Genomic DNA, 81,284 nt, shown 5'->3' with positions numbered 1-81,284 from the left:
GCCGCTCTGGGCTCGTCCGTGACCGTGCTGGCCCGCGACGGTGTCCTTCCGCTCGCGGAGCCGTTCGCCGGCAAGCGGGTCACCGAGTCACTGCGGGAGGCCGGTGTCTCGGTACGCCTGGGCGCGGAGGCCGGTGCCGTCAAACGGGACGGCGACGGCACCGTGCACATCACCCTCACCGACGGCGAGGACATCGAAGCCGACGAGGTGCTCGTCGCGATCGGCCGCACGCCGAACACGCAGGACATCGGCCTGGAAACCATCGCTCTGACGCCGGGTTCCTGGCTGACGGTGGACGACACGCTGCGGGTCCTCGACCAGGACGAGGCACCACTCGGCGGCGGGTGGCTGTATGCCGCCGGCGACGTCAACCGCCGCGTGCTCCTGACCCACCAGGGCAAGTACCAGGCCCGCGCCGTGGGCGACGTCATCGTGGCGCGTGCCAAGGGCGAAACGGTCGACGACGCCCCGTGGGGCCGGCACACGGCCACCGCCGACGAGCGCGCGGTGCCGCAGGTGGTCTTCACCGAACCGGAGATCGCGTCGGTGGGACTGACCGCCGCCGCGGCCGAAGCCGCCGGAGTGCGGACCCGCGTGGTCGACTACGACCTGGCCGCCATCGCCGGATCGGCCCTCCACGCCGAGGGGTACAAGGGACACGCCCGCATGGTCGTCGACGAGGACCGCAAGGTCATCGTCGGTTTCACACTCGTCGGACCCGACGTAGCCGAACTGATCCACGCAGCAACCATCGCCATAGTCGGCGAAGTCCCCATCGACCGCCTCTGGCACGCCGTCCCCGCATTCCCCACAGTGAGCGAAGTATGGCTACGGCTCCTGGAAGCCTACGGCCACTGAGCAGCGCCGGCCCGGCCCGATGTCCCGTCCCGATGCGACCGCGAAGGGACGGGACACGCCACACGCCCGCGCCCGCGAAACATTGTGACGACCACAGCGGGCCACAGGTCAACCGACGAGCGGACAGGACTGAATTGATGGAAGCGCAAGCCACGCACGAGGACGGCGGTCTCCGCAGCGAGGGGTTGGAGTCGCTGGTTCTGAAGGACGGCCGAGTGCTTGAGTTCGCCGTTCAGGGGCCCGAGCACGGACCGGTCGTTCTCTTCCACCATGGCATGCCGGGTTCGGCGGTTCCCATGGAGTCCGTCTTCGGTTCGGCCACCGACAGGGGATACCGAATCGTCACGTACTCCCGCCCCGGCTACGGCACTTCGACTTCGGCGCCTGGACGCACGGTCCTCGGCACAGCAGAGGAGTGCCGTGTCCTGATGGATCATTTGGGTGCTGAGCGATACCTTGTCGCCGGGTGGTCAACGGGCGGGCCGTACGCGTTGGCCACCGCGGTCGCGGACGCGCCGCGGGTGTCGGGAGTGCTGTTGATCGCCTCCTTCGCACCGCATGACGCCGAAGGTCTTCCCTTCGTCGAGGGTATGGGTGTGCAGAACCATGTTCTGTTCGGTGCCGCGTCCCGGGGCGAGCAGGAACAGCGTTCGGTGGTGCGGCAGATGGCCGCTGTCGTCCGGGACAGCGATCCCTCCAACCTCGCGGACGGGATAGCCAGTCTGCTGCCCGCGGCAGACGTGACCGCGCTCACCGGACCCTACGGGGCGGACAACGCGGCGCACATGAGCCACGCTCTCGCGGCCGGTGACGACGGTTGGCTGGAGGACCTGCGGGCACTGACGAGCCCGTGGGGATTCGACCCGAGTGCGGTCACCGTCCCGGTCGAGTTGTGGCACGGAGACGTCGACCGCATGGTACCGGCGTCACACGGACGCTGGCTGGCAAGGCATCTGCCCACCCTCCGTGCTCACTTCGAGAACCGACACGGCCACATCTCGATAGCCGTCGGGAGCCTGGGCGACAAGCTCGACCGGCTCAGGTCGAGGGCGGCCTGACCGAAACGACCCCAGTCGTCGCGCGTATGGAGCTGTCGTGTCATCCAAGAACCTCGTTGACTACATCATTGTCGGGAGCGGGGCCGCGGGAGCCGCGTTGGCTCACCGGCTCGGGTCGAATCCGCAGAACCAGGTTCTGGTCATCGAAGCAGGCGACTCCGACCGCCATCAGCGCTGGCTGGTGCCCGCACGGTTCACACAGGCGTCGACCGATCCGCAGCACCAACACGGGCACACCTCCCAGGTGTTCGGGGCGGAGCGCATGGACCAGAGGCGCACGGGGTGTCTAGTGGAGGGCTCGACTACGGCGAGCGGACTCACCTGGGGCCGGGGCGGAGAGGCGGATTACGCGGCGTGGGAGGCGGTCGGCGCCACCGGCTGGAACTGGTCCCGCTTCCTGGAAGCCTTCACCGAGATCGAGCGGCATGCCCTCGACGCCACCGCGTCCCCCGCAGGCGGCGCCCCTCGGCTGGCCGAGGCGGTGGGCCCACAGGACGCGACAGCAGAACTGTGGCTCGATGCCTTGGCACGCCAGGGAATCGACGCGGTGGTGGACCTGAACGGCTCTCCCGATCGGGCGGCTTATGTGCCGCATCCCATGTCAACCGGTGTCCCGAAGAGTAGGGCTCGCGCGCTGCTCCGCGGGTGCGCACGGCGGCGCAATGTCCGTGTCCGCCCGCACTGTACGGCTCGGCGGATCCTTTTCGAGGGCACGACCGCCATCGGGGTGGAGGCACAGACGTCCAGAGGCACGGTCCGGTTCTGGGCCCGCCGTGAGGTCATTCTCTGTGCGGGGACGATGGGCAGTCCATTGCTGCTGGAGCGAAGCGGCGTCGGGGACCCGGAAGTGCTCACCACCGCCGGCGTACATCTTGTCGCGGAAAGCCAGGCCGTCGGCGCCAACCTCAGGCAGCGCCGAGGTGCCGCACTGACGCTGCGGTTCAACGGCGTACCGGACCACGGACGGGAGCCGGCGCCGCCGATCGTGGGACCGAGGTCGAGGTTCAGGCCGGTGCCGCGACGCGCCGCAGTGTCGGCGGGCGGCGGCGCCGCGGTTCTGGCCGTGACGAACTCGGGCCACGGGACCTCGAGTCCGGACATGGAGCTGCTGTTCACGCCGGTGGTGGAGCATGACGGCCTCCACCCAGGGGCGGTCGGCGCGACAGCTGTGACCGTCGCCTTCTACCCGCGGTCGCCCACCAGCATCGGGTCGGTCCACATCACAGGACCGACCCTTGCGGACCCGCCGCGGCTCGTGCCCGGTTACCTGTCCACCGATCATGACAACGAGCTGACACTCGCGGCCTTCGCCAGAACGCGGGAGATTCTGGCGGCGACGGAACCCTTCGCCTCGACGATGACGGAGGTGAATCCCGGGCCGGAGGTCACGGACACACGTGACACTCTGCGGTACGTGATGGAACACGGGTTCACCAGGAAGCACGAAGTCGGTACGTGTGCCCTTGGTGCGGACGGGGCCGTCGACGAAGAGCTCCGGGTCCGCGGGACACACAGACTGCGTGTCGCAGACGCTTCAGTGATGCCGGTACTCACGACAGGTGACACAGAGGCAGCGAGCTTGGCGGTCGGATGGATGGCCGGTGACATCCTGCGGAACGCGAACACGCGGAGCAGATAGGGCGGCCGGCTGGTCCTGAACTTCCACGCACTCTTCTCTCAGGAGGATCCCGACATGTCCGATCCGGTTGGTGGCTGTGTCCGGCCTCGTACCGCGGTCAGTGAGGCCGAGGTCGAGGCGCTGGTCCACGGCATCTGCTTCAAGACCGGTCCGCCCAGGTTGCTGGGTGTCGAGGTGGAATGGCTTGTTCATGATCCGCGCGCGCCGCGGCTCCCCGTGTCACCCGAACGGCTCCGTGCGGTGTACACCGCGCTGCGGGCCGTGCCCCTGAGGTCGGCGCTGACCGTCGAGCCCGGCGGCCAGCTGGAGCTGAGTTCGCTCCCCGCCGCCTCGCTGACGGAGTGCGTCCGCTCCGTCTCCGCCGACCTCGACGCCGTCCGCGCCGTACTGCGCGAGGACGGTCTCGCCCTGGTGGGCCTCGGCCACGATCCCTGGCAGGAGCCGCGCCGTTATCTGCGGCAGCCGCGTTACGACGCCATGGAGTCCTGTCTCGACCGCACCGGTCCCGGTGGCCGCTTCATGATGTGTGCCTCCGCGTCGGTGCAGGTGTGCGTGGACGCCGGGCACGAGGAGCCGGGGCCGCTGGGTCACGTGCGCCGGTGGTGGCTGGCCCATCATCTGGGTGCCGTCCTGCTGGCCGCGTTCGCCAACTCCCCGCTGTCCGGCGGACGGCCCACCGGCTGGCGGTCCACCCGGCAGCTGCGCTGGACGCAGATCGGCGCCGGCCGGGCGGGCGGCCCCCCGCTGAACACCGACCCGCGCGGTGCCTGGTCCCGGCACGTGCTGGACGCCCCGGTGATGTGTGTCCGCCGGGACGGCGGTCCGTGGGACGTGCCGGAGGGGCTGACGCTGCGGGAGTGGACCCGTGAGCTGGTGCCGAGGCCGCCGACCCGGGAGGACCTGGACTACCACCTGACCACGCTTTTCCCGCCGGTGCGTCCGCGCGGCCATCTGGAGCTGCGGATGATCGACGCGCAGCCCGGGGACGACGGCTGGATCGTGCCGCTGGCGGTGACCGCCGCGCTGTTCGACGACCCGGAGGCCACCGAGACCGCCTACCGGGCCGTCAAGCCCCTGGCCGAGCGCACGCTGGGGCTGCCCGCGCCGCACAACCCGCTGTACGAGGACGCGGCCCGGGCCGCGCTCACCGATCCCGAGCTGTGCGAGGCGGCCGTCACCTGCTTCACCGCGGCGCTCGCCGCACTGCCCCGCCTCGGGGCGGGCACCGAGGTGACGGACGCGGTCGCCGGGTTCCTGGAGCGCTACGTGCTCAGGGGCCGCTGCCCCGCCGACGATCTGCTGGACATGCCGGGCGGCGCAGGCCGTGGCCCGTACGGGAGGGAGACCCGCTCATGACCGACCCCACCAACGCGCCCGCGGCCACCGACGCGCCCGCGGCCACCACCGCCGAGGCCCTGCGGGAGCGGGCCCTGACCACGCTGGTCACGGCCCGCGAGCGCACCACGCTGCTGACCAGCTGTGTGGAGGGCCCCGACCTGACCGCCCAGGTGTCGCCGCTGATGTCCCCGCTGGTGTGGGACCTGGCGCACATCGGCAACCAGGAGGAGCAGTGGCTGCTGCGCGCGGTCGCCGGGCAGGAGGCGATACGCCCGGAGATCGACAGCCTGTACGACGCCTTCGAGCATCCCCGCTCCGAGCGGCCGAGCCTGCCGCTGCTGTCGCCCGTCGAGGCCCGCCGGTACGCGGCCGACGTGCGCGGCCGGGCCCTGGACGTGCTGGAGGCCACCGCGTTCGACGGGACGCGGCTGACGGAGGCGGGCTTCGCCTTCGGGATGATCGCCCAGCACGAGCAGCAGCACGACGAGACCATGCTGATCACGCACCAGTTGCGCAAGGGGCCGCAGGCGCTGACCGCGCCCGACCCCGAGCCGGCGGGGCTGTTCACCGGACCGGCCGAGGTCCTGGTGCCGGGCGGCCCGTTCACGATGGGCACGTCGGCCGAGCCGTGGGCGCTGGACAACGAACGCCCCGCGCACCGGCGCGAGGTGGCGCCGTACTTCATCGACACCGTCCCGGTGACCAACGGCGCCTACCGGGCGTTCGTCGACGACGGCGGGTACGACGACCCGCGCTGGTGGACCCCCGAGGGCTGGGACCACATCCGCCGGCACGCCGTCACCGCCCCGCTGTTCTGGCGCCGGGACGGCGGGCAGTGGCTGCGGCGCCGCTTCGGGGTGACCGAGGTGGTGCCGGCCGACGAGCCGGTGCTGCACGTGTCCTGGTACGAGGCCGACGCCTACGCCCGCTGGGCCGGGCGCCGGCTGCCCACCGAGGCCGAGTGGGAGAAGGCCGCCCGGTACGACCCGGCCGGCGACCGCGCCATGCGCTATCCCTGGGGCGACGCCGACCCGGGCCCCGAGCACGCCAACCTGGGGCAGCGGCACCTGCGTCCGGCGCCCGCGGGCAGCTACCCGGCCGGTGAGTCGCCGCTCGGCGTGCGGCAGTTGATCGGCGACGTGTGGGAGTGGACGTCGAGCGACTTCGCCCCGTACCCGGGCTTCCGGGCCTTCCCGTACAAGGAGTACTCCGAGGTGTTCTTCGGGCCCGGGTACAAGGTGCTGCGCGGCGGGTCCTTCGCCGTGGACGCGGTGGCCTGCCGGGGCACGTTCCGCAACTGGGACTACCCGATCCGGCGGCAGATCTTCTCCGGGTTCCGCACCGCCCGTTCGGCGGAGGCCGCCTGATGTGCCGTCACCTCGCCTACGTGGGCCCCGCCGAGACGCCCGGCCGGCTCCTGGTGACACCGCCCCACGGCCTGTACCACCAGTCCTGGGCACCCCGCCACCAGCGCCACGGCACGGTCAACGCCGACGGGTTCGGCCTCGGCTGGTACGCCGAGGGCGACCCCATACCCGCCCGCTACCGCCGGGCCGGCCCGATCTGGGCGGACCAGTCCTTCGCCGACCTCGCCCGGGTCGTGCGCACCGGCGCGCTGCTGGCCGCCGTACGGGACGCGACACTGGCCGGCGCCGACGCCGAGGCGGCCGCGGCGCCGTTCGCCGCGGGGACCTGGCTGTTCAGCCACAACGGCGCCGTGGCGGGCTGGCCCGCCTCACTGGCTCCGGTGGCCGCGACGCTGCCGCCCGCCGAGCTGCTGTCGCTGGAGGCGCGCAACGACTCCGCGCTCGTGTGGGCACTGGTCCTGGCCCGGCTGCGGGCCGGGGACGACGAGGGCCGGGCGCTGGCCGAGACGGTGCTGGACGTCGCCGCGGCGGCCCCCGCCTCCCGGCTCAACCTGCTCCTCACCAACGGCTCCACCGTCACCGCCACCACCTGGGGCGACACCCTGTGGTACCTGACCCGTCCGGGCGGCGGCACAGTCGTCGCCTCCGAGCCCTACGACGACGACCCCCACTGGCAGGAGGTCCCCGACCACACCCTCCTCACGGCGAGCCGCACGGACGTGCAGCTCACCCCACTCAAGGACCCGGGCACCACCGCTCCGGTCGGAAACTCCCCTGCTTAGTGCAGCCGCTCCTCGGCCGGTGCAGCCGAGGACCAGGCCATCAGGCCCTCGGTCTCTCGGTGTTCACGCGTGATCAGGAGTCCGCCGGATAGAGCGCGGTTACTGACGGGGGGCTGCGCCGGGCGTGTCGCCCACCTGCTCACCGGTCGGGGTGAGCGTCAGACGGCACGCTCCGAGCTGGGTGCGTGCCCTCCGGTCCGGCCGTGGTTCGCCGCCCCGGAGCGCAGCCCGTCGCACAGGATTGTGACGATCTTCAGAGCGTCGTCCTGCCAGCCTTTGGTCCGCATTCCGCAGATGCCACCGAGCGCCCGCAGAACGACACGTCCCTCGATGCCCTCGCGGACAAGACCGGCCTCAATACCCGCGACAAGAAGTTCTTCCAGGGCGCGGGACATCTTGTCGCGTGCGTCGCTGAAGACGGGCGAGTCGGTCGCCATGATGCTGTCCAGCGCACTGCCCATCCCCCGGCTGACGGCGGCGTGTTCCACGAGCCGGAGCAGGAAGAGTCGCAGCGCTTCGTCGGGGGAGTGTGCGGCGAGCAGGTGCGCGGGGGTGGCGCAGAGCTCGGCCACTTCCTGGCGGTACACCTCCGCGACGAGTGCTTCGCGGGTTTCGAAGTGGCGGTAGAGGGTGCCTACGGCCACGCCGGCGCGGCGGGCGATCTCATCGACATGGGCGTCTTCGTCGTCGAGGAACGCCTCCCGCGCCGCGTACAGAAGTGCATCGCGGTTGCGGCGGGCGTCGGAGCGCAACGGACGGGGTGGCGACAACGATCCTCCATAAGGTGAGTCTGACTCCGTTTCGTGTACAGTTTCCGGAGTCGGACTCACTTTACTGGAGGGGAACGCCCATGACGATCGACCGTGATGAGTTCACCGGCCTGCGCGTTCTGGTGACCGGTGGCAGCCGCGGACTGGGTGAGGCCACGGCCCGTCGCTTCGCCGCGGCCGGCGCCACCGTGCTGACGGCCTCACGCACCCCGCCCCCGGACGGCATGCCCGTCACTTTCATCCCCGCCGATCTGAGGACGGAGGAGGGGGCGGCGGAACTCGCCCGCCGCGTTGTCGACCAGTGCGGAGGCGTCGACGTCCTGGTCGACAACGCCGGATGGCAGACTCCGTCGGTGCCGACCTTGGAACGGCCGGACGCCTCCTGGCTCGCCGACCTGGAGATGAACCTGCTCGGCGCGGTGCGGCTCGACCGGGCCCTGGTTCCCGGGATGGTCGAGCGCCGGTCCGGCGTCGTGGTGCACGTCTCCTCGATCGCCAGCCGTATCCCCCAGGTCGAGAACGCGTCGTACGCCGCCTCGAAGGCGGCACTCAACGCCTACAGCCGCGAGTTGGCCATGTCCGTGGGGGAGTACGGCGTACGCGTGGTGTGTGTTCTGCCGGGCTTTGTCGTCACCGAGCGCGCCGCCGCGTACCAGCAGGAGATGGCCGACAGTCAGGGCATCAGCCTCGAGGCCGCCCAGGAGCAGATCGTGGCTGCCCTGAATGTGCCGATGGGGCGCCCGGGAGATCCCGAGGACGTCGCCGAGATGATCGCGTTCCTCGCCTCCGGACGGGCCAAGTGGATCACTGGTGCCCAGTTCCGGGTCGACGGCGGGATCATCTCGACGGTGTGAACCATCCCCCTCACACGAGTGGACCGACGGCCTGCATACGATCGGCGTTCCGTACAGTCCCGGGCATGTGTCGCAGCGGGCGAGGAGACGCGGGCGCTCGACGTCGGAGCTTTCGCGGGGCGTCGGGTCCGGCTCAGGTATAGGCGGGAAGGTTGCGCTCCGCCCAGACGGCGAGGGCACGGGCGCAGGTAGCGACACCTTCTCGCCAGGACTTCGCGGCTCCCTCGTCGGCATCGTCGCTCACATGTTTGACGAGGCGGAGCGCAACGCCGGCCCGCAGCGCCGCCGTTGCCAGGGCGTAGCCCTCCATGTCGACCAACGGCGCCCGCTCCGCCAGCCGGGCGCGAGCGGCTTCACTGTCGACGAAGGAGTCCCCGGTGGCCAGGGTGGGGCCGTCCGGGTCGCCTACGGCCAGGGGTGCCCCGTAGGTGTCGCCGGTCAGGGTGCGCAGTGTGTCGCTGTCCAGGTCGTGCTGTACGACCGTGCCGATGACGTGGGTGCCGTTCCACCCGGGACGCAGGGCCCCCGCGGTGCCGAGGTTGACGACCTCCGACGGCAGCGGTCCACGGGCGAGCGTCGTAGCGAGCGCGGTCGCGGCGTTGACCTTTCCCATGCCGGTCAGCAGGACAGGCAGGGGCGTGTCGAGGTACTGCGCCTCTTCTTCGACCGCCAGCACGAGCAGGGGACGGTCGTTGGATATCTTTCCTATGAGTTGCACGGGATCAGACTATGACCTGGTCCCGAGCCCCCTCGTGGGGACGTGCGGGCGGATGTGAGGAGCGGAGCCCATGAAGACGATCGGGCTGATCGGCGGAATGAGCTGGGAGTCGACAGCGGAGTACTACCGGCTGCTGAACGAGTTCACACGTGATCGGCTCGGTGGTCTCCATTCGGCGCAGTGCGTGATCTACTCGGTGGACTTCGCGGAGATCGAACAACTGCAGGTCCAGGGACGATGGGCGGAAGCCGGGGAGATCCTGGCCGATGCCGCCAAGTCCCTGGAGGCGGCGGGCGTCGACCTGGTGCTCATCTGCACCAACACCATGCACAAGGTCGCCGACGTCGTCGCGGCCGCGGTGTCCGTTCCGTTGCTGCACCTCGCCGACGCCACCGCCAGGGCCGTGCGCGCGTCGGGTCTGCGCCGGGTCGGTCTGCTGGGCACGGCGTTCACGATGGAGCAGGACTTCTACCGGGGCCGACTGGACGCGGCCGGTCTCGATGTCCGTGTCCCGAATGCCGAAGGGCGCAGCCTTGTTCACCGAGTGATCTACGAGGAGCTCTGCGTCGGGATCGTGCGGGACGACTCGCGCGTCGCGTACCAGAAGGTCATCGACGGCCTGGTCGCCGAGGGCGCGGAAGGCGTCATCCTCGGCTGCACCGAGATCGAGCTCCTCATCCGCCCCGAGGACAGTCCCGTCCCGGTCTTCCCGACGGCACGGCTGCACGCCGAGGCCGCTGTGGCCCAGGCCCTGCGGAGAGTGTGATCCACCTGCCACGTGGGCCGACACCGGGGAACGTGGCGACGTGGGACGCAGGCCGGGGGCCACGGAGCGAACGAGCAGCACGGGCGGGCCGGGTTCGGCTGTGCGGTCCTGGCCGGTTCGGGCCGGTGGTGAGGGGCGGTCAGGACCGCACGGGTGAGCATGGCGAGGGTGGTGTGCCGGTGAGCCGGTCCAGGGGTGACGCTCTCTACTCGGCGGCTTTCGCGGCCAGTTCGTAGCAGCGGATCCGTGCGTCGGCGTCGTATACGGAGGCGTAGAGCATCAGCTCGTCCGCGCCGGTCTGTTCCGTGATCTCCGCGAAGCGACGCCGCACCGTCTCCACCGAGCCGCGCGCCTGCGCCGCGCCGGCGGCCTCCACACTGTCACGCATCTCCGCCGGGATCTCGCACAGGGCGGCCTCGTCCGGGGAGAGCAGTGCCGCGGAGGTCGGCCGGGACCGCGCGACGTCGGTCGGACGCCCCAGGCGTGCGGCCTCCTCGTCCGTGTCCGCGACGACCGTTTCGACTGCCGCCATCACATAGGGGCGGTCCGCCCACCGCGACGGCGTGAACCGTTCCCGGTAGCGCTCCGCCGTGGCGACGCTCTTGTCCGGTCGGATGTGGTGCGCCAGCGCGATCGGCAGCCCCAGCCGGGCCGCCAGCTCCGCGCTGGCCAGGCTGGACGCCAGCAGCCACGGGCGGGTGCCTCCCGCGTCCGGTTGCCAGCCGGCTATCAGCTGCACGCCGCCTTCACCGGAGAGGTACCGCACGATCGCGGCCACATCGTCCTCGTATTCGGCGTCCGTGGTCGGCTCGCCACCCCGACGCAGCGCCCGTACGAGCGACTGGTCGAACGTACCTGGTCCGCGGCCGATACCCATGTCGATGCGGTCCGGATGCAGCGTCGCCAAGGTGGCGAACTGCTCCGCGATCGCCAGTGGGGAGTGATTGGGCGCCAGGACGCCGCCGGCGCCGAGCCGGATACGGCTGGTCACAGACGCGAAGTGCGCCATCAGAACAGCCGGTACCACGCTCGCGGACATTTCCGTACCGTGATGCTCGGCGAACCAGACTCGTTGGTACCCGAGCTCCTCCAGACGAAGCACGGTGCGGCTGGTCGCGTCGAGCGCATCGGCGGCGGTGCCCCCCGAATCCGCAAGGACGAGATCCAGGGCGGACAGTGAGATAGTCATGATCAAAGTCTATGGCGCGCTGCGACATGAAAGGCGCGGCCCTCGATGACACTCTTCACCCTGTCCAATCGCCGAACACGGAGCAGGGGGCTGTCGGGCCGGACGAGGGGCCCGCGGTGCCATGGCTTGCCATCCTTCGCGAGACGCGTATAGTGAACGTTACATACATGGAATCTCGGTGATTGCGTCCCGCCAAGGACAGACCTCCCCTCGGAATCCTGAGGAGACCCGCCATGTCGCCCACTCTGCTCGCACAACGGCAGCGCCGATTCGAGACCGATGTGCCCCCCGAGTTCGCCGCGGTGGCCCATGTCCGGTGCTGCGCTTCGGAGGTCCTGCGGGGCTGGAGGGTGAGCGACCTGCTGATCGAGGATATTCAGCTGGTGGTGTCCGAACTCGTGGCGAACTCGATAGAACATGGCCGCGGCCGCGTCGCGCTGAGGATCACGGAGGCGACGGGCGCCGTCACGGTCGAGGTGACCGATTCCAGCCCTGCCCCAGCCACCATCCGCAGCGCGCAGTCCGACAGCCCGAGAGGGCGGGGTCTCGTGATAGTGGAAGCGCTCGCCCACTGCTGGGGAGTGAGCGAGGACGGCTGTACCACCTGGGCCGCGTTCAGCAGCCGCAGCTGAGTGCAAGACTCCGTGGCAGCCCCGGTACGGGATCTTCTGCGTCACCGGCGGCACGTGGCGCTCCGTGTCCGCCGGCGAGCTGTTCGCGGGAATCGACACGCGACCCCACGAGGCCGGTCCGGCTCACGGCTTCTTGTCCGCGCAGAGGGAGAGGGCTCCCCTGGTCGCGATTGCCGCGACGTCCTGCGCGTATCCCTCCAGGTCCCTCGGCCACGCGGAGGCCGGCTGCAACAGCAGCAGGGACACGGCGCCGTGCAGACAGGCGCAGATGGCGCGGGTCAGGGCCGTCACAGCGGCGTTCTCCGCACCGTCGCCCGCGCACCGTCGCACCGCGTGCCGCAGGTTGCGGAAGCACGCGTCCGCCACGTGCGCCGTGGCCTCCGTCGCTGGGCCGGAGGCGACAAGCCGGTAGCGGAGCGGGTGGTCAAGGCCGAATCTGATGTACGCGACACAGCGGTTGTTCAGATCGGCGAAGGGATCCGCCGTGGACGGGCCGGCATTTGCCATGTACTCGTCGAGCCGATCCCAGACCCTCAGGGAAACGGTGCGCAGCAGGGCCGGGCGATCGGCGAAATGGAGGTATACGGCGGGGTTGCTGACACCCACCCGTTGGGCCACGGCCCGGATGGTGACGGCATTCTCTCCCGACGAATCGAGCAGGGCCTCCGCTGCTTCCAGGATTTCCTTGTACAGCCTCCCGCCCTCTCCGCGTCGGGCTCGGACGCGGCGCGGAGGATGAGGGGGGACGGCATCGCCCGGTCCGGCCATCAGCGCCTCTTGAGAGCGACGAGTTGAGTGACACGTGCGCACAGACGCTCTTGATCGTCGCGGATGTCTATCTCTACCGCCACAGTCGACCTGCCGATATGCAGGGGACGTGACGTCGCAAAGGCAGTGGTCCCCTGAAGGGGACGGAAGAAGTGTGTGCCGGACTCCATGGTCGCCGGCACCGGGGCTGGTCCCTGTCCGCCGTTGAGTGCCGCGCAGACCGCGCCGGCCACGTCGGCCAGTCCCATCAGTGCCCCCCCATGCATCGCTCCGCCACCGGTCGACAAGGCGGTGGCGCAGTCGAGGCGTGCCTCGACCAGGTCGGCATCCAGCCTTCCGAAGCGGACGCCCAGGGTCTTGGCGTATGGAGCCAGGGCGTATATGTCGGCGGCGGTGATCGGCATGGAGAGCCTCCTTGACTTGACTGCGTTAAGTTAACGCTATCAAGTCATGTGCTGTCACCATCTCGGACCTCGGCGCGGGAGGTTCGGTGCAGGCTGCCATGAGAGCCGAGGACGCGGCGTTCCTCTCACGGCCCCGCCGCCACCTTGGTCACCAGAGGACAGGCAGGCGTCGCACCCCCCGCAGAAGGACACCAGGGAGCCATTCCCTCGGTGGTCCGTCCAGGGCGAGACCTGGGGCACGCTCCAGGAGCGCCCGGAGTGCCACCTGGGCTTCCAGGCGCGCCAACGGCGCGCCCAGGCAGTAGTGGATGCCGTGCCCGAAGGCGATGTGGCCGCGGGCGTCACGCCTGATGTCGAAGCGGTCCGGGGCGGGGAAGCGGTCAGCGTCGCGGTCGGCGGCCGCCAGCCCGACCAGGACCCACTCGCCCTTCGCGATGGGCACCCCCGCGATCTCCAGGGACTCGGCGGCGAAGCGGTATGTCGAGGTCTCGACCGGCCCCTCGTACCGGAGTGCTTCCTCCACGGTGCCGTCGAGGAGAGTCATGTCGGCGCGCAGGGCTGCCAGTTGTTCGGGATGGGTGAGCAGCGTGTGGACGGCGTTGGTGATGAGGTTGACCGTCGTCTCGTGTCCGGCGAGCAACAGGACGTAGGCCATGCCCCGCAGTTCGTCCGGTGAGAGCCGGTCGCCTTCCTCCGTGGTGGTGCGGATCAGTTCGCTCAGCAGATCGGTGCCGGGACCGGCGCTGCGCTTGGCCTCGATGAGGTCGTCCAGATAGCCGGACAGCCGGAGGAAGGAGTCGTGCTTGATCGTGGGATCGGCCGGCGTGACCACATCCGTGGAGATCTGCCGGAACTCGCCACGGTCCATCTCGGGAACGCCGAGCAGTTCGCAGATCACGGTGATCGGCAATGGGTAGGCGAAGGATTCGATCAGGTCGGCGCGGCCGTGGGGCAGCATCGTGTCGAGGAGTTCGTCGGCTATCTGCTGGATCCGCTGCCGCATTGTCGCGACGCGTCGTGCTGTGAAGGCACGCGTGATCAGGCTGCGCAGGCGGGTGTGCTGGGGAGGGTCTGACACCAGTAGATGCTTGCCGATCAGCTCCTCGTCCATGGCAGTGAGGCCGATCTTGCCGCCGTCCTTGGCCAGTCGTGGGTCGGCGAGCGCCGCGCGTGCCTGTTCGTGTCCCACGACGAGCCACATCTCCCGGCTGTCGTCCTGCTTCGGTAGTCGTACTCGGTGTATCGGGCCGCGTGCTCGCAGTTGTGCGTACACGGGATGTGGGTCTTCTCGGAATGCTTCGCCGAACTCTTCCAGGTCAACGACTACGGTCATGTGCTTCCCCTTCGCGGGTGTGCCCGGGAACCGTCGCGCTGTGGTGGCCGGGCGGCCTGGCAGCTCCGACCCGCCGGGGCGCAAACGTCGAGGCGGGTCGGTCGTAGTCGAGAGTGTAACGAACGTTCCTTCTGTTATGGGGATCAGTTTGCGCCGATTGCGGACGCGGTCACGCATGAGGCCCCGCAAGTGGGCGATGGCTGCCTTCGGCGTGGACAGCTGCCCGTAGGGGCTGCTGAGCTCCCATGCCGACGAGACCGCGCGGAGCGGCAGGCGCGACGGGTACGGCCTGGGACGACGTCGTCCTCCGGGAGGATCTGCGCGAGGATGTCCCCGAACGCATCGGTACCCCGAACGGGGCCGTGGTCGCGGACGACGCCGGCCTCCTCAAGAGGCACAGCGTCCGAGGCCGTACTCGTGCCGCCGTATCACCACGGCGACGGGCGCCTCGACGGAGACGGCGTCACCGTGGTGATACGGCGCCCGCACGCCCGAGACTCACGGCGCCGCGCTGTCCGAGAGCGGTCCCGGGACCCGGGTACCTCATCAACACCACGGCACGCGGCGGCCCGCTTCAGGACACTTCCACCTCGTAGAAGGAAAGGTGACCCTTGATCTCGGCCACCTCCGGCTTGGGGTCGAGGTACGCCCAGGCCAGGTCCGGTGCGTCCGGCAGCGACCAGTACGAAGCGTCTCCCTTGAAGGGGCAGCGCGTGTGTGTGCCGGACGGGGTCAGCAAATCGAGGCGTACGTCCTGGGCCGGGATGTAGTACGTGTCGGGGCAGCCCTTCTCGTGTACCACCAGTGCCGTGTCGCTCTCCGCCAGCACCTGCCCGTTCCTCACCGCGCGAACATGCCGACCGCTCGGCTCCACGGTGATACGGCGCCCCGTGCGCGTGGGGAGTTGCTCGGTCACAGTCGTCCTCCTTGGTAGTTGGTTTCCCTCAGACAGCACGGCGGGCGGCCGAGTTCTTCCCGCCGGTGCGAAAACGTACGGCTGCCGTTTGCGGCCGGGAGCCTGACGGTCTGCTGCGGCGGCCGGAGAGGTGGCATTCCCGGCGACATCACGCAGCGGGGCCCGCCCGTCGTACGCTCGGCCCACCTGCACCGGTCCGCCCGTCCCGCCCGTCACCGGCAGGCCATAGTTCTCGGTAGTGACGTAGGTCGACACCTGGGCAGGCCGGGCACCGGCGAATGCCCAGGTGGGCCACCCGGTTCGAATCGGCTTCGACACTCCCGCTTCCTGTCACCCAACAGCCCACGTTCCCAGGGCCCTTGGAGGCGCCTGGCGCATGGCGAAGTGGAACGTTCAGTGTTGACGTCGGAGTTCTCTTCACGCATAGTTCTCAGCGAGACAGAACGTTCTGCGTCAGGGGTGAGGCGCAGAACGCCCACAGCCCACAGTCACGCCCGACCGGGCCGTTGCCTCGTCGTTCGGAAGTAACCCTGGCTCACGCGGCGTGCCATCAACCCTCAAGGAGATATCGCATCGTGACCACCATCGGGAAAGCTACCGGGAGCCTGTTCGCTGTAGCGTTGCTGGCCACGGCCTTCAGCATTGCAACTCCGGCGAATGAGGCGCACGCCATCAATCAGACGCCTTGCACCAGCGGGGAGTTTTTGTATGTAAAGGGCCATATCAGTGATCGCCCGAGCTCACTCGGTGGCAACGGACCCTTCGAAGTCTGCTACGCCAACGCGGGAACCGTGAGCCTCGGAAAGTACGCCTGGGTGGATGCTGTCTCCACTGGGAACAACGACATACAGATGAACGACGCCAACGGCGCCACCGTCAAGCTCGATCGCTGGAACTCCGTGTACTACCCCAACCGGCCGCTGCACATCAAGTCCATTCAGATCTTCTGAGGTGCCGGCAAGTTCAATGGCGACGCTCCCAGGAGCGTCGCCCGGCGCCAGTCCAGCGCGGGGCGCATCCTCGTCGACCACCTGTTCACACTCTCCCGCCGTACGGCTCGAAGCGGCCACTCGGGCCGACGACCTGGACCTGGCGATTCCCGAGCTGCGGTCGGGGAGCTTCTTCCCCTGCCGCTGGGGCGCCGGCGCCGGATCGACCAGGCGCCCGCCGCTCAGTCGTAGAGCCGGTCGGACATGAGTTCCGCGACCATGATCGTCGCCAGGTTCGTGTTCGCCCGCGGAACTGAGGGAAAGACAGACGCGTCCACCACCCGCAACCCCTCGGTTCCCAGGACGCGGCACGACGAGTCGACGACTGTGTCCGTGGCGTCGGGCGCCCCCATCCGGCATGTGCTCGTGGCGTGCTGAACATCGGCGACGGTGGTCAGCAGGTACTCATCAAGAGCGCGGTCGCCCGGCAGCGCGTCGAGCAGAGGCTGGTTCGCCTCCCGAAGTGAACGGGACAGCAGCCGTGACACGCTTGCGTGGTCACTCAACTCCGCAACGGTGCGCACCCCTTCGCGCAGTACCGAGAGGTCACGCTCGTCGGAGAGCATCCGCTCGTCGATGCGGGGGTGGACGGTGGGGTCCGTCGAGACCAGAGTGAGGGATCCGCGTGAGTGTGCCTTGTTCAGGACGACGCCGAACGCCCCGGCCCGTGTCCCGAAGTCGCCGGCGGCCATGGCCCAGACATCCTGATTGAGTGCCATGACAAGCAGGTCGTTCGTATGCGTACCGCTCGCACTCGACCAGCGTACGCAGACGTTGGTGTGCCGCTCGTGCTGGGATGCGATGGCATGGTCGGTCTGCAAGGGCAGGGAGAGCCGCGCGATCGCGTGGTCCTGCAAGCCGAGTCCGACCGGGAGATCCTGTCGGATGGGGATCCCCAGGGCCCGTAGTCGCGGGGCCGGCCCTATGCCCGAGCGCATCAGTACGGCGGGAGAGTGCACCGCTCCCGCGCTGAGTACCACCTCGTCGGCGTACTCGACCACGGACCGACCGCCGATGATCACACGTACCCCAATGGCGCGTTGCCCTTCGAAGACGACCGTGTCAACGAGAGCGTCGCCTCGGACGGCGAGGTTCTTGAGGGCACGCACCGGCTCGAGATAGCCGTCGTTGACACTCACCCGGCGGCCGTCGCGCGAATTGACGGGGTACGGGGACACACCCGTTGCGCCCGGAGCGTTGACGTCGGCCTGCCACGGGAAACCGGCGGCGACAGCCGATTCGGCCAGTGCGCGGTCCACAGCGCCCCAGGCGTCCCGAGGGGTCCGGTCAATGGGGGTGGGGCCACCGCGACCGTGATAAGCGAGGTCACCGAAAGTCTCGTCGTCCTCCAGCCTGACGAAGTACGGCAGGACGTCGTGCCACGCCCAGCCTTCGCAGCCGAGCCGCGTCCATTCCTCGAAGTCCTCGACCGGCGGCCGGATCGCGATCTGGCCGTTGACGACGGAGCTGCCCCCCACTCCCCGGCCGCGGGCGTACAGGAGGTGCGGCCGGCCGATGGTCCGTGACGAGGTGAGGTCCCACCAGAGCAGGTCGGCGGAGGCGGCGGGGTCCATGAGCCCGACCATGGGGTTCGGAGACCGCCAGCTCTCCGGCAGCTCCGCGGAACGGGAGTCCCGACCGGCCTCCAGCAGCAGGACACGTTTGCCACCGGCGGCAGTGCGGGCGGCCAGCACTGAACCCGCGGAGCCGGCACCCACGACGATGACATCCCAGTTTGTCTTCCGCATCCGACCCTGCCCCGAACCGATGTCGCCGCGCCCCGGGCGGCTCGCCGAAATGAAGGGCAGCATCACCGTAGCGCTGTGAGTCCGAACGCTGACAGCGCCCTCTGCAGAAGGAGTTACGACATGGCTCTCGTCTCTGAGGTGGCGGCGCCTTCGGCCACACGGGAGATAGAACGTTCGGTATTGACAATGGGCTCGGCAGAAGCTGACGATGGTGTGAGACGGGAGTGCTTCTCGCGACGGTCCCGCATTGAGCCGCATCGTGTGCCTCTCTGTCGCCAGACGACTACCGAACGGAGAGACGTCATGTCCGACGCCGTCCTGCCCGACTGGTTCGCCCATGCCCTTGAGGGCTTCACGGCCGGAGACATGGAGAGGTACGTCAAGATCTACCACCCGGACGCGGTGCACGAGTTCCCCATCGGTCCCGCCCCCGCGCCGGAACGGCTGGAAGGCAGGGAGGCGATCGGTGAATACCTGAAGTCGGTCCCCGAGCGCGGCAAGTTCGACGCCATCGACGTCCTCTCCGTACGCGACATGGGGAGTGATCCTCAAGCCGAGGGTGAACTTGTGATCGAGGCGCAGGGCCGGGGCGCATTTCACGATGGGACGCCCTTCGAGACGCGCTATGTCTGGTTCGTCAAGCATCAAGACCGACAGGTCAGGAACTTCCGCGAGTACGTGACGTTGCGCCTGTCCGAACTGCCGGATTGATCGACGGTTGGCGTGCCGCCAGCCCAGAACCCTCGCCACACCGCTTCCCGGTGCATGGCAATACGGACCGGAGCCCCTTCCCCGTGCACCTGCTGACCGTCTTCTCCCACCCGCTCACCGACAAATACCCGTCGGCCGTCATGGACGCCTTCCATCAGCCGTTTCGGCAGGCCGGACACTCCATCGACGTGCTCGACCTGTACCGAGAGGGGTTCGATCCGCGCTTCACAGAGGCGGACCCACGCGCACTTCTGGGGCGGTCCGGTCCCGGATGACGTCTTGGAGATGCACCGCCGTGTCGAGGTGGCAGACCGGCTCGCGTTCATCTATCCCGTCTACTGGTGGGGCATGCCCGCGATGATGAAGGGCTGGATCGACCGGGTCTTCACCGAGGGCTGGGCCTGCCAATACGGCAGTGGTGTCGACGACCGGGGCAAACAGCCACCTCGTCTACGACGTCGAGGGTGACCACAACGCACCTCACCGCCAGGCCGGCCTCCGTCAGGTCCAGGTCGTCGCCGAGTCCTTCCTCTCTCCGGACAGGATCCCGGTCAGGGCGAAGGAAGAACATCTGCGGGCACGCCACGAAAGCGTGTGAGTTCATCAGCGCCGGGGACGTTGGTTCAGAAGACCCGGTCGCCTCGGACGTGGTGCGGGATCAGGTCGAGGAAGGCATGCAGTGCCCGCGTCGGCGGGCGCGTCGCCGAGGCGACCACACTGAGCGTCCAGGCCAGCCGGACGTCTGCGAGGGGGATGGTGCGAATGGCGTCACCGGCTGTCGCGGCGAAGTCCGGGGGGAGCAGTGCCACGCCCAGGCCATGCGCCACGTAGTCCGCGATGGTCGTGATGTCCGAGACTTCGATGAGGACACGTCGGGACAACTCCGCCCTCGTGAACGCGTCGTCAGCGATCTGGCGTTGACCGAATCCGACGGGCATGTCGATGAACGATTCGTCGGCAACGTCACTGAGCCGCACGCTCTTCCGGCAGGACAGTGGGTGATCGGCGGGGACGAGCAGTTGGGCCTCGTACCGCTTGATGGCCCTGGACCGTAGGTGCTCGTCCTTGATGTCGGCCCCTACGAAGGCCACGTCGACATGGCTCTCCTTGATCCGCCCGATCAACCCTGAGGTCCCGCGCTGGGAGGTCTCGGTCCGCAGCCGCACCCCGGGGTGGCGCCGGTGGAATTCACCGGCCAGGGCGGGTACGTCGATCACGGTCAGGCCACTGAGGACACCGACGGTGAGGCTGCCACGCAGGCCCATGGAGAACGGCTCCACCGCGGCCCGGGCACGATCGAGCGCCTCGATCGCCGTCCGCGCCTCGGGGAGGAACGCACTGCCTGTCTCCGTCAGCTCGACCGACCGGGTGGAGCGGTGGAGCAACTCGGTCCGCAGGTCCTGCTCCAGCGCCTTGATGCCGGCGGAGAGCGTGGACTGAGTGATGTGCAGCCGCTGAGCCGCTCGCGTGAAGTTCAGCTCTTCGGCCAGGGTGATGAAGTATTCCAGCCGCTTCTGGTCCATGCCGCCCATTTATCGAGAGTGTCGATCGAATATGCAAAAACATTCGTTGGACACGATAGTCGAGCGGAGCGACTGTTGTCGTGCGGGCTGTTGCCCGACCAGGAAAACGACAGCAAGAGAAGGACGACCATGCGCGTAGTGCTCACCGGCGGCACCGGCTACATCGGATCCGCGGTGCTCGATCGGCTCGTCTCCAGGAACCACCAGGTCACCGCCGTGGTTCGCTCCGACGCGAAGGCCGAGCAGGTACGGGCCAAGGGAGCCGACCCCGCGATTGCCGATCTGGCGGACGGCGACGCCCTGGCGAAGCTCGCCGACAACAGCGACGGGGTGATCCACCTGGCGTCGCCGGGCGACGAGACCAGCGCGGCCGTCGACGAGGCGGCCGTCAGCAGCTTCCTGAGCGCGCTGCGGAACACGGGTCGGCCGTTCGTGTACACCACAGGCGTCTGGCTGCACGGCAGCGGTGCGGCGATCACCGAGGCGACGGACATGAACCCCCCACGGCTGGCCACTTGGCGAGTGCCGCTGGCCACGCGGGTACGCCAAGCGCAGGGCGTCCGGACCTCGGTCGTCGCGCCTGCGGTGGTGTACGGCCACGGTGGCGGTCTGCTCAACCTTGTCGCCGCCGGCCCCCGAACCGCCGGAGCCACCCCCGCACTCACCATGATCGGCCACGGTGACCAGCACTGGACCACCGTGCACGTGGACGACCTGGCCGAGCTCTATGTGCTCGCGCTGGAAAAGGCCCCTGCCGCTTCGTACTTCGTCGGCGCGAGCGGCGAGAACCCGACCGTTCGGGAGCTGACCGAAGCAGTGAGCCGTTCCGTCGGCATGGCCGGGCGTGTCGAGCCCGAACCCGTCGTGCAGACGCTCGACCGGCTCGGCCTGCTCGGCGAAGCCCTTCTTCTTGACCAGCGGGCTTCGGGCGACACGGCGCGGCAGGTCCTTGGCTGGTCCCCGACCGGTCCGTCGGTCCTCGACGACATCGCGCGTACGACCTTCTGAGCGCGCCCTTGCCGCGGCCCGCCGCAGGCAACCCTCGCCCGGTCATCAGCGGCCGGGCCGAGCGGGGCCTGCCCGGCCGCTGCCTTTCTCCAAGGACCTCGACATGAGTACTTCCACCGCACCAGCCGGGGCAGGCCCTCCTGCCGGGTCGGATCCGCACCGGGCGGACCGGTCCCGCCCATCCGTGCCCGGCAACGGAGCACTGGCCGTTCTGGCCGCCGTCGCGGCCGGCCTGGTGGTACCGGTACAGGCCCGTTTGAACGGCGAGTTGAGTCATCGCCTCCACGACGGCATCGCCGCGGCGGCGATCAGCTTCTCGGGTGGACTCCTCCTCCTGTCCGTCGTCGCGCTCTTTTCCCGCAGTATGCGCGGCGCGCTGCGTCGTCTGGCCGGCGCGGCGCGGGACGGCCGGTTCCCCCGCCGGTATCTATTGGCCGGCGTGCTCGGCGGTGCGTTCGCCCTTGCCCAGTCCACCGTCACGCTGGTCACCGGAATCGCCGTGTTCACCGTGTCGGCCATCGCCGGTCAGACCCTCGGCGGTCTGGTCGTGGACAGCAGGGGAATCGGCGGCGGTCCGCGGCGGCGCCCGGGAGCGGCCCGGCTCACGGGCGCCGCCGTCGTCCTGGCGGCCGCGGTCGTGTCGGCCCTCCCTCGTCTCACCGGATCCCTCACACCGGTCACGATCATCCTGCCGGCTGTCGTGACCGTTGCCGCCGGTTTCCTCCTGGGTGTGCAACAGGCCCTGAACGGAGCGACGACCGCCGCGTCGGGCTCGCCGCTCGCGGCGACCTGGCTCAGCTTTCTGGTCGGCGCGGTGGTCCTCGTCACGGCCTGGGGCGTGAAGACCCTCGTGAAGGGGACCGCGGGCTACGCGCTGCCCACGAGTCTGTGGGTCTACCTCGGGGGGCTGTGCGGTGTGGTGTTCATCGGTGCTTCGGCCTTTCTGGTGCGCCGGATCGGTGTGCTGCTGCTCACCATGGCGTCCATCGCGGGACAGCTCGTCGGTTCCGTCACCCTGGACCTGCTCGCCCCCTCGGACGGCCAGTCTCCGTCCGTCCTCACCGGCATCGGCGCGCTGCTCACGTTCGGCGCCGTCTGGATCGCCTCCAGGCGTCCACGTGGCACCGGCGCGCAATGATCCACAACCCCATCCGGACCGAACGCGGATTTGCTCCCACTGTCCCTCTCCCGAAGAACGAGCGACATGCGACCGCCCTCGGCACGACGCAGAAAAAGGAATCACAGGTGTCCCAGAACCAGAGCCGCCCCCAGGAACGCATCCTGATCAAGGGGGCCTACCTGATGACACAGGATGACAAGCTCGGCAATCTCGTGGGCGATGTCCTGGTCGCCGACGGCAGGATCCTCAGCATCGGGCGCGACCTGTCCGACGACCGGGCCAGGGTCATCGACGGCACAGGGAGCGCAGTGCTGCCCGGATTCATCGACACCCACCGCCACAACTGGCAGGGAGCGCTGCGCAACCTCGGGCCCGCCTGGACCTATCAGGAGTACCGCAGCCAAGTGCAGATCGGCCTCGGCCAGTACTTCCGTCCCGCAGACGTATACGTCGGCAACCTGGCGGCGGATCTGATGTCCCTCGACTCGGGGGTGACGACGGTGCGCGACGAGTCGCACATCAGCAACAGCCCAGAACACTCGGACGCGGCGATCGCGGCGCACCAGGAGTCGGGTATCCGCGCCGTGTTCGACCACGGATGGCCATCGACGGAGGCCGAGCAGTGGCAGTTCGGCAGCGACCGGACCCACCCCGACGACATCAGGCGCATCCGCAACGAGGTGCTCTTCGACGACTCGGCACGGGTAACCCTCAACGCGATGCTCCGTGGCCCTGAACTGTCCACCCCTCTCGTGTCCGAGCAGGACATCCGGCTCGCCCGTGAACTGGGCCTGCGCATCAGCATGCACGTCGGCCTCGGCGAGTGGGGGGCGCAGCAGCAGGCGGTACGGCAGTTGGAGGAGGCCGGACTGCTCGCCTCGGACATGACGTTCATCCACTGCTGCACGTCGACCGACGAAGAACTGCGCATGCTGGCCGCACGCGGTGCCACCGCGTCCGTGGCAGGCGCTCTGGAGGTCTTCATGCCGGGCCTCGGCCAGCCGGCCACCAACCGGCTGCTCGCCGCGGGTATCCGTCCGAGCCTCAGCGTCGACACAGAGACGATCGTGAGCGGAGACATGTTCGGCGTCATGCGGGCAACGCTCGCCTACCAGCAGCTGGTCCTCGCCGGGGCGGCCGGACCCATGGACCGGACACCCGGCCTGCCGACCTTCGACGCCGCCGACCTCTTGTCCTTCGCGACCATCGAGGGCGCACGGGCCGCGGGCATCGACGACCGCACCGGCAGCCTGACCCCCGGCAAGGAAGCAGATCTGATCATGATCCGCCTCGATCACACCAACCTGCTGCCCGCCACGGATGCCGCCGCCAGCATCGTCGCGGGCGGCCACGCCGGCAATGTCGCTCTGGTCGTCGTGGCAGGGGATGTCCTGAAGGAGGACGGTGTGCTCAAGGGAGGTGACGCCGTATTCGAGGAGGCCGCGGCTTCCCGTGACCGGCTCTTCCATGCCGCGGGTCTGCCGCTTCCCGTGTGAGGCGCGCGCCGACTGAAGCGGACCGCCCAGACCCTCGGCTCCGGTACGGCACATTGCGTGGCTGAGGCCGAGGGCCCGTGCGCTGGATGGGGTGGGAACGCGATGCCGCCGCGGGTGACTGCCGACAGCGCGACGTCCCTCATCGATCCGCGCGGGCAGCGAGTACACGATCACTCAGTACGCAGCGCCGACCATGATGATTCGAGACGTTGCCAGACGAGCTCTGTGGTCTCGAGAGTCCGCGCGGCGCTCTCGAGATCGGACCGGTTGCCGACGCGGTCTGCCACGACGTCCCTGAAGTGTTGCAGGGCGGGGACGAAGCCCATCACGGTCCAGCTGGAGTTCGCCGGCGTCGGCAGGGTGTAGTTGGGACGCCAGACCTCCGCCGGACCGTCGGCGGGACGATATGTGCAGGTGTCGACGTTGTCGACCTGCACGGAGTCTCCCTGCCCGTAGACCTCGACGAACTCACCCCGATGCGTGAACGAGGCAGTCGTGCAGAAGTCGAACGAGCATGTCGCGCCTCCCTCGGCCCGGGCGACGAGACTCACACCGAGGCCGGCGGCCGGTACGACGTTGAGGACTGCGGAGATGTCGCCGATTTCCCCCACCAGGTACCGGGCCAGGTCGATCATGTGCACCGGGTTGTCGATCAAGTAATGGCGAAGATCGGCGAGATACTCGTCGACGCGCCCCATCGCGAACGTGAAGTGTGCCAGGGAGGGAGCGCCGAAACCCACGGACTCGATCGCCGCCCGAGCAGCCCGGTAGGCCGGGGCGAACCGCTTCATGTACCCGACGACGACCTCGGTGCGTGTCTTGGTGGCCAGGAGGGCGAGTTCCCGGAGCTCGGACGCGGTCTGGCCGCCCGGTTTCTCGCAGAAGACCGGGATCCGGCCCTCGATGCACTGGGCGAGGATCGGCCGGTAGGCGGCCGACGGCACGGCGACCACCACCCCGTCGAGCCCGCCGGCCGCAAGCATGTCCCGGACCGACGTGTGGTGCGCCGGGGCGCCCCAGCGTCCGGCGGTGAGGGCCGCACGCTCCGGTGTCCGGGCACAGACCGCGACGAGATCGAGACCGGCCTCGAGGACCGACGGGTACAGGGCGTTGTTCGCGTGCCGTCCCGCACCCACCACACCGACCCTCACGACGCGCTCGTCCGATCCGCCAGGAACTGATCGATGCGGCTCGCGGTCTCGCCGAAGATCCGCTCAAGGGCGTCCGGCTGCTCGTACGCCTTCACGATGGCTGCCGACCACATGCTGGCGACATCCAGGTACTCGGGCATGGGAGTCGGCAGTACCCGCGCGGTCGTCCGGAGGATCTCAAGGCTGTTTTCCCCGAAGCCGTTCCACTTGGCGGCCGCCGCGCGGTAGGCGTCGTCGTCCCAGGTGCTCTGCCGCGTCGGATTCATGTTGCCCTCCTGCGCCGCCCGGGCGAGGAAGGCCGGGGAGCTGGCCCACTCGATGAACCTCCATGCGCCCGCCTTGTCCTGCGAGGCGCTGTTCATCACGAGCGACCAGGTCCACATGTTCGCCTCTCGCCCGCCCCCGGGTCCCAGCGGAGGCCTGGTGTACGCGACGCGCCCCCGTACGGCCGACTCCGATCCTTCGAAGAAGGCCACGTAGTGGTCGGAATCAACGATCATGCCGTACTGGCCCGCCGCGAAGTCGCGGGCGACGTCGAGCCAGTGCCCGTCGGGGAACCGTGCCGGACCCGACACGCGCGCCGCTGCAAGGAAGTCACGGGTCGCCGCGAGCAGCGCCGGACTGGCGAGCGCGCTGCGGCCCGCCTCGTCGAAGTCGGTCGCGCCGTAGGACCAGACCTGGGTGGCATATCCGGTGTACATCGTGTGCCAGGTGTCGGTGCCGCGCTGGGCGAAGCCCCGGATGCCCGGCACGCTGTCCGCTATCCGCGCCGCCGCGGCGAAGTACTCCTCCCACGTCGACGGAGGCGCGCTGAGACCTGCCTTCTCCAGGACGTCCGGCAGGTAGGCGAGGTTGTACGTCTCCCAGTTGACCGGGATCTCCAGCAGGGGACCGGTGCCGAGGGTGTCCCCGCGCCGTCCCGTCCAGCGGTTGGCGTCCAGCAGGGACGGCAGGAAGTCGTCCGGCTGGTAGTCGTCGCCGCACGTGTCGAGGTACACGTCGAGTGGTTCGACGATGCCCTCGCCGGCGAGCTTCCACATCGAGACGGGTCCCGAGACGAACACGTCCGGCGCGGACTCGCCGCGAAGCCGGCTGCGCAGCGCGTCGAGGCTGTTCGTCACGTAGTCCGTCTCAGGGATGATCTCGAGCGCCACGGGCTCGCCCGTCAGTTCCTTGTACTCGTCGACATGCCTCGTGAGGCTCGCGACGTACGCGTCGTTGTCGGGGCCTATGAAGCGGACCATATCGGGTCTCCTTTGCGATGCCGCGGCCTGCGTGCTGAGCAGTGGCCGGCCGGGCCGGGGGAGTGGAAGGGGGTTTCGGACACGCGGTCGTCAGACCGAGAACCGTCGGCGCGCACGCTCGTGGAGGACGGCGACGACCTCGTAGAGCACGATCACGGTTGCGGATACGACGACCACGTCTGCCCACAGCCGGGTGTAGTCGAAGGTTGTCGCGGCGGTCGTCGTAGCCCGGGAGATGCCGTTCCCGGTGACGAGCCACTCGGCAACGACCGCGCCGAAAAGAGCGAGCGGGATGCTGATTCGCGCAGCGTTCAGGATGCCCGGAACCGATCCGGGGACCCTGACGAACCGGAGGGTCGCCCAGCGCCCACCGCCGAAGACGCCGACCACGTCGAGAGTGGACCGCGACCGTTCCTCCAGTGCCGTGACGATGACGATCATCGCCGGGAAGAAGACCACCAGAAGCCCGGTGACGATGATGAACGCGGTGCCCCGACCGCAGATGGCGACGAGCAGCGGGATGAAGGCGATCTGGGGCACGCACTGCGATGCGAGGAGCAGCGGAAGGCCCAGTCGCAGCAGCACGGGAAAACTCACGAGGACGCATCCCGCGAGGAATGCCGCGGCCATGCCGACGCCGAAGATCATGCCGGCATCGCGCATGGTGATCAGCCAGTCCGTCGCCAACGCGCTGCGATGGGCGGCGGCGGCCTGATCGCCGACCAGGTAGTCCAGCACATCGAGCGGGGACTTGAACACCAGGGGGGTCACACCCCCGAACAGAATGATCGCGACCCAGAGCACGATCAGTGCGACGGCAGGCGTGAGGAACTCGGCCACTCGCGCCACCGGGCCGGCGCCGGGCGCCGCCGCGAACGAGGTCTGGGACTCGACCGGCTCCACGTGCAGCCAGCGGCCGATCGCCGTGATCGCCATGTAGAGGAGACCGCCGATCACGGTGGCAACAATGGCGATGCCCCAGGTCTGCGCGATCTGCAGCTTCTGCTGGCTGACCACGAGCACCACACCCAGCCCGTTGTCGGCGCCGCTGAACTCACCCACGAGAGCCCCGAGGAACGCTCCCGGACCGGCGATGCGTGCGCCGGCCACGATGTTCGGAAGCGCCGACCGGAGTCCGACCTTGCGGAGGATCTGCAGACGGCCACCGCCCGCGCAGTGCACGATCGCGGCGATGTCGGCCGGGGTGGCACGAAGACCCGCGATCACCCCGATGAGCATGGGGAAGAACGAGAACAGCACCGCCATCGTGATTCTCGTGGGCTGGCCGGGGCCTCCGAGGCTGGCGATCAACGGGAGGAGCGCGGGCAGCGGCAGGCAGTAGATGGCGAGAGCGACGCGGGAGACCGTGCGCTCGAGCAGTCCGGTCAGCGATCCGAGCGCACCGAAGACGAGGCTGATCACAGCGGCGATGGCAAAGCCCTCAAGCGCCGTGACGAGGGTGGGAGCGGCGTTGGAGAGGTAGAACGAGAGGTTTCCGGTCAAGTCCTCGGCCACGCTCAGTGGTGTCGGCACCGAGCCGGCGGGAAGCATCTCGGAGAGGGCGACCAGCCACCACAGTCCGACGGCGACCGCGAATCCCCCGAGGGTCCACACGGCGCCCGGGACTTGGCGCTGGGCGCGCCCGGATCTCTTGGCGGAACGCCGCTTCAACGACGGGCCCGCGGGAAACACCGGTGGCCCCTGACTCATGTCCGTGGAGGTCATCTCACGCACTCCGCCCGGTAGCCGGCCCGGCCGCGTCGACCCGAGCGGTCGCGTCGTCCTCGAACAACAGCTCGCTCAGCTCGTCGACGAGACGCTGGAACTCAGGGCTCCGCATCATTTCCGGCACCCGGGGGCGCGGCAGGTCGATCGCTACGGTGCGAAGGATGCGACCCGGGCGCGGCGTCATCACGACGACCAGGTCCGAGAGGAAGATCGCTTCGGATATTCCATGGGTGACGAGCAGCGTCGTGGCCGGCCTCTGCGTCCAGATCCGCTGGAGTTCGAGGTTCATCCGCTGCCGGGTCATGTCATCGAGTGCGCCGAACGGCTCGTCGAGCAGAAGGACGTCCGGTTCGAAGGCGAGAGCCCTCGCGATCGAGACCCGCTGCCGCATACCGCCGGACAACTGACTGGGCCGTGCATCCTCGAATCCCCGCAGTCCCACCAACTCGACGACGTCCTGGATGGTCGAACGACCGGGGCGCCGGCCGGCCACTTCGAGCGGAAGCCGGATGTTGTCCGTGACAGTGCGCCACGGCAGCAGCGCGGAGTCCTGGAAAGCGACTCCCAGACGACCGCCCTTGCGGGCGACCGAAGGGCTCTCACCATGGACCGACACGCTGCCCTCAGTCGGGTGATCCAGGTCGGCGAGCAGGCGCAGCACGGTCGACTTCCCGCACCCGGATCGACCGATCAGACTCACGAACCGGTTCCGGTCGACCGAGAGACTCACGCCCCCGAGGGCGTCGACGCGCTGCCGCTTCGCCATGAAGGTCTTGGTGACCTCGTGAAGTTCGATTCCAGCGGGCCCTGTGGTATGTGCTTGGTCTACCTGAGCAGGCATTCGGGCTCCTCGCTCTCAGTGTGGGAAGTTGCTGACGATGAGGACTTCGGCGGGCTGATCGCTTCCGAGGCCCCACCGATGGGGGACGTCACCGTCGTGGTTGAGCGCGTCGCCAGGGCCGAGGTCCACAGGTCGGCCTCGCAGGAAGTCGACGCGCAAAAGACCGCGGATCACGTACACGAAGTCCTCCCCGTCGTGCTCGAACCAGTCCTGCGGCGGGTCCGACTGCTCGATGAGATAGCGGTGCGCCTTGAGCGACAGCCCCGAACCCCCGCGCGTCAGGAGCCGCGGCCGCTGGGCGTCGTCGCGATTGCCCGCCCGCATCTCCTGACCGGTTCCGGCCCGGGTGACCAGGATCGACGTGGAGCTGACCGGGAGCAGGCCGTTCGGCGTGGTGCCCAGTAACTCCGCCAGGCGGTAGAGTCGAGGCAGACTGATGGAAGACTGCCCCCGCTCGAGCTGAGTGATGAACGACGCGGACACTCCCAGACGGGCGGCGAGCTCCTTGCCTGCCATACCGAGCTCCTGACGCCGATGGCGCACTGCCGCTCCGACGTCGCGCGCGAAGTCGTCGTCTTCGGATGCCGCTCCGGCGTCGTCGACGGAGGAGTCGGTTCCCTGTTGCTCGGTCACGACAGTGCCTTCAGTTCTGGGTGCTCCCGGTAGACCTCGGCCAGCAGCGACATGTCGAAGAGCTTGTCCACGGTCGTGTGAACGCCGGTGAGCCCGAGTGTCTCGACGGTCTCGCTCTGCAGCTCCTGCGTGACGGTCAGGATGCCGTTCTTCTCGGTGTCGGCGGTCCTGATCAGGGCGATCTCCGCCTTGTTGCAGGCCAGCTGGTTCTCGAGCTGGTACTGCAACGACTTGCCGTACTTGTTCACGGCCAGCTTCGCGCCCGCCTCCGGGTCGGCGATGTTCGCCCGCCAGCCCATGATGTCGGCGCGGAGGGCAGCCTTGAGCAGCGTCCGGTTCTTGGAGATCTGGTTCGTCGAGGCGACGTAGGTCTGAGTGATGGTGGCGTACTTGTGGTCCGCGAACATCATCACGGCCGTCTCGTGTCCGGCCTGTCTGAGGCTGATCGGAGAATTCGTCGAGTAGTCCATGATCCCGTCCACCTGACCGGCGACCAGAGGGGCGGGGTCGTACTGGAACGGCACGATCGTCGTGTCCGAGGACCTGAGGCCGTTGACGGCGAGGAACGCCTCCATCGCGGGCTTGTCCGCGTCGGAAACGGCTATGGTCCGCCCCTTCAGATCCGTCGGTGTCCTGATGGGGTTGCGCTTCAGCGACACGATGCAGGACGGCGTCTTCTGGTAGACCGTGCCGATGACCCGGAACGATGCGCCGTTCTGGTTCGCCGCGACGATCTCCGTCGGCGACGAGACGCCGAACTGTGCGGTTTCACTCGCCAGCTGGGTCAGTACAGAGACGGCCGACGGCCCACCCGGAATGAACTTGACCGACGAGAAGCCGACCTTCTTGTAGTAGCCCTCCGTGTCCGCCATGTACGGACCGGCCTGTGTCACGTCGTACAGCCAGGAGAAGGCGTACTCGAGCTGCCCCAGGTCGCTGCCCGCCCCGGTGCGCGAAGAGGATCCACAACCGGTGAGTGCGAAGCCCACCGTGGTGGAGAGGCCGAGCCCCAGCAGTCCACGGCGCGACAGCGCGCCACCGGTTGGATTCAGCTTGTCGGTCATCGTGTCGTGTCCCTACTTGTCGTCTGAGCCGTAGGCGACCGGACGGAGACGCTCGAGTTCGGTCCTGAACTCGGCACGAAGGCGGTCGGTGGTGGCGTCGTCCGCGAAGCAGGCGTCGAGGCCGGCGAGCGCGTACTTCTCGGCGTCCTCGACGGTCCATCCGAGATGCGCGGCGGCATCGATGAAGTCGTCGTGGAGCTCCGGCCCGATGAGTGCCGGGTCGTCGGAGTTGAGACACATGTTCAGCCCTGCCGCGGCCATCGCCGCGACGTCGCGGCGTCGCCCCTCCACCTCCAGTTCGGGGTAGTCGATGAACCAGCACGCCGAATAGGGGATCTGCGAGGCAACGGTTCGCGACAACAGCTCGGGATCGAGCAGTGCCGCGTATCCGTGGTCGATGCGGTCCACCTGGAGAAGGTCCAGGCACTCGACCATCTCGGTGGAGTCGCCGTGCTCTCCCGCGTGTGCCGTCAGCTTGAGGCCTGCCTCGCGGGCCAGGTCGTACGCGGCCACGAACTCGGACGGCCGTCCTGCCAGCTCGTTCGAGTCGAGGCCGATCGCCACCACCTCGTCGTGGGGATGGGCGAGCACGTCGCGGACCAGGGCGAGTGCCGCTTCGCCGCCCAGTTCGCGGTTGATCGCGACGATGACGCGCGACTCGACGCCGGCCTCCTTTTGGGCCTCGCGAGCGCCGGTGAGGATGCCGTCCATCATGTCGGCGTAGCTCAGCTCGGGATGGTTCTGCGGGTTGAAGGCGATCTCCCGGTACCGGAGTCCCCCTTCGGCGCCCGCGAGGAGACTTTCGTAGGTGACGGCCCTGAAGTCATCCCGCGTCTGCATCGATTTCGACACGGCGACGTAGATCGCCAGTCCCTCGTCGAAGTTGCGGAAGAGGTAGCGTCCGCCCCCGTCACGTGCTCCGGCGGGGAGAGTGACGCCGTGGCGCTCGGCCAGGCGGCGCGCGGTCTCCGGAGGTACGCAGCCTTCGAGATGACAGTGCACCTCCGCCTTCGGCAGCGCGCGGAGGTACTCCGCGCTCAGACGGCGTCGAATGGGCGATGCCGCAGAGTTGATCTCTGTGCTCATGTCATTCCCCTGTCGTCGAGGTGGGACGAAATTAAGGGACACTGAACCGGGTGTCAATGGAACGTTTCAAAATGGGCGGGCACGCAACTACTGACCAGTTGTCTTCGGTGTGCGGGCGCCGGCCGCGGAGGTGGGTTGTCGGCCCTGCTCAGCCGTGGTGTGGGAGGGCGGCCCTGTGGCGTGCGGTCGCATCGCGGATCCCGACCCTCCCGCGTCGACGCCCGGCAGCTGCCGCAACCGGCTGGGCGGTGGCGCAGAGCGTGCGGAGCCGCTGTCGCGAGGCCTCGGTGACGGGAGACTGTCCGGTGAGGGAGCGTCGGGCATCCACGTGAACGGGGCGCGGGCCCGTGCTCGGTCGTCGACATGCGGTCCCCGGTGTCCGCTCGTCGGCAGTGGCCTCGGTTCGGGGGCGTAACCAGGCATCAGGCGATGCTGGTGGTGAAGCGGGCAGACCGCGGTCTGCCGGCGTCGATTAAGCACAACTGGACGCCAGAGCAGGGTGGTTGTGCGCAGACGATCAGCCGTACCCCTTCAGTGGCGGGGCGTGAACCGAGAGCCCGGTCGTCCCACTGGCTCGCATTGCCGTTGAACCGTTTCAGAAATGAGGGGCACGCACTTGAGTAACTGCCGGTGGACATCAGTCATCTGGGCGTGCTCGGTTCGTCCGGCATACTTGTCGTGTCGGATGGATTACGCCCGGCTTGCTCGCTTCTCGGGGTCGGCCGGGCACCCCTGCGCGTTGGACGCCTACGGCAGACAGCACCCGTAGCGCTTGCGACGACGTCGAGCCGGGGACAGCGGTACAGATGACGACTTGCGGCGCGGATCGCGTACTTACGTCGTGGTCGGCTCAGATACTCGCGAACTCCTCACTGCCCGCGAGCAGCTCATCGACCAGGCCGGTCACCTCGGGGGGCATCCGGGTAGCGCGCCGCGACGGCGCGCAGGTGCCGGACCGAGGCCCGGGCGAAGTCGTCCGCGTCCAAGCCGCCGTACAGACGTCGGCCATGCCGGTGCGGGCCCAGGAAGGTACGCGGAGTCCCGGTGGGGTGGTGCGGGTGATCGCGCTCGGCATTTGACAGCGCAGCGCGCGAGTGAGCCGCGCCAGCACCTCGCGGGAGGGGGAGCGGCGCGGGTCTGCTCCAGGTGTGTGCAGTACTCGGTGGAGATGAACGCCAGCTGCGCCGCCTCCTCGCGGTGCAGTTCCTGGTGTGCGTCGCCGTGTCCCGGTGGTCAGTCCCTCGGCGGGCCGGCGGCATGCACGCGTGACCGCGGCGTGCGCAGAGTTCTCGACGCGGTCGGCACCATGGGGGTCGGTGGAGTACACAGACCACTGAACGACCGGGTGTACCGGTCGCTCAGTGGTCGTCAGGTGTCGTCCTGCCTGGATCCCGGGCCAGTGGGGGGCGGCTCCTCAGAACCCGGTGCCGAGAAACTTCCGCAGCTCCTGGACGTAGAGTTCAGGGTCTTCGAAGGGGACGAAGTGGCCGCCGCGGGTCGGCTCGCTGTAGTAGACGAGGTTGGTCATCCGTTCGAGCCACGGCCTCGGAGCGTTCTTGAAGTCACGTGGGAACATCGTGAAGCCGGAGGGGACTTCGACCCGCCGGGGCAGCTGGTCCGCGGGAATCCTCACCATCGCCGGGTAGGAACGGATCGACGAACCGATCGTGCCGGTCACCCAGTACTCGGTGAGCAGCTCGAGAATCTCGTCCCGTGTGTAGACGGACTCCAGGTCACCCTTGCAGTCGCTCCACGCCTGGAGCTTCTCCACGATCCAGGCGGCCAGGCCGGCCGGCGAGTCGGTGAGGCCCACGGCAGCGGTCTGCGGTTTGGTGACCTGGATCGCCGAGTACGCGCCTTCCCGCGCCTGCCAGTTCTGGCTGTCCCGGATCCAGTCACGCTCCTCCTGGGTGAGCGTCGCGGGATCCCCGGCCGGAAGATCGCCGTCCATGCGGTGTACGGCGATGACCCGCTCGGGGAAATCGAGCGCGAGATAGCGCACTACATGGGCGCCGAAGTCACCACCGGCGACGGCGAACCGCTCGTACCCGAGGGACGTCATGAGCTCGGCCCACATACCGGCCACGGCGCGCACATCGGGTGCCGCGCCGGTGAGCCGGTCGGAGAAACCGAAGCCGGGCATGTCGGGGACGACGACATCGAAGACCTGCGCCTCTTCGCCCGGCTGCGCCCCTGGCCGGGTCAGCAGCGGAAGGGTCTTGCGGTAGCGCCACGACGAGTCCGGCCAGCCGTGTGCGAGGAGCAGTGGCATCGGTGCGGTACCGTCCGGCCGGGCCTCGGCGCGGGCGTGGAGGAAGTGGATCCCCATGCCGTCGATCTCGACGCGGTGGCTCGGCAGCTCGGCGAGCCTGGCCCGGTGGGCCTCGAAGTCGTAGCCGTCCGCCCAGTACTCGACGAGTTCGCGCAGGTAGTCGACATCGGCACCGAGAGACCAGCCGGCGCCCTCGTAGGTATCGGGCCAGCGAGTCGCACGGGCCCGAGTGCGCAGGTCTTCGATCGCCGCCGGATCCAGCTGCGGAACGAAGCCGGTCACGGATGTCGTACGTGTGTTCATGCGATGTGCCTCTGAATGCTGATGATCAATCGAGAGTCTTCTGTCACGGCCAGATGCCCGGCCCGCGAGCCGTCAGGCCCGTCGTACTGGCTTGCTCAGGAGTCGACGAACTTGTCCGCCAGGCCCTTTTCCAGATAGTCGTCCGGCAGGTCCTGGATCAGCAGCTCGGCCTCGGTGCGCTCGGCGTGCATCCGCCAGTAGGCGTCTGCCATCGTCTCCGGCTGGGAGTCGACGCCGCCTTGGCCGATGAACGCGGCGATCGCCACATGCCCGGCGTAGACGCCGGTGCCGGAGAGCGCGGCATGCAGATTGAGGATCCAGTTGCGCATTCCGCCGGTGGCGATCTGAACGTTCGCCACGTGGGGAGCGATGATCGGACCGGAACCCGCGCCACTGCTGACCAGAATCGTCCCGGTGCCACGCTTCAGCATGGCAGGCAGAACATGCTCCACGGCTGCGACACCGCCGAGCAGGTAGAGGTCCAGTTGCGCCAGGACCGAGTCGACGGTGACACTCGTGGCCTCTACGAGCGGCGCCTTGCGCAGGTCGGCCGGGCCCGGGGCGGGGGAGTACTCAAGGACGTCGATCGGGCCCAGCAGCTCCTCGGCTGCGGTCAGCGCCGCGTGCAGAGCGGGGCGGTCGGTCACGTCGGCGGGGAAAATCTCGACCCGGACACCTGTGTCGGCCAGGTCTTCGGCCATCGCCTGCAGCGTCGTACGGTTGCGAGCGATCAGTGCTACGTCGAATCCCTCACTGGCGAACCTCCGGCCGATTGCCTGCCCGAGCTGAGGGCCTGCGCCGACAATCGCGATCGTACTCAACTCGCCACTCCGTTACGGTAGTTCAATGTCACACCGGCAGTCTAGAAAGAGACCGGCCGTACAGGCTCGGATCAGCGCGACAATCTGATCGGACATTTGCGACACCAGAGAGGGTCTCTTCCTGCCGAGCGGGCTCGCCGCATCAATGTAATGATCGTTCGTTACAGTCCTGGTGTGGCTGAACTCAAGATTCCGGAATCCATCGCGAGCAGCGCCGTGGCGACCGCGTCGATGCGTGCCCATGAAGGCACCCGGGCCGATGCGCTCTTCGACGACCCGCTGGCCCGACTGCTGGTCTCCGCTCGACAGGAAGTGCCCGCCGAACAGCGCGGCCACCTCGCTGACGGCGTGAACGAGACCTCGTCACTGACCCAGGTCATGGGTGAGTACGTAACTGTCCGTACGCACTTTTTCGACACCTACCTCAAGGCGACGGTCCAAGCCGGCGCCCGTCAGATCGTCCTGCTGGGGTCTGGTCTCGACGCTCGTGCCTACCGGATGCAGTGGCCGGCCGGTACGCGGATCTTCGAGATCGACACTCCCGATGTCCACGCCTTCAAGGACGAGTTGGTCGCCAGAAGCGGTCTGTCGGCGACGGCGGAGCGGGTTCCGATCGACTCGGACGCCACAGGCAATTGGCGCGAGCTGATCGCCGCCGCGGGATTCGACGACTTCCGGCCCACAGCGTGGCTCCTGGAGGGGCTGCTGTTCTATCTCGACCGCGCCACGAGCGACACGATCGCCGCCGACATCGCCGCGAGCCCGGCACCGGCTGCCTGGCTGGCGGGAGACTACCTGACAGCGACGCCGGAGCAACGGGCGCAGCTGGCCGCCCACCATCGGGAGAACGGGGAGGAGACCCAGGACTCGGGCGAGGGCAGCATCGTCGACGGGCTCGTCCCCCACACCGCTCCCGGCCCGGGGGTTGCCCCCTCCCAGTGGCTGTCGTCGGCGCAATGGGAGGTCTCGGAGTCGGAATTCGCGGAGCATGGCGGACTCATCGACCGTCATGTACCTGCCCACTGGGACCCCGCCCGCGGCGGTGACTCCATGTGGATGTTCCACGCGCGAAGGATCTGACCAGCCCGTGCAGGCGAGCAGACCCTCACGTGCCTGCTCGCCTGCCGCGCCCGTCCGGTCGGGCTCCGTACGGGGAGGTGAAAGACCACGGGCGTTAATCTGACGCCATGTCGAATTCGGCCCTGCAGTTGATCCCCGATGCCATCGACCGCTTCGGTACGCGCGTGCACGCGGTCGGCCGCGACCAGTGGAACGATGCGACGCCGTGCACCGAGTGGACAGTGCGGGATCTCGTCAATCACCTGGTCGGCGAGCACTTGTGGGTGCCACACCTGCTCGCCGGAGAGACCATGGCGCAGGTGGGCGACCGCTACGACGGCGACATGGTCGGCGCGGACCCCGTACGCGCGTGGGACGAGGCCGCGAAGCGCTCCCTGGCGGCCTGGAATGGCGCCGATCTTTCCGGGACCGCCCAGTTTTCCTTCGGGGAAGCCCCGTTGACCATGTACGCGGACCAGATTCTCGTTGACCTGACGGTCCACGAGTGGGACCTGGCCCGCGGGTGCGGCCGGTCCGAGGCACTCGACCCGGCCGCGGTCGCCCACGGCCTGGCCTACGCGCGCACCAACGCCGAGAGAATGGCAGACCTGGGAATCATCGCCGCGCCGGTGGCCGCCGGCGGCACCGATCCCGCCGTTCAGCTTCTTTCCCTGCTGGGGCGCACTGTCTGACGGGCCCGAGACCACGAGCCGGGGCTCTTGACAGCGGTCACGCCGGTGGAAGGGCGTCGAAGATCAGCTCAGCATCTGAACAGCGGCCCCGGCTCAGGAGTCGAGCAGCAGCGCGCAGACTTCCACCGGCTTGGTGATCATGGCGTCGTGGCCGGTGTCCAGCGTGTGGATGCGAGACGGCTCGCCGTTGGGCTGAAGCTTTGGGACGGGGCGGCGGGTGACGTCCTCGGGCTCGTCGCCGGTGCAGAGAACATGGGTCCTCGGGATGAGTGCCTGTTCAGGGTTGTCCATCTCTACCGGCTGCTGGAAGCAGAGGGCCGACGCGTCCGACAGCGTGGCCCTGAGCCAGGCGATGTCGCCGGGATCGGTGACTCCGAACAAACCCAGAGGCGCCGGCAACTCCGGCAGCGGCGGGATGCGCCAGGGCTGAGCGCTGTCCGCCACACCGTTGATCATGCTCTGTGTGCGCGGCATGACATCGATGGCGGTCTCACCGTGCGTCGGCACCATCGCATCGAGGTACACCAGACGGGCAATGCGCGCGGGAATCCGGTTCGCGACGCCGGAGATGACCATACCGGCGTAGCTGTGTCCGACAAGGACGATGTCGTCCAGGTCGTGCTCCAGAACGAGCCCGGTGACGTCGTTGACGTGGGTGGTGAGGCCCACCTCGGGGGTCAGCAGATGCGCCTTGTCCCCGTGGCCGGTGAGAGACGGCGTGAAGACACGGTGACCCCGGGACGTGAGCAGTGAGGCGACGCGGTTCCACGACTGCCCGTCGTGCCAGGCACCGTGCACGAGGACGTAGGTGGTCGGGCTGTTGGTCATGGTGGGTCCTAGGTATGTGTACTGACGGATGAAGGCACGCACGGCCGGCAAGAGGCGCCGCGGCTGACATCGGCACCCTTGAAGGTCTGCCCTGCATCCCTCGACGTTAGGGAAGCCGATGGGTACCCAGAGGTACCGCCCTGTGGGTTCCTCGTCGGCCTCGCTCTCGGTCACGTTCCTCACCGACGTCGACACACGCCCCGTGGTCAGGAGATTCACCGACGATCCGCCGATCCGATACTTGTCAGTCCCTCATGATACCGTTGGGTATCATCCGGTACTGATGAGTATCTTTCTCTCTGATGGGAGCAGAAGTGAGAGTCGACGAGTATGTGAACTTCGACGCGGTCGAGCTCGGGGCCATGGTGGCGAAGGGGGAAGTGACCCCCGCCGACCTGCAAGCAGTCGCGAGCCAGGCCGCACAGATGGTCAATCCGCAGATCAACGCGATCGTGGAGACATGGCCGGCCGACGACGAGCCCGAGCGTGACGCGCCGCTGGCCGGTGTCCCTTTTCTGATCAAGGACATCGGCGTCGCCATGGCTGGGCGGCGCATGGAGCTGGGCAGTCGCCTCGCGGCCGGTAACGTCTCTCACGCCGATTCTGCCCTGATGAGGCGTTTTCGTCGCGCCGGTCTGGTCACGATGGGGCGCACCGCGACATCGGAGATGGCCTACAGCATCACGACGGAGCCGGTGCTGTACGGCCCGACCCGCAACCCGTGGAACCCCGAGCGCAGTGCGGGCGGATCCAGCGGCGGCTCCGCCGCCGCTGTCGCGGCCGGCGTAGTTCCCCTCGCGCACGGCACGGACGCCGCCGGATCCCTCCGCGTCCCCGCCGCCTACAACGGGCTCTTCGGCATGAAGCCCACCCGGGGCCGCGTGTCCATGGCACCGGACTTCGACGAACTCTTCAACGGGCTGGCCGCACACGGCAGCGTCAGCCGCACGGTGCGCGACAGCGCGGCACTGTTCGACCAGATCCTCGGCCCCGAACCGGGTGACCCCTACTTCGCCCAGCAGCCCTCCCGGCCGTACGCCGAAGAGATCACCCGCGATCCCGGCGTGCTGCGGATCGGTGTACTCACCCAGGGGTGGGGCGGACACCGCACCACCGCACCGGTGTCCGACGCGCTCTCCCGCACTGTGCGACTGCTTGAATCCCTCGGTCACCGGGTGGAGGAGACCCCGGTCGACCTCGGGATCGACTGGGAGGAGTACGTGCTGGCCAACGCCCGTATTTTCACGGTGAACCTCGCGACGTCGATCGACCAGCTCGCCGGCGCCTTCAACCGGCCCATCGACGCTTCGACCCTCGAACCCGTGACCCTCGCCGGCTACCACTACGGGCAGCGTGTCAGCGGCGCCGAATTCGCGACCGCTCTCACCGTCCGCAACCGGGTCGCCCGCAGCCTGGGCCAGTACTTCGACGGCCACGACATCCTGCTCAGCCCGACCCTGCCCGAGCTTCCCGTGCCTCTGGGGACCTTTGCCGAGGACGCAGAGACACTGGACGGCCTCGGCTGGATTCGCAGGGTCTTCGACCGCTCGCCGTTCACCATGCCCTCCAACACGGCGGGTACGCCCGCGATGTCGGTGCCGTTGGAGACCGACGCCGGGACGGGGCTTCCCATCGGTATGCAGTTCACCACCGGATACGGCCTCGAAGACCGCCTCTACCGCCTGGCCGGCCAGCTCGAACGGGCGAACCCGTGGGCAGGTCGCACCCCTGTCGTGTGGGCAGGCAGTCACCCGGGCCGCTGAGCGGAGTTGCCGCCGCCGACCGGGCGCGGGCGGGCTCGATTCCCCGGGTCGACCCCGCGAAGAGAGCAGCATCAGCCATCGCTGCGATCGCCGGTGGAAGCCCGTGCCCGGGATGCCCGATCGGGGCTCAATGCCTTCACCACCTCGATCCCTCCTGCTGGAGTTCTGCGTAAGGAGCCTCGCTCATGTCCGCACCATTCCCATCCAACACACGCCGTGACGTCGAGTTCGACGCGGATGGCACCACATTGCGCGGCTGGTTCTATCCGCCGGCCCACGGCGGCCCGGCTGCCGTCGTCGTCATGGCTCATGGGTTCTCATTGGTCAAGGAGGCATACCTGGATCGCTACGCCGAGCGGTTCGCCGCCGCCGGGCTTGCCGTACTGGTCTACGACCACCGCAACTTCGGGGCGAGCCAGGGCAGTCCGCGTCAGGAGATCGATCCATGGCGTCAGATCGAGGACTACCGGCATGCCATCACCTACTCCTGCACACTGCCGGAGGTCGACCCCGACCGCGTCGGGGTGTGGGGGACCAGCTACAGCGGTGGGCACGCCGTCGTCGTTGCGGCCAGTGACCTCAGGGTCAAGGCCGTGGTCTCCCAGACACCCGCGATCAACGGCGTGCAGACCGGATGGCGGCGTACCCCCATGGCGCAGTTGAGGGAAGCCGGCGAGCAGTTCGCGGCAGAGCGGATCGCCCGCATGCGGACGGGGGAAGTCGCGATGCGCCCGGTGATCGGGGATGTGGCCGACCGCCCGGTCTACCCCGCCGACGACGCGTTCGCCTACTTCACCAGGGTCGGGGAGATCGCCCCGTCGTGGCGCAACGAAGTCACCGTCCGTACCGGCGAGTGGAGCCGTGTCTACAACGCCGGCGACTACATCGAGATGGTGAGCCCCCGGCCGCTGCTGATGATCGTTGCCGACGAAGACACGGTGTCGGGCACCGACTTGCAGTTGTCGGCCTACAACCGAGCCTTGGAACCCAAGCGCCTGAAGATCATCCCTGGTGGCCACTTCGCCCCCTACGTCGACGAGTTCGAGGCCACCTCCTCGGCTGCCGTCGAGTTCTTCACGTCTCATCTGCGCGCCGGCGGACGCTGAGTGCGAGAGGCGCCCTCGATCCGGTATCTGCGGCAGAACGTTCGGTATTGACGTAGCGGCTCGCCTGGTGCACTCTGGTGCACACCGTCAGGCGAGATCGACCGTTCTATCTTGTAACCGTTCTCTCTTGCAACGGTCCTGCGGGCCTGGCCGGACCCCTGAAAGGTGTGACCGCATTGCGCAAGAATCTGCTACGGACAGGAGGGACGCTGGGCGCGGCCCTCGGCCTCTCCCTCGGCGTCGGCGTCGGCGTCCCCGCGTTCGCCACCCCCGGCGGTCCGGGCGTATCGGGCACCATCATTTCCCAGACCACAGTGGGCGGAACCGACTACATCCTCCGCCAGATCACCGTTCCCCCTGGTCAGGGCACAGGCTGGCATTACCACGACGGAACCCTCTACGGCTTCGTTGAGCACGGTACTCTCAGCCACTTCGACTCCGGCTGCGAGTCCGACGGGGTGTACAAGGCCGGCAGCAGCCTCACGGAGCCGGCCGGTGCGAACCACGTGCACATCGGCCGCAACCTCGGCAAGACCGATGTCGTCCTCGACGTGCTCTATGTCCTTCCGCATGGCGCTCCGCTGTCGCAGGATGCTCCCAATCCAGGGTGCGACTTCGAGTAGACCCCGGAGCGGGCCCAGCCACGCGAGGTGCGGCTGGGCCCGTGCCATTCCTGGCAGCCTGCGTATGCCCGAGCCGCAACCCGGTTCGTGGCGCCGGTTCACCGCACGGACACCATCCATCCCGGGCGGTCCCCTCCATGCTGGAATCCGCCTGATTCATGAAAGGAATCCCATGACGGACCGGAAGATTGCCCTGGTCACTGGTGCTGGACGCGGACTGGGTATGGGTATCGCGCACCACTTGACGCAGTCGGGTGTCGCGGTTCTGGGCACCTATCTCACCAGCAAGCGCGCAGCCTCCGAGGCCGCCGGCCCGGACCTGGTCTTCCGTCAGCTCGACGTCACCCGGATCGACATGTTCGCGGAGTTCGCAACCACCGTCAGGAGCACCCTGCAGGAGAGCTTCGGCGCAGAGACCTTCGACTACCTCGTCAACAACGCCGGCATCGGCACCTACGCTCCGTACGCGACGACCACGCCGGAGCAGTTCGACGAACTGGTTCAGATCAACCTCAAGGCCCCGTTCTTCCTCACCCAGGCGCTGCTGCCGCTGATCAATGAGGGGGGCCGTGTGCTGAACGTATCGACTGCCCTGACCCGTGGTGTTGTACCGGGCATGTCCGCCTACGCTGCCACCAAGGGTGCGATCGAGGTTCTGACCCGCTATCAGGCCGTCGAGTTGGCCGAGCGTTCCATTCGCGTCAACACGCTGATGGGCGGGGCGGTTCTGACCGACTTCGGAGGCGGCATCATGCACTCGCCGGAGGTGCAGCAGCTGTCGGCCCACACGATCGCGCAGGGCCGCATCGCCATGCCCGACGACATCACCGCCGCTGTCCCCGCGGTCCTTTCCGACTCCTTCCAGTGGGCGACCGGCGCGGTCATCGACCTGTCCGGCGGACAGAGCCTCTGAGTAGGCGCGTAGACGAGCCGAGCCAAGCTCGTCGCTGGTGTGCCCGTCGCAGACGCGGGTCGCCGACGGCGAACTGCGTTCAAGGGTGGCCCGATTACTATGCAACGATGGACGACAGTACGTTGGTCGGCTGCGCCCGGCGCGGTGATGTCGAGGCGCTCGGGATGTTGGTGCGGCGCCATGAAGCCGGTATGCGGGCGGTGGCGTTGAGCATTCTGGGGCACGGTCCGGATGCCGAGGACGCCGTGCAGGACGCGATGGTGACCGCGATCGTGTCGATCGGCGAGGTACGCGATCCCGCAGCGGTCGGCGGCTGGCTGCGGTCGGTCGTCCGCAACAACTGCCGCATGCGGGTGCGTGCGAAACGGCCCACCCCGGTCGCCGACCCCGAATGGTTTCTGCCGGCCGATGAAGCCTTCGGCGCGGATGAGTTGCTCGAGCGGACGGTCTCACGGGACTGGGTCTGGCACGCCATGGCGACTCTTTCCGAGAAGGATCGTCTGATCACGATGCTGCGGCATTTCAGCAGTGTGCGGTCCTACGCGGACATCGCCACCGTGTGCGGCATCCCGGTCGGGACGGTACGCAGCCGCCTGCACCATGCCCACCGTGCGCTCGCGGCCACGCTGCGGGCCACGGCCGACGCGGCGTACGCGGACGTGTCGGAGCGGATCGGGGCGCGACAGCGGGAGGCCGCCGATGCGGTGCGGGCCACGGCGCGCGGCGACTTCCGGCATGTGGTGAGCGAACTGTGGTGGCCGGACGCCCAGCTCGTCGTGCCGGCGTCGTCGGTGAGCGGTGGGGTGGCCCTGGCCGTGCGGGCGATGGACGGCGACCTGGAGTCAGGAGTCCGGCCCGGGCTGGTCGATGTCGTCGCGGGAGACGACGTGCTCATCTGGGAACTCGAACTCGTCAACCCAGCCTCGGCCCCCGACCACTGCCCACCGAGCGCGGTGTGGCTGCAATCGCTGGACAGCGGGCGGGTTCGCACGGTCACTCTCTTCCATCCGGTCCCTGATCAGAGAAAAGTCGGAACCTGATCGAACTCGGCCGGGGGCTCGTGCATCTGGTCAGGTCAGCATCATCCTGATCGGAGAACAAGTTGAAGTCCGCAAGCCCCCTGAGCACCCACGAGATCACCGTCGGCGGTGTCCGGCAGGTGTACCACGTCGCAGGCCAAGGACCGGTCTGCGTGGCGCACTCCGGCGGCCCCGGTACCGCGTGGTCGTATCTGCGGATGCCGCTGCTTGAGCAGCACCGCACGATGGTCTACCTGGAACCGGTCGGCACGGGTGACTCAGGCCGTCTGGAGTCCTACGACCTCGCCACCTACGTCGCCTTTCTCGCCGCCGTCGTCGACGACCTCGACTCACCTCGGGTCCAGCTGCTCGGCCATTCCCACGGTGGATTCGTGGTGCAGCGCTACGCCCTTGAGTACCCCGGCCGAGTGGCAGGTCTGATCCTGTACGACACGACGGCGGTGGCCGATCCGGGATTCTGGGAGTCGGCCATGGCAGGCGTCACCGCCTACGGAGCCGTCGACCCGGAGATCCCCTCCGCGTTCGAACGGCTGATGGCCGCGACTGACGACGCGGCGATGACGGCCGCACTGCGCGATGCGCTTCCGGCGTACTTCGCCGACTTTCCCGGCCGGAGGCCGGAATACGCCGACCTGGTCACGGGCCTTCGCGCTTGGCTGGTTCCGCAGGTGCCGGAACTCTTCGACCTGCGTGACCGACTGGGTGAGATCACCGCACCCACGGTCGTCATCGCCGGCGCCCACGACTTCATCGCCGGGCCGCGGTGGGCGGGGATACTGCATGCTTCCATTCCGCACGCGCATCTCGTCGAGCTTGAGCACAGCGGACACTTCGGACACATCGAGCAGCCTGCCGAGTTCGCGGCTGCCGCGACGTCCGTCGCGCCGGATCTGGACGCGGACGTAGCCGCCGGTACCTGAGCCGCCGGTACCTGAGCCGCCGGGCCGCGGCCCGGCGTGGGCCCGGCGGCTCGGGACTCCGGTCGTGCCTGGACGGCGGTCGCGGCGCCCGGATCAGAACGTGACGTACGAACCCCTCGTCACCGCCGTCGATCGCGGGTGGGCCCGTGCCACACAATCCGCGTCCCGCGTCGTCAGCGCAGGAAGCCCTCATAGCTGCGTTGCTGGAGCTGACCCTCGATCTGCCGTACGGTCTCCAAACCCACGCCGACGATGATCAGGATGCTTGTCCCGCCGAACGGGAAGTTCTGACCGGCTCCGATCGCGGCCAGCGCGACGGTGGGGACCAGGGCGATCAGTCCCAGATACAGCGCGCCAGGCCAGGTGATCCGGTTGAGTGTGTAGCGCAGATAGTCGGCGGTGGGCCGTCCGGCCCTGATCCCGGGGACGAAGCCTCCGTACCGCTTCATGTTGTCCGACACCTCGTCGGGGTTGAAGGTGATCGCGACGTAGAAGAAGGCGAAGAACACGATGAGCACGAAGTACGCGGTGATGTAGACCGGGTGGTCGCCCATGGTGAGGTTCCGGACGATCCAGGTCTTCCAGGCCGAGTTGCCGCTCGAGAACTGTGCGATCAGGGACGGCAGGTAGAGAAGTGACGAGGCGAAGATGACCGGGATGACGCCTGCCTGGTTGAGCTTCAGGGGGATGTAGGTCGAGGTCCCGCCGTACGAGCGGCGGCCGATCATGCGCTTGGCGTACTGCACCGGAATGCGGCGCTGGGCCTGCTCCACGAAGACCACGAGGCCCACCAGCGCCAGTGACACGAGGATGACACCGCCGAACTCGATCCAGCCGCCGGCCAGGGTCCCCTGCTTCTTGACCGCCCACAGGGCGGAGGGGACGGTGGAGGCGATCGAGATGAACATGAGGATCGACATGCCGTTTCCGATACCGCGGTCGGTGATCAGCTCGCCGAGCCACATCACCACACAGGTGCCGGCGGTCATGCAGATGACCATGGTCACCGTAGTGAAGGTCGACCGGTCCGGGACGATGTCCGAGGCGACTGCGCAACCGGAGAAGAGCGCGCCACTGCGTGCGGTGGCCACCAGTCCGGTGGCCTGGAGGACGGCGAGTGCCACCGTCAGGTACCGGGTGTACTGGGTGATCTTCGCCGTTCCTGCCTGGCCCTCCTTCTTGAGAGCCTCCAGGCGTGGGATGACCACGGTCAGCAGCTGCAGGATGATGCTGGCGGTGATGTAGGGCAGGATGCCGAGCGCGAAGACCGTGATCTGAAGCAGCGCACCCCCGCTGAACAGGTTCACCAGCCCGAACAGCCCCTGGCTGTCGGCCGTCTGGTCGAGGCACTGCTGGACCGTTCGGTAGTCGACGCCTGGAACCGGTATGTGGGTGCCCAGTCGGTACACCACGATGATGCCGAGCGTGAAGAGCAGCTTTTTACGCAGGTCAGGCGTCTTGAACGCATGAGCGAACGCCATGAACACGATGCCTCCCGTGGCCCTACGTGCGGATGCCGTCGTAAGGACCAAAGATTCTCGACAGGACAACGGCGCATCGGTGACGGCTGCCGCTTCGAGGCAACATCGTTCGTGTTCGAGGCCCGTTGTGTCAAGAAAGAACGTTCTGCCTTTTAGGTTCGGACTGGGTCCCTGCGCCGCCCACGCGGACGGCGCAGGGATTCCCCGAGCGAGAACCCGTCCGGCTCACGGCCGAACGGCGGAGGACCGCGCGAGGTCCAGTGCGACGTCCGTGATCATGTCTTCCTGGCCGCCCACCATCTTGCGGCGTCCGACCTCCACGAGGATCGAACGGGTGTCGAGGTCGTAGCGCTCGGCGGCGACCTCCGCGTGCCGCAGGAAGCTGGAATACACGCCCGCGTACCCGAGCGTGAGTGTCTCGCGGTCGACACGCACCTCCCGGTCCTGGAGAGGCCGGACGAGGTCGTCCGCCGCGTCCATCAGGGGGAACAGATCGCAGCCGTGCTGCCAGCCCTGGAGGTCGGCCACGGCGACGAAGGCCTCCAGAGGACAGTTGCCCGCGCCCGCGCCCTGACCGGCGAGGGACGCATCGACACGGACGGCGCCGCTTTCCACGGCCACCACACTGTTGGCGACACCGAGGGCGAGGTTGTGGTGGGCGTGGATGCCCATGTCGGTCGAGGGATCGAGGACGTCCTGGTAGGCCCGGAAGCGGGCGCGGACCCCGTCCATGGTCAGACGCCCGCCGGAGTCCGTGACGTACACACAGGTGGCTCCGTAGGACTCCATCAACTTGGCCTGGCGGGCGAGTTCGGCGGGTTCCGCCATGTGGGACATCATCAGGAAGCCGGCGACGTCCATGCCGAGGTCCCGAGCGGCCGCGATGTGCTGGGCGGCGATGTCGGCCTCGGTGCAGTGGGTGGCGATCCGTACCGAGCGGATGCCCAGCCGGTGTGCCTGCCTGAGATCCTCCACCGTGCCGATGCCGGGCAGGAGCAGGGTGGTGGGAACGGCCTGCCGCGCGGCGTCGGCGACGGCTTCGATCCAGTCCCAGTCGGTGTGCGCGCCGACGCCGTAGGTGAGGGAGGAACCGGACAGCCCGTCTCCGTGAGCGACCTCGATCGCTGTGACGCCCGCCGCGTCCAGTACGGAGGCGATGGAACGGGCCTGTTCGACCGAGTAGCGGTGCCGGACGGCGTGCATGCCGTCCCTGAGGGTCACGTCCTGGATGTAGAGATCGCTGGTCACCTGGCCGGCACCTCCTGCTTGCGGTGGGCCGCGACGCGCTCGGCGGTGCGCAGCGCGGCAGAGGTCATGATGTCGAGGTTGCCCGCGTAGGCAGGCAGGTAGTGCGCGGCCCCCTCCACCTCCAGGAAGACGGAGACCTTCCAGGCGGTGCCGTCCCGCTCGCCGGACGGAAGAAGGCGACGCTGAGGATCCTCGGTGGGCACCCGGTCGAACTGCACGTCCTGCTTGAGCCGGTAGCCCGGCACGTACTCCTGGACGGCGCGCTCCATCGCGAAGACGGCCTCACGGACCTTGGCGGTGTCGCAGTCGGAGACCAGGCAGTAGACCGTGTCACGCATGATCAGCGGCGGCTCGGCCGGGTTCAGGACGATAATGGCCTTGCCCTTCGCCGCGCCGCCCACCTTCTCGATGGCGGCAGAAGTGGTCTCGGTGAACTCGTCGATGTTGGCGCGGGTTCCGGGGCCCGCGGAGCGGGAGGAGAGCGAGGCGACGATCTCTCCGTAGTGGACCGGGGTGACCGAGCTGACGGCGGCCACGATCGGAATGGTGGCCTGGCCCCCACAGGTGACCATGTTGACGTTGGGCGCGGCGAGGTGCTCGTCGCCGTTGACCGGGGGGATCACATACGGGCCGACGGCCGCCGGTGTGAGGTCGACCAGAGTACGGCCGAGTGGGCGCAGGACCTCTTCGTGACGCCGGTGGGCTCCGGCGGAGGTCGCGTCGAAGACGATCTCGACATCCTCGAACTCGGGCATCCGTACGAGTCCTTCGATCCCTTCGTGTGTGGTGGCGATCTTGAGGCGTCGCGCGCGGGCCAGGCCGTCCGACTCGGGGTCGATGCCGGCCATCGCGACGATCCTCAGGTTCTCCGACAGCCGCAGCACCTTGATCATGAGGTCGGTGCCGATGTTGCCGGAGCCGATGATGGCGACTGAGGTGGTCACTGGACAGCTCCTTCGGGGGAGAAGCGGACGCGGACGGAACCGAGTCCGGAGATGCGGGCTTCGAACAGGTCGCCGGGAACGGCCGGGACCATCGGCCCCAGGGCCCCGGTGAGGATCACGTCGCCCGCCTTGAGCGAGTCGCCCACCTCGGCCAGCGCACCGGCCAGCCACACCGCGGCGTTGAGGGGCCCGCCCAGGCAGTCGGCGCCGGTGCCCGAGGAGACCTGCTCCTCGCCCCGCGCCAGCGTCATGGCCACCTGCCGAAGATCGACACCGGTCAGGGGGACCGGTGTGCCACCGAGGACGAACAGCCCGCAGGAGGCGTTGTCGGCGACGGTGTCGGCGAAGGTGATGTCCCAGTCGGTGATCCGGCTGTCCACGATCTCCAGGGCCGGCAGAGCGAAGTCGGTGGCGCGGATGATGTCGGCGACGTTCGGTTCCGTGACGTCCAGGTCGGCACCGAGCACCAGCGCCACTTCCGCCTCGACCTTCGGCTGCAACAGCCGGCCTCCCGGCACAGTGCCGCCGTCCGGCACGACCATGTCCGACAGCAGGGCACCGAAGTCGGGCCGGTCGACGCCCAGCTGCGCCTGCACGGCGGGGGACGTCAGCCCGATCTTGCGTCCTACGACACGGCGGCCGTCTGCCAGCTTGCGCTCCACGTTCAGCCGCTGCACCGCGTACGCAGCGTTGACGTCGTGGGCGGGAAGCCGGTCGCGTACCGGGGGAACCGGTTTGCCGCTCCGTTCGGCCTCGGCCAGCAGGTCGGCAGTCTCACGGATCGCGGGGGTGTTCATGGCGGTCAACCTCCGAGAGGAAGGCCGGGCGGTTCTTGACGAGTGAGGCCGGCCGACGGGCGATGAGGCAGGTATAGACGGATGCCGGGCGCAGGCCAAGGAACGTTCCATCACGCGGAACACATGGCTACGGGGCAGGACCTTCGTGGCAGGCTGGATCCGTGGCAGGGAACGAATCAGCGCAGGGCAGCATGCTCGACAGGGCTGTGAGTCTGCTGGACTGCTTCCGCCCGGCGGGCGGAAGGCGGCGTCTGACGGAACTGGCGGCGGGCACCGGACTGGCCAAGAGCACCGTCCACCGGCTCGCCGCCGACCTGGTGCGTCTCGGACTCCTGGAGCGTGTGGGGCAGGAGTACCAGCTCGGCGGTCTGCTCTTCGATCTCGGAGGCCTGGTGCCGCGCCGCCAGGATCTGCGGGAGGTGGCACTGCCGTTCCTCCAGGACCTGTACGAGGCGACCCGGGAGACGGTGCACTTGGGCGTCCGGCAGGACTGGTCGGTGGTCTACCTGGAACGCATCCATGGTCATGAGAGGCTGCCCCTGCCGTCCAGGGTGGGCGGCACCCTGCCCCTGAGCTGCACCGGGGTGGGCAAAGCGCTGATCGCGTTCTCTCCGCGTGAGCAGACCGAGGAACTGCTGGCGGGCCCGCTGCCCCGCCTCACCCCTCAATCGGTGACCGATCCGGACCGCCTGCGCGTGATGCTGGACCAGGCCCGTCTCGCCGGTCTCGCCTACGAGGAGCAGGAAGCGGTGCCCGGGGTGAACTGCGTGGCGGCTCCGGTGTTCGCCGCCGACGGCACGGTGGCAGCCGCCATCTCGGTGGCCGTCCCGGTGGCTCGCTGGTATCCGGCGCAGCTCGGTACCGCGGTGCGCACCGCGGCGCTGGGCCTCACCAGGGCCCTGCGCTGAGAGTGCCGCGAGAGCGGCGCGGAGCACTTCGCGGCATCCCGCCATGGCAGTCCCGGTCCTCTGGTGACGACACGCACGCCAAAAAGCCCGGGGATGGGCGCTCTGTGGAGCAGCGGTGACCGTCACACGGGCCGAGTCACCGTACCCACTCGGCGCGGTGCCGTATCCGGTTCACTTCCCGTCGCCGGCTGCGCGAGCGGTGGAGCGTGTCGCGGCGGTTGCCGGAAGGTCCCGCGTCGACATCGCTCGGCGGGCTTGCGCGCCTTCGGGTGGAACCGCGCGTTGCTGCCGGTCATGGTTCCGCAAGGGCGCCGGGCAGTGCCGCACCGCGCTGCCCGGTCTGAGCCTCCACCGGCCGACGGACCGGAATAGGCCGCGTCGGCCCTGACCCGGCCCGGTGTTGACCGGCGCCGGGCCGTCCCCGCACTGCTCAGAGCAGTTTGAGCAGTGCGGTCGCGATGTCCTCCGGGTGGTTCAGCAGGGCCATGTGCCCACCGGGCACCATGTGAGGCTCGACGCCCAGACGAGCGGCGAACTCGGTTCCCGGCCGGGCCAGTGACGTGTCGTCGGTACCGAGGACGTAGGAGGCGTCGAGGCCGGCCTCGGTGACCGAGGGCACTTCCAGTGCGTCGGTCATGTATCGGCCCGGCTGCGGCAGCGTCAGGCCGAAAACGAGTTCGTGCATTTCCTCCGGCTCGCCCTGCAGCAGGCCGTAGCGGACCGCGTCGAGCGTCAGCGGGACGGTCCCGTCCGACGTGGCGGCGATGGACTCGCGTATGAGCGCGCCGTATGCCTCGTTCTCCTCGGCCATCGAGACACCGCGCTCGGGTACGACCGCGTTGTAGTACACGACGTGCCGCACCCGGTCGGCCAGTCGGTGCGCGGCGCCCGTGACCGGGTAGCCGCCCCAGCTGTGGCCGACCAGGACGACGTTCGTCAGGTCGCGGTCCACCACCTCGCCGACGACATGGTCGACCGCGTCCCTCAACCGCAGGCCGACCGGAGAGCTGCCGTAGGAAAGTCCGGGGACCGTGACGGTCAGCGCACGATGGCCGTGCTCCCGCAGCACGCGCGCCACCGGATGCCAGCTCCATGCCCCCAGCCACGCTCCCGGTACCAGCACGAACGTCGTCTCAGGTGCGGTGCCCATGTGTCTTCTTCTCTCTGGTCAATAAAAAAACGAGGGATCGTTCTTTTATACAGGAACTCAGTATCCTGGGCCTCATGAGTCGATCCCCTGCCCCCGGGCCCCGTCGCGGGCCGACCGGTCATCGAGACGCGCGGTACGGCGGCCCGCACGGACCTGGGCGGGCGCGAGCATGCCCAAAGTGACGCAGGCCCACCTCGATGCACGTCGACGGCAGATCATCGAAGCGGCCACCGAGGCCTTCACCGAGCGCGGTTTCGCCGGGACCTCGATGGCCGACATCGTCCGCGCCACCGGTTTGTCCACCGGGGCGGTGTACCGGTACTTCCCCAGCAAGGAGCACCTGGTGCTGGCCGTCGTCGCCGGACGCGACGGTCAGCAGGAAGCGGGCGGCTTCCCCTCGGAGAGCGCAGCGGAGCTCCTCGGCCGGCTCATCGGCTATGTCACCCCGCCGGAAGGCACGGGGCATGCCCGCCTCGTCTCTCTGATCTGGGGAGACGCGGCGGTTACGCCCCACCTGGCCACCGTGGCCCGCGAACGCCACGATGCGCTTCAACGGCACCTCACCTCCGTGCTGGACGCCCGGCGCATGCCGGGGAGGGAGTGCGGACCGGAGCCGGAAGACAGCGGCGCTGTCGCGCAGGTCGCTCTCGCGTCCCTCATCGGCTACGCGGCTCTCGTCGCGACAGACACTCCTGTTGACACCGACGGCTTCCTACGCGCCCTCGGGCGCATGGTCACCGGGGGATACGAACCGGCCACCGGTCCGACGCGCACGCAGGAGGCACCTCCCGCGTAGGCCTTGCGTCGGAAGCCGGTCCCGAGACGGTCGGCGGCGGCCCCTACGCTCATGTATACATACTGTGTATAGTCGCTGTGTCGTTGATTCGCAACGCTCTTGACAAGCCGTCCGAGGAGAGGGAATGACCAGGACACCACAGGGCGATGGCGCGAACCGGCCTCCGACTTCAGCGGATGGCCGGGAGAACGATTCGCCGCGCTTTCGCGTCGAGCTGGAGAGTCCCGACAGGGGAGTCAGGCATGTGAGGTTCATCCACGCGGATTCGATGGAAGAGGCCCTGGTCAAGGTTCGTGAAGGACAACCACCCGGTGAGAGTCCCGGCGGCGACAGCGGGACGCTTCGAGTGGTGGAAGCCTCGGAGGAGAATAGTTTCACGGAGGACCGCCATCAGCGGAACGCTCGACGTCGTTACATCAACACCATTGTCGAATCCGGACTGAGGGCCCTGGGGCAGGACGCTCCCGCTCGCTCCGACGAAGCGTTCTTCGACGTCTTCTGCGACTTCTTCAGCCGGACCATTGTCCGGCCTGGACACTACGCCTTCCCTTCGGAGGGACCAGAGTCGGACCGGCTTCTCAAGGCCGACGACGCCACCGCCGTCATGGCGCAACTGCTCCTTACCCATCTCGCGCACCATGACGTGACGTTGACGCGTATACGCCCAGAATGAGCGATTGCCGGACATCGCCGCGCTGATTCGACCTTGCGGGCCGGGCTGCAGGCGGGCGCGGTAGGCGTCAATGGCTGGGCTCCCGGTGGGCCGCAGACGCCCTGGGGCGGCGTGAAATCGTCCGGTCTCGGCAGGGACCTCGGCTACGAGGGCATTCTGGCCGACACGGAGGTCAAAACGGTGTCCGTGATCGTGTGACCGCCCGCCCCGCCTGAGCTCCGTGGGTGGTTCTTCCGCGCCGGACCGGCGGCAGGGCGAGATTCCCCGGCATCGCCGTCGCCCCGGCAGAGTGCGGGGCTCGGGCTCGTCGACGATGGTGAGTGTCCGATGACAGGGACCCGCAGGTATCTCTGGCGCATCTACCATGGGACGCCATGAGCGCTTTCCGTCCCGGTGACCCTTTTCTCGTCGACTGTCCCGCGCGACTGGCGGTCGAGCTGATTGCCGACAAATGGACGGTGGTCGTGCTCTACGGCCTGAGCAAGGGGCCCGCGCGCCATGGCGAACTGGTCGAGATGATCGGCGGGGTCTCCCGCAAGATGCTCACCCAGACGCTCCGGAGGCTCGAAGCGCACGGCCTTGTCCGCCGCCACGCCCATGCCGAGATGCCGCCTCGTGTCGAGTACGAGCTGACCCGGCTCGGGGCGACTCTGATCGATCCGATCCAGGTGCTGACGGAGTGGGCCAGGACGAACGGTGACGCGGTGCTCGATGCGCTCGACGCACACTCCGCCCCGGTCGTCCGCGGCACCTGAGTACTCGTCGGCGCAACCGCGTGCTGTCCGGAGTCCCTCTCGCTCGACGCCGCGGTGAGTCCTGACGCGTAGGACGCAGCGGTCGCGATCACTACCGGAATCAACGCGGTGACGATAAAAATCGACGCCATGTAGACTTTTCCTGGGGGGAGTAGTCCGACTCCTTGCAAGCCCTCTTTGGAGGAACAGTGCAAAAGCACCAGAACTGGCTCATAACCGGCGTCAGCACGGGCCTCGGACGTGCCTTCGCCGAGGCCGCCCTGGCCGCAGGTCATACCGTCGTCGGCACCGTCCGCTCCGAGGAGGACCTGCGGGCCTTCGAGGAACTCAGGCCCGGTAGGGCTCACGGTCGCCTGCTGGACGTGACGGACGACGATGCCGTCCCCTGTGCGGTCGCGGAGGTGGAGCAGAGCGTCGGCCCCTTGGACGTCGTCATCGCCAACGCCGGCTACGGCCTTGAGGGCACCTTCGAGGAAACCCCGCTGGCCGAGGTGCGGCGGCAGTTCGAGGTCAATGTGTTCGGGGCAATGGCCACCCTGCGGGCGGCGCTGCCCCACATGCGGCGGCGCCGCCGCGGACATCTGATGGCCGTCACCTCCATGGGCGGGCTCATGACCGTCCCCGGCCTGTCCGCCTACCACGGCAGCAAGTTCGCCCTGGAGGGCATCCTGGAGACGCTGGGCAAGGAAGTCGCACAGTTCGGAATCCATGTGACGGCGATCGAGCCCGGCTCGTTCCGCACCGACTGGGCCGGACGGTCCATGACACGCGTCGCGCGGACCGTCGACGACTACGACGAGTTGTTCGTCCCCGTCCGCGAGGCGCGACAGAAGGCCAGCGGGAACCAGTTGGGCAATCCGGCCAAGGCCGGGGAAGCGGTCGTGCACATCACCTCGGTCGAGCGGCCGCCGGCCCACCTCGTGCTGGGCTCGGACGCGCTGCGGCTGATCACCGCCGCCCGCGCGGCCGTGGACGAGGACATCCGCGCATGGGAGGCCCTCTCCCGTACGACCGACTTCGCCGAGGGCGCTCAGCTCTGATGCCCGGCCACCAGCCCGCGCGAAGCCGACGCACCACCGAGCGCAAGGGGGATGTCCGGGAGCGGGCCATCCTCGACACCTGCGAGGCCCTGCTGGCCCAACAGGGCTACGACGCCATGACCGTTGGCGACATCGCCCAGGGCGCCGGCATCACACGCGGCGCCCTGTACTTCTACTTCGGCTCCAAGCAGGAAGTGGTCACGGCGCTCGTGGCCCGGACCGTCGAGCACCTGTGGGAACGGTCCCGGGTCACCGCGCAGACGGACGAGCCCCGCCCGGCCATCACGGCGGCCATGCAGCGCACGGTCGAGCTGTGGAATGAGCACGGCCTGGTCATGCGCACGGCGATCGACCTGTCGTTGACCGTGCCGGAGATCGGCGAACTGTGGAACCACACGGCCGACCTGTTCATCGCGGCCATCACCGCCGTCCTCGAACGCGCCGGCATCCAGGCCGGCACCGCACCGGACCAAGCCTCATCGATGGCACGCGCCTTGTGCTGGATGATCGAGCGGACCTTCTACCACGCTTCACAGGAATCCCGCGAGAAGCTCCAAGACGCCTCGGCGACATGCGAACACATCTGGCTGACCAGCGCCGGCCTGGTCGCCTGAGGTATCTGCCACGGACGCGGAGGAGACGCGGCGGGTCCCTTGCCGGCTGTCCGCCAACCCAAGGGGGAGAACGTTCGGTATTGACAGGGAGAGAGGCTCTCGGTCATGCTGGTGAGTAAGAATGGTCGTTCTGCCCCTGGGTGAGAGGTTGCGCGTTGGCTGAATCAGCCCTTTGGGATGCAGTGGGGTCAGAATCAGTGCGTGAGCAGACAGTGGGATCACTCCTCAGCGAGGCGGTAGAGCGGGCGGCATCCGCGACAGCGCTCGTCGAAGGCGTTCCCGACCCGTCGGCCCGGCGACGCTGGACCTACGCAGAACTCTTCGAGGAGTCTGAGCAGGCCGCTCGGGCCCTGCTGGGGAGGTTCCGGCCGGGCGAACGTGTCGCGGTGTGGGCCAACAACATCCCAGAATGGATCATGCTGGAGGTTGCCGCCGCACTCGCGGGACTGACCCTGGTCACGGTGAACCCCACGCTGCGTAGGAACGAGTTGCTGCATGTCCTCGGACAGTCGGAGGCGGCCGGGGTCTTCCTGGTGCGCGAATATCGCGGCAACTCGATGGAGAAGACGCTCTCCGGCCTGAGTGCCGATCTTCCGCTGCTGAGGGAAGCGGTACTGCTCGAGGAATGGGCGTCATTCCGTGCCTCTGGATCGCCGACCGAGAGACTGCCCACGGTCGGTCCCGGCGATCCGGCGCAGATCCAGTACACGTCGGGTACGACGGGAACGCCGAAGGGCGCGCTGCTTCACCATCGCGGTATTACCAACAATGCGCAGCTGTCGTACGTCCGCATCTTCGACATGCGTCCCGGTGAGTCCTTCGTCAGTCCGATGCCCCTGTTCCACACGGCCGGTTGCGTCCTGACCCTGCTGGCCACGTTCGCGTCGCGCGGCACCTATGTCATGCCGCCCTGGTTCGACCCGGCGTTGATGCTGGAGTTGATCGAATCCGAACGAAGCGCGGTCTTCGGTGGGGTGCCCACCATGCTCCATGCCATGCTCGATCACCCTCGGTTCGACCGCACCGACCTGTCCTCCGTGCGCTACGCGCTGTCCGGCGGCGCGACCATCCCGCCCTCTCTGGTCCGCCGTACCGAAGCAGCACTCGGTGTGCCGATGGCCAACATCTACGCACAGACCGAGGCGTCACCCGGAATCACCATGACCGCATTGGAGGACGCGCCGGAAGACCGGGCGAGCACGATCGGGCGGCCACTGCCCGGCTGCGCGGTGAAGATTGTCGATCCGCGCACCGGCGACCTGTGCGAGCGCGGTGAAACCGGCGAACTGTGCACCCGCGGCTATCACGTCATGACCGGATACTTCGGCCTGCCCGAGCAGACCGCCGAAGCGATCGATAAGGATGGGTGGCTGCATACCGGAGACCTCGCGAGTATGGACGATCGCGGATACCTCCGTATCGACGGCCGAGTCAAGGAAATGATCATCCGTGGTGGCGAGAACATCTATCCGCGCGAGATCGAGCAGGTTTTGGTCGACCATCCGGCGGTAGCCGAAGTCGCCGTGGTGGGAATCCCGGATTCCGTGTGGGGCGAACAGGTCGGTGCGTTCATCCGCCTGGCCGACGGAAAGGTCGCCGGTGAGCGGCAGTTGTTCGCCCATGTGCGTCAGCGTCTCGCACCGCATAAGGCGCCTCGAATATGGCGGTTCGTCACCGAATTCCCCTTGACTGGATCCGGGAAGATCCAGAAGCATCGATTGCGCGAGGAGTTCATGGCGGAGCGCACGACCGCCCGTCCCAGAGGCCGCCCGGCGTCATGATCTTGACGTCGGTGACGGTGTCGCCTCCCCGACGAGTTCGCGCAGGCGCGCGAGGGTGCCGTTACGACGGGCCTGCCGCAGGCCGTACTTGGCCAGGAGTCCATTGGTCGTCGCGATCAGCGTCTTGTTGGCCGGTGCCGCCAGGCCGTGGGACGTGTGCGGTGCGTAGCGGGCCCCCTTCTCCGTGACGGACAGCCAGCCGGTGAGGGTGCGCATGCTCAGACCGACACACTGCTGGTTGAATGCGTGGGCCAGGAATCCGGCCCGTCGGCCGCCCGGGGGCAGAGCCCCGGGCGCCGCTTGGAGCCGCAGCCCTGCCGAGTCGTGTCCGGTGACGGCCACTGGGACGACGACGGGGTAGCCGTCGGAGCCCTGGTATGCGAGGACTCGGTGCGGAAGGGGCTCCATCCGGCGCGCCAGGGCGTCGACCGGGACGCGTGGCGTCGTGCCGTTCTTCGGTGGCTCCTGTTCGAGCGGTGGGGACGGCCAGGTCGGGCCCGTCGTCGAGAGAGGTCCCCGGGCCATCAGGTCGGGCCAGACCGCGATGCGGTCGACATGCACATCTACGAAGACGCGTTCCTGGTGGTATTCGCGCAGGAGCCAGTCCCACAGGCGCCCTTTCGGGGCGGCACCGAGGAAGGGTTCGGCAGCCGCCATGAGTTCGGCCAGCCGCTCCGGTGCCGGGCTCAGGTCCACCGAGGCGGTGCCCTGGGCCAGCACGTAGGCGTTGGTTTCGGCGAAGCCGTGCTCCCGGGTGTGGTAGGCCAGTGAGACCCGTGGGTCGCGCAGGATGCGGTCGAGCTTCTTCGGGAAGCCGAGCGAGGTGGTGAAGCCGACCCGACCCGCCTCGCGGTCCGCGAGCCCGACCGGGGAGACACTGGTGACGACGGCGCCGCCCGCGGGAGTTCCGTAGGCGACCGCGACGGTGAGGTCGCCTCTGATCACGCTCTCCGCCACGTCCGGCCATTCGACCGGGACGGTGGTCATGCGGTGTTCCCACGCAGCACGCGGAGGTCGGAGGCCGCCTGCCGGCGCAGCTCGGGCAGGAGAGATCGAACCGGTTCGGGCATGCCCTTCAGCATCAACTCGACCTCGGCGGGGGCACCGGCCTCGTCCAGGAAGCCGATCATCAGGTGCCCCGCGGCGGGCGGGGTGCTGGCGATGACCTTGTGCGCGAAGTCGTCCCACTCAGAGGGGGCGATGTGTTCGCGCAGGACGGGGAGGAGTACCGGTTCCTCATGGAGCAGGTGCGCCTGTACGGCCTCTTGTACCGCGACGGCCGCTTCGCGCAGCGCGACACGGGCAGGGCGGCCGTCCTCGATGGCGACGGCCGCCAGGCGATCGAGTGCGGCGTCCAGACGTGTGTGCTCCTGGCTCAGTGCCGCGAGTTCCTGGGCTGCGGCCGGCGCCGCTGCGGCGATCAGCGGCCAGAGCAGCTCGTCCTCGGTCTCGTGGTGGTGACGCAGATTGGCGACGACGAAGTCACGCAGCCGGGCGAGCGCCGCGCGGGGCACTGCGGGGCGGCCGGCCGCCTCGACCAGTAAAGCGGTGGCCAGGCGATGCGTCTCATGGGCAAGTCGGGTTTCTACAACGGCCGTGGGGTCCTGGCGCATCTCTCGTTCCATGAAGTAAGACATTTTCATTAGAGGTACCTATTGTCAATATTGATGCCTCGTCCGGCGGGCGTATGATGACCTGGTGACTAGCAGGAAGTACCATTCGCCCCGCCGTTCCGATCTGGCTGCTCAGACTCGGGACGTCATCTTGAACAGCGCGTGTGCGCTCTTCTTGGAGCGTGGCTACGCCGGAGTCACCATCGGTGAAATCGCCCAGGCGGCGAACGTGGCCGTCCCCACCGTGTACAGCAGCGCGGGGAGCAAGTCGGCCATCCTGCTCGCCCTGTTGGAGCCGGCTCTTACGGAACCGGCCATTGCCGAACACCTCGCAGCGGTCACGACCAGCGAAGATCCGTGCGAGGTGATCGAGCTGACGGCCAGGGGGACCCGGCTTGCCCACGAACGCCACTGGGACCTGGTGTACGGCCTCTTCTACCGCGACCCCCCTGGAGAGCTGGCGGTCAAGACCGTCCTCGACCGGGGAGCTGACGATTTCGTACAGGCGCTGACCCACGTGGCCGCACGGCTCGGCGCGCTGGACTCTCTACCGGACGAGGTGGACGAGGCGGAGGCCCTGGATGTCCTCTGGTTCCACTTCGGCCCGCATGCCTGGACCACGCTCGTGGGACAGCGCTCGTGGTCGTTCGACCGGGCCCAGGCATGGACCACCCGGGCCGCCACCCGCGCGTTGTCGCTGAGGTGTCGCGACTGAGGGTTTTCGGCACGAGTCCGTGCTGCGGCCAGGGGCTCGGTCGGCTGGGTCCAGCGTGACGCTGCCGGAGTGCGACACGTGGGTCGGGTGTCCGCCGCATACCGTCAGAACTCCCTGATCACCGGTGCGGGCACGGGACCCGTCGCTGCCACCTGAGTCAGCGGGATGGTGACCGCACTCGCGGCCGGGACGACGTGCGCCGCTGTGCCCGTGCCGCCGACCCAGTCGTCGGCCTTCGAGGCCAGCCCGCCGTGTGCTACGTCAGCGGGGGGGGGGACTCTCCACCCTCGTTGCCACAGACTACGAGAAGGAGTCGGACGCTCTGCAGTCCCCAGAAGCGGTGGTTGCGGCGTAGTCGGTCGGAGCCTGGTCGTAGCGGCTTCGGAAGGCGCGGGCGAAGTGACCGCTGTCGGCGAACTGCCAGTGAGCGGCGATCTCCGTGATGGACATGCGCCGGTACGGTGTGACGAGCGCGCGGCGCGCCTCATCGAGGCGGCGGTCCCGGATGTATGCGCTCAATGACTGCCCTTCGTTGGCGAAGGCCCGTTGCAGGGTACGCACGGAGACGTTCAGTTTCCGCGCGACAGTCGTGGGAGAGAGCGCGGGATCGGTGAGTCGGCGGTCGGCCAAGTCCCTCGCGGCTTGGACCAGCGCCGGCGACAGCCGGGGTTCCACGTCGTCGAGGCCGCCTTGGACCGCTGCCCGAGCCAGTTCGGCCAGAGTGTCGCGAGCGGCGTTGACACCGACCGGGCCGAGGCCGTCCAGCACCCGGCCCACCATGGTGGCGTGTGCGGTCAGCAGCCGCACCTCGGCGGTGTCGATCGGACCGGAGGCCGTCTGCCCCCGTCCGATCCGGATCTCGGCAGCGGGCAGCACGAGTACCTGGACGCTGGTGTGTGGTGTCGCGGCGAAATGCGACAACTCCCCAGTCTGGACCAGGAGACGGCCGGCCGGAGTCGTGTGCTCGGTTCTCCCGTCCGTTTCTCCGAACCGCCAGGTGCCCCGGTGGACGATCCACAGGCGTACGTGGTCGTCGGCCCCGACGCGTGGGCCGGCCGTTTGGAGAGAGGCCGTGTTCTCGAAGCGGTTGAACATCACGTCCCGCAGTCGAAACCCCTGGGATCGTGCCCCGAACCCGTCGACGGACGGCCGGCTGAAGGGCGCCAGCGCAAACGGCTCGCCCATCCGGTCCTGCCACTCGCGTGCGAAATCGCTGAAGGCGTTCGCGCCGCTCAGGTCCACCGAGAGAGTGTCGTTCATCGTTGTCGCGAGTCTTCCGTTCAGGTTGTCGCGTTGCTCCAAGCCTCCGCGACTGAGCTCGCGTCCGGCACGGCTCCCGGCCCCTCTTGCGGACACGCCTCACCGGCCTGTGCGTCGAGCACCTGAGGGGCGGCTCACGGGCCGGCTGGGGGAGTCCGTCCGCGTGCCGCGTAGAGGGAGGGAGCCCGATCACGGAAACGATGATCGCTTCCCGCCCCCCACGCCCTGCCAGGGGCCGTCGTGACTCCGAGCAGGAGAAAGGCGCCGGTGGTCACGACGGTACGCCACAAGGCACGCAGTCTCATGACGCGTCCTCCCTCTCCAGGAGTGTGATGTCCTCGTTACAGACATCCGTAATGAACGTTCTATCTACTACCTTCGCAGACGTTGCCCGCAGGGTCAATGAAGTTGTGGAGGCGTCCGGCCGGGGTGCGGCCGTGACGGTCGTCGCCGCGGTGCGTCCAAGTGCTCGGAGTTTCATATCAAACGTTTGACCCTCCACTTGTCCGCTTCTAATGTCATTCCTGTCGAAATCATCCGATCCGAGATCATACGAAAGGCGAACGGAGGTAGCCGCCATGTCTACCTTGGCGAGGTTTGGCACCATGCCTGTGGCGGCGCCCGGTTCGGGCCGAGGATGTCTCCACTCCGCGTTCCCGGCGCGAAGCGTGCGACGTATCACTTTGCGTGCACCGGCCCAGCCCGAGTCGGTCGGGCAGCTCAGGAAGCGCGTGTCGGTGATCCTTTCCGGTTGGTTGCTCGGCACCGACGAGACGCAGGCGGCCGAGCTGGTCGTCAGTGAGCTCCTCACCAACGCGGTCGAGCACGGGCACGACGCGATGACCCTTGGTGTCACGCTGAGTGGATCAGCTCTCGAGATCACGGTTGAGGATCACGGCCCAGCCACGGAGTCCGGCAGCTCCAGTGATCCCGACGAACATGGTCGCGGTCTGGCCATCGTTGCTGCCATCGCGCAGGACCTGTCCATCGACAAGACGCCCGGCGGATGGCGGGCCGTGGCCGGCATGGCCATTCAGCCGGCGATGTCCGACCGTGCAGCGTGAGATGAGATGCCCGACTGCCCCGACTGCGAGGACCTGGCTGCGGCCTCAGCACACTCAGCGAGTGTTGTCGGCCTACCCCGGTGCGGCACGGTCCCGGCCCCGGGCCCGGCTCTCAGGGATGCAGGACGATCTTTCCCACATGATTCCTGCGGGCGAGTTCCGCCTGGGCCCGGGCCGCCTCGCCGAGTGGAAACGTCGCGGCGACGACGGGCTGGATCTCGGCACGCCGGGCCATGTCCATGAGGAGGTCGAAGTGCGTGGGCGTGTGCATCGTGGAGCCGATCACCTGTGCGTTGTGCAGGTAGAGGCGGCGTACGTCGAAGGCAACCTGGTGTCCGCCAAGTGCCCCGGCGATCACCCAGCGGCCCCCTTCGCGCAGGAGGGGAAGGCCCTCACGCACCAGGTCCCCGGCCACGACGTCGAGGGCGACATCGACCCCCTCGGGCGCGGCGGTCCGCACTTGCCCGACGATGTCCTGTGCGCGGTCGACGACTTCGTGTGCACCTGCGTCGCGCACCGGCTCGACCTTCGAGCCGCTGCTGATGGCGAGCACCCTCGCACCGCGAGCTCGGGCGAGCTGGACCAGGGCGAGGCCGACACCTCCGGAGGCTCCTGAGATCAGGGCCGTCTCTCCGGCCCGCAGCCGACCCCGCTCGATCATGCCCAGTGCCGTGCCGTAGGCGGTCGGCAACGACGCGAGTTGGTCGTCGGTGAGCGGGGAATCCGTCATGTCGTGCACACGCGCTTCGGGGGCCGTCACATACTCGGCGTACCCGCCGTCACGCTCGCTCCCCATCAGGCCCACCGGATTTGCGTCGGGCCGGTCGGAGTCGTAGATCGCCGGGTCCACGACCACTCTGCGTCCGACGAGGTTCCGGCCGCTGTCCGTGCCGGCGGCGACGACCCGGCCTGCTACGTCGGCGCCCTGGATGCGGGGGAAGCCGATGGGGCCGCGCCATCCCGACAGGGCGTTCATGTCCTCCGGCCGACCGTAGGCGCCTTGTCGGGTCCACAGGTCCGTGTTGTTGAGTGCCACCGCGCTGACCTGGACCAGTACTTCACCTGGCCGTGGTGCCGGAACGGCCACGTTTGCCGGCTGGAGGACATCGAGTCCTCCGTGCCCGACGATTCTCATTGAGCGCATGTTCTGGGGCACGGCCACCGCGAGTACCTCTTTGTGGAGTATACCGATCTGTTTACTCCAGTCAACGTACACCGTCTGGACAGGGAGTGCTCGGCGTGGACAGTTGGGGATGCCCGATTCCTCCGCGCAGTGAAACGAAGGCGCGGTGAATCGATGTACAGCTCGCGGGGCTGCCTGTCCTGGTCAGCTGTCCTGTGCGTGCCGACCGGAGGACCCTGCCGAGGATTGCGGGTGTGCCACGCTGCGTGAGCGCGCGCCAACGGACCGCTCTGACACCGGTCGGCGCCGACCGGCCAGGTCCATCGGTGCGGTGGGGGGAAGTGGGCTGAGGGTGTGGCCCTGGAAGGATTGCAGGAGGTAGGTGACGAGGCGCCGGGCGGCGGGCAGCGCGGTTTCGGGAGGCTGGTGGGACAGTCCGCTGACGGCCAGGAAGAGGAGACCGATGTCGGCGGGGTCGAAATCGTCGCGGAGTTGTCCGGCCTCGCGGGCGCGCTGGATCAGGCTGGACAGGCCTTCCGCGGCGCGGGTTGGCTCCCCGTTGTAGTCCAACGCCTCGGGGAAGCCAATCATGAAACCCATGTCGAAGCCGTGTTCGGTGACCAACGTCAGGGACACCGTCTCCAGAAAGCCGAAGAGTCCGTGCGCGGGGTCGGGGTCGGCCAATGCCGCGTCAAGAGCCGTCGCACACGTGGTGAGATGGTCGTCGAAGGCGGCGGCGACAAGATCGGAGCGAGTCGGGAACCGGCGGTAGAGGGTGGCCACACCGACACCGGCCCGACGGGCGACCTCGCTCAATGGCGCGTCGACGCCCTGGCTGGCGAAGACCTCGCGCGCGGCTTCCAGGACGCGCGCGCGGTTGCGGCGGGCGTCGGCACGCAGATCGGTCGCAGGTGCGCCGCCAGCCGCTCCAAGGGGCGCTTCAGGGGCAGGATCTATAGGCTTTTGAGAAGTCTGAGCAGGCACTTCTTCTCACTCCGGGCTAGCGGACGATGGATTCCGCGCACGAGTAGTCTGAGCAAGCGAGGCCATTCGCCCCCAATCTGGGGAGGTTCAGAGCGCCGGGTGCCTCGAGGTTGTGTGCTCCCCGTCTGTCTCTGTGCCGTGGTGTATGGGGATGTGTCCTCCGGTGAGTGAAGCTCCGCTGCCCCCGTGCCGCTGGGCCACGATCTCGGCGGCGATGGACACCGCGGTCTCCTCCGGAGTGCGGGCGCCGAGGTCGAGACCGATCGGGGAGCGCAGTCGGGTCAGCTCCCCATCCGTGAGGCCCGCTTCACGCAGGCGCTCGTTGCGGTTGATGTGAGTCCGGCGGGAGCCCAGGGCGCCCACGTAGGCGATCGGCAGACGCAGCGCGCGGTGGAGCACGGGCACATCGAACTTGGTGTCATGGGTGAGCACGCACAGTACGGTGCGGGCGTCCACGTGGGTGCGTTCGAGATAGCGGTGCGGCCATTCGACGACGATCTCGTCCGCGTCGGGGAACCGGGCCGCGGTCGTGAACACGGGCCGTGCGTCGCAGACGGTGACGTGATAGCCGAGGAACTTGCCCATCCTGACCAGCGCCGACGCGAAGTCGATCGCACCGAAGATGATCATTCGCGGCGCGGGCAGCGAGGACTCGATCAGGAGCGTGAGCGGGGCGCCGCAGCGAGAGCCCTGCTCTCCCACTTCCAGAGTGCCGGTGCGGCCGGCGTCGAGATGAGCGAGTGCCTCAACGGCCACGGCGCGGTCAAGTTCGGGGTGGCCACCGAAACTGCCCTGCCGACGACCGCCTGGACGTACCAGCAGGGCGCGGCCCATCAAGTCGGGCGGGCCGGAGACGATACGCGCGAGCGCCGCCGCCTTCCCGGTGGCGGCGGCCGTGAGCGCCGCTGCCAGCACGTCACGTACCGTCCGGTCCCCGGACCGGACCGGTGTGACGAGAATGTCGATGACGCCGCCGCAGGTCAGACCCACGGTGAAGGCTTCGGCGTCGCTGTACCCGAACCGCTCCAGTCGGCTGCGTCCGTCCTCGATCGCCTCGCGGCACAGTTCGTAGACGGTGCTCTCCACACAGCCGCCCGAGACCGACCCGATGGCGCGGCCGTCACCGTCGACGGCGAGGGCCGCGCCCGGCTGCCGGGGCGCACTGCCGCTGACGGCCACCACTGTGGCCACGGCGAAGTCGAGCCCACGCTCCACCCACCGGACCAACTCGTCGGCGATGTCCAGCACTGACAGACTTCCCTTTCGCATGCGGCCGCTGCCCAGGTGTTCATGTGCGGCAGCTCCCCTCGGTGCCGCACATGAAGGACTGCTTCGTCAATGGGCGGCGAAGTCGGCCTCGATGTCGGACATGGCCCGCCCGCGCCCCTCCTTGAACGCCCATCCCACGGCGGCGAGGACGGCGAAGAGGGCGGCACCCGAGAAGACGAGGACCGAGTATCCGTACACCGGATAGACGGCCGCGGCGATGAGTGGCGGGAAGAAGGAAAGCCCTCGTCCGAGCTGAAGTGAGCTGCCGACGCCCAACGAACGGACCCGAGTTGGGAACTGCTCGGAGAAGACCAGGCCGAAGGCCGCGGCGACGCCGGTGCCGAAGTACATGATGAAGACCGGTGCCAGGCTCAGGAAGCCCTGCGCGTCGGCCTCCAGGACGATGCCGAGCAGGACGCTCCCGAGGGCGGCGATGGATGCCATGATGCACCAGGTGAGCCGACGTCCGATGCGGTCGGCCAGAACTCCGCAGGTCACTGATCCCAAGAAGATCGACAGACCCACGGTCATCGTCCACCAGGCAGCTTTCCCGAAGCTGAACCCCTGTACCTCGATGAGGTATTTGGGCAGGAGAGCGGCGACTCCGTAGAAGGCGAAGAACTCGATCGCACAGGCCGTGAGGCACAGGAAGAACGGCTTGAGGAAGAGCTTTGAGCGCACCAGCTTCCAGTCGGTCGAGACGCGTTCACCACGAGACTGAGCTTCCCACTCGTCGGACTCGGGTACAGCGAACCTCGCGAGGATCGCCAGGAGGATCGGCAGACACGACACGGCGAAGACCCAGCGCCAGCCGATGGCGGGAAGCAGATATCCGCCGACCAGGGCGGCCAGGGCCAGTCCGAGTCCCACCCCGCTGTAGAGTGCGGCGCCCCACCAGCCACGGCTGCTTGCCGGCATGGCTTCCGAAACCAGGGACTGCCCGACTCCGAATTCGCCGCCCAGTCCGATCGCGGCGAGTATGCCGAACGCGACAAGCATGTTGTAGTCGGTCACGAAGGCTCGGGCCAGAGTGAACACGCCGAATATCACGATGGTGATCATCAGGACGCGACGGCGCCCGATCCGGTCTCCGAGGTATCCGAACACAACGCCTCCGACCGCAATGCCCAGGAGCTGGAGCGAGAGCAGGAGTGCGGTCTGCTGCGAGGAGAGGTCGAACTCCGCCGCGATCGGCACGATCAGGAACGTCATCAGTGCGATCTCGTAGTAGTCGAACAGCCACCCCGCGAATGCGGTGAGCCACGCAAGGAACTGCGGGCGGGTGACTTTCTCTCTCTCGTATACGGTAGCTTCTAGGGCTTGCATGGTCCTGGTCCCATCTTTCGGGAATTTACCGGAAACCGAAATGGCTCGATTCTCGGCAGGTGAATGATGTCGTGCTTTCTTCTCCTGTGGGGTGCATGGTTGTCCAGCACGCGCCGATCGGTTCTTGTGCGGAAATGAAAGGTTCGAGGGGAGGTGGTTTCAGGAGTCTTCCGGCCCGCCGGCCGCGAGCGTCGCCGCGGCGTGCCGGACGGCCTTGACGATGTTTTCGTAGCCGGTGCACCGGCACAGGTTTCCGCTCAGCGCGTCCCGGATCTCCGCCTCGTCCGGGTGCGGGGTGCGCGCGAGCAGGCTGATCGTCGAGAAGACCATGCCGGGGAGGCAGAAACCACACTGGAAGGCGTAGTGCTCCATGAAGGCGGTCTGCACCGGGTGGGGTCGGGACAGGCTGCCGAGGCCTTCGAGGGTGACGACCTCGGACCCGTGCGCCCGGCCGGCGAGCATGAGGCAGGTCTTGACGCAGGCATCGTCGACCATGGCCGTGCAGCTTCCGCAGTCGCCGTTGCGGCAGCCCACCCTCACACCGGCGACGCCACAGCCCTCGCGCAGGGAGTCGACCAGCGTCTCGGCGTCGTGGACTTCGGCGCGAGTGGACTCGCCGTTGAGGGTGAAGGTGACCTTCTGGGTGGCTTCCTGACTGCTCATGGTCGCTCCATTCCTGAGGGGAGCCGCGCGTGGGCCTGTCGTGATGCGCGCGATGCCACGGTGGCGGCGACTCGGCGCCGGTAGGCACGGTCCGCTCGGATGTCCTCCCAGAAGTCGTCCCCAGGGAGGGCGGACATGTGGTCTTCCAGGGTGTCCCGCAGCCGCCGCGGACTGTTCGCCACACCGTCGGGCAGGCGGATCTTCCAGGGCACACCTCGGACGCCGCCGAGGGTGAGTTCGACCGTTCCGTCCGCCAGGACGCAACAGGCGCAGGTCACCACGGGCCAGGAGGACTCCGCGAACTTGAGCTTGTAGTAGCCGTGCGCCATGGCCTCGGGACGGGACCGGAAGGTGAGTTCGGTGACCAGTTCGTCAGGACACAGGTCTGATCGTTCGGGACCGGTGAGGAACCGCTCGGCCGGCATCGTGCGGGTGCCGCGCACCGAGGCGAGCGTGACCTGGGCGGCGTGAGCCACGAGGACGGTCGGCGCGTCCGAGTAGGGCCGGGCACAGACCAGCGAACCGACGATCGTGCCCTGGGTGCGGATCTGGATTCCGCCCGTGATTCCCTTGGCCATCATGTGGAGAAGGGGCACACGCCGCTCGGCACTTGGTGTGTCGAGCAGTGACTGGTAGCTGGCGGCGGGACCGAGACGAACGGTGTCCTCGTCGTACCGCACGAGAGGGATGTCCAGGTCGCCCAGGTCGACGATGTCGCTGGGATCGACTTCCCGCCGGGTGAGTTGCGGAACAGCGATCGTGCCGCCACCGACGACGAGCGCGCGCCCGCCTTTCGCCGTCACTTCCGCGAGCGCGGTCGTGGCCTCGGCGACGCTCCGTGGTCTGATGATCCGTCGGTTCACGGTTCGACATCCCTCTGCGCGTGGGCGAGCAGGTCGAGAACCCTGGGCGGGGTCAGGGGCAGTGCCGTCGGGGGCGGGCAGCCGGGGCCGAGCGCGTTCGTCACGGCGTTGAGGACTGCGGCCATCGTGCCGCCCACTCCTGCCTCACCGGCTCCTTTGGCGCCGAGCAGGGTGTTGGGTGACGGCGTCTCGATGTGCTCGACGACCATGCCCGGCAGGTCGTTGGCACGGGGCAGCATGTAGTGCTTGAAAGTAGAGGTGAGGAGGCTGCCGTCATCGTCCGACAGGCTCTCCTCGAAGAGGGCCAGGCCGGCTCCGGTGGCCATGGCGCCGTGCATCTGGCCCTCCACGAGCGTCGGGTTGATGACGCGTCCGCAGTCGTGCACCGCGACCAGGCCGGTGATCGTGGTCTTCCCCGTGGCCAGATCGACGAGCACCCGTGCCACGTACACGCCGCTGGAGACGTACGGGTACGTGTAGCGGTACTCCTCGCTGTCGTTGAGACCCCGCTGCGTCCGCGGGGTGTACGAGCGGGTGGCGACCAGTTCTGCCGCACCGGTGGTGGAGTGCAGGTCGGAGCAGAGGTCGGCGAGAGTCATGACGGGACGCCGGTCGGCCTCGACCCGCCCGTCGACGAAGGTGATCCTGTCCGGACGAGTACCGGTCAGCTCGGCCGCCCGCACGCGCAGCCGGCTCGCGACGTCCCGCGCCGCCAGGACGACGGCGGCGCCGCCCACGGCCGTCGCCCGGCTGCTGGCATGGCCGGTCCCGGGCGGGACGCGGTCGGTGTCGCCCTGGACAACCGTGACCATCGCGCGGGAGGTGCCCAACTCCGCGGCGGCGAGCAGGGCGAGCGAGGTGTCGTTGCCTCCGCCCGGATTGGTGACACTGCTGCGCACCTCGACGCGCCCTGCGGCGTTCACCGACACCGTGGCGGTTTCGGGGGCCGGGGCCGTGGGACGTGCTGCCGTGCGCAGTGGACCCGCGGGATGGCCTCCGCCCTCCGGAGTGATCTCGAAGGCGATGCCCACGCCTTCGACCACGTCGTCCGCCGGGGTCGTGACGCGGGTCCCCTTGGCCGGCCGGTAGTTCGCCAGGGAGAGCGCGCGGTCGAGGAGCGCACCGAAGTCACCGCTGTCGATGAGGTACCCCGACGGCAGGCGGTGCGGCAGCCGGCTGCTCGGCAGCAGGTTGCGCCGCCGTACCTCGGCGGGGTCGAGGCCGAGGTGGGCGGCGACCATGTCCACGAGCCTCTCGATGACCACGATGGCGGTGTCCTTGCCGTAGCCGCGGCAGGAGTGCCAGGGAGGCTGGTTCGTCAGAAAGACGCGTGAACGGATTTCCACGGCCGGGATGTCGTAGGCGCTGGGGAAGGTGGCCGCCGTCACGTAGGCCATGCGCCAGCCGGGCGAAGTGGAGGCCGCGCCGACCGGGATGGTGATGTGGTCGCGCAGGGCGAGGAGACGGCCCTGGTCGTCGAAGGCGACCGCGGCGCGGTGGATCTGCTCGCGACCGCCCCCGAGGAAGCACTCGGCCCTGCTTTCGACGAACTTGACCGGTCGGCCGGTCATCTTGCTGAGCAGACAGACGAGGGGCTCCTCGGCGAATCCGGTCATCTTCAGACCGAACGATCCACCGACCTGGGGTACGACGACGCGAATCGAGTCCTCGGGGATCCGCAGCACGGTGGAGAGTTCCCAGCGCAGTTGGAAGGGCTGCTGATGAGAGGCGTGAACGGTCAGGCGCCCGTCGGCGTCCCACGAAGCGAGGTAGCCGCGCGGTTCCATCGGTGCCGTACTGCTGCGTGCGATCCGCAGGGTGCTCCGAAGGGAGTGGGGTGCCGACGCGAACGCGCTGCCGGTGTCGCCCCGGGTGAAGTCGTTGGCCGCCAGCACCAGGTCGGCGAACTGCTCCTCGGCGCGAACGGGATCCTCCCCCAGGTCGTCGAGGTCCAGGATCGGCGGGAGTTCCTCGTAGCGCACGCGCACCACGGCGGCGGCGGCCCGGGCGAGCGGCGCGGACTCGGCGACGACCACGGCAACGGGCTCACCGGACCAGCGCAGTTCATGGGCCGCGAGTGCCGGCACACTGAACGTGCGAGCGTCGATGTCCTCGGGGTTTTGGACATAGGGCATCGGGGCCAGATGCCGGGCGGCCTCGTGGCCGTCGACGGCAGCCACCACGCCGTCCATGGCCAGAGCCTGGCTGACGTCGATGCCGAGCAGTCTGCCTCGGGCCACAGGGCTTCGTACGACCGCCATGTGCAAGGTGCCGACGGGCTCGATGTCATCCAGGTACGTGGCGCCACCGCTGATGAAGGCGAAGGCGTCGTACTTCGGCCATCGCGCGCGTTCGCTCTCCGCAAGGGTGAGTGCGTTCCCCGAGGGATCGCCGGGCGTGGTACTCACGGCTCTCACGCCTTCGGGCCACGGCCGGGGGCGTCGGCCCGCTCCGGGGAGCACGGGTCGATGTAGGCCTCGCGATTCTTGATGATGCGGTGGCCGTAGGAGGCGGGGTCGAGGCGCAGCATGTCGTCGAATGCCGCGGCTTCGTCGACAACGGCCTTGGAGCCGTACCTGAGTTCCTCGTAGGCCCGGTGCAGATTCAGCACGAAGCGTTCCGGGTGCTGCCACTCGGCGTATTCGCCGAGGTCCTGCTGCCGGGCGGCCTCCAGCACGGACAGGTTGGCGTCCAGGGCCTTCGCCGCGGTGTCGGCGACGAAGGAGAAGTACCCGAGCCACTGGTCGAGCACATCCGGACCGCAGACCGTGCCGTGGCCCGGAACGATGACGCGCGGTTCGAGGGCCTTCATGGTGTTGAGTGCCCGCACGGATCCGGCGGTGGAGCCGCCGTGGGTGATGGGTGTCGCGTCGTGGAAGAGCACGTCTCCGGCGAACAGAACGCGTGCGTCGGGCAGCCAGACCACGATGTCGTTGTCGGTGTGTGCCGGGCCGACGAAGATGAGTTCGGCCCGGTGATCGCCGACGTACAGCTCCAGCTTCTCGTCGAAGAGGAGCTGAGGGGGGCGGACCTTCAGAGATCCCCACGGGACGATCGGGTCCTGCTCCGTGGGTTTGAGCCCCTGCTTCACCACGGCGTCCCGGCAGCGGCGGTGGGCCACGATGCAGGCATCGTCGAAAACCGAATTGCCGAAAGTGTGATCACTGTGATGGTGCGTATTGATCAGAATCTGAGGACTTTCGACGCCGGACCTGCGTGTCATCGATTCACGGAACAGACGGGTGCGATCTTCGGTGAGGGCGGTGTCGATCACCGCGAGCTCGTGGCCCGAATGGATGAATCCGGAGTTGTTGAGCCCCCAGCTGCCGTCGTGGTGGAGATACGCGTAAATTCCGTCTCCCACCTCGGCCAGGCTGGGCTCTTCGACATATCCGCGATAGAACTTGTTCCAATTGGAGGCCATCATCCGCTCCTGATCTCAAGTCCGCACTGTCGTTGATGTGGTGGGGCGGTCAGCTTTCGCGCATACGGGCCAGGCCTTCGAGCGCCAGACCGTAACCGAGCAGGCCGTGCATCTGACCTCGCAGGGTCTCGGTCACGACCGTGCGTGTGTAACGCCGGACGAGCCGAGGCTGCTTCAGCAGCTCCGCGGCCAGGTCCCGTGCTCGGTCGAGGAGCTGGTCCTCGGGAAGGACCTCGTTGACCAGGCCGAGGTCCTTGGCCTCGGTCGCCTCGATCTTCTGCCCCGTGTACAGGAAGTACCGGCCGCGCGTGGGCCCCATGAGCAGGGGCATGATGATGTGCATGCCGTCTCCGGGGACCATCCCGCCGGCGAAGTGGGCCGTGTCCTGAAAATACGTCGAGTCGGTCGCGAGAACGATGTCCGACAGCAGTGGGATCTCGGCGTGGCGCACCGCGGGACCGTTGATCGCGGCGATCACCGGTGCCTCGATCGCGAGGAGGTTGGGGAGCAGGTGCTTGCCCTCCCACAGGATCGGGTCGTAGTGCGAAGGGGTCATGCTGTTGCGGTTCGGGTGGCTGCCGGGCTCGATCGCGGGGCCGCTGAAGGCGTCACCCGTGCCCGTCAGAATAATGACGTCATTGTCACGGTCTCGTCCTACCTGTGCGAAGGCGTCCTCGAATTCGTAGTGAGCCTGCAGGCTCCACTGAAGAGGGCCTTCGTTCGTGTGGAACCGCATCGTCAGAACACCGTCGTCGGTGCGCTCCATGTCGATGGTTTCGTACCGGTCCTTGTACTCCTTGAACCGTGACGGCGGGCGCTGGAAATGAGTGATGCTCGCGTTGGTCCCAGTCACTGCGATCTCTCCTGTTCGCTGCCTCACGGCAGGGGTTCGAGCCATTCGGTACCGCAGACGCTAGAAGCGTGTTACATGGCGGTCAATCGTTTGATATAAAAAGTTCATCAGGCCGGACGCCATAGAGCCGCACGGAGGCCACGATGACTACGGACCGTAAGCCGACCGGACCGCGAAGGCCCACGCTGGCGGATGTCGCCGCGGCAGCGGGTGTCCACACCAGCCTGGTCTCCAGGGTTCTGCGTGATGATCCGCGGGGCTTCGCCTCGGCCGAAACGCGCAGTCGCATCCTGGCGGCGGCGGAGTCGCTGGGGTACCGCGCCAACGTCGCGGCCCGGGGGCTGCGCAATGCGCGCACGACCACACTGGGACTGTTGCTGCCCGGCTTCACAAGCCCCATGTACACCGCCCTCGCGAAGAGCGTGGAAGAGCACGCCGCCGCGCGGGGCTACGGTCTGGTCCTGGGGACGCACGCGGCCGGTGACCCGCACGAAACCATCACGAACATGCTGATGCAGGGCCGGGTGGACGCGATGCTCGTAGCCTCCGGGCGCATCGAGGACAAGGCCCTGCGCCGCCTCGCCGAGTGGGCGCCGCACCGGGTGGTGCTCCTGAACCGGCAGGTGCGGTCGGTGAAGGCCAGTGTCGTCCTGCGCGACGGCGACGCGGCGGCCCTGGCGGTGCGGCATCTGGCCGACCTCGGCCACCGGCGGGTGGGCGGCGTCTTCGGTCCGCCCTCCCTCGACACCATGGTCCGGCGCCGGCACGGGTACAGGGAGGCGATTCGCTCGACAGGAGTCGATGCGCTCACCGTCTCACTCGAAGGGCGCGACTACTCCGCCGGCTTCAGCGGTACGCAGCGGCTGCTGACCGGTGACGGCGGCCGGCCCACCGCGATCTTCTCGGCGACCTTCCCCATGGGAGTGGGTGCACTGGCGGCCGCCCAGACCATGGGATTCGCGGTTCCCGAGGAGCTCTCGATCATCTCCCTGCACGACGACGATCTGGCCGGCTTCTTGACACCGTCGCTCACGACCGTGGCCCTGCCGGTCAAGGAACTCGGGATAGAGGCGGTCGAGCTCGCGCTCGACATGGCCGCGGGAGGGGAGCCACGCAGGATCGTGGTTCCCCAGAGTCCCCACCTGATCGAACGCGCGTCGACCGCGGCGCCAGGGTGAGCGCCGTATGCCTCACTCCTTGGTGGCATCCAGCAGCGGTATGTCCAGCCGTGCGGCCAGCTCGTCGAAGGTGGTGCCGAAGGTGTGCGTCACGCTGACTGCTCGGGGCGAGATGTCGAACACCGCCAGGTCGGTGTAGACACGGTCGACGCATCGAAGCCCGGTAAGGGGATAGCCGCATTCGCGCACCAGCTTGGGCGTGCCGTCCCTGGTGAAGAGTGTCATCACCACGAACACCTGCTTGGCGCCGATCGCGAGATCCATGGCCCCGCCGACCGCGGGTATGGCATCGGGCGCCCCGGTGTGCCAGTTCGCCAGGTCACCCGCGGTGGAGACCTGGTAGGCGCCCAGGACACAGAGGTCCAGGTGCCCGCCGCGCATCATGGCGAAGGAGTCCGCGTGGTGGAAGTAGGCCGCTCCGGGCAGCTCGGTGACGGGTACCTTGCCGGCGTTGGTCAGGTCCGGGTCGACTTCGTCTTCCCGGGCGGCGCGGCCCATGTTGAGCATGCCGTTCTCCGTGTGCAGCACGACACCGGAGTCCGGCGGCAAGTGGTCGGCGACGAGGGTCGGCAGGCCTATACCGAGATTCACGAACGCCCCGTCGGGGATCTGGCCGGCCACCAGGGCCGCGACCTGGTGCTTGTCCAGTGGGGCCTTCTCGCGCGGTGTGCGCATGGCAGCGTTCATGCCCAATCCACCTCCTGTACCACGTGGTCGACATAGATGCCGGGGGTAACCACGGTTTCCGGATCGATCTCACCGGTCTCGACGATCTCGCGTACCTGTGCGATCACCGTGGTCGCCGCGGTCGCCATGACCGGTCCGAAGTTCCGTGCGGTCTTGCGGTAGACGAGATTGCCCATGCGGTCGGCCCGGTGAGCACCGATGAGCGCCACATCACCCTTGATCGGGTATTCCAGTACGTAGGCGCGTCCGTCGATCTCCCGGGTCTCCTTCCCTTCGGAGAGGAGGGTGCCCACCGCGGTGGGACAGAAGAAGGCTCCGATGCCCGCACCCGCGGCCCTGATCCGTTCGGCGAGATTGCCCTGGGGCACGACCTCCAGCTCGACCTTTCCCGCCCGGTAGAGCCCGTCGAACACCCAGGAGTCGGCCTGCCGCGGGAAGGAGCAGACCACCTTGCGGACGCGGCCCGCGGCGAGCAGGGCGGCGAGCCCGGTGTCACCGTTGCCGGCGTTGTTCGACACCACGGTCAAGTCGCCGGCGCCCTGTCTGAGGAGCGCGTCGATCAGAGCCACCGGCATGCCGGCCATACCGAATCCGCCGACCAGCACGGTGGAGCCGTCCTGGATTCCGGCGACCGCCTCGTCCGCGTCGCCGCACAACTGCGCACTCATCCCCTGCTCCCTGTCACATTCTCCAGCACGACGGCGAGGCCCTGACCGACACCGATGCACAGGGCCGCGACACCCCAGCGCTCGCCGGACTCGCGCAGCCGATGGGCGAGGGTGCCCAGGATCCGGCCCCCCGAGGCGCCCAGGGGGTGACCCAGTGCTATGGCGCCGCCCTTGGTGTTGACGATCTCCGGGTCGACTCCCCAAGCGTCCATGCAGGCCAAGGACTGCACGGCGAACGCCTCGTTGAGCTCGACCGCGGCGACATCGGTCCAGGCGATTCCCGCGTTCCTCAGTGCGCGGTCGGCCGCTTCCACCGGGGCGAACCCGAACATCTGCGGGTCGAGGGCGGTGGCGGCGCGGCCGGCGATCCGAGCGAGGGGCGGGGTGCCGATGCGGGTGGAGGCGTCGGCGGAACCGAGCAGCACGGCCGACGCACCGTCGTTGAGGGGGGAGGCGTTGCCGGCCGTGATGACACCGTCGGGCCGGAAAGCGGGCCTGAGCCCGGCAAGCGTCTCGACGGTGGCGCCGGGGCGGATCCCCTCGTCCCGGTGGACCGCGGCGTCGGCGGTTCCGGTCTGGACCGGCACGACCAGGCCGTCGTAGAAGCCCGCGCTCCATGCCCGGTCGGCCAGCGTGTGAGAACGTACCGCGAAGGCGTCCTGCCGTTCGCGGGGGATGCCGAAGCGTTCGGCGAGCCGCTCGTTCGCCTCGCCCAGGGAAACGGTCCACTCCTTCGGCATCCGCTCGTTCACCAGCCGCCACCCCAGCGTGGTCGACACCGCGGTGACGTCCCCGGCGGGGAAACCCCGCGCGGGCTTGGGCAGGACCCAGGGAGCCCGGCTCATCGACTCGGCTCCGCCGCAGAGCACGATGTCCATGTCGCCCGTCTCGATGGCGCGTGAGGCGATGATGGCCGCGTCGAGCGAGGACCCGCACAGGCGGTTCACCGTCGTGGCGGGAACCGAGGTGGGAAGGCCCGCCAGCAGGGCGGCCATTCGGCCCAGGTTGCGGTTGTCCTCGCCGGCCCCGTTGGCGTTGCCCCAGACGACGTCGTCGATCTCTGCCGGATCGAGTGCGGGCGTCTTGGCGAGGACACCGCTGATCGCCTGCGCGGCGAGGTCGTCCGGCCTCACCTCGGCAAGGGCACCCGCGTACCGTCCGAAGGGAGTTCTTGCTGCGGCATACACATAGCTTTCGGTCACCCCGTCACCGTAGAAACACGCAGTTCATCGCGTCCAACACATAATTCTTATAGATTGATAACTTTGTGCTCTAAAATAGCGGCATGGAGATCCGTCAGCTGCGGTACTTCCTCGCCGTGGCCGAGGAGTGCCACTTCGGACGCGCCGCAACCCGTCTGCACATCGCGCAGCCTGCCCTCTCCCAACAGATCAAGCAGCTGGAGGCCGAACTGGGGATCGCCCTGTTCAACCGGACCACGCGACGCGTCGAACTGACGGAAGCCGGTCACCAGCTCCTCGACCACGCCGGGACACTCGTCGGCGGAGAGGAACGCGCGCGCTCCCACCTGCGCGAGCTGGCGGCAGGGCGGGCGGGCCGGGTGTCCGTCGGATTCATCGGAACGGCGACCTACGACGTGCTGCCGCAGGTCGCGCGTACGGTGAGGGCACACCTTCCGGCGGTCGCCATGGATTTGCACGGGGAGGTTCTCGCCCCACGTCTGGTCGAGGGACTGCTTGACGACACGTACGACCTTGTGGTGGTTCGCCAGGCGGTGCCCGACAAGGGCATCCGCGTCACCTCACTGCGTTCCGAGCCCCTCGTAGCGGTGCTCCCGGCTCACCATCCGTTCGCGAGCCGCCGCGTCTTGCCGCTGGGGGACCTGGCCGGCGAACCGTTCGTGATTCATCCCTCGCAGGCACGTTCCTCGATGTACGACCGGGTGCTGGCGGCGTGCCGACGTGCCGGCTTCGAGCCCTCTTCCTTGGTGGAGGTCAGTGAGACGGCGACGTTGGTCGTGTTCGTCGCGGCAGGTCATGGTGTGGCACTGGTTCCGCAGTCGGTGCGGAGCCTCGGCCTGGAAGGGGTGACGTATGTGCCGCTGGCGGACCCCGAAACGGTCGACCTTCTCCTGCTCCGTCGGACGGACCGCAATTCCCCTGCCGCCACCCGCGTCGCCGAGGTGATCAGGCAGAGCGTGCGCGGCTGACGGCGTCGGACCCCAGCTCCGTGGGACCCGTCGCAGTTGTAACGGTGCGGCTCTTCCACTCGTGCTGAACGACCCCGTCCCGTCGGCCTGCCCGGCGCCCCCGGTCGGCGGGGCGCGCCAGTCAATGATGAGTGGTCCGACGGTCGGGCAGGGAGTGCCGCCTGTCCCGGTGGGCCTGTCGACTGGTGGGTCCGTGGCGGTGCCCGGCGCCTCATCGCTGAGGGAGCGGAGCGTGGCTGTGCCGGAAGTGCCACCTGAGGCGTGACCGTGAGGGGTCACTGGCTTCTCAGCAGGTTCGCGCGGAGGAGGTCGTTGACGAGGCGCTCGGTCTCGGGGCCGTTCTCGGGCAGTTCGGCGCCGTGAGCCTGAGGCAGGCGCCGCATCGTCACGGTGACACCCTCGTCCACGAGGCGCTGGGCGTAGGCGCTGCCTTCGTCCCGCAAGAGGTCGTAGTCGCCGAGGACGACGAGCGTGGGGGGCAGGCCGCGGAGGCTGTCCGCGTGCATGGGGGAGGCGTAGGGATTATGTGCGTCGACCGGTGAGGCGAGGTACATGTCCCACATCTCCAGGGCGTTCTGCCGGGTCATGACGTAGCCCTCGGCGAAGAGATGCATCGAGGCGGTGTTGCAACTGCTGTCGGTCACCGGGATGTTGAGCACCTGTGCCGAGAGGGCCGGACCGCCTCGGTCACGGCTCATCAGGGCCACCGCCGCGGTCAGGTTGCCGCCGGCGCTGCCGCCGCTCACCGCCAGTCGGGCCGGGTCGACACCGAGCTGGTCGGCGTTGTCTGCGACCCAGGTCAATGCTGTGTAGCAGTCCTCGACTGGGAGCGGGAACTTGTGAGTGGGCGCCATCCGGTAGTCGACGTCGATGACGACGACGCCGAGTTCGCGGGCGCGCGCGGCATGCGATGCGGCGTTGGTCCGCAGGACGTCGAGCCCGCCGCCGACCCAGAAGCCACCGCCGTGGAAGTGCAGACAGGCCGGGGCCGCGCTTGCCCGGACGGGGCGGTAGACGATGGCGTCGATCGAGCCCGCCGTGCACGCGGGGCAACCGGACCATCCGCAGGTACCGCTGACGGGAATGCGGACCTCGCTCACCTCGACGTCCGTGAGGTTCGGCGTCGCGCCACCCGCCGCGCTGATCTGCGCCTGCTGCCGGTCACGCTCCCGCGTGACCGCGCTGAACCAAGCCTCCCGCGCGGCGGGTTCGACCGGAGGGTGCTTGACGGCGGGGGCCTTGCCGTTGGCCAGATGGGGCGTGATCTGTTCGATGATGTCGCGAAGACGCGGTTCCGTCACCAGTTTCATGGGCGCGAACGCTATGGTCCGCGTCCACGGTTGTCCACATCAGATAGGTATCCGGTGTCGGGAAACAGCGCGGTCGGCACACCGCACCGCCCCAACGCGCCTCTCTGAACACTCCGCCAGGTCGTCGAAGGTCACACCGACTCGGTGGCGCGGTGCCGGCTTCGGCACCACGGCCCTCAGCCGCGAAGCAGGTTCCCTTCATGCTCAGACGACAGCCGGGCCGGCGACGGGCCGCCGTCCGGCCCTGCCTGACAAGGCTGCGGCGCCGCCGCCCGGGTCCACACGTGTCTCCACGTCGGCGCCCTTCGCCCATGTGGCGTTCCGGATCTTGTTCGTGACGCAGCTGGTCGCCAACGTTGGCAGACTCATGCTGGCGGCCGGCTCGGCCTGGGCAATCCAGGAGAACGGGGGTTCGCCCTGCAGGCATCACTGATCCAGACCGCGACCTACGCGCCTTTGGTGGCGCTGGGTCTCGTCGCCGGCACACGTGCGGGCCGGCGCCCACGCCGTCGCCCTACTGCTCTCGGACTGGGGAGAGTGTCCTTCCTTCCTTTGCGTCGGGGTCGTGTGCGCCGACGATCTTCGCGGGTGTCTCCAGGGCCGGGACGCGCTCGGCGCGGAGCGACAGCAGGGCACCGAGGAACAGCAGTACGGCGATGAGGAGGGACACCGTCGTGATGGCGTGGGTCGAGCCGAAGGCGTCGGCGGCGGCGTAGAAGATGCCGCCGATGATCGCGACCGACAGCGCGGCGCTGATCTGGAGGGTGGCGTTGACCAGACCGCTGGCGAGGCCGGCGAACGCCCGCGGAATGTGGGTGACCGTGATGCGGATCAGTGAGGGAAGGGCGAGCCCCTGGCCGAAGCCGATGAGCGCCAGGGGCGCGGCGGCCCACGGGGTCTGGTCGAACGCGGCGACGAGTCCGGCGAAGGCGAGGAACCCGATGGTTTCCAGGAGCAGACCGAGAGCGGCGATGCGGCGCGGCATGATCCGCATGAGGTGCGGCACGGTAAGCGGGCCGATCAGGAAGCCGATGCCCAGTGGCAGGATGTCCAGGCTGGACTGGAGCGGGGTGCGGCCGACGGTCTGCTCGTGCTCGGAGAAGATGAGGAAGAACGCGGCGATGGAGTAGAACAGGGCGACGGACACCAGCGCGACGCGTACGCCGGGCGCGGTGACGGCCCGGGGCGGCACCAGGGGCATGACGTCTCGTCCGCGGGAGGGGTTGCCGTCGAGGGCGGACTCGTAGCGCCAGAACCTGTGCAGCACGCCGGCCGCGACGACGAACAGGACGAAGCACCACCAGGGCCAGCCCAGGGCCTGCCCTTCCAGCAGCGGGACGACGATCCCGGCCAGACCGGTGAAGAGCAGGATGGCGCCGACCGCGTCGAGTTTCTCCGCACCCCGGGTGTGCGGGTCGTGCAGGAACAGGCTGCCCAGCAGACCCAGGGCCGCGACGGGAAGGTTGATGAAGAAGATCGACCGCCAGCCCAGGCCCCAGATGTCAGCGGTGACGAGGAGCCCGCCCAGGGACTGGCCGATGACCGCGGCGAGTCCGACGGTCGCGCCGTGGAAGCCGAGGGCGATCGTCTGGTCCCGGCCTTCGAGGCTCGCGCGGATGAGGGCCAGTGACTGCGGTGCCATCAGCGCGGCGGTGAGGCCTTGCAGGATGCGTCCGACGATCAGCAGCCAGGGCTCGCCGGCCGCACCGCACAGCAGCGAGGCAAGGGCGAACCCGACGAGTCCGATGAGAAAGACTCGCCGCCGTCCGTACAGATCGCCCAGACGGCCGCCGAGAGTGAGCATCACGGCATAGGTGGCAGCGTAACTGGCCACGATCTGCTGGCCCAGGATGTCGCCGCCGCCGAGGTCGTCCTGAATCGACGGGATGGCGAGATTGACGATGAAGAAGTCCAGTGGCGGCAGCAGTGTGCCGGCCAGCAGTGTGACGACGCCCAGCCATGTCCGGGCCGATGTACTTGTCGCTGAAGAAGTCGAAGTCATTTCTTGGTCCTGCTCTCGGCAACGACCGTGCCGGCCCGCTGCTTCCTGGGAGCCGGAAGGGCATCGGTGGAACGCTGCGTGGTTTCGGCGGACACGTCGTCGTGTGCCTGAGTGGAGGTGTCGATGAAGAGCCCTGGACGAGACCGGCTGCCGCCGATCGCAGGCCGGCGGATGGGAAAGGGAGAATCTGCCCCATCCCGCCGGCCAGTCGAGCGCACAAACGTGGTGCTTGGCTCAGTAGGTGAAGGAGACACCGCGGAGACGGCCGGGGGTGAGGTCGGTGTAGCGAGCGATGTCGTTCATCACTTCCTCGCTCTCCGGAGAACCGAAGGCCGCGATCGCGGCCTGCTCGTCGCGGAATTCGTTCACCGCCACGACGATGATGTCGCTCTCACCCTTCGGGTAGACGGCGGTGCTGGAGACCAGACCGTACTTTTCCCAGGCCCTGCGGACCAGCGGGAGGTGCTCGGATTCGAAGTAGTCGCGGTCGAACCGGAAGTCCTCGCCGTTCGACTTGTAGGTCACGTAGACGGTTTCCATGGGGTTTCCTTTCGTTGATTGCGTGTATGAGGCGGGTGCATCCACACGCGGTCGCGAAGTGACTAGGCGGGCAGGCGGCCCACGAAGTCGAGCAGCAGGGCGCAGAAGGCTTCGGGCTGTTCCATCGGGGCGAGGTGCCCGCCGTCCGGGAGGACGACGATCTCGCCGGCCCCGAGCTCGTCGCTCAGGCCCGCTCCGCCTTCGAAGAAGTCCGGCATGTCGAGTTCACCGACGCCGACCAGCGTCGGGAAGGGCAGGGCGCGCAGGGCGCCCGTGTCCTTGCTCAGCGGGTCCGTCGCCGCTTTCGGCTCGCCGTAGGTGACGCGCGCGACCAGTTGGTTGCGCATCATGGCGGCGGCCTGCTCGCGCACGGCGTCCGATGCCTTCGGCGACGTCCACGCGTCGAGACCGGCCTGTACGGCGGCATCGAGGTCGTCGGCCTCCAACGCGGCCCGCTCCCTGTCCCACGCGGTCCGAAGGCGGGGGGAGGGCGGCAGGTCGTGCGGTCGGAAGCCGATGGACACGAGGCCCTGGACACGCCGGGGCTCTGTGACGGCGATCTGGAGCGCCACCAGGGCGCCGAGTGAGTTCCCCGCAAGGGCGAAACGGTCGACACCGAGGTGGTCGAGCGTGTCCAGCACATCGGTCCAGGGAGTCACCCCGTCGAGCCGGGCCGTGGCGGCGTCGCCGTGGCCCGGCAGATCCAGGGCGATGGCCCGGACACCGGCCTCGGCGAGCAGGCGAAGGTGAGTGCGCCACATCGTGCGGTCGGCGGGCCGGGCGTGCAGGAGGACGATGGGCCGGCCCTGACCGGCCTCGTCGAACGGGAGTATCACGGTTGCTTGGTTCTCTCGGAAACAGTGGGTGGTACCGGCAAACCGGTCATGGCGATGGCCTCAAATGGGTCCAGGCTCTGTCCCACTGCTGTGTGTGGGACGGTCCCTGAGACGAGGGACGTGGGCGGCAGCAGCGCGGCGATCGGCCTCTCAGGCGCGAGCACCTCGTGCCCGCCTCCTGCACACCACACTGGACAAGAAGGGGAGTTGAGGCCTGGGCGTGCTGCACCCACCTGTCGTTCTTCAACGGGTGGGCCCGTTCCTCCGGCGGGCAGGGCACGCCGGAGCCGGAATACTCGTCCCGCCGCCCGACGATTTCGCGGGCGCTCACGCCGGCGGCGGGAGATGCTTCACGCTCGGGTGTCACCCTTCTCCAGAGCGTCTTCCTCCTGGTCGGTGTCTTCCGCGTTGGCGGTGGCTGTCTGGTCGGCGAGGCGGCGCAGGAGGATCAGGCCGTCGTGGCTGGCGCTGCCGG

The 81,284-nt window shown here is 68.4% G+C and carries 79 protein-coding genes and 1 pseudogene; 36 read left to right on the top strand and 44 right to left on the bottom strand.

What is annotated here, in order from left to right:
* From ACIQFU_RS35370 to egtC, 6 genes are all read left to right on the top strand, one after another.
* Nucleotides 1-858: FAD-dependent oxidoreductase (locus tag ACIQFU_RS35370; protein ID WP_402557173.1), on the top strand; the 858-nt coding region annotated here is incomplete at its 5' end.
* A 137-nt stretch (nucleotides 859-995) separates the two neighbouring features.
* Entirely contained in the window at nucleotides 996-1,916 is a 921-nt protein-coding gene (locus ACIQFU_RS35365) for an alpha/beta fold hydrolase (RefSeq protein ID WP_402557171.1), read from the top strand.
* A 37-nt stretch (nucleotides 1,917-1,953) separates the two neighbouring features.
* Nucleotides 1,954-3,555 carry a GMC family oxidoreductase gene (locus ACIQFU_RS35360; protein ID WP_402557170.1) on the top strand — a complete coding sequence of 534 codons (1,602 nt, stop codon included), beginning with the start codon at nucleotides 1,954-1,956 and terminating at the stop codon, nucleotides 3,553-3,555.
* Between the two features lie 54 nt (nucleotides 3,556-3,609).
* Nucleotides 3,610-4,911, top strand: a complete 1,302-nt coding sequence (egtA, locus tag ACIQFU_RS35355) for an ergothioneine biosynthesis glutamate--cysteine ligase EgtA (protein ID WP_402557169.1) — start codon at nucleotides 3,610-3,612, stop codon at nucleotides 4,909-4,911.
* The gene (gene egtB, locus ACIQFU_RS35350) at nucleotides 4,908-6,260 is read left to right on the top strand and encodes an ergothioneine biosynthesis protein EgtB (protein ID WP_402557168.1); all 1,353 of its coding nucleotides are present in this window, start codon (nucleotides 4,908-4,910) and stop codon (nucleotides 6,258-6,260) included. Before egtA ends, egtB begins: the two co-directional genes overlap by 4 nt.
* Nucleotides 6,260-7,042 carry an ergothioneine biosynthesis protein EgtC gene (gene egtC / locus ACIQFU_RS35345; protein ID WP_402557166.1) on the top strand — a complete coding sequence of 261 codons (783 nt, stop codon included), beginning with the start codon at nucleotides 6,260-6,262 and terminating at the stop codon, nucleotides 7,040-7,042. Before egtB ends, egtC begins: the two co-directional genes overlap by 1 nt.
* A gap of 158 nt (nucleotides 7,043-7,200) precedes the next feature.
* Here egtC and ACIQFU_RS35340 read toward each other — a convergent pair whose 3' ends face one another.
* Nucleotides 7,201-7,812, bottom strand: a complete 612-nt coding sequence (locus ACIQFU_RS35340) for a TetR/AcrR family transcriptional regulator (protein ID WP_402557164.1) — start codon at nucleotides 7,810-7,812, stop codon at nucleotides 7,201-7,203.
* An 80-nt stretch (nucleotides 7,813-7,892) separates the two neighbouring features.
* Between ACIQFU_RS35340 and ACIQFU_RS35335 the strand changes: the two genes are divergently transcribed.
* On the top strand, nucleotides 7,893-8,666 hold the full coding sequence (locus tag ACIQFU_RS35335) for an oxidoreductase (RefSeq protein WP_402557163.1): 774 nt from the start codon (nucleotides 7,893-7,895) through the stop codon (nucleotides 8,664-8,666).
* Nucleotides 8,667-8,799: 133 nt separating this feature from the next.
* On the opposite strand, the gene ACIQFU_RS35330 is transcribed toward ACIQFU_RS35335, so the two are convergent.
* Nucleotides 8,800-9,384, bottom strand: a complete 585-nt coding sequence (locus ACIQFU_RS35330) for a nucleosidase (protein WP_402557162.1) — start codon at nucleotides 9,382-9,384, stop codon at nucleotides 8,800-8,802.
* Nucleotides 9,385-9,454: 70 nt separating this feature from the next.
* Between ACIQFU_RS35330 and ACIQFU_RS35325 the strand changes: the two genes are divergently transcribed.
* Nucleotides 9,455-10,150: an aspartate/glutamate racemase family protein gene (locus tag ACIQFU_RS35325; RefSeq protein ID WP_402557160.1), complete on the top strand. Its 696-nt coding sequence runs from the start codon at nucleotides 9,455-9,457 to the stop codon at nucleotides 10,148-10,150.
* A 205-nt stretch (nucleotides 10,151-10,355) separates the two neighbouring features.
* On the opposite strand, the gene ACIQFU_RS35320 is transcribed toward ACIQFU_RS35325, so the two are convergent.
* The gene (locus ACIQFU_RS35320; RefSeq protein WP_402557158.1) at nucleotides 10,356-11,339 is read right to left on the bottom strand and encodes an MsnO8 family LLM class oxidoreductase; all 984 of its coding nucleotides are present in this window, start codon (nucleotides 11,337-11,339) and stop codon (nucleotides 10,356-10,358) included.
* Nucleotides 11,340-11,572: 233 nt separating this feature from the next.
* On the opposite strand from ACIQFU_RS35320, the gene ACIQFU_RS35315 reads away from it, so the two are divergent.
* Nucleotides 11,573-11,971 carry an ATP-binding protein gene (locus ACIQFU_RS35315; RefSeq protein WP_402557156.1) on the top strand — a complete coding sequence of 133 codons (399 nt, stop codon included), beginning with the start codon at nucleotides 11,573-11,575 and terminating at the stop codon, nucleotides 11,969-11,971.
* A 123-nt stretch (nucleotides 11,972-12,094) separates the two neighbouring features.
* Here ACIQFU_RS35315 and ACIQFU_RS35310 read toward each other — a convergent pair whose 3' ends face one another.
* The 4 genes from ACIQFU_RS35310 to ACIQFU_RS35295 all read right to left on the bottom strand — a co-directional run bounded on the left by ACIQFU_RS35310 (nucleotide 12,095) and on the right by ACIQFU_RS35295 (nucleotide 15,392).
* Entirely contained in the window at nucleotides 12,095-12,739 is a 645-nt protein-coding gene (locus tag ACIQFU_RS35310; RefSeq protein ID WP_402557155.1) for a TetR/AcrR family transcriptional regulator, read from the bottom strand.
* Nucleotides 12,739-13,143, bottom strand: coding sequence for a PaaI family thioesterase (locus ACIQFU_RS35305; RefSeq protein ID WP_402557153.1), 405 nt, complete (start codon nucleotides 13,141-13,143; stop codon nucleotides 12,739-12,741). The genes ACIQFU_RS35310 and ACIQFU_RS35305 overlap by 1 nt, the downstream gene beginning before the upstream one ends.
* Before the next feature lie 148 nt (nucleotides 13,144-13,291).
* Entirely contained in the window at nucleotides 13,292-14,476 is a 1,185-nt protein-coding gene (locus ACIQFU_RS35300; protein ID WP_402557152.1) for a cytochrome P450, read from the bottom strand.
* Nucleotides 14,477-15,050: 574 nt separating this feature from the next.
* Entirely contained in the window at nucleotides 15,051-15,392 is a 342-nt protein-coding gene (locus tag ACIQFU_RS35295; protein WP_402557150.1) for a DUF427 domain-containing protein, read from the bottom strand.
* A 575-nt stretch (nucleotides 15,393-15,967) separates the two neighbouring features.
* Here ACIQFU_RS35295 and ACIQFU_RS35290 point away from each other — a divergent pair.
* Complete coding sequence (locus ACIQFU_RS35290; RefSeq protein ID WP_402557148.1) at nucleotides 15,968-16,342, top strand: beta/gamma crystallin domain-containing protein; 375 nt, start codon at nucleotides 15,968-15,970, stop codon at nucleotides 16,340-16,342.
* Nucleotides 16,343-16,563: 221 nt separating this feature from the next.
* On the opposite strand, the gene ACIQFU_RS35285 is transcribed toward ACIQFU_RS35290, so the two are convergent.
* Nucleotides 16,564-18,192 carry a GMC family oxidoreductase gene (locus ACIQFU_RS35285; protein WP_402557179.1) on the bottom strand — a complete coding sequence of 543 codons (1,629 nt, stop codon included), beginning with the start codon at nucleotides 18,190-18,192 and terminating at the stop codon, nucleotides 16,564-16,566.
* A 240-nt stretch (nucleotides 18,193-18,432) separates the two neighbouring features.
* On the opposite strand from ACIQFU_RS35285, the gene ACIQFU_RS35280 reads away from it, so the two are divergent.
* The 3 genes from ACIQFU_RS35280 (at nucleotide 18,433) to ACIQFU_RS35270 (ending at nucleotide 19,308) form a co-directional block, all read left to right on the top strand.
* Nucleotides 18,433-18,840: a nuclear transport factor 2 family protein gene (locus tag ACIQFU_RS35280; RefSeq protein WP_402557146.1), complete on the top strand. Its 408-nt coding sequence runs from the start codon at nucleotides 18,433-18,435 to the stop codon at nucleotides 18,838-18,840.
* Between the two features lie 83 nt (nucleotides 18,841-18,923).
* Complete coding sequence (locus ACIQFU_RS35275) at nucleotides 18,924-19,115, top strand: NAD(P)H-dependent oxidoreductase (RefSeq protein WP_402557144.1); 192 nt, start codon at nucleotides 18,924-18,926, stop codon at nucleotides 19,113-19,115.
* A 10-nt stretch (nucleotides 19,116-19,125) separates the two neighbouring features.
* Nucleotides 19,126-19,308 (top strand): NAD(P)H-dependent oxidoreductase, encoded by a 183-nt coding sequence (locus tag ACIQFU_RS35270; RefSeq protein WP_402557178.1) that lies wholly within the window; start codon nucleotides 19,126-19,128, stop codon nucleotides 19,306-19,308.
* 155 nt (nucleotides 19,309-19,463) lie between these two features.
* Here the strand turns inward: ACIQFU_RS35270 and ACIQFU_RS35265 are convergent, their stop codons facing one another.
* Nucleotides 19,464-20,372 (bottom strand): LysR family transcriptional regulator, encoded by a 909-nt coding sequence (locus ACIQFU_RS35265; protein WP_402557142.1) that lies wholly within the window; start codon nucleotides 20,370-20,372, stop codon nucleotides 19,464-19,466.
* Nucleotides 20,373-20,381: 9 nt separating this feature from the next.
* Between ACIQFU_RS35265 and ACIQFU_RS35260 the strand changes: the two genes are divergently transcribed.
* From ACIQFU_RS35260 to ACIQFU_RS35250, 3 genes are all read left to right on the top strand, one after another.
* Complete coding sequence (locus ACIQFU_RS35260) at nucleotides 20,382-21,371, top strand: NAD-dependent epimerase/dehydratase family protein (protein ID WP_402557141.1); 990 nt, start codon at nucleotides 20,382-20,384, stop codon at nucleotides 21,369-21,371.
* Between the two features lie 184 nt (nucleotides 21,372-21,555).
* A complete protein-coding gene (locus tag ACIQFU_RS35255; protein WP_402557139.1) occupies nucleotides 21,556-22,509 on the top strand; it encodes a DMT family transporter in 954 nt (317 codons plus the stop codon).
* A 107-nt stretch (nucleotides 22,510-22,616) separates the two neighbouring features.
* Nucleotides 22,617-23,987 carry an amidohydrolase family protein gene (locus tag ACIQFU_RS35250; RefSeq protein WP_402557137.1) on the top strand — a complete coding sequence of 457 codons (1,371 nt, stop codon included), beginning with the start codon at nucleotides 22,617-22,619 and terminating at the stop codon, nucleotides 23,985-23,987.
* Between the two features lie 170 nt (nucleotides 23,988-24,157).
* Here the strand turns inward: ACIQFU_RS35250 and ACIQFU_RS35245 are convergent, their stop codons facing one another.
* The 10 genes and pseudogenes from ACIQFU_RS35245 to ACIQFU_RS35200 all read right to left on the bottom strand — a co-directional run bounded on the left by ACIQFU_RS35245 (nucleotide 24,158) and on the right by ACIQFU_RS35200 (nucleotide 35,130).
* A complete protein-coding gene (locus ACIQFU_RS35245; protein ID WP_402557135.1) occupies nucleotides 24,158-25,138 on the bottom strand; it encodes a Gfo/Idh/MocA family oxidoreductase in 981 nt (326 codons plus the stop codon).
* Nucleotides 25,135-26,382, bottom strand: a complete 1,248-nt coding sequence (locus tag ACIQFU_RS35240; protein ID WP_402557133.1) for an ABC transporter substrate-binding protein — start codon at nucleotides 26,380-26,382, stop codon at nucleotides 25,135-25,137. Before ACIQFU_RS35240 ends, ACIQFU_RS35245 begins: the two co-directional genes overlap by 4 nt.
* Nucleotides 26,383-26,472: 90 nt before the next feature.
* Nucleotides 26,473-28,107: an ABC transporter permease gene (locus ACIQFU_RS35235; RefSeq protein WP_402557131.1), complete on the bottom strand. Its 1,635-nt coding sequence runs from the start codon at nucleotides 28,105-28,107 to the stop codon at nucleotides 26,473-26,475.
* A 1-nt stretch (nucleotide 28,108) separates the two neighbouring features.
* A complete protein-coding gene (locus tag ACIQFU_RS35230; protein ID WP_402557130.1) occupies nucleotides 28,109-28,876 on the bottom strand; it encodes an ABC transporter ATP-binding protein in 768 nt (255 codons plus the stop codon).
* A gap of 90 nt (nucleotides 28,877-28,966) precedes the next feature.
* A complete protein-coding gene (locus ACIQFU_RS35225) occupies nucleotides 28,967-29,584 on the bottom strand; it encodes a helix-turn-helix domain-containing protein (protein ID WP_381609055.1) in 618 nt (205 codons plus the stop codon).
* Nucleotides 29,581-30,648 (bottom strand): ABC transporter substrate-binding protein, encoded by a 1,068-nt coding sequence (locus ACIQFU_RS35220; protein WP_402557128.1) that lies wholly within the window; start codon nucleotides 30,646-30,648, stop codon nucleotides 29,581-29,583. Before ACIQFU_RS35220 ends, ACIQFU_RS35225 begins: the two co-directional genes overlap by 4 nt.
* Before the next feature lie 12 nt (nucleotides 30,649-30,660).
* Nucleotides 30,661-31,734: an adenosine deaminase gene (add, locus tag ACIQFU_RS35215; RefSeq protein WP_402557127.1), complete on the bottom strand. Its 1,074-nt coding sequence runs from the start codon at nucleotides 31,732-31,734 to the stop codon at nucleotides 30,661-30,663.
* 721 nt (nucleotides 31,735-32,455) lie between these two features.
* Nucleotides 32,456-32,971, bottom strand: a pseudogene (locus tag ACIQFU_RS35210) (helix-turn-helix domain-containing protein); the annotation flags it as partial.
* A gap of 177 nt (nucleotides 32,972-33,148) precedes the next feature.
* Nucleotides 33,149-34,309 (bottom strand): epoxide hydrolase family protein, encoded by a 1,161-nt coding sequence (locus tag ACIQFU_RS35205; protein ID WP_398329970.1) that lies wholly within the window; start codon nucleotides 34,307-34,309, stop codon nucleotides 33,149-33,151.
* A 95-nt stretch (nucleotides 34,310-34,404) separates the two neighbouring features.
* The gene (locus tag ACIQFU_RS35200; protein WP_402557125.1) at nucleotides 34,405-35,130 is read right to left on the bottom strand and encodes an SDR family NAD(P)-dependent oxidoreductase; all 726 of its coding nucleotides are present in this window, start codon (nucleotides 35,128-35,130) and stop codon (nucleotides 34,405-34,407) included.
* A gap of 174 nt (nucleotides 35,131-35,304) precedes the next feature.
* Between ACIQFU_RS35200 and ACIQFU_RS35195 the strand changes: the two genes are divergently transcribed.
* Nucleotides 35,305-36,210, top strand: coding sequence for an SAM-dependent methyltransferase (locus tag ACIQFU_RS35195; protein WP_402557124.1), 906 nt, complete (start codon nucleotides 35,305-35,307; stop codon nucleotides 36,208-36,210).
* A gap of 107 nt (nucleotides 36,211-36,317) precedes the next feature.
* Nucleotides 36,318-36,881, top strand: a complete 564-nt coding sequence (locus ACIQFU_RS35190) for a TIGR03086 family metal-binding protein (protein WP_402557122.1) — start codon at nucleotides 36,318-36,320, stop codon at nucleotides 36,879-36,881.
* Nucleotides 36,882-36,974: 93 nt separating this feature from the next.
* On the opposite strand, the gene ACIQFU_RS35185 is transcribed toward ACIQFU_RS35190, so the two are convergent.
* Nucleotides 36,975-37,709 carry an alpha/beta hydrolase gene (locus tag ACIQFU_RS35185; protein WP_402557121.1) on the bottom strand — a complete coding sequence of 245 codons (735 nt, stop codon included), beginning with the start codon at nucleotides 37,707-37,709 and terminating at the stop codon, nucleotides 36,975-36,977.
* 314 nt (nucleotides 37,710-38,023) lie between these two features.
* Between ACIQFU_RS35185 and ACIQFU_RS35180 the strand changes: the two genes are divergently transcribed.
* From ACIQFU_RS35180 to ACIQFU_RS35155, 6 genes are all read left to right on the top strand, one after another.
* Nucleotides 38,024-39,472 (top strand): amidase, encoded by a 1,449-nt coding sequence (locus ACIQFU_RS35180; RefSeq protein WP_402557119.1) that lies wholly within the window; start codon nucleotides 38,024-38,026, stop codon nucleotides 39,470-39,472.
* A 185-nt stretch (nucleotides 39,473-39,657) separates the two neighbouring features.
* Nucleotides 39,658-40,578 (top strand): alpha/beta hydrolase, encoded by a 921-nt coding sequence (locus ACIQFU_RS35175; protein ID WP_402557118.1) that lies wholly within the window; start codon nucleotides 39,658-39,660, stop codon nucleotides 40,576-40,578.
* Between the two features lie 209 nt (nucleotides 40,579-40,787).
* Complete coding sequence (locus ACIQFU_RS35170; protein ID WP_402557177.1) at nucleotides 40,788-41,201, top strand: cupin domain-containing protein; 414 nt, start codon at nucleotides 40,788-40,790, stop codon at nucleotides 41,199-41,201.
* Nucleotides 41,202-41,373: 172 nt separating this feature from the next.
* Entirely contained in the window at nucleotides 41,374-42,114 is a 741-nt protein-coding gene (locus tag ACIQFU_RS35165) for an SDR family NAD(P)-dependent oxidoreductase (protein WP_402557117.1), read from the top strand.
* Between the two features lie 107 nt (nucleotides 42,115-42,221).
* Nucleotides 42,222-43,154, top strand: coding sequence for an RNA polymerase sigma factor (locus ACIQFU_RS35160; RefSeq protein ID WP_402557115.1), 933 nt, complete (start codon nucleotides 42,222-42,224; stop codon nucleotides 43,152-43,154).
* A 62-nt stretch (nucleotides 43,155-43,216) separates the two neighbouring features.
* Nucleotides 43,217-44,074, top strand: coding sequence for an alpha/beta fold hydrolase (locus tag ACIQFU_RS35155; protein WP_402557113.1), 858 nt, complete (start codon nucleotides 43,217-43,219; stop codon nucleotides 44,072-44,074).
* A gap of 173 nt (nucleotides 44,075-44,247) precedes the next feature.
* Here ACIQFU_RS35155 and secY read toward each other — a convergent pair whose 3' ends face one another.
* The 4 genes from secY to mhpD form a co-directional block, all read right to left on the bottom strand.
* A complete protein-coding gene (gene secY / locus ACIQFU_RS35150) occupies nucleotides 44,248-45,561 on the bottom strand; it encodes a preprotein translocase subunit SecY (protein ID WP_402557111.1) in 1,314 nt (437 codons plus the stop codon).
* A gap of 219 nt (nucleotides 45,562-45,780) precedes the next feature.
* Nucleotides 45,781-46,758 (bottom strand): 4-hydroxy-2-oxovalerate aldolase, encoded by a 978-nt coding sequence (gene dmpG, locus ACIQFU_RS35145; protein WP_402557176.1) that lies wholly within the window; start codon nucleotides 46,756-46,758, stop codon nucleotides 45,781-45,783.
* Between the two features lie 41 nt (nucleotides 46,759-46,799).
* Nucleotides 46,800-47,747, bottom strand: coding sequence for an acetaldehyde dehydrogenase (acetylating) (locus ACIQFU_RS35140; protein WP_402557110.1), 948 nt, complete (start codon nucleotides 47,745-47,747; stop codon nucleotides 46,800-46,802).
* Complete coding sequence (mhpD, locus tag ACIQFU_RS35135; RefSeq protein ID WP_402557109.1) at nucleotides 47,744-48,544, bottom strand: 2-keto-4-pentenoate hydratase; 801 nt, start codon at nucleotides 48,542-48,544, stop codon at nucleotides 47,744-47,746. Before mhpD ends, ACIQFU_RS35140 begins: the two co-directional genes overlap by 4 nt.
* A gap of 191 nt (nucleotides 48,545-48,735) precedes the next feature.
* Here mhpD and ACIQFU_RS35130 point away from each other — a divergent pair, with 191 nt between their 5' ends.
* Entirely contained in the window at nucleotides 48,736-49,452 is a 717-nt protein-coding gene (locus tag ACIQFU_RS35130) for an IclR family transcriptional regulator (RefSeq protein ID WP_134655997.1), read from the top strand.
* A gap of 430 nt (nucleotides 49,453-49,882) precedes the next feature.
* On the opposite strand, the gene ACIQFU_RS35125 is transcribed toward ACIQFU_RS35130, so the two are convergent.
* Nucleotides 49,883-50,602 carry an alpha/beta fold hydrolase gene (locus ACIQFU_RS35125; protein WP_402557108.1) on the bottom strand — a complete coding sequence of 240 codons (720 nt, stop codon included), beginning with the start codon at nucleotides 50,600-50,602 and terminating at the stop codon, nucleotides 49,883-49,885.
* A 178-nt stretch (nucleotides 50,603-50,780) separates the two neighbouring features.
* Between ACIQFU_RS35125 and ACIQFU_RS35120 the strand changes: the two genes are divergently transcribed.
* The 7 genes from ACIQFU_RS35120 to ACIQFU_RS35090 all read left to right on the top strand — a co-directional run bounded on the left by ACIQFU_RS35120 (nucleotide 50,781) and on the right by ACIQFU_RS35090 (nucleotide 56,261).
* A complete protein-coding gene (locus ACIQFU_RS35120; protein ID WP_402557107.1) occupies nucleotides 50,781-51,398 on the top strand; it encodes a TetR/AcrR family transcriptional regulator in 618 nt (205 codons plus the stop codon).
* Nucleotides 51,399-51,522: 124 nt separating this feature from the next.
* Nucleotides 51,523-52,071 carry a hypothetical protein gene (locus ACIQFU_RS35115; protein ID WP_402557105.1) on the top strand — a complete coding sequence of 183 codons (549 nt, stop codon included), beginning with the start codon at nucleotides 51,523-51,525 and terminating at the stop codon, nucleotides 52,069-52,071.
* A gap of 33 nt (nucleotides 52,072-52,104) precedes the next feature.
* Entirely contained in the window at nucleotides 52,105-52,269 is a 165-nt protein-coding gene (locus ACIQFU_RS35110; protein ID WP_402557103.1) for an aldehyde dehydrogenase family protein, read from the top strand.
* Nucleotides 52,270-52,445: 176 nt separating this feature from the next.
* Complete coding sequence (locus tag ACIQFU_RS35105) at nucleotides 52,446-52,826, top strand: winged helix-turn-helix transcriptional regulator (protein WP_402557101.1); 381 nt, start codon at nucleotides 52,446-52,448, stop codon at nucleotides 52,824-52,826.
* A 188-nt stretch (nucleotides 52,827-53,014) separates the two neighbouring features.
* Nucleotides 53,015-53,866, top strand: a complete 852-nt coding sequence (locus ACIQFU_RS35100) for an oxidoreductase (protein ID WP_402557100.1) — start codon at nucleotides 53,015-53,017, stop codon at nucleotides 53,864-53,866.
* On the top strand, nucleotides 53,866-54,480 hold the full coding sequence (locus ACIQFU_RS35095) for a TetR/AcrR family transcriptional regulator (protein ID WP_402557098.1): 615 nt from the start codon (nucleotides 53,866-53,868) through the stop codon (nucleotides 54,478-54,480). The genes ACIQFU_RS35100 and ACIQFU_RS35095 overlap by 1 nt, the downstream gene beginning before the upstream one ends.
* Before the next feature lie 197 nt (nucleotides 54,481-54,677).
* Nucleotides 54,678-56,261, top strand: coding sequence for an AMP-binding protein (locus ACIQFU_RS35090; protein WP_402557097.1), 1,584 nt, complete (start codon nucleotides 54,678-54,680; stop codon nucleotides 56,259-56,261).
* Here the strand turns inward: ACIQFU_RS35090 and ACIQFU_RS35085 are convergent.
* Both ACIQFU_RS35085 and ACIQFU_RS35080 read right to left on the bottom strand, forming a co-directional pair.
* On the bottom strand, nucleotides 56,256-57,248 hold the full coding sequence (locus tag ACIQFU_RS35085; protein WP_402557095.1) for a hypothetical protein: 993 nt from the start codon (nucleotides 57,246-57,248) through the stop codon (nucleotides 56,256-56,258). The genes ACIQFU_RS35090 and ACIQFU_RS35085 overlap by 6 nt on opposite strands.
* Nucleotides 57,245-57,886 carry a hemerythrin domain-containing protein gene (locus ACIQFU_RS35080; protein WP_402557093.1) on the bottom strand — a complete coding sequence of 214 codons (642 nt, stop codon included), beginning with the start codon at nucleotides 57,884-57,886 and terminating at the stop codon, nucleotides 57,245-57,247. The genes ACIQFU_RS35085 and ACIQFU_RS35080 overlap by 4 nt, the downstream gene beginning before the upstream one ends.
* A gap of 73 nt (nucleotides 57,887-57,959) precedes the next feature.
* Between ACIQFU_RS35080 and ACIQFU_RS35075 the strand changes: the two genes are divergently transcribed.
* Entirely contained in the window at nucleotides 57,960-58,589 is a 630-nt protein-coding gene (locus tag ACIQFU_RS35075; protein WP_402557092.1) for a TetR/AcrR family transcriptional regulator, read from the top strand.
* A gap of 300 nt (nucleotides 58,590-58,889) precedes the next feature.
* Here ACIQFU_RS35075 and ACIQFU_RS35070 read toward each other — a convergent pair whose 3' ends face one another.
* Entirely contained in the window at nucleotides 58,890-59,891 is a 1,002-nt protein-coding gene (locus ACIQFU_RS35070; RefSeq protein ID WP_402557091.1) for a helix-turn-helix domain-containing protein, read from the bottom strand.
* Nucleotides 59,892-60,364: 473 nt separating this feature from the next.
* On the opposite strand from ACIQFU_RS35070, the gene ACIQFU_RS35065 reads away from it, so the two are divergent.
* Nucleotides 60,365-60,913, top strand: coding sequence for an ATP-binding protein (locus tag ACIQFU_RS35065; RefSeq protein WP_402557089.1), 549 nt, complete (start codon nucleotides 60,365-60,367; stop codon nucleotides 60,911-60,913).
* A 112-nt stretch (nucleotides 60,914-61,025) separates the two neighbouring features.
* Here ACIQFU_RS35065 and ACIQFU_RS35060 read toward each other — a convergent pair whose 3' ends face one another.
* The 9 genes from ACIQFU_RS35060 to ACIQFU_RS35020 form a co-directional block, all read right to left on the bottom strand.
* The gene (locus tag ACIQFU_RS35060; protein WP_402557174.1) at nucleotides 61,026-62,057 is read right to left on the bottom strand and encodes a zinc-binding dehydrogenase; all 1,032 of its coding nucleotides are present in this window, start codon (nucleotides 62,055-62,057) and stop codon (nucleotides 61,026-61,028) included.
* A gap of 183 nt (nucleotides 62,058-62,240) precedes the next feature.
* Entirely contained in the window at nucleotides 62,241-63,020 is a 780-nt protein-coding gene (locus tag ACIQFU_RS35055; protein ID WP_402557087.1) for a TetR/AcrR family transcriptional regulator, read from the bottom strand.
* Between the two features lie 87 nt (nucleotides 63,021-63,107).
* A complete protein-coding gene (locus ACIQFU_RS35050; protein WP_402557086.1) occupies nucleotides 63,108-64,268 on the bottom strand; it encodes an XdhC family protein in 1,161 nt (386 codons plus the stop codon).
* An 87-nt stretch (nucleotides 64,269-64,355) separates the two neighbouring features.
* On the bottom strand, nucleotides 64,356-65,615 hold the full coding sequence (locus ACIQFU_RS35045; protein WP_402557084.1) for an MFS transporter: 1,260 nt from the start codon (nucleotides 65,613-65,615) through the stop codon (nucleotides 64,356-64,358).
* 159 nt (nucleotides 65,616-65,774) lie between these two features.
* Nucleotides 65,775-66,278 carry a (2Fe-2S)-binding protein gene (locus ACIQFU_RS35040; RefSeq protein WP_402557082.1) on the bottom strand — a complete coding sequence of 168 codons (504 nt, stop codon included), beginning with the start codon at nucleotides 66,276-66,278 and terminating at the stop codon, nucleotides 65,775-65,777.
* Nucleotides 66,275-67,141 (bottom strand): FAD binding domain-containing protein, encoded by an 867-nt coding sequence (locus tag ACIQFU_RS35035; RefSeq protein WP_402557081.1) that lies wholly within the window; start codon nucleotides 67,139-67,141, stop codon nucleotides 66,275-66,277. The genes ACIQFU_RS35040 and ACIQFU_RS35035 overlap by 4 nt, the downstream gene beginning before the upstream one ends.
* Nucleotides 67,138-69,549, bottom strand: coding sequence for a xanthine dehydrogenase family protein molybdopterin-binding subunit (locus tag ACIQFU_RS35030; protein WP_402557080.1), 2,412 nt, complete (start codon nucleotides 69,547-69,549; stop codon nucleotides 67,138-67,140). The genes ACIQFU_RS35035 and ACIQFU_RS35030 overlap by 4 nt, the downstream gene beginning before the upstream one ends.
* A gap of 5 nt (nucleotides 69,550-69,554) precedes the next feature.
* Nucleotides 69,555-70,568 carry an MBL fold metallo-hydrolase gene (locus tag ACIQFU_RS35025; RefSeq protein ID WP_402557078.1) on the bottom strand — a complete coding sequence of 338 codons (1,014 nt, stop codon included), beginning with the start codon at nucleotides 70,566-70,568 and terminating at the stop codon, nucleotides 69,555-69,557.
* Between the two features lie 46 nt (nucleotides 70,569-70,614).
* A complete protein-coding gene (locus tag ACIQFU_RS35020; RefSeq protein ID WP_402557076.1) occupies nucleotides 70,615-71,418 on the bottom strand; it encodes an enoyl-CoA hydratase/isomerase family protein in 804 nt (267 codons plus the stop codon).
* A 143-nt stretch (nucleotides 71,419-71,561) separates the two neighbouring features.
* On the opposite strand from ACIQFU_RS35020, the gene ACIQFU_RS35015 reads away from it, so the two are divergent.
* Complete coding sequence (locus tag ACIQFU_RS35015) at nucleotides 71,562-72,596, top strand: LacI family DNA-binding transcriptional regulator (protein ID WP_398329872.1); 1,035 nt, start codon at nucleotides 71,562-71,564, stop codon at nucleotides 72,594-72,596.
* A gap of 12 nt (nucleotides 72,597-72,608) precedes the next feature.
* Here ACIQFU_RS35015 and ACIQFU_RS35010 read toward each other — a convergent pair whose 3' ends face one another.
* From ACIQFU_RS35010 to ACIQFU_RS35000, 3 genes are read right to left on the bottom strand one after another with little or no spacing between them, the layout of a single operon-like run.
* Nucleotides 72,609-73,283, bottom strand: coding sequence for a 3-oxoacid CoA-transferase subunit B (locus ACIQFU_RS35010; protein ID WP_402557075.1), 675 nt, complete (start codon nucleotides 73,281-73,283; stop codon nucleotides 72,609-72,611).
* Nucleotides 73,280-73,951, bottom strand: coding sequence for a 3-oxoacid CoA-transferase subunit A (locus ACIQFU_RS35005; RefSeq protein ID WP_402557074.1), 672 nt, complete (start codon nucleotides 73,949-73,951; stop codon nucleotides 73,280-73,282). The genes ACIQFU_RS35010 and ACIQFU_RS35005 overlap by 4 nt, the downstream gene beginning before the upstream one ends.
* A complete protein-coding gene (locus ACIQFU_RS35000; RefSeq protein ID WP_402557073.1) occupies nucleotides 73,948-75,153 on the bottom strand; it encodes a thiolase family protein in 1,206 nt (401 codons plus the stop codon). Before ACIQFU_RS35000 ends, ACIQFU_RS35005 begins: the two co-directional genes overlap by 4 nt.
* Nucleotides 75,154-75,236: 83 nt before the next feature.
* Here ACIQFU_RS35000 and ACIQFU_RS34995 point away from each other — a divergent pair, with 83 nt between their 5' ends.
* A complete protein-coding gene (locus ACIQFU_RS34995) occupies nucleotides 75,237-76,121 on the top strand; it encodes a LysR substrate-binding domain-containing protein (protein WP_402557071.1) in 885 nt (294 codons plus the stop codon).
* A gap of 275 nt (nucleotides 76,122-76,396) precedes the next feature.
* Here ACIQFU_RS34995 and ACIQFU_RS34990 read toward each other — a convergent pair whose 3' ends face one another.
* From ACIQFU_RS34990 to ACIQFU_RS34975, 4 genes are all read right to left on the bottom strand, one after another.
* Nucleotides 76,397-77,431 (bottom strand): alpha/beta hydrolase, encoded by a 1,035-nt coding sequence (locus tag ACIQFU_RS34990; protein ID WP_402557069.1) that lies wholly within the window; start codon nucleotides 77,429-77,431, stop codon nucleotides 76,397-76,399.
* Between the two features lie 514 nt (nucleotides 77,432-77,945).
* Entirely contained in the window at nucleotides 77,946-79,433 is a 1,488-nt protein-coding gene (locus ACIQFU_RS34985; RefSeq protein WP_402557067.1) for an MFS transporter, read from the bottom strand.
* Between the two features lie 234 nt (nucleotides 79,434-79,667).
* Complete coding sequence (locus ACIQFU_RS34980) at nucleotides 79,668-79,973, bottom strand: EthD family reductase (protein ID WP_381609207.1); 306 nt, start codon at nucleotides 79,971-79,973, stop codon at nucleotides 79,668-79,670.
* Between the two features lie 62 nt (nucleotides 79,974-80,035).
* Complete coding sequence (locus ACIQFU_RS34975) at nucleotides 80,036-80,809, bottom strand: alpha/beta fold hydrolase (RefSeq protein ID WP_402557065.1); 774 nt, start codon at nucleotides 80,807-80,809, stop codon at nucleotides 80,036-80,038.
* Nucleotides 80,810-81,284 lie beyond the last annotated feature (475 nt).

The sequence above is a fragment of the Streptomyces sp. NPDC093065 genome (genome assembly GCF_044754585.1).
GTDB lineage: Bacteria > Actinomycetota > Actinomycetes > Streptomycetales > Streptomycetaceae > Streptomyces.
This window is presented reverse-complemented; position numbering and strand designations above follow the sequence as displayed.

Excerpts from the sequence above, each read along its gene's own strand:
- ACIQFU_RS35365 (WP_402557171.1), top strand. The coding sequence starts at position 996 with ATGGAAGCGCAAGCCACGCACGAGGACGGCGGTCTCCGCAGCGAGGGG.
- egtA (WP_402557169.1), top strand. The coding sequence starts at position 3,610 with ATGTCCGATCCGGTTGGTGGCTGTGTCCGGCCTCGTACCGCGGTCAGT.
- egtB (WP_402557168.1), top strand. The coding sequence starts at position 4,908 with ATGACCGACCCCACCAACGCGCCCGCGGCCACCGACGCGCCCGCGGCC.
- egtC (WP_402557166.1), top strand. The coding sequence starts at position 6,260 with ATGTGCCGTCACCTCGCCTACGTGGGCCCCGCCGAGACGCCCGGCCGG.
- ACIQFU_RS35335 (WP_402557163.1), top strand. The coding sequence starts at position 7,893 with ATGACGATCGACCGTGATGAGTTCACCGGCCTGCGCGTTCTGGTGACC.
- ACIQFU_RS35325 (WP_402557160.1), top strand. The coding sequence starts at position 9,455 with ATGAAGACGATCGGGCTGATCGGCGGAATGAGCTGGGAGTCGACAGCG.
- ACIQFU_RS35320 (WP_402557158.1), bottom strand. The coding sequence starts at position 11,339 with ATGACTATCTCACTGTCCGCCCTGGATCTCGTCCTTGCGGATTCGGGG.
- ACIQFU_RS35315 (WP_402557156.1), top strand. The coding sequence starts at position 11,573 with ATGTCGCCCACTCTGCTCGCACAACGGCAGCGCCGATTCGAGACCGAT.
- ACIQFU_RS35310 (WP_402557155.1), bottom strand. The coding sequence starts at position 12,739 with ATGGCCGGACCGGGCGATGCCGTCCCCCCTCATCCTCCGCGCCGCGTC.
- ACIQFU_RS35305 (WP_402557153.1), bottom strand. The coding sequence starts at position 13,143 with ATGCCGATCACCGCCGCCGACATATACGCCCTGGCTCCATACGCCAAG.
- ACIQFU_RS35300 (WP_402557152.1), bottom strand. The coding sequence starts at position 14,476 with ATGACCGTAGTCGTTGACCTGGAAGAGTTCGGCGAAGCATTCCGAGAA.
- ACIQFU_RS35285 (WP_402557179.1), bottom strand. The coding sequence starts at position 18,192 with ATGCTGCCCTTCATTTCGGCGAGCCGCCCGGGGCGCGGCGACATCGGT.
- ACIQFU_RS35280 (WP_402557146.1), top strand. The coding sequence starts at position 18,433 with ATGTCCGACGCCGTCCTGCCCGACTGGTTCGCCCATGCCCTTGAGGGC.
- ACIQFU_RS35270 (WP_402557178.1), top strand. The coding sequence starts at position 19,126 with ATGCACCGCCGTGTCGAGGTGGCAGACCGGCTCGCGTTCATCTATCCC.
- ACIQFU_RS35265 (WP_402557142.1), bottom strand. The coding sequence starts at position 20,372 with ATGGGCGGCATGGACCAGAAGCGGCTGGAATACTTCATCACCCTGGCC.
- ACIQFU_RS35240 (WP_402557133.1), bottom strand. The coding sequence starts at position 26,382 with ATGGTCCGCTTCATAGGCCCCGACAACGACGCGTACGTCGCGAGCCTC.
- ACIQFU_RS35235 (WP_402557131.1), bottom strand. The coding sequence starts at position 28,107 with ATGACCTCCACGGACATGAGTCAGGGGCCACCGGTGTTTCCCGCGGGC.
- ACIQFU_RS35230 (WP_402557130.1), bottom strand. The coding sequence starts at position 28,876 with ATGGCGAAGCGGCAGCGCGTCGACGCCCTCGGGGGCGTGAGTCTCTCG.
- ACIQFU_RS35220 (WP_402557128.1), bottom strand. The coding sequence starts at position 30,648 with ATGACCGACAAGCTGAATCCAACCGGTGGCGCGCTGTCGCGCCGTGGA.
- add (WP_402557127.1), bottom strand. The coding sequence starts at position 31,734 with ATGAGCACAGAGATCAACTCTGCGGCATCGCCCATTCGACGCCGTCTG.
- ACIQFU_RS35205 (WP_398329970.1), bottom strand. The coding sequence starts at position 34,309 with ATGAACACACGTACGACATCCGTGACCGGCTTCGTTCCGCAGCTGGAT.
- ACIQFU_RS35190 (WP_402557122.1), top strand. The coding sequence starts at position 36,318 with ATGTCGAATTCGGCCCTGCAGTTGATCCCCGATGCCATCGACCGCTTC.
- ACIQFU_RS35185 (WP_402557121.1), bottom strand. The coding sequence starts at position 37,709 with ATGACCAACAGCCCGACCACCTACGTCCTCGTGCACGGTGCCTGGCAC.
- ACIQFU_RS35175 (WP_402557118.1), top strand. The coding sequence starts at position 39,658 with ATGTCCGCACCATTCCCATCCAACACACGCCGTGACGTCGAGTTCGAC.
- ACIQFU_RS35165 (WP_402557117.1), top strand. The coding sequence starts at position 41,374 with ATGACGGACCGGAAGATTGCCCTGGTCACTGGTGCTGGACGCGGACTG.
- ACIQFU_RS35160 (WP_402557115.1), top strand. The coding sequence starts at position 42,222 with ATGGACGACAGTACGTTGGTCGGCTGCGCCCGGCGCGGTGATGTCGAG.
- dmpG (WP_402557176.1), bottom strand. The coding sequence starts at position 46,758 with ATGCACGCCGTCCGGCACCGCTACTCGGTCGAACAGGCCCGTTCCATC.
- mhpD (WP_402557109.1), bottom strand. The coding sequence starts at position 48,544 with ATGAACACCCCCGCGATCCGTGAGACTGCCGACCTGCTGGCCGAGGCC.
- ACIQFU_RS35130 (WP_134655997.1), top strand. The coding sequence starts at position 48,736 with ATGCTCGACAGGGCTGTGAGTCTGCTGGACTGCTTCCGCCCGGCGGGC.
- ACIQFU_RS35125 (WP_402557108.1), bottom strand. The coding sequence starts at position 50,602 with ATGGGCACCGCACCTGAGACGACGTTCGTGCTGGTACCGGGAGCGTGG.
- ACIQFU_RS35115 (WP_402557105.1), top strand. The coding sequence starts at position 51,523 with ATGACCAGGACACCACAGGGCGATGGCGCGAACCGGCCTCCGACTTCA.
- ACIQFU_RS35105 (WP_402557101.1), top strand. The coding sequence starts at position 52,446 with ATGAGCGCTTTCCGTCCCGGTGACCCTTTTCTCGTCGACTGTCCCGCG.
- ACIQFU_RS35095 (WP_402557098.1), top strand. The coding sequence starts at position 53,866 with ATGCCCGGCCACCAGCCCGCGCGAAGCCGACGCACCACCGAGCGCAAG.
- ACIQFU_RS35085 (WP_402557095.1), bottom strand. The coding sequence starts at position 57,248 with ATGACCACCGTCCCGGTCGAATGGCCGGACGTGGCGGAGAGCGTGATC.
- ACIQFU_RS35080 (WP_402557093.1), bottom strand. The coding sequence starts at position 57,886 with ATGGAACGAGAGATGCGCCAGGACCCCACGGCCGTTGTAGAAACCCGA.
- ACIQFU_RS35065 (WP_402557089.1), top strand. The coding sequence starts at position 60,365 with ATGTCATTCCTGTCGAAATCATCCGATCCGAGATCATACGAAAGGCGA.
- ACIQFU_RS35060 (WP_402557174.1), bottom strand. The coding sequence starts at position 62,057 with ATGCGCTCAATGAGAATCGTCGGGCACGGAGGACTCGATGTCCTCCAG.
- ACIQFU_RS35045 (WP_402557084.1), bottom strand. The coding sequence starts at position 65,615 with ATGCAAGCCCTAGAAGCTACCGTATACGAGAGAGAGAAAGTCACCCGC.
- ACIQFU_RS35040 (WP_402557082.1), bottom strand. The coding sequence starts at position 66,278 with ATGAGCAGTCAGGAAGCCACCCAGAAGGTCACCTTCACCCTCAACGGC.
- ACIQFU_RS35025 (WP_402557078.1), bottom strand. The coding sequence starts at position 70,568 with ATGATGGCCTCCAATTGGAACAAGTTCTATCGCGGATATGTCGAAGAG.
- ACIQFU_RS35015 (WP_398329872.1), top strand. The coding sequence starts at position 71,562 with ATGACTACGGACCGTAAGCCGACCGGACCGCGAAGGCCCACGCTGGCG.
- ACIQFU_RS35010 (WP_402557075.1), bottom strand. The coding sequence starts at position 73,283 with ATGAACGCTGCCATGCGCACACCGCGCGAGAAGGCCCCACTGGACAAG.
- ACIQFU_RS35005 (WP_402557074.1), bottom strand. The coding sequence starts at position 73,951 with ATGAGTGCGCAGTTGTGCGGCGACGCGGACGAGGCGGTCGCCGGAATC.
- ACIQFU_RS34995 (WP_402557071.1), top strand. The coding sequence starts at position 75,237 with ATGGAGATCCGTCAGCTGCGGTACTTCCTCGCCGTGGCCGAGGAGTGC.
- ACIQFU_RS34990 (WP_402557069.1), bottom strand. The coding sequence starts at position 77,431 with ATGAAACTGGTGACGGAACCGCGTCTTCGCGACATCATCGAACAGATC.
- ACIQFU_RS34985 (WP_402557067.1), bottom strand. The coding sequence starts at position 79,433 with ATGACTTCGACTTCTTCAGCGACAAGTACATCGGCCCGGACATGGCTG.
- ACIQFU_RS34980 (WP_381609207.1), bottom strand. The coding sequence starts at position 79,973 with ATGGAAACCGTCTACGTGACCTACAAGTCGAACGGCGAGGACTTCCGG.